The sequence below is a fragment of the Hymenobacter taeanensis genome (genome assembly GCF_013137895.1).
GTDB lineage: Bacteria > Bacteroidota > Bacteroidia > Cytophagales > Hymenobacteraceae > Hymenobacter > Hymenobacter taeanensis.
This window is the reverse complement of record NZ_CP053538.1, coordinates 4,630,614-4,745,956: the sequence shown is the minus strand read 5'-3', so window position 1 is coordinate 4,745,956 and position 115,343 is coordinate 4,630,614. Positions and strand designations below refer to the sequence as shown.

Here is a 115,343-nt window from a genome sequence, read left to right as displayed (position 1 = left end):
CTTCCACCATGAAGCTGATAGCTACCTGCTCAGGGGTGAGGCGCAGGCGCTGCAGATCCATGTAGGTGCGCACGTAGGCCACCTCCCGGTCCAGCGGTACCCGCGGCGCCGCCGACTCATATAGCATGTACCGCATCAGCTGGGAAAGCTGCAGAATGGCTTCCGGTGCTTCATCGGCCTTGAGCTGGGCCAGGGAGTAAATGTTGTTGAGCGTATTGAACAGGAAGTGGGGGCTGACCTGCGATTTCAGGAACGCCAGCTCGGCGGTGAGGTGGTTGTTTTGAAGCTCCCGCCGGGCCCGCTCCGTTTCAAACCACTCACTGGTTATGCGTAGGCCACTGCTGATAATCCATACCAGAATCCCGATCATCCAGATGCCCTGTGGTGGCCGGGAGTGTTGGAGCTGAACGGTGGTTTGACCAGGCTTGCCCACTACAATTTCGGTGCGGTGTGGGCGCGAAGGGCGTTTCGTGATGCCCGTGGCCCGCGAAATAAAAGGCCAGTAAAAGAGGCCTAGCAGCACCAGCACCACCCCAAAATACGCCAGAAACCGCCGCTTAGCAAACAGCCTTGGAATTAGAATATGGTAGTTCAGGTAGAAGAAGCCCGCCAGCAGGAGCGGAGGGACCAGGGAAGTGAGATGAAACGGGGGCGGGTTGGTGGAGAGCAGCCGCGGAATAGAGGCCACGCCCACCCACGAGGCTACGTGGATGACCACCTTCCAGATGCGGCGCCAGGTAGTTTTAGGTTTCGTTATGGGGAGTTGGGCTGCCATTCGGGGCTCAAATTAGCTTGATGTACGCTCAGCAAGGGAGATAAGGATACGGTATGCAGTACGAGTAGCTGGTTGGCCCAACGCAAAAAGGACCTTATCAGACCAGTCAAAACCTGGCTAGGCCAGTGGTGCAGGCGTGATAAGATCCTTAGGGGCCGCCTGGGGTGCAGCCTGATCAGTAAGACGAGCGGATGCTACTGGTTGGCGCCGGGCAGCCGACGGTTGCGCATGCGCTCCTGCTTCTGGGCCTGGTATTTCTGAAACTGCTCCGGCGTCAACACGGCTTTGAGCTGGGTGTCGGTGGTTTCGTCTAGGCTGCGCATCTGCGTCATCATGGCCTGCCGGTCGGTGCCCGCCGAGCTTTGTTCTCGCAGGGTCTGCATCTGCTGCATTTGCTCCTGCTGAATAGCGCTTACGCGGGTTTGCTGATCGGCCGTCAGGTTCAGGGTCTTGGTCATTTCGACGAGCATGTTGCCAGGGCCACCGGGCCTATGGCCTTCGGGGCGAGCAGCGGTGTCGTCGTCGCCTTTGATTTTTGTTTTGTCTTTCTTGGTTTTAACCTTCTGGGCAGAAGGCGCCGTCTGGGCCTGAGCAGGTACCGAAAGGGTGGCCCCGGCCAAGGCAGCAGCGAACAGAGAGGCGGCAAGTAGCTTACGCATAATAGAAAGGAGTTAAGGGAATGCAGCCCGCTTCCCAGGCTACTTCTTTCCAAACCTACCGCGTCTCACCACCGCCCGGAACTATGATCTACTAATGCCCCTGATTTATCGACCGAGCCGCTTGATTCCTCCGGCGTGTCTGGAAGTTGGGGTGAGGCGCTAACAGCTACCGAAAGCTTTAAGTCTTTAAGGCTGGCTTTAGGGCAATTGAATAAATTAAAAATTTATATCGTTCTAAATAATATGTGTAAATGCTGTTTAAATTAATTAGATGTGGATTTAAGTGGTTTGATGGGTTGATCTGTGTGCTCGTGTAAAAAAAATATTTAAAAATATTTTCTACATGTATTTGGTATATAGTAAAACTCCTTTCATATTTGTCTCACCAAAACAACACAACGCCATGCTACGCCACTCAAACTTTACCATCAGCCAAGACGAGATGAAACCGCGGGTTTCATGCGCGGTTCGGTATAGCTAAGTAGCAGTAGGCCTCCTCTGACACTTCCGCGACCCGAGCCCCACAGGTTCGGGTCGCTTGTTTTTCACCCTATACCATCCCCACGGTCATGCAGTCATATCTGAATTGCGCTCTATGCCAGCCCCAGGATAAACGGCCCATCAGCCGTGAGGGGAAGTGGCGCGACCGGGATTTTTCGTTGGACAATTCACGTAGGTAAATTCTTCGTGACGTATCCCTGAAAAAAGCCCGGCTTCTCGAAAGGCCGGGCTTTTTTCATATCCATTATTCGAATAAATAATTAATTTATTCGTGCTGGAATTGCTATGACTTTGCGGTAATACTTAATTCTTTTTTCACTGTTAAACTATTGCTTGTATGTACGATTTATTCCGCCTTTCCGAATATGAGCTAGCAATAAACTGGCCTACGGAGGAAGAGCCCCTGCCTGCTGCCAATCAGGAAATAAAAACCTCTTAAGGGTAGGCTTCAGCCTCTTGCTCTGCTGTTACTTACTACTTACCCACCCGCTTTATACCTCATCTTATGCGCTTCAATACTACCCCTCGCATTCCTCAACCTGATACCTTAAACCACGAAGGGGCGGCGGCTTACACCCTCACGCCGGCCCTGGAGCTCTACGCGGCCGTTGCCACGGCGGCCTTGCAGGACCAGAACTACGAAAAGGCCGATACCCGCTTGGTGCGTTTGCGCGAGTTGGTAGCGAAAAACGATGCCTTATTTGTGGCTCGCCTGGCCGTATATGCCCGTGAACGGCTCTACTTACGCTCGGTACCCCTGGTGCTGTGCGTGGAGTTGGCCCGCTTACACCGCGGCGACAATCTCGTGAGCCGCTTGGTGGCCCGCGTGGTGCAGCGCGCCGATGAAATCACGGAGTTACTGGCCTACTATGCGCATGCTAACGGCCGGAGCGGGACCAAAGTCCTCAACCGACTCTCCAAGCAGCTGCAGAAAGGTTTAGCCCAGAGCTTCAACCGTTTCGATGGCTACCAGTTGGCCAAGTACGACCGGGCCGGGGCCGTGCGCCTCCGCGATGCGCTCTTCTTGGTGCACCCCATGCCCCAGAACGAGACCCAGCAAGCCCTGTTCAACCAGTTGGTGGCCGGCACTTTGCCTACGCCTTACACCTTTGAAACCGAGCTGTCGGGGCTGGGGCAGGCGGAATACGCCACCCCAGCTGAGCGCACCGCCGCCTTCCGCCAGAAATGGGAGGAGCTGATTGGCAGCGGCAAAGTGGGCTACATGGCCTTATTGCGCAACCTGCGCAACATCCTGGAAGCCGGCGTAGCTCCGGAGCTGGTGGAGCAAGTGTGCGCCACGCTCTCTGATGAGCGGGCCGTGGCGCGCAGCAAGCAGTTGCCATTCCGTTTCTTGGCCGCTTACCGCGAGGTAAAGGCCCTGCAAACGGGCGTAGTACCTACGTTGCTTGGCATGCTGAGCCTGCGCCCCAACCCCGCGGTAGAGGTGCTGGCAGCTTTGGAAACGGCCATCAGCCACAGCGCCGCCAACCTGCGCGGTTTCGGCCACGAGACCCGCGTGGTAGTAGCCTGCGACGTGTCGGGCTCCATGCAGCACCCTATCTCGGCGCGCAGCAAAGTGCTGCACTATGACATAGGCCTGGTGCTGGGTATGTTGTTGCAGAGCCGCTGCCAGAATGTGGTAACCGGCATGTTCGGCGACACCTGGAAGCGCCTTACCCTGCCCCGCGGCCCCGTGCTGCGCAATGTGGAGGAGTTCTACAAGCGCGAGGGCGAAGTGGGCTACAGCACCAACGGGTACTTGGTAATTCAAGATCTGCGTCAGCGCCGCGAGGTGGTCGACAAGGTGATGCTATTCACTGACTGCCAGTTGTGGAACTCCCACTTCAACGGCAGCAGCGTAGCGCAGGAGTGGGCTGAGTACCGCCGCACGGTGGCACCCAACGCCCGTCTCTACCTCTTCGACCTGGCTGGGCACGGTACCACGCCCCTGCAGGTATATCCGGAGCATGGCGTGGCCCTGATTGCCGGCTGGTCGGATAAAATATTCGACGTGTTGGCGGCCCTCGAAAACGGCGGCTCCGCCCTCACCGAAATCGAGGCTATTGACTTATAAACATGCGGCCCCGGAAGTGGCCTAGATACCAAAAAAGCTGCCGCCACTTCCGGGTCACTGTCCGATCCAGCACTGCTTTATAGGCAGCAAAAACAACCTTCACAGTAGTAAAAATGCAGCTTTATATCCTGCCTCACTCAATAACCATGTAGCATCTTTCGTTTTTGACATTGGGAAGGCGGCTGGCCCCATAATGGCAGCCGTCGGCCGGAACGGTGCATAGCCGGCGCCCTCGTTGCTTCGGTGGCCGTTCCAACCCGGCTGACTCACCACGTCAGGTGCCGTAGGCGGGCGATACTTCGCTTGGTTGAAGCAAAACGCCTGTTTTGCTAGGGTTCGATTCCCCTTCCGTGGCCTCGGCTGCGGCTGACACGCCTGCCGCCTGTTGCCCTGAACTGGTGAGTTCAGCCGGAAATATCTCCCTGCCGGGTGCCGTTGCCAAGCGTTCCTTCGGGTCGTGCGTTCGAGTCGCATCAGGTCCACCCGTTTTTGTAACCTAGGCCTGTAGCTCAGTTGGTAGAGCAGAATGGCTTCGGCCACCGCTGGCTCTTGTTGCCCCGGCAAATGATAATCCAGTATTTACCCTGATATTACGTTAACTGCGTGAGTGCCGTAGTTGGGCCATACTTCGCACTTTTAATGCCCAGGTCGTGGGTTCGAGCCCCACCGGCCATTGCTTCGGCAGCGGCTGTAGCTCAGCTGGTAGAGCAGGATATGGAGGCCTGGCGTTTGTTGCCTCACGCAGTTTTTCCTTACACCTAACGGGTGCCGTAGCGGAGCCATACTTCGTTTGATACGGTGGGGTCGTGGGTTCAAGTCCCACCTGCCGCAAGGCAGTAGCTCAGTTGGTTAGAGCACATTCTGGAGGCTTCGCGTTTGTAGCCCCGTTAGGTGAAAGGGAAGAATTACTGAAAACCGGAAGGTGTCGTAGAGTCGCCTTACTTCGTTTGAAACACCAATCGGTGCCTCGTTTTTCACCCTTTCGATTTTCTATTCTGGATGCGGCCCCTTATAGGCCAGTAGCCCGGTGTTACCCACTCTTATACGTACTCTATCCCTTCTTCACTCACTGGCCTAGGCCAGTCCTTACCCTCCCTCAACTATTATGTTCCTCCGACGAGATACTACCAACACTATTCGGCGTCGCTACTAGCGCCCGATACCTCATCTTATCTGCAGCAAGCACCTTCTGGCGCATTCGCTGGCTTCAATTTTCCTGATTATGGCTAATCAATTACGCGGCAACGACCTTCGGCAGCTTGGCTTCCCCGAAGGACGGGCCATTGGGCTTGCGCTGGCACAACTGCAGCGCAAGCATCTCAAAAAACTCTCGCAAACCGACCAGCTAGTCTTACTGAAAAGCTTACTAGCCGATCCTTCCACTTACCTCACTCACCTCGACTGGAGCCACACGGCCGCGGCCTTGCTGCCTGCGCCCAGCCGGCACATTGCCCTCACAGAACGCAAGCCCTACGCCGTATTCGGGCCCGAGTACATTGAGCAGGGTGCCATCCACCAGATGGAAACGGCCATGAAGCTGCCCGTAACGGTAGCCGGCGCCCTCATGCCCGATGCCCACCACGGCTACGGCCTGCCCATCGGGGGCGTGCTGGCCACCGATAACGCGGTGATTCCCTACGCCGTGGGCGTTGACATTGGGTGCCGCATGGCGCTGTCGGTGTTTGCGCTGCCACCCCGGCATCTGGAGCAGCGGGTGCAGGAAATGCGCAAGCTCCTGCTGGATAATACCCGCTTCGGCAACCGGCAGGGCTTCCAGCGCGGCCAGAAGCTCGACCACGCCGTGCTGGAGCGCGACGAGTTCAGCAACATTGCCTTCCTGCGCAACAAGCAGGGTACGGCCGCTGAGCAGATTGGCACCTCTGGCTCCGGCAACCACTTTGTGGAGTGGGGTATCGTGGACATCCTCGACCCGCAAAACGAGCTGGGTGTGCCCGTAGGCCAGTACGTGGGGCTGCTCTCGCACTCCGGCTCCCGGGGCCTGGGCGCCAGCGTTGCCAACCACTACACCAAGCTGGCCAAAGATGTATGCCAGCTGCCCAGTGAAGCGCAGCACTTAGCCTGGCTCTCCCTGGAAAGCGAGGCCGGGCAAGAGTACTGGGCCGCCATGAACCTGGCCGGCGACTACGCCTCGGCCTGCCACCACCAGATACACCAGCGCCTGGCCAAAGCCCTGGGCGAGCGACCCCTGGCGAAAGTGGAAAACCACCACAACTTTGCCTGGAAAGAACGGCTAGCCGATGGGCGGGAGGTAGTGGTGCATCGTAAGGGGGCTACGCCCGCCAGCGCAGGCGTGCTGGGCGTCATTCCTGGCTCTATGACGGCTCCCGGCTTTATTGTGCGGGGCCGCGGCAACGCCGATTCGTTGGCATCTGCTTCGCACGGTGCCGGCCGGGCCATGTCGCGGACTCGCGCCAAGCAGGAGCTGAGTGAGGCTGAAGTGCGGCGCTACCTGCAGCAGCACGGGATTGAACTGATTGGCGGAGGTGTTGACGAGGCTCCTCAGGCCTACAAAGACATTCACGCCGTGATGCAGAGCCAGCAGGAACTGGTAGACGTACTGGGTACCTTCACCCCGCGCATCGTCCGGATGGATGGGGCTTAGTTGTCAGTTAGTCTGATACCTGCAAAAAGAGGCGTTGCATCCCTAGGGAATGCAACGCCTCTTTTTGGCGTAAGTAAGCATGGTAAAGCGGGTGCCGCTAGCTACAACCGATGACGGTGCTTGCACGAGCGAGAAGCTTTTACGGAGTCGTTCTCATCGGGGCCAGCCCCAGAATCACATGGACTTGGCAACGACCTCTGCAGTAAAGCAGAAGACCAAGGCAAAGCTAAAAGGCCGCCAGATAAGAGAAGTAAGGCTACTGCCGTAGCTGGCAGTGAGGACGAGGGTGAGGTAAGTTCCATACGAATCTACAGTCTTAAGCGATAGATACTATTGGTGGAACTAAGGCTAGGTGCAGGCCTCAGGGTACTCTGTAAACAGAACAGTTACTAACAGTTTTAAGCTTTGACTCTAATGTCAATAGTGGGTTGCTAATCCAATTATAGATACGGGCAAAAAAATATAACAGATTGAAGAACTTTGAAAAAGGCAAAAGAAATCATGCGAGTAATTGATAAGGTGTAGAAAATGAGTAGTATATATTAATCCATATTATATTGAAATAAGTATAATTTCAGAACTAGTTGCATTCAGGGCCGACACGTTACCTCGGCCAAGCTACGGCCTGCGGAATCTAGCTAGAGGGTGCTTGATATAGGGGTTGGCTTTCCCCAATGCTATTGTGTTACTTGCGTACTATAGTGTAATCAGCAGAGCAGCATTTATAGTTAACACGCTACTTTATGTCAATCAATCGTGTTGCAAAGGCCCATTGGTACGGTCGTGGTACTGATGGCTACGGACAATTAGATACCAACAGCGCTGTACTAAAAAGCACCCCTTACTCGTACACTACTCGCTTTGCAAGTGGGGTAGGTACCAATCCGGAGGAGCTGATTGCCGCCGCACATGCTGGCTGCCTTTCCATGAAGCTGGCCTTTAACCTACAGGTAGCTGGTTACATAGCTACCCGCATTGACACCCGGTGCGAGATAGTAATGGAGGAAGGGTTAGTGCGCGAGTCGGTGCTGGTGGTAGAGGCACAGATACCCGGCATGCAGGAAGACAAATTTCAGGAGCTAGTGGCCGATGCGCAGGCTAACTGCCCAGTATCCAAGCTGCTGAATGCCGCCATCCACTGCGAGGCGTTCTTAATTCCGAGCGCGGCAGTATAGCTATAGGGGACTAGGGCAGTAGCCTAGGCTACTCTACTGGTTCAACCACGCTCACAACGTCGCCTACCCGAATGGTGCCGCCCGCAATAATGCGAGCCGTGAGGCCGCCGTGGCCGCGCATGGCGTTGTAACCACCCGGGCCGAGTTCTTCCTCCATGCGGGAGCAGGGGTGGCATTCGCCCGTTATTTCCAGTACTACTTCCTCCCCAATTCGTACCTGCCGGTTTTTTAATGCCAGCAGGTTGATGCCACTCACGACCAGATTACGCCGTAAACGGCCCGGCTCAACGGGGGCAGAGTGGCCCAGATACCCGGCTACGGCCGCCAAATGCTCATGCTGAATCAGGGTTATCTGGCGTTTGCCGCCGGGCTTGGGACGGGCATGGTCGCCGGCTAGGTGCCGGTCGGTTTCTACGGTAGCCTCTGGTACCGAAAGTAGGGGCTCCCGCCGGGCCGGGCGTAGGCCTATCCACTCCAGCCGACCAGTTTGCGGCAGCGTAGCCAGTAATTGCGCAATGGCAGATTTGGAGTCGCCGAAAAAAGGATAAGCCATCGGTGGAAGGGTACTAAATGAAAGGTAAGCAACTCTGGGGCTGCGAGTGCAATGCTAGTGGTACTACTTAAAGGTATTCTCTGTTGCCAAGGCTTACTTCTCACTTGGCGCTATAAACCCGGGCCGGGCTTCCGGGTGCTGAATTTGTCCACCTAAATTGCCGGCGCGGGCAAGCAGAACAACGCTGACTACGGCTCCGGCCACGGTCAGCCGGCTCAGTAGGTTAGCCCGCTGAGTAAGTAGCAGCGCCAACAGCGCTAAGCAGCCGGTTAGCTCAAGCACCCAGAAGCCAAGCTCTGCCGCCGCTTCATGTGCCTGAGTTAAAGGTTTAGACACACCTGCCACCCCTTGTAACACCTCCTCGGCTCCTTCTCCGGTGAGCTGAACCGGCAAGCATAGAACTGCCGCCACCAGCAGCGTTACTAGGCCAGTGCGCACCACCCCGTTATCCTGCCGGAATAGGCCTACAGCTAGTACCACCAGGCCAAACAGGCTGCCCAGAATAGGTATATGATTTAGAAATAGATGCAAATGGGCTTCATTCATACGGGTAAGCAGGAGGGCAATAGTTTGGGCTACTCAAGCCGAAGCAAAAGTACACGTTGAGCTAGTTTAGCTTTCGTGCGGTTGGAACTGACGCGCAACCCAGAAGGCCGCGCCGGCGGCCAAGGCTCCGGTTCCGGCCATTTTAAAGGCTCCCCAAATGGGCGGCTGCCCAGTGAGGCGGCTTTTCAGATAGCCAAAGAGGAAGAGGCATACCAGCGTAATTACCGCCGACCACAGCAGGCCTTCAGTGGGCGTAGCCGTGAAGAAATACGCGCTCAACGGAATCAGGCCACCCACGGCGTAAGCCAGGCTGATGGTAACGGCACTTTTGGGGGCCTGCTTGGGGTCGGGCTTCTCCAGGCCTAGCTCATACTTCATCATAAACTTCACCCATTGATCCGGGTCGGCGGTGAGTTCCTCCACGGCTTGGTTTACGGTAGCAGGGGAGAGGCCAATTTCCTGCAGCAGCTCCCGCACCTCTTCGCGCTCCACGGCGGGCACCTCCTGAATCTCGCGGTACTCTCGCGCCAGCTCCGACTCATAGTGCTCTACCTCCGTGCGGCCCGAGAGGTAGCCCCCTAGGCCCATGGCAATAGAACCCGCCACAATCTCAGCTAGACCGGCCGTTATTACCAACCCTGAAGACTGCACGGCCCCACTGAGGCCAGCTGCCAATGCAAACGGCACCGTTAGTCCATCAGAGAGGCCTATCACAATGTCCTGGAGCATTGCTGAGCTGGTGAGGTGATCTTCTGGGTGCGGATGCGAGTGAGCGGCGTGGGCGTGAGGCATAATGGTTCAAGATAATGGCCAGCTGTTAACCTGAGTGCTTGACATACGTATGGCATAACAGGTAGCCGCCTCAAGTGGCTTTCTCCGCACTATACCTACCTCATTCTGATCATGGCTAAGTCCAACACCAAAGATACTCCGGCAGCACCCAAAGCAACAGCTGCCAAAAAAGCTTCTACCTCCAAAACGGCCAGCCAGGCGTCTGCTAACGGACGAGCTTCGTCTGATGGGCAGTCAGGCCCCAGCGTGCAGCCCGTGTTAAATCAGCAATTCAATGCTCCCACGCCCCTGCAGCGCTACGGCACAGTTTCGCAGCGCTTGCCCATCGGCCTCGACGCCAATATTCGTCAGGAGAGCGTAGAGATGCTCAACCAGATGCTGGCTGACACGTGCAGCATCCGCGACATGTATAAAAAGCACCACTGGCAGGTAGTAGGCCCTACTTTCTACCAGCTGCATTTGCTGTTCGATAAGCACTACGAAGAGCAGGATGCCCTGATTGATATGATTGCCGAGCGCATCCAAATTCTGGGTGGGGTAGCCGTGGCAATGGCCGCCGATATTGCTGAGGTAACCAGCATTCCCCGTCCGCCCCGCGACCGGGAAGAAGCACCCGTGCAGGTATCGCGCCTGCTGGAGGCCCACCAGATTATCCTCAAGAACTGCCACGACTTCGCTAAGAGAGCAGATGACTCCGGTGATGATGGCACCAACGATCTTATTGTGAGCAACGTAATGCGCACCAATGAGATGCAAGTGTGGTTTGTTTCGGAGCATGTGGTAGATACCCCTTTGGCTCGCGCTGAGTAAGCACACCAACTATGTACAATAAAAGCTCCTCCGGAAACCGGAGGGGCTTTTATTATTTATGGGAACGGGCTCGGCGTTTTTCCTGATGGTTTTCCTCCGCTTCCTCCACAGAGTGCGTCCGACCTAAGTCATGGTCGAGTTTGGCTTTGGCAGCCAACAGACAAAAATACTGGTGCAACAGGTTAATTTCGTCTTCCGTGAAGTCCTGGGCGTTGATTAGGCGGTTACTGGCCCCTTTATGGGCGGCAATGAGCTCGTTAAGCTTCAGGTGTAGCACCAAAGAATCTTTATTCTGAGCCCGCTGAATAAGGAACACCATTAGAAAGGTGATGATGGTGGTACCGGTATTAATAACCAGCTGCCACGTAGCGGAGTAGTTAAACAGCGGGCCGGTAGCAGCCCAAACAGCCACCAGGGCCAGCGCGAGGCAGAACGCCATGGTGGTGCCAGACCAGGCTGTTATGCGTGCAGCAAAGCGAGCAAAAAAGCTGGAAGTGGGCGCAGCTGAAGCTGTGGGAGGTGGTAGCATAGGGGGGTGGGAAAGAGGGTGTGCCAAAGGACTCGTCAGGCGCAGATTCAGGCACTAAGAAAAGAGAAAGAGAAAAATATTTGCGCGGGCATGAAGAAAATGTGAACCCCCTTACCGCTGATACTGAGTACTCAAGATAGATAAGCAAGGCCAGCTAGGCCCCTAAGCCCAGAAAAAAACCGGGTGCTGCTTGCACCGAACCCCGTAGCCAACTACTTTTGTCCACGATTCGCCTCCTCAGCGAATCTGAAAACTTCGGTTTTCATCTTGATAGAGTGCTTACCAACATCTGCGCACGTGGTGAAACTGGTAGACACGCCATCTTGAGGGGGTGGTGCCTTCGGGTGTGGGAGTTCGAATCTCCCCGCGCGCACTCTAGCAAAAAAGCCTGCTTCGGAAACTTCCGAGGCAGGCTTTTTCATTTGTCCCCTTTGCTAGTGGCCTAGGCCACCCCACTGCGCTCATAAGGGTTGGCGGGCACCACCAGCAGCACATTCTCACGCTCCACTACTACCTGGCCCGCAATAGCGCCCTTCGGTTTGCGGACAAACTTCTTGGGTGTGTATGTAACCGGGCAAAGAGAATCATTCTTACGGCGCGAGTACCAGGCCGCCAGCTGGGCGGCGCGCTCCAGCACGGGCCCCGGCACTGGGTACCCCGCGCGGTGCCTGATAACCACGTGTGAGCCCGTAACATCCTTGGCGTGCAGCCAGAGGTCGTCTTTGTGGGCGTAGCGCTGAGTAAGCAAATCGTTGTTCTGCGCATTGCGGCCCACCAGAATGGTAAAGCCACTGTCCTCAAAAACCTTAAACGGAAGCTCCTGCGCTACTTTAGCCACTGTAGCCGGATCTAAGCCATGCTGCTTGCGCCATTGGCGCAGGGCACGCAAATCACCGGTTGAAAGGCTGTCCAGCTCCTCCAGCCGCTCCAGGCTCCAGAGAGCCTCTGTTTCGCGACGCTCAGCGCGGGCACTCAGTTCCCGGGTTTCAAGCTGTTGATTTTTGGCTTTGCGGTACAAGTTCTGAGCCGTCCGCTGGGGCGTTTCGGTGGGCTTGAGCTTAATGATGCGCGGCTGGTTATCCTGATAAAAGTCAACCACCTCTACTTGCGTGGCTCCCGCCGGAATCTGACTCAGGTGCGCCATAAGCAAATCGGCTGTTTGCCGGTAGCCCGCGGTATTCTCCAGGGCGTGCAGGCGGCGTCGGGCGTGCTGCGCGCTGGTGGCGGCTTCATCGGCCCGCTTCTCCAGCGTCTGGCGCAATTGGCGCAGCTCAGCCTCATAGGCGCGGCGGTTAAGCAGCAGCGGCACAAACCGCCGCAAGGCACCAATGGGGTCGGTGGCCGGCAGCGTGTGCTCCACTTCCCCCACGGGCAGCAAGCTCAGGCGGGTGCGGGCATCTAGTCGGGTGATGTAAAAAGCCGCCGGTTGTTCCAGCTCCTGCACCACCTCACGCACCAATTCCCACTTGGTCTCGATAGGAGCCGGATCGTAGCCACGGGTGCGCAGATAGGCCAGGGCCAGGTCACCGAGGCCAGGGTAGGCTTTCAGCGGGTTAGTAGATGAGGAAGCTACCTCAGTGGCATCCGCTACCGCCGGAGCGGAGTGCAGCTCCGCATCGGCGGTATACCGCTGGTGGAATAGTTCAGCGGAAGCCTCGGGTGCCGCCCTGAAAACGGCATTGGGCCGCGTGCTATAGAGCTTAAACAGCAAGGTGGCCCTACTGGCAAAATGAACTTGCAATACCCGGTCGTGATACCATGTCTCCACCCGCGTAACTACCTGGCCTAGCAGCTCTGGCAGCAAATCAACGGAGTTTTGCCGGGCCCGGTGAAACGATTCGGGTAACGACAGCATAGGACCGGCAGCCGCCAAATGAGCCTTTAGCCAGAACTCCTGCGAGCCATTTGTCAGGCCCACTACTAACTCATCCTTTTCCTGCGAAAAACAAGTAACCACGCTATAGCCCGCCAGATGATGGGTGAGAGCAGGGGCCAGTTGGCGCAGGAAGTAGTAGTTGGTATGCATGAGCGAGGTATTCTGGCTGCATGATTGGGGTAAAGCGCCCAGGTAGCCACAAGTTGGAATGCTAAAAGTAGAAAGAACCCTGCGCTTGCAACCGCCAAGCCACCTGTTGGCTCTATAAAAGAACCAAGGCTCCCGGCATAACTCCACTACCCACAACTGCCCTTAACCAAGCTTATGAAAAAGTACTTACTCCTGTTAGCTTCCAGCCAGGTTTTGCTAGCCTGTAACGGTAGGTACAGTAAGGATGAGGTCTTGCCGGCAACAGTCAACTCAGCATTTGATCAGGAGTTTGCGCTGAACTACCGGCAGCAGGCGTTCCTGCCCTCCACCAACCAGCCGGAACTTACGGTGGAAGCAACCGAATTGAGTTATGCTTTCTGCCCTAGAAATGCCCGCTGCTTGATACCAGACTACGTGTGGCCTACGCTAACTGTAACTGATGCGCAGGGCTTAACCCAGCAAATAAAGCTGCCCGCTAATCAGGAGAGGACGTACACAGCCGGCTGGATAGATACAACCAGCGTGCGGGCCAATGGCCGCCGTTACCTATTGTATTACCTGAATTGGCAAGTGCAGCCCGGCAACGACGCGCCGCAGAAGAAAGACATTACCACCCGCTACCGCATCAGCAAAGTGAACTGAACGGGCAGTTACTAAGCTAGAGTTTCACCCGCAGGCCATCGTAGGCCAGTCGGATGAAGGGCGGCAGTTCCGCCTCTACTTCGTGGTGGCGGCCCAGCTGATGGCTGATGTGGGTAAGGTACGCCCGGTTAGGAGCCAGGTCCTCTAGAATAGCTACGGCTTCCTGCAGCGTAAAATGAGATATATGCTTCTCGTGCCGCAAGGCATTCAGCACAATTACCTCTGAGCCGCGCATGCGCTCCAACGCCTCCGGGGTAAGGTGGTTGGCGTCCGTTACATAGGTGAAGTTGCCCACCCGGAAGCCCAGTACCGGTAGCTTGTAGTGCAATGCCCGAATAGGTTGGAACTCCACACCCTGCACCCAAAAGCTGTCGGTGTCGCTCAGGATAGGGTGAATTTCTACCTGCGGAATACCAGGGTACTTGTGCTCAGCAAAGATGTAGGAATACTCCCGCTTAAGCTGCTCAAGTACGCGAAGCTCCGCGTGGATGGGCATGTCTTGCTGCTGCCGAAAGTTGTAGGCCCTGATGTCGTCTAGGCCACCCGTGTGGTCTTTGTGCTCGTGCGTAAAGACCAAGGCATCCAGGTGCTCAACCCGTTCGCGCAGCGCCTGCTGCCGAAAGTCGGGACCTGAATCAATAATGATACTTTTACCCTGTACCTGCAGGTGCACCGACACGCGTAACCGCTTGTCGCGGTAGTCCACGGAGCGGCAGACGGCACAGGTACACCCAATCACGGGCACACCTTGCGATGTGCCCGTGCCGAGAAAGGTTATTTCCATAGGAATGTAGGGTCTGGGGGCGTGGGAGCGTGGGTGTTCAGCGAGCTTTTATCAAGCAGTCGTTAAACGTGAGCCAGGTTCCCGAGCCTCTACGCCTCCAAGGCCCTATCAATTAGCCGATGTATTGCTTTACCACGCGCACCAGGGCGTCGAAGTCAAGGGGTTTAGGGAGGTAGTCTGTTACGCCGGCTTCCCGGAACTGCTCCATAGAGTAGTTATTAGCATTGCCGGTAATGGCAATAACAGGTATTTTGGCGATGCGAGGGTCAGCGTGTCCGCGAATCTCGCGGGTGCACTCCATACCATCTTTCACGGGAATGTTAATATCCATGAGCACGCAGTCAATCGGCTGGCTTTCTACCTGCTTCATCACCTCGCCCCCGTTTTTAGCTGATACAATACGATATTTCTGAAGCTCCAGAATCTTTTTAGTCAAGTTAAGAATAACGGAGCTATCCTCCGCAATTAGAATGGTTTTAGAATCAGCCATAAATGAGGGCGTTGAGGTTTTGTGTGTGGGTTGGGAGCAATACGAAGAAAACGTAGCCAGTAACGGCGCTAGGGAGCTTGGGTAATAGCGGGGTATACGGCTACGAACTGTGCAAAGTAATACTGCAACTTCCGGAAGTCCTGCTCTGCATTGGTAAAAACTCCAGTTTTTAAATCATGTTCCATCTTTTTAGTCCATTCAGCCATGGTATTTATACCAAGCGTGAAGCCAGTTCCTTTAAGCTGGTGCAGATGAGGCAGGATTTGCGCGTACTGACCATCGGCTACTAAAGCGGCTGCTTCGCTTAGGAGTTGGCCTGCTTCCTGCTCAAAATCGGCGTAGAGCTGAGCCGCAAACTCGCCGCCGCCCAGTTGGCGTAGCTGCTCCAGGGTATCGGGGTCTATGCTGACTGGTACCGGCTCGGGCGCCGCGGCCTGAGGGGCACTGAACTCAACCTCCTGAAGCTGCAGGCTCTTGGCCGACCAGCGCCGCAGCACCGAGTACAGATCCTGGCTTTTCACGGGCTTGGGCACGTAGTCGTCCATGCCTTGCTGCACAAACCGCTCGGCATCTTCCTTCATGGAGTAGGCCGTCATGGCCACCACCGGCGGGCACGCCTGGCCTAGCCGCCGCCTGATTTCCAGCATGGCTGTTACACCATCCATCTCAGGCATCTGAATGTCCATGAAGATGAGCTCGTAGCGGTTGCGTGGGTCGGTGGCTTTGCTGATGGCTTCAAAGCCATCGTGTGCTACATCTACGGAGCAGCCCAGCTTATCAAGCAGGCGGGAGGCTACCTGCTGGTTGATGGGGTTATCGTCCACCAGCAGCACTTGCGGGGTGGTGTCAAAGCGCACAATCTCCTGGGCCCGCTCGCGGGCGGTTACTCTCTCCTGCACAATCTCCTCCTCGTTGCGGGCAACCAGGCAGCGAATAGTGAACCAGAAGGTAGAACCCTCACCTACGTTGGAGTTAACGCCAATTTCACCGCCCAATAATTCTGCCAGCTGCTTGCTAATAGCCAGGCCTAGGCCAGTGCCGCCAAATGCTTTGGTAGGGGTGGTATCGAGCTGAGTGAAGTTGGTAAACAGTAGCTTCTCGTTGTCTTCAGAAATGCCAATGCCTGAGTCATTTACATCAAAGCGCAGCGTGTGCTCATCGCCTTCACTTGCCACCGACGATACTTGAATGCTAACATTGCCCTGCGCCGTAAACTTAATGGCGTTAGAGGTTAAGTTGCTCAGTATCTGCAGCAGTCGGGTTTCATCGGTGATAATGAAGCGCGGCGTTTTGGGGGCAATATGGTACGTGAAGTGCAGCAGCTTCTGGTTTGCCCGGTTGGCAAACAACGAGTGAATTTTGTCGAGGGTGTAATGCAAATCAATGCCCGACTCACTGAGCTGGAGCTTGCCCGCCTGAATCTTGGAGAGGTCCAGAATATCGTTCAGAATGGCCAGCAGCGCATCCGAGGACTTGCGAAGGGTATCTACGTATTCTTCCTGCTCTTCGGAGGCCACCGTCTGGTGCAGCAAGTCTATCATCCCAATGATGCCGTTCATGGGAGTGCGCAGCTCGTGGCTCATGTTGGCCAAGAACTGCGTTTTGGCATGCAGAGCCGCTTCAGCTTCATCCTTCGCTGCGCGCAGGTCATCCTGCATCTTTTTCAGTTCGGTAATGTCGCGGCCAATGCCCTCAGTGCCGTCGTTGCCATCCAGTACTCGCCGGGCATTTACCAGCACGCTCACTGCTAGGCCACTTTTGTGGCGCATGGTCACCTCAAAGTTGCGGGCACCGCCCGTTTCGCGCACGCTTGCCAGTAGCGCCTCACGCTCAGTAGGGTAGAGGTAGTAATCGGCAATAGGAGTACCGGTAACTTCTTCCGGCGTGTAGCCCAACATATCGTACACGGAGGGACTCACCAAGGTCAGTATACCTTTTCCATCGGTGCGGTAGTACACATCCTGAAACGACTCGAAGATGGCGCGGAACTTTTCCTCCTGAGCGGCCAGCTCAAGCTGCGAGCGTTTTTTGTCGGTAATGTCGTGGGCGATGGCCGAAATCTCCTCAAAGGAACCGTCGTCGAGGTAGATGGGGTTGAGGTAAATCTCGCGCCAGCTGTCAATGCCCTTGGTGTCGCGCAGGCGCACTTCAAAACGCTGCGGGTGTCCCTGAAAGGCCCGTCGGTAGTTCTCCATGAACGTATCACGGGCGTCTTCCTCCATCAGGGCCAGATCGGCATGCCAGAGGTTTACATTCAGGGCTGGGTACACACCATTGCGCCGCAGGAAGTAAGCAGCATAGTTCCGGTTAAAGGAACTCAGGCGCGAATGCGTATCCACGGACCACATCAGGTGCGAGCCGCTTTCGAAAATGGCATTCAGGCGGGCATTCTGCTTCTGAATCTGCACCTCGTTGCGCTTGCGCTCAATGGCCAAGGCTACCTGGTTGGAGATGAAGTGCAAAATCTCAATATCAGCGGCGGCATACGCATCGGCCTTCTGATAGTCCTGTACCGCAATTACCCCAATAATTCGCTCGCCAATGCTCAGCGGCGAGCAAAGCATTACCTCCGGCATCAGCCCATAGGCCGTGATGGTACCATTGCCAATCAGCTCCTCCAGCTCTTGCTTCAGCAGAAACTGCGGCCGCCCCGTCCGGATGATGTACTCCGACACGCCCGATGAAAACGGACGAGCCATCACGTTCTGCTCTCCCTGGGCGTTTTGGTCTACGTAGTAAGCAAACTGCAGCTGGGTGCGGGCTTCGTCGCAGAGGGCAATGTAGAAATTGTTAGTCTCAATAATCTTGCTCAGCTCCCGATGAATGGCACCGTAGAGTGAGTGCAGATCTTTGGAGCTAATGGCCAGGTTAGCAATGCTGTAATACACCTTCTGCAGGCGCTCAGCCTTAATGCGGTCGGTGATGTCATGCAGAATAGCGCGCGTGCTAACGGGCTCATCATCCTGCCAGGAGCAGCTAATGGAGCCAATCAGGTGTACTGGCTTGCCGGTTTTGGTGAGAAACACGGTTTCCAGCTTGTTCACTTTCTCGCCCTTGTACAGGTTGCGCAACTGATAAAGCAGCTTGGCCTTGTAGTAAGGGTGCACCACGTCGGAAAGCGAAAGGTTAGGCAGGTCCTCATCCTCATACCCCAGCTTCTCCTTCCAGGCCTTGTTTACAAACAGAAACCGGTTATCAATGCTCAGGTTTTGAATCAGGTCGTGGGCATTGTCCAGGAAATCCTGCAGACGGGTACGGTTGTCCGTTAGCGCGCGCGCCGTGATGTGGCGGTCGGTTAGGTCGCGGCCTACGGCAAAGAGGCCGGTAATCTGGCCGGTAGTGTTGCGGGTAAACTCAGTGTGCCAGTACAGCAGGCGGCGCTGCCCGGCTTTGGTTACCAGCAGGCGCTCATAAAAATTCTGCACTACCCCATCCTCAATGCTGGCCCGGTAGGCCTCGCGCCGGGTGTCAGCCTCTTCGGGCGGCGCAAACAGGCTGTGGTAGTTGTGGCCAACTATTTCATCGCGCCGGTAACCTGTGAAGTCCAGAAAAAAGTCATTGACATCCTGAATATCGCCGTTGCGGTCTAGTTGAACATAGCTAAGATTGGTTCGGGAAAGTAAATCGCGGAGCTGCTCCTGGCTGCGGTTAGCTACCAGTTGCTGCGTACTGTCCTGCTCATATGTGTGGTTGTGGGTAACATCGCGCAGGGTTAGCTGCACACGGTTGCCCATAGGAGTATGCACCTGGTGCAAGGTAAGCCACCCCGTGAGCTGTGCCCGGTCTACGCGCTGCCCATGCCAGGTTCGGGAGTAAGAGGTGCCGGTGCGGGCCGTGTCCAGAACGGCCTCACGGAGCTGAGTTTCAGATGTCCATTGATCAGCCAACTGGTCGGGGGAGGGCAACGCAAAAGCCATCAGGCCCGATGCCAGCAGCATCTCGCGCGAGACGCCAAGCAGGTTCAGAACAGTTTGGTTACAATCAATTAGGGCACCGTTGTCATCGTAGAGCAACAGTGCGTCGTAGGCTTGGTCAAATAACGAGCGTAGCAAATCGGTGGAGGTAGAAGCAGTAGGCCGGGCCGGCATAGGTGTAGGAGACGAGGGGAGTCGAGGGGGCATTACCGCGCAAAGAAGGGCCGGCGGCTAGTCCGCGGAAAAGGCGACCAGACCGGCATACTGTGTTTTACTCCCTAAATTTGACGAAAATATCCCAAACTACCCGCTTCGGCTCATTAGAGCCACCTTAAATGCCCCCTCGTCTCGTTTTCACCGTCACTACTGACCTAAATTATGATCAGCGGATGCAGCGCATTTGCGGGTCGTTGGCGCGAGCCGGGTACGAGGTACTGTTGGTGGGGCGGGAGTGGCCTGGCTCGGCGCCGCTCACGGCGCAGCCTTATCAGCAGCACCGTTTGCGCTGTTGGCGGCGGCGGGGGAAATTGTTTTATTTTGAGTTTACCCTGCGCCTACTGGCCTACCTGTTTACCCAGCGCGCGGCTGCCTGGTGCGCTATAGATCTGGATACGGCTCTGCCCATGTGGGCCCGTGCTCGCCTCAGCAATACTCCCTTCGTGTACGATGCCCATGAGCTTTTTACGGAAGTACCCGAAGTAGTAGACCGTCCGGCGGTGCAGTGGGTCTGGCGGCAGGTAGAGCGCTTCATTGTGCCGCGGGCCCACCTGGCCTATACCGTGGGCCCAGCCCTGGCCCAGCTATTTAAGCAGCGCTACGGCCGGCCGTTTGCTGTTATCCGCAACATCAGTCGGCTGCAGGAATCTGCGGAGACTAGGGCAGAGTCAGAGGGCTATGTTCTGTACCAGGGAGCACTAAATGCGGGCCGGGGGCTGGAAATCTTGCTGGCGGCCATGTCACAGGTGCGAGGCAGGCTGGTTATCTGCGGCGAAGGAGACCTGTCGGGGCCCCTGCGGGCGCAGGCTGCTGCCCTAGGCTTGGTGCAGAGCGGGCAGGTGGAGTTTAGAGGGTATATGCTGCCAGCAGACTTGCGTGAAGTAACGCGCCGCGCCGCGGTAGGTGTGCTTCTGCTGGAAAACCAAGGCCTGAGCTACTACTACTCTTTGGCCAATAAATTCTTTGATTACCTGCACGCCGGCGTGCCCCAGGTAGTAGTAGACTTTCCGGAGTACCGCGCCCTGAATGAGGCCTACGATGTGGCCGAGCTGGTAGCGGCTCCGCTCACTCCCGAGGCAGTGGCAGCAGCGCTTAACCGCCTGCTGCCGGGCGGCGACCAAGCCCGCGTGCGGCAACTCACTGCTAATGGCATTCGGGCGCGGCAGGAGCTGAGTTGGCAGCATGAGGAAACTCGGTTAATTGCTTTATATGCGGCGCTGCCTGGCTGCGCAATCCCCTCAACAGTATGATGCTAATACCTGACCTGTTCACGGCAACCGAGCCAACGCTCCTGGTAGTTTCGGGGCCAACGGCAGTGGGCAAAACGGACCTATGCGTACGTTTGGCCCAGGCCCTGAATACCGAGATTGTATCAGCCGATTCCCGGCAGTTTTTTCGGGAGCTGACTATTGGCACGGCGAAGCCCAGCCCCGAAGAAATGCAGGGCGTACCGCATCACTTCATCAACTCGCACAGCATTCAGGAGGAGTACAACGCTGGCCGCTATGAGCAAGATGCCCTGGCGCTGCTGCAGAATCTCTTCCGCAAGCACAGGGTAGTCATTCTGACCGGCGGCTCAGGCCTTTACCTTCAAGCCGTAACGGAAGGGTTCGACGATATGCCTACGGCACTGCCGCAGGTGCGTGAGCAGCTGCAACAAGAGCTGGCCGCCGGTGGCCTGGCTCCGCTGGTAGCTGAGCTCGAGCGCCTCGACCCCGTAACGTATGAGCGAATTGACCGCCAGAACCACCAGCGAGTATTGCGAGCCCTTGAAATTACGCGCGCTACGGGCCAGCCCTTTAGTAGCTTTCATGGCGCGAAGAAAGCAGCAGCGCGGCCCTTCAACATCGTGAAAGTTGCTCTATACCGGGAGCGGGAGGAGCTGTACCACCGCATAGATCAGCGCATGGACCAGATGCTGGCTGCCGGCCTGGAGGCGGAGGCGCGGGCTATGTACCCCTACCGCCACCACAATGCGCTGCAAACGGTGGGGTATAAAGAGCTATTTGATTATTTCGAGGGCCAGTACGGGTATGAGGAAGCTGTGCGCCTGCTCAAGCGCAACTCCCGCCACTACGCCAAACGCCAACTCACCTGGCTCCGCCGCGACCCGGCGTACCAGTGGATGCACCCAGAAGACGTAAAGTGGTAAAACAGTGGCCTAGGCCAGTAGGCTTAAAACCGCCGGCCTACTTTCAGCTGTAACGAGGCAAGGGAGTTACCGAATGTATCGTTCTGGAAGGAAGTTTTGCCTCCCACTAGCCACCTCTGCGTGGAACCCAAGGCCACATCCAGATTAAGGGAAAACAGATAGCCGGCGTGCAACCCGTACTCGTGGTCAAGGTCGAGGGTTTCAGCACCAGTGCTCCAGTCGATATGAGTGGCCGGCGCGCCATAGCGGCTGGAGTAGCCTACGTAGCCACCACCACCAATGGCAAACGACACTTGCTTGTCATTTCCAAACGGATACAGGTACACTTCCTGCTCAAGGTTTACTGCCTGATAACTCATGGCAAAGGGTGCATTAACCCCATGGCCGCCGTAGGTACTTGGGTCGTTAGGATTATACGGTCTGTACACGGTGTTATATGATTCGCGACTACCACCAATTAAGGCCAGCCGAGTACCCGTACCTAAATGCCGCCCAACAAGGGGCGTGTATTCTACATGGGCCTTTAGCGCCAAATAATCTCCAGTACCAACACCGGCAGTGCCTACACCTATGTGTAGGCTAGCTCGAGGAGAAGTAGCCGGAACTACAGTTTGAGAATAGGCAGACGAGGACCCTGCGCAAAAAAGCGCGCTAAAAACTAATTTCTTGTACAAACCTGTAGGATAATGAGCTTGGGGATAAGTATCGAATAAATGTATTGAATCTCGGTAACAAAAAAGACGCTCCTGCTTTCAAGGAGCGTCTTTTTCAAAGAGCAAAGTGCTGACGGGGTAACATCTACACGCTCAGGATCTCAACCATGCGCATGAAGCTCTGGTTGATCATTTTCTTTTTGTTGATGGTGTCAGTAAAGGGGGTGTACACCAGCTTGCGGTCAACAATGCCAGCCATTACGTTGCGCATCCCGTTCATGAGGCCTTCTACGCAGGCAATACCAATCTGCGAAGCCAGCATTCGGTCGGCGGCAGAAGGCGCGCCACCCCGCTGGATGTGGCCAATGATGGTTACGCGGGTATCAAGCTGGGGAATTGCGGCTTTCACTTGCTGCGCTACCCCATGGGCATTACCTTCCTCGTCACCCTCGGCCACTACCACCAGGAAAGAAGATTTCGAGCGTTTCCAGCTGCTGTGCAGCGTCTCAATCACGGCTTCTGTCGACATCTGCGTTTCCGGAATCATCACAATTTCGGCGCCACCACCAATGGCGCACGGAATGGCAATGTAGCCTGAGTCGCGGCCCATTACTTCCACAAAGAAGCAACGGTCGTGGGAGTCAGCCGTGTCGCGGATTTTGTCAATGGCCTCCAGCGCTGTGTTTACAGCAGTGTCGTAGCCAATGGTATAATCGGTGCCGTAGAGGTCGTTGTCGATGGTGCCAGGCGCCCCTACGGTAGGAATGCCAAACTCCTGCTCAAAAATGGTAGCACCCGTGAAGGTACCGTTGCCCCCAATAGCTACCAAGCCATCGATACCGTGGTTTACAAGCTGGTCGAAAGCTTCCTGCCGACCTTCCTTGGTCTGGAATTTCTGGCTGCGCGCCGATTTAAGGATGGTGCCGCCCTTCTGAATGGTGTTGGCTACGGAGGCCGAGTCCAATTTTACAAACTCGCCTTTAATCATGCCGCTGTAACCGCGCATGATGCCATATACCTCAATGCCGTGGTAGACCGCGGTACGCACAACGGCCCGGATGCAGGCGTTCATACCCGGCGAGTCGCCGCCACTGGTAAAAACTGCAATACGTTTCATATGTATCTCTGAGTACTCTACTTCAAATCAAGTTGCCCGCAGTGGGCGGGCGCAAAGGTGGCAAATCCGGAGGGAAAGTAAAGCCTCTAAGAGCGCGAAACCCAAAAGAGACTGACAAATCGGCTGTTTTTTTTCGGATTCCGTACATAAACCTGTTGCACATAAGTATAACAGCCGGTATATTAACAACCCGCCTCCGGCTAATTCAGCAATTGAATTTGCTCTTACCGCTCCTAACGCAACCCTCTACTACTTAAGCCCCACCCGTATGTTTGGTTTTTTTGAGAACGAGCAAACCAAAAAGGTTAAAAGCCATCTGATGAACCTCGTAGCATTGGCAAAGGCCGATGGCCACATCGACGAACGGGAGATGAACTTTATAGTGGCGGTGGGAAAGAAGAACGGTATGCGCGCCGATGACGTCCGCTCTATTGTGGGCAACGCCAGCGCCGGCACCATTGTGCTGCCCGACAACGACTCAGAGCGGTTTGATCAGATCTTTGATCTGGTGGATATGATGCTGGCCGATGGGGTAGTAGATGACAGTGAGATGGACTTTTGCATTGATATGGCCGAAAAGCTGGGCTTCCGCAAGGCCATTGTAGGCGTACTGGTACGCAAAATATCATTGGGCGTAAAAGACTGCCTTCCCCGTGAGCAGATCAAGGAAGAAACCCAGAGCTTCCTCAATTACAACAACATGCAGAGCGAAGAATAGCCTGCCGCCAAGCTGCTCTCGGGTACCCCATTTTCCTGAAGCCATAAAGGCCAGTGCGCACTAACGTTACTGGCCTAGCCCCAATCGGCCCGGGACGCTCCGGCTCTGGGGCTTCATATGTGTGTGTAAGGAACGCTTACTCTCCGGCTACCGCCGTAATAGCCCGCAGCAAGGCGGTGCAGGCATCATCAATCTGAGCGTTGGTGATGGTCAGTGGGGGAGCAATCCGGAGAGAGTTGTCGCAGAACAAGAACCAGTCGGTGAGAATGTGCTCGTGCCAGAGGGCGTGGTCGATGATGGGCTTGAGTATATCAAACGAGTCGAACTCCACGGCCATCAGCAGGCCGCAGCCCCGTACTTCCCGAATGGCCGGATGCACCAGCTGCTGCCGAAAACGGGTGGCTTTCTCTGCTACCCCAGTCAGCAGTTGCTCCTCCTGAATTACCTGTAGCGTGGCCAGCGACGCGGCGCAGGACACTGGGTGCCCCCCAAAGGTGGTGCAGTGGCCCAGGATGGGGTCGGTTTTAAAGCCTGACATAATTTCCTGGGACGAGATGAAAGCCCCAATGGGCATGCCCCCGCCCATGCCCTTCGCCGTAAGCAGAATATCGGGCTCAATGCCAAACTGCTCAAAGGCCCAGAAGGTACCCGTGCGACCAAACCCGCACTGAATTTCATCCAGAATCAGCAGGGCGCCCATTTCGGTGCAGCGCTGGCGCAGAGCGGGCAAGTAGCCAGGAGCCGGCACACGTACTCCGGCCTCGCCCTGCACCGTTTCAATTATTACCGCTGCCGTATGCTTTGTGATGAGGCTCAGATCATCGAAATTGTTGTGGCGGAAGTGCTGAACATTGGGCAGCAGGGGGCGGAAGCTGTTTTTAAAGCTCTCAGAGCCCGTGATGCTCAGGGCACCGTGGGTAGAGCCGTGGTAGGCGTTGTAGCTAGAGAGCAAACCCGTACGGCTCGTGTGGCGCTTTGCCAGCTTGAGGGCGCCTTCCACCGCCTCAGTACCCGAATTAGTGAAATACACGTTGTCGAGGTAAGGGGGCAGGGTACGGTGCAGGGCCTCTGCCAGCACCGCTGGGGGCGCCTGCACCAGCTCGCCATACACCATGAGGTGCAAGTACTTGTCTAGCTGCTGCTGAATGGCCTGGAGCACCCGCGGGTGCCGGTGGCCTACGTTGCTTACCCCAATGCCCGAAATCAAATCGAGGTAGCGCTGGCCCTCGGCATCAAACATGTACACGCCCTCGGCCCGCTCAATCTCAAGCAGCAACGGGAAGTCGGAGGTTTGGGCCTGATGACGCAGGAAAAGCTGGCGGGGGGTAAGCATAGTTCTCAAAAGCAAATGGGGCCGCAAAGGTACGCCGCAAGTGCTGGGTGGCCTAGCGTGCCCCTACCGAAGCGGAGTTACCTACACAACAAAAGAAGCAGCTACCATGGCAGCTGCTTCTAACTTTCAATTGACAAAACTCAAGTATTAGTTGTCTGACTGGCTCTCTGGCCGGCCCCGGCCCCCACGGCGGTCAGCCACGCGCTTAATAACCTCACGGGTGAAATCGCGCTCGGCACTATACAGCTTGCCCACCTGCCGGATGTTAAGAATCTTCTGGAACTTGTTAAAGTAGTCGCGCTCCAGCTTTACTTCCTGCTCACGCAGGGCTATGGCCTGGTTTAGGTTGGTTTTGATCTGGTCATCGCTAAGGCCGTCGGGGCTAGCCATCCGCAACTGGCGCATCTGGCGGTTTAGGTCCCGGCGCTTGGTGGTAAAGTCGTTGTACACGGGCCAGAACTTCTGGGCCTGATCCTGGGTCAGCGAAATCTTATCGGTGAGGTAAGCAATCTTGGCGTTTTCCAGCTGGTTCAGGCGGTCCTGCTGTCCGGCAGGAGCCTGGGCCCGCGCCGATAACGAGACCGTAGCCAGCAGGAGAAACACCCAAACGCTACGAAGGAAATAATTCATGTGTGGTAATATCAAAATGAGGTTAGAAATACGCTTCATCACTGGGCTGGCTGTCAAGAGCATCCTGCAACTCAGCCGGCGAAGCCTGCAAGTAAGCTTCTGACATGTCTGAGGGAGCTTCAGAAAGCTCGGCCAGGTCAGTTAGGGTTACGCGCTGGTCGCTGGCTAACAGATATTGTACCATCTCAGCCTGAGGCACGGTGGCCAGCGCGGCAGTAGCAGCAGAAGTAGTGGGCGCGCCGGGCTGGGTAAGCCAAAAAGAGGTGGCAAAGCCCCCCAGCACCACCGCCGAGGCCAGCGCCGTCCGGACGGGGGCGGAGAGCTGTTGCAGCCAGCCCCAGGTTCCGGCTAGGCCAGTTGCCTCGGTGGGCTGCACGCGCGCCATAACGCGGGTGGGGAGCTGCTCAAAGTACCGATCCGGTGGCGGAGCCAGCGGTTGCGACCAGCGCTTATGATCATCCAAACGAAAGGGTGTGTTCATATACGTTAGAGGCGGCCGAAGCCACGAAGTTTAATCACGCGCAGAATCTTCCGTCACGTATTGTTCAATTTTTTTCACGGCATGGTGATATGAAGCCTTTAGAGCTCCCACCGAAGTACCCGTGATTTCAGCCATCTGCTCGTAGGTGATTTCATCGTAGTATTTCATGTTGAAAACCAGGCGCTGCTTATCAGGTAACCGCAGAATAGCTTTCTGCAGGCGGCGCTCAATATCATCACCCGCCAGGCTAGGGTCGGCCTCGAGTTTGGTGGCTAGCTCGGCGCCTACATCATGGAGCGGCAGAAAGAACCGGCGGCGCTTAGAGGCCAGAAAGCTCAGGCACTCATTGGTGGCAATACGGTAGATCCAGGTATACAGGGAGGCGTCCCGCCGAAAATTCGCCAGGTTGTTCCAGACTTTTACAAAGACGTCCTGGGTGAGGTCGTCGGCGTCGTCGTGGTCGATGACCATTTTGCGCACATGCCAGTACACCTTATGCTGGTACTTGCGCACCAGCTGGTTAAAGGCCACATTGCGGGCGGCGGGGTCATCGAACTTGGCGAGTATCTCCTGATCTTCCAAGCAGGGGAGCGGGTTAGGGCGGTAAGTTGATGGGTTAGAGCTGCGCAGAAGCCTAGGGTTTAACCAGCGTTCAGAAAATAGCCGAGATTCTGACGCCCGCAGCCAGACCAATAGGCAATAATGAGCAGCGCTGGTTAGATAAGGCGTAGGCTTACCGCGTGGTGCTGTAGGCCACTCCCACGGTTACGTTGGTGTTATCAGGGAAGCGGCCTTCAATCACGCGGCTTTCGTGGGTATAGTTATAACTGAAGTTAACGGAGAACTTGCGTGGGAGCTTCAGCGCCAGCGTGGTCAGGTTACTGAAGCGGTAGTCGCCGAAATCAACTACGGAAGGCTGGTAAAAGGTAATGGAACTGAGGGTAACCACACTGCGCGAGTAGCTGACTTTCAGGCGGGCCGAGTTGCGGGTGGTAAGGCGGGCGGTACCATCGCGGAAGTTGGTTTTCTCCCGAATGAGGAGGTTACTCACCGACACTTCCCGGCCCAGCGTATCAGAGTAGAACGCCCAACCGGGGCCGGCGCCCAGCTGCACCCGGCTCGTGATGCCGCGCAGGTTGCTGATTTCATACCCGCCGAGGGCATACGCCCGGAATCGACCCTTGTAATAGTAAGGCGTGGCATTGAGCAGCAGCTCGCGCTCCTTCAGAAAGCCGTCTTGCTTGCCATAAATAAAGCTGCCCGTGAGGGGCAAACCGTAGTGTTGGCCGCGCGTGAACGTAACGGCTTGGGTAGTAGTAGCCAGCATTCGGCTAACGCCCCCGCGGCTATAGGCTCCCGTGAGCTGCCCCGTGTATACAATAAGCGTGGTGTCGCGCTGCTGCTGGTTTTGCGCGTGTCCGGCAGGGGCCAGGTACAACACCAGAAAGCAGACAAAGAGAAGGTAAGAAAGGCGCATAAGCAGGCGGGGCGTGTCCCGGTAGGGTACGCAAGTATACGCGCTGATTTTTTCAGCCTACCCGGGGGAATAGTATTCGATAATCAATATATATACTTTTGCATGTTCACTTATCCTGTCACATTACTATGAGCAAGCTGATTCAGTTCGTTGCTAACCACGATGATTTGTCGACCGACAAGGGGTTCCAGTTTAAGTTTTACTGTGATAAGTGTCGGAACGGGCATATGTCGCGGTTTCAGCCCAACAGCATTGGTATAGCCGGGGAGCTCATGCGGGCGGCCGGCAGCCTGTTTGGCGGCAGCTTTTACGATGCCGGTACCGCCGCCTACCACGTACAGCGCGCCATTGGGGGTAAAGCCCACGATGCGGCACTGGAGAAAGCTGTGCAGGCAGGTAAAACGTACTTCAGGCAGTGCACCCGCTGCGGCCACTGGGTGTGCCCCAATGTGTGCTGGAACCACAGCGCGGGCCTGTGCGAAACCTGCGCCCCCGACGAGCACGAGGAGCTTGCCTCGCAACAGGCTCAGGCCACCAGTGAGCAAATTCATACCAAAACGCGCCAGCAAGACTATACCAAAGAGGTAGATTTCTTGAACAAAGGTGGCCTAGCGCAGTGCGCTACCTGCCAGGCTAAGCTGACTGCCGGGCAAAAGTTTTGCGCCCAGTGCGGTACGCCCAGCCCAATGGCGCAGGGTAAAGAGAAGTTCTGCAGTGACTGTGGCGCCAGCATGAAGCACGACCAGCGCTTCTGTGCCGAATGCGGGAGTAAGCAGTAGCCCCCGCCAGGAAGCCACTGCAGATAAAGCCAGACCAACTGCTGGGCTTTGCGTTTAGAAGAAGCGCTAACACTCCTAGCTTCCTACCTATGGCAACCACAACCAAAAAGGCCTCCCACCAGCGGCGAGACATAGTGGTGATTGGGGCTTCATCGGGCGGAGTAGCGGCCCTGCTGGAACTGGCGCGCACCTTACCAGCCAACTTTCCGGCCCCCATTTTTGTGGTGCAGCATGTAGCTCCTTACGCCGATAGCCTGCTGCCTCAGCTCATGAACCAGGTCTCGGCCCTCACCGTTAAGCATGCCCACAACGGCGAAAAGGTGGAGGCAGGTAATATATACGTAGCTCGGCCCAACCACCACCTGCTCGTAGAAAACGACACCGTGCTTGTAACAAATGGGCCGAAGGAAAACCGGTTCCGGCCTTCCATAGATGCCCTTTTCCGTTCGGCGGCTTACAGTTACGGGCCGCGCACCATCGGGGTAGTCCTGACGGGCTACCTCGATGACGGAACCTCCGGGCTGTGGAGCATCCAGCGGCTGGGCGGCCTCACGGTAGTGCAAGACCCGCACGATGCTATGTCGCCGGCCATGCCCGTAAATGCTCTGGAGTTCGTGCAGGCCGACCATATTGTGCCGCTGGCTGAACTCACCGCCTTGCTGGTGCAACTAACCGCAGAGCATGCCCCCAGCAAACCCCAAACGGCCAAAGCTGACCTGGAGCAGATTGATCTGGAGCTGCGAATTGCCAAAAACGAAAACGCGTTTGAGCTGGGCATTATTGAGCAGGGAGAGCTGACGCCCTTTACCTGTCCAGATTGCCACGGAGCGCTTACCAAGCTCATTGAGGGAAAGCTGATACGGTTTCGGTGCCATACCGGGCATGCCTACACTATCAGTGCCCTGCTTTCAGAGGTTACGGAGTCGGTGGAGAGTATGCAGTATCAGGCCATGCGTGGCCTAGAAGAAAGCAAAATGCTGCTGGAAGGACTAGGTGATTATTTTGCGAAGGAAGGGCGCCAAAAAGCAGCTGATACCTTTAGGGCAAAGGCGCAAAAAACAGGGCGTCAGGCTATCCTGATGCGTGAGCTTATCTCGCACCACGATATAGTTAGCGGCGACGTGGCCCCACGGTATCCCAAGCCCAAAGCCAAGCCATTTGGGCACTAGGCTGCGGCTTCCTGCTGCACGGTAATATATCTATTTGCCTGGGGCTGCGTAGCTTATACATACGGCTGCGTGCGGGTAGTAGGCAAAGGCCGGTTACCTCTTGAGGCCAAGGCTATGGATCTGGAGACAGAATTTAGGGAGTTGTCGGCAGCAGAAACGGTATTCTACTTGCGGCTGGGCTTGCAGCTGGAAGTTATCAGCTTGCCTGATGTCAGTGATTGGGTAGACGCCGTTCTGCTGCGAGACGAAGCGCCCGAAACCTTACTTGTGGAGCTGTATGTGCTGCTGCGCACAAACAGGCAGCAGGTGTTGGGGTATTTAAGTCAGCTATTCCCAGCTACTGAAAGGTACACGGTGCGGCCGGCGTTGGCGTGGCTACAGCAGCAATTGGCCAACAACACCGGGGCGCTAGGCCAGGTGTTGCGGGCCCTATACCGCCTGCGCTTACTGGTTTCATCGGAGGTGGAGGTAGGGTGGATTTACGGGCTGGCCGCTGACTATGAGCGCTCCGCACCAGGGCCCTCCGAAAGCCTGCAGGAGGTGTACCTCGATACCGCAGCCTTTTTGGCCTGTTACCAAGACTATACCTTCGCTAACCGCTCACAATGGCTTTACCTGGATGCCGTGCTGGAGCAGCGGCTGGCAAGCCTGCGCCCGTAAGAAAGCATTTGGGAAGGCTCCCAGCCAGCAATTGTTGCTACTACAATTTGGCACTTAGCATAACAAGCCTTCCGGCGGGCCGTATTGTAAGGGAAAGTGCAGGCGGCTTTACGTAAGGCCAGGCCAGCTATTCTTTACCCTTAACCAGTTGCCATATGCAGCACAGCGTTGATAACATCAAAATGGATATACAGACCGTTGGTTTCTCCGAAAGCCCGGCTATCATAGCACAAGTAGAAAGCGAGTTGCGCCGCGTCATGCGTTTTCGCCAGGATATCGTAGCCGCCGACGTGTACCTGCACGAGGAAGGCTCTAACCCCGAGAACAACAAAACTGTGCGCTGGCGCTTGGGCATTCCCGGCAAAGACCTGTTTGCTGAAGGCAGCGGCCCCTCATGGTCATCAAGCCTCCGCGATGCCAGCGAGAAGCTCAAGCGGCAGTTCGTCGACTAGGCCAGTACTTAGCAAAATATCTTCTACATATAAGAGGCCGGCATTTCCTCACCTGGAAATGCCGGCCTCTTGCTTAGCTCTATCAGCTGGCAAGCCGATGATGCTTACTGAAATTACTTCCGGCGGGCCATTACTTTCTCAACGGCGGCCACAATAGCTTGCTCGTTGAGGCCGTATTTCTCCATCAGCTGGTCGGGAGTGCCCGATTCGCCGAAGGAGTCGTTTACGGCTACCAGTTCCAGGGGTAGGGGTTCCTCGCGGGCCAGCAGTTGGGCCACGGAGTCGCCCAGGCCACCGTTCATCTGGTGCTCCTCGGCCGTTACCACGCAGCGCGTTTTGCGCGCCGATTCCAAAATCAGTTGGGCATCGAGGGGCTTGATGGTGTGAATGTTGATGATTTCGGCGTTGATGCCTTTCTCAGCAAGCAGCTTGCCGGCCAGGATGGCCTTCCACACCAAGTGGCCGGTGGCGAAGATGCTCACGTCGGTACCTTCGTTGAGCACGATGCCTTTGCCTACTTCAAAGGTCTGGTCGGCGGGGGTGAAATTGGGCACCACCGGGCGGCCGAAGCGCAGGTACACGGGGCCTTCGTAGTCGGCAATGGCGATGGTAGCGGCTTTGGTCTGGTTGTAGTCGCAGGGGTTGATGACCGTCATGTGGGGCAGCATCTTCATCATCCCGATGTCCTCGAGAATCTGGTGCGTGGCGCCGTCTTCGCCCAGGGTGAGGCCAGCGTGCGAAGCGCAGATTTTCACATTCTTGCCCGAGTAGGCAATGCTCTGCCGAATCTGGTCGTAGACGCGGCCCGTACTGAAGTTGGCGAAGGTGCCCGTGAACGGAATCTTACCCCCAATGGTGAGGCCGGCGGCCAGACCCATCATGTTGGCCTCGGCAATGCCCACCTGGAAGAACCGCTCGGGATTGTCCTTGATGAAGGCATCCATTTTGAGCGAGCCAATGAGGTCGGCGCACAGGGCTACTACGTTGGGGTTGGTTTTGCCCAGCTCCTGCAGGCCCGCGCCAAAGCCGCTGCGGGTGTCTTTCGATTCGGTGTAGGGGAAGTCTTTCATGCTATTGGTAGGTTAGGAGTGTATCAGTTTGGTCTTGTTTTATTCGTCATGCTGAGCTTGTCGAAGCATCTCTACCGCTTCGTTCTCACAATCGGAATTAGTTAGAGGTAGAGATGCTTCGACAAGCTCGGCATGACGGGCGTTATGGTGTTCTAGCGTCTTCCTCATTTCCCGAAAATGCTGACCGAGCTGGTTTGGCTCGGGCGAATGGTGAAGTTGCGCACATCAGTAAACTGGCTGCCGGTGGCGGTTTTGGTGCGGAACACGAGGCGGTAGGCTCCCGGCTGCATAGGCAGGTTGATTTTGCTGCTGCCGCCGTCGGGGAGGTTGTACACCCACGTCTGCGACTCGTCGTTGTTGAGCTTGTAGATGCTGCCATAGCCCTTCAGATCCGACACGATGTTGAGAATGCCGGGTGCCTCATAGGTTACGGCGGTTTCCTGGCCCTGCTTCACTGAAATTCGTTTAATCTGGCGAGGCAGAGTCAGCAGCTCCACTTCATAATCACCGGCCAGCAGCTTCTGCTTGCTGCCAAAAGGCAGCGCTACCACCGTGGCCGCGTTGCCCCTGGCCCGCACCACCGCTTGCACCGTGCCATAGGGGTTAGGCGAGCTGGCCGGGTTTTGCAGCCAGAGCGTGCCCTGCGGCGTTTTATAGGTGAGCACGTTCGCCTTACCCGGCCGGATGGGCAGGTTCTGCTGCCGCACCGGGGGCACCGTGTTAATCACCAGATCGTAGCTCTGCAGGGCGTCGATGTCGAGCACGTCGGGTTTACCCTGGGCGTCGCGGAAGTGTACGTAGTTGTATTCCGGCTGCTCCGTGACGTTGTTGATAAACGTCATGTTCACGTTCGACTCCACGGGCCGGCCGGCTTCATCCGTCAGGTTCACGGCCACGGTGGTCTTGGCCAGGGTCTGGGCTACTACATCGTTGAGGATGGTGCGAAAGGTTTTTACATCCGCCGCGTTGTAATACTGGCCTAGGCACTCCAGTTGCCGCCCAAATTCCCGCTCCGCCCCAATCCCAATCACGAAGGGCTTCAGGAACACGTGCTTACGCTGCAGCGCTACGGCCGTAGCGCACGGGTCGCCCTTGCACGATTCCAGACCATCGGTAATCAGGATGAGTACGTTGCGGGCTGTGCGGTCTGCTGGGAAATCCTGGGCCGATTGCAGCAAGGAGTAGGTGATGGGCGTATTGCCCTTCGGTTCAATGGTCTTGAGTCGGGCCTTGATGGCAGCTGCGTTTTTTGGTGCAAACGCCACTTCCAGCTTCGAGTCTTCACAGTTGTTCTCCTTGTTGTCGTGCTGGTGCCCGTAGGCCCGCAGCGCCAACTCTAGGTGCGGATACGCGTTCAGGGAATCCACCATCTTGGATAGTAAACTCTTGGCCACGTCCCAACGCTGCTGACCTTCCCACGGCGCCCGCATGGAGCCCGACGCATCCAACACGAATAGGATGCGGGTAGTACGGGGCTGAGTAGGCGGCACGTTTTGGGCACGACTGGGCCAAGGGGCCAGTAGCCCCCAAAGTAAGCACACAGTCAGGACCAGACGAGCCATTAGAGTTGCAAACAATTGAACGTCATGCTGAGCTTGTCGAAGCATCTCTACTGCTGGCTAACTTTCGATTAGCTCCGGTAGAGATGCTTCGACAAGCTCAGCATGACGGTGGAGTTTAGTAGTCGCCGGCTTCCTCTACGCTCAGCTGCTGCAGGGCTTTTTCCAGCTGCTCATCATTCGGAGCCGTGCCGTGCCACTTGTGCGTGCCCATCATATAGTCAACGCCGAAGCCCATCTGGGTATCCATCAGCACCATAATGGGCTGGCCCTGGCCTAGCAATGACTGCGCTTCTTCGATAGTGGGGAGGAGTTTCTCCAGGTCATTGCCGTCGGTTTCCAGCACGCGCCAGTTGAAGGCTTCGAACTTGGCGCGCAGGTCGCCTAGGCCACCAATCTTGTCGGTGGGGCCATCAATCTGCTGGCCATTGCGGTCTACGAAAGCAATGAGGTTATCTACTTTGTGGTGCGGAGCGTACATAGCTGCCTCCCAGATCTGGCCTTCTTCCAGCTCACCATCGCCCATCAGCACAAATACGGTGCGGTCGTCATTGTTGAGTTTCTTGGCTTGTGCGGCGCCAATGGCTACGCTTAGTCCCTGGCCTAGCGAGCCCGAAGCAACGCGGATGCCGGGCAGGTGCTCGTGGGTGGCGGGGTGGCCTTGTAACCGCGAGTTCAGCTTCCGGAACGTAGCCAGCTCAGCCACGGGGAAATAGCCTGAGCGGGCCAATACTGAGTAAAATACCGGCGAGATGTGCCCATTGGAGAGGAAGAACAGGTCCTGGCCGATGCCGTTCATGTCGAAAGGCTCGGGGTGGTGCTTCATCACTTTGAAATAGAGCGCCACCAGCAGGTCGGTGCAGCCCAGCGAGCCGCCGGGGTGGCCCGAGTTTACCGCGTGCACCATACGCACGATGTCGCGGCGCACCTGAGCTGCAATCTGCTTCAGCTGATCAACTGACTTCGTAGCAGTTGGGGTGTGGGTTTCGGAGGAAGCGGCGAAAGAGGATTCCTGAGCCATAGGTTCTATTTGAGTTTGGTAGGGTAACAAAGGTAGAAAGTTGGGCGGGAGGTGGAAGGGCGATGCTATTAGAGAGGTAGCGCGGTATATTTCTAGGCCACTCACCGCCCACAAAAAAGCCCCGCTGAAACAGGCGAGGCTTTTAATATTACAGCAGTTGCGCCGCGTGATTCTTGGTATCAACTTTCGTGATGACCTTCTCTATTTTGCCCTCCTCATCTATCAGGAAGGTGTAGCGCATGGTGCCCATGTATTTGCGGCCGTACATCGACTTCTCCTGCCACACGCCGTAGGCCTCCACCAGCTTCTTGTCCTCGTCAATGAGCAGGGGGAAGGGTAGCTCGTACTTGGTGGCAAACTTCTGGTGCGACTTCTCACCATCGATGCTCACGCCCAGCACCTGAATGCCGGCGCCCAGCAGGCTCTGGTAGTTGTCGCGGAGGTTGCAGGCCTGGGCCGTGCAGCCGCTGGTATCATCCTTGGGGTAGAAGTAGAGCGCTACTTTGCGGCCCGCGTAATCTTGCAGGCGGTGAGTGGTGCCGTTTTGGTCCTGCGCTTCGAAAGCGGGGGCTTGTTCGCCAATTTTTGGAAGTGACATGGCGCGAAGGTAGAACGCACTGCGGCTTCTACCAAGTGATGAAGTGGTGAATGACCAATCAGAATGGCCTAGGGCTTCTCATTCATGGGCTGGGGCGTGTAAATCAGGTTATCGACGGGGAAGCCCAGGTCGCGGGCGTGGGCAATAAGCCGGTCGCGGATGCTACGCTCTAAGTGGGGCATGCGGCTCAGAATCCAGAGATTCTTGCGGCTGGGTTCTCCTACCAACGCGTACTGGTAATCGGCGTGGTCGAGGTCAATAATCCAGTAGTCGCCCTCGAAGGGCCAGAAGAACTGCACCTTCAGCTTGCTATTGGAAGGATCTACGGAGCGCGCTACAGCGGTGGCCGTTTCGGCGGGGCCGTTGAGGCCTTCCTTGTGGCAGGTATTGAGTACCTGTATCTTACCATCGGGCCGGAGCTTGTACTCGGCGGTTACGTGCTGGCAGCCTTTCTCAAACCGGGTCGGGAGGCGGGCCACCTCGTACCATAAGCCCTTGTACTTATGCAGATCTACGTGCGCCACGGTGGGCAGCGCGGGGTGCATTTTCCGCTTGGCATAGGAGTATACGGCTACACCAGTTGCAACCGTAGCCGCAACAGCGGTAAAGAGGGTAGGGCGACGACGTTTCAGCAAATTAGCCATAGAGAGAAGGGATGGTGGATAGATGAGCTTGTACGCGAAAGGAAGCGTCAAGTACCTCTATAAGGCAGAAATAGTGGTCTAGGCCTGGCAGGAAGATACCTAAAAGGTGGGCCTTACTCTCAACCTCATACTACTGCTTAAGGCAGTAGCCCCGGGTGAGCCTGTGGTTTTGCTTTCCGTTGTGATGGTATGGGCCGATAAAAAACGGGCCCTCCTAACTAGTTAGGAGGGCCCGTTTTTGAGGTACGCTGAGCGAAAATCAGAGGGTGAAGCTCAGGACTTTCTCGTTGCCAGCCTGGTCAGTGATGCGCAGCGTAGCAGGGCCGCGCAGGGGAGGGCCAAGCTGGTCGTCGCGCTCAGTGAAGAGGGTAGCATTTTTGTGCTCGAAGCGAAGCATCCGGAATTGCCCCCCTATTTCCAGTTTGTAGCCAGCCAGACCCGAAAGATCGTCGCCCACTTTAAACACCAGCCCACCGGCGCCTTTGCTGACAAGGCGGGCCGACGGAGGAATGGTATCCGTGAGAATGCGGAATTGGCCAAAGGTTTTGATGTTGGCGGTGATGTTGTTGCCATCCCACTTACCGCCCACATAGGCCTTCCCGCCGTTGGCCGCCACTGAGTAAATGGCAGAGCGGGGTTTGTCGGCTACTTCTACCTCGGGCTTCAAGGTCATGCGCAGGGTTTGGTAGAGCGGCGTACGGGGCAGGTGCACCGTCCAGAGGCCGGCCTTGTAGCTGGTCTGGATGTAGAGTGTATCAAACAACGTTTTGGGTCCGAAGCCCAGGCTCATGTTGGCCGTGGTGAAGCTGAAGTCGCGGCCCGAGGGGATAAGTGCCTGCCGCTCAAAACGCTTCGTAACGCGTCCAAATTGCATGGAGTCGGGGCGGCCGGCGCGCAGGTCGTAGAGGTACACGTTCTGGCTCTGCTCAGTGTAGCTGGGCTTCAGTGTAAGTCGCCGGTCGCCTTTGTACAGGGTGAGGTTGCCTCCCACAGCTGCCGTGTCGGGGTCGGCGGCGGTGGCCACCAGCAGGTTGCGGCTTACGTCGTAGCGCAGGGCAGGCGTTTTCACGGCTGCCGAGCGGGTTTTGGTGTAGCTGGGCTGCTTCCCGCGCAGCACAAACCGTAAGGGCGTCATGTTGCCATACGAGTCCGACATCCTTACTTCCACGTTGTAGAGCTGGCCGTCCTGCACCCGCAGACGCCCTTTCCTGGGGCCGGTGGTGTACATGCTCAGGTCATTGCCATCATCCACGAACAGCTTTTCCAGCAGACGCCCATTGGTGAAGCGCCACTCATAGTCGGTATGGCGGTTGATCTGGCGGGCGCCCTCCGGAAAGGGAATGTCGTCGATGACGTGGGAGTAGAGCGGCTCGTTGTTTACCAGCACGTCTACCTTCTGAAAGCCGTACTTGTTCCACACCACATCAAAGCGGTCAAAGCCCTGCAGCAACAGGCCTACGGTGCCGTAGGCAGTAATAGTATCGGGCCAAACGTAGCCGCCTCCATTAGGCAGGGCCGGCGCTTTCGGCACGAATACCTGCTTGCCAAACTTGCCCTGCACGCGGGCATCAATGCTCAGGGCCTCCACGCCAAATGCCTGCAGAATTGGCCGCACGTGGTCTTGTATTTCCGGGAAGCCGCCCCACTGCAGCGGGTTTAGCTGGTGGTCTTGGGCGGTGCGCACCTCCCAGTGTACGTGTGGTCCTGCCGAGCCACCCGTGTTGCCCGAAAGCGCCACCAGCTCACCGCGCTTCACCGGAAACTGATCGGGCTTGAAGAACAACTCCAGCTCGTAGGTCTGCTTCGCATATTGCTGGCGGCGAAGCTCCTGCGCCACCGGCCCCCGGAAGTGGTTCAGGTGGCCGTACACCGTAGTGAGACCGTTGGGGTGCGTGATGTAGAGCACGTTGCCGTAGCCGTAGCTGCTCTGTTTCATCCGCGACACGTAGCCATCGGCCGAGGCATACACGGGCAGGTCTACGCGGCCATCGGTTTTAATATCGAGGCCCCCGTGAAAGTGGTTGGGGCGAAGCTCCCCCATGCTGGCGGCCAGGTAATTAGGCTGGCCCGGCTTGATAGGAAAGAGAAAGTACCCATTGGGCACAGCAACTTTCGCATCGGGCGGGGTAGTGGAAGCGGGCTGCGGCCTGGCCGACGAGTCCGGCTCCTGGCCTCCGCAGGAAGTGGGCTGCATGCCCAGCAGCACCAGAAAGGGCAATGCCAGACTGAGCAACCGCGGTTGGGTCTTTAAAAAGGAATAGAGCATTCAGGAAAGAAAAACTGCGACGAGTGAGGCATACACATGCCACCGCAACGCCGTAACGGGCTATTATCGTGCCCACCAGAAAACCGGGCACGTTCTGTTGCACCACACCAGCCCCGGATAAGGGGCTGGTGTGGTGCTCAACTTCTTCTTTGGGGCACCCGGCGCCAACAGGCAGCATGACGCCAGTTTTTTGGAGTTACTGCGTGTAGTGCCTGGCGCCGGAATGGGTGGCCTAGCGGAGGCTTACTTTACGGCCAGATCCAGCAGCTTCTCATCTTCGATATAGCCAGTAAGCTGGTCACCCATTTTTACCTGGCCTACGCCGCTGGGGGTACCGGTAAAAATCAGGTCACCCATTTTCAGGGTGATGAACTGGGAGATGTAGCTGATAATCTTATTGAAGTCGTGGAGCATGAGGCTGGAGTTGCCCTGCTGGCGCACCTCGCCGTTTACTTCCAAGCGAAAGTTGATGTTCTTCAGATCCTGAAAGTCGGCTACGGGCTTGAATTCCTGAGAAATAGGGGCTGAGCCATCAAAGCCTTTGGCCAGCTCCCAAGGTAGGCCTTTGCTCTTGAGCTTGCTCTGCAGGTCGCGGGCGGTAAAGTCAATACCCAGGCCTATGGCGTCGAAATAACTGGGAGCAAACTTCTCCTCGATGTTCTTGCCGTTTTTGCAAATGCGCAGCACCAGCTCAATCTCATGGTGAATATCTTGAGAGAAATCGGGGAGGAAAAAGGGCTGGTTGCGCTGCAGTAGCGCCGTATCAGGCTTGGCAAAAATGACGGGTGCGTCGGGAGTTTCGTTCTGAAGTTCAGCAATATGTTCGGCGTAGTTGCGGCCTATGCAAAGAATTTTCATGCTCAGAGAAAGTGAAGTAGGAAGTCGGGGCCAGCTGCCCCGAAAAAGCAGGAAGCTTCTTTGAGGCAGCCGGTATGCGGTCAAAAATAGCGGATAATTCGCAGGCCATCAGCCTAAAAAATACCGGGGTATACGCCTAAAGGGCCCATTGCAAACATTTTGCCCAGTGCATCACGTATAGCAGGTAGCACCATACTCAGGCTACCCCGCCTCAGCAGTAGGCTGCTTTTACTGTTCTGTTCCCTTTCTCTCTACAGCCTTCCTTCCCTATGCTCAAAAACATCGCCCTAGCCAGCTGCCTGTTTATAGCCGCCGCCTGCTCTACCGTGCCCATTACGGGGCGCCGCCAGCTGAGCCTGGTATCTGATGCGGAAATGAATACTATGGCCGCTACCGAATATCAAAAGGTGCTTGCCTCAAGCAAAGTAATTAACAGCGGTGCGCAGGCAGAAATGGTGCGTCGGGTAGGCCAGCGCATTCAGCAGGCCGTAGAAACGTATTTCCGCCAGCAAAATCGCCAAGACCAGCTGGAGGGCTACGCCTGGGAGTTTAATCTGATTCAGGAGGACCAGCAAAACGCGTGGTGTATGCCCGGTGGTAAAGTAGCCGTGTACACGGGCATCTTGCCCATCACGCAGGATGAAAACGGCCTGGCCGTGGTTATGGGCCACGAAATTGCTCACGCCGTAGCAAAGCACAGCTCTGAGCGCATGAGCCAGCAAATGGCCGCTCAGGGTATTGGCTCAATTGCATCGGTGGCCGTGGGCCAAACGCCTACGGCCACCCAAAACGTGTTTCTGCAGGCGGTAGGGGTAGGCTCGTCGCTGGGTCTGCTAAAGTACGGCCGCAGTCAAGAATCGGAAGCTGATCACCTAGGGCTTATCTTTATGGCCATGGCCGGGTATGATCCGCAGGGGGCAGTGCCGTTTTGGCAGCGCATGGAAGCCCGGGCCGGTGGGGCCAGTACGCCCGAATTTCTATCTACTCACCCCTCAAACGGTACCCGGATTGCCGATATCCAGCGTGAGCTACCCGAGGCTCGCTCGTATTACAAAGGCCGCTAAGTGCGGCTTACTTATTTACTGCTAATGAATCGTTTTCTGCGCTTATTACTTTCTCCGCTAGCCTTCGGCGGAATGCTTGCCCTGGGTGGCCTAGCCGCCTGTGAAACCACCAAGCGCGGCTTTCCGGAAGTAACCACTCCCTCTGACAACGACGACGTTCTGAGTCGGCGCAAGCTGGAAGCCATCAGCAAGCAGGTAGCCGAGGTGAGCGAAGGGAACGTGCGGTACCTGGTACCGCGTGACCAGCTGGCGGCCGCCTTTACCCGACAGTTTGGCGATGGCACCGTGGTAGACAAGACCATGATCCGTAAGGTGCAGGAAACAGCTAAGGATAAGGCAGTGTACTACCTGGTGGGCATAGGCCTACGCAACGGGATGTACCGCGCCATGGCTATTCCACTGCAAAGCTCCACCGATAACAGCTTGTATCTGAGCTCTAACGCGGCTCGTTATGTTATTGCGGGTGTAGGCTGTACCTTCTGCTTCTTCAACTTTGAGAAGAACGAGATTGTGGGTACCACCTGTGAGGAAAACACCGGCGGTAGCCGCTGTGACCTGCGCGTAGAAGACAACAATACCTTTTTTCCCCGCCGCTAGCCATGCTTAGCCGTAAGTGGATACTGCGCCTCTCGCTTACTGCCCTGGCCCTGCTGGTTACCACCGACCGGCGCAAGCCCAGGCCAGTACCAGCGAAGCCCACCGATAATTAAAGAAGGCCCGCCAATTGGCGGGCCTTCTTTAATTATCGGCATTTTATGGCTTTAGATGAGGCCTTCCTCTACCGTTTCCACGAACCGGAGGATGCGGGAGAACAGCAGGTCGGGGTTTACCTTTTCCAGTGGGTGTGGCGTATTCATAATTATCTCGAACAAGGCGCGGGGCATGAAGTCAGTGAAATGCCGGGTGGGGTCAACGCCAGCCGTCTTATCCAACTCGCCCACCAGCACCTGCACTGGTACCTCCAGGGTAGAAAGATTCTCGGGGGTAAGCAGGGGTGCATCGCCGAGGCCGCGCAGGAGCTGAGCAGTGGAGCTGAGCAGGTCAGCTACGGGCGTGGGCTGGTGCAGCTGCTCCAGTTGCTGCACATACTGAGGTACCTTTTCCTGCATGGTGGTCAGGTCCAGCATTCGCGTTTCAAGGGCCGCCGTTGCCGGCGACCAGTTGAACTTAGTGCCCAAGGTAGTGATGCTGCGGAAGCGCTCGGGCGCTTTTAGGGCTGCCGCTAGCGCCGCGTAGCCCCCAAGGCTAAACCCAAATACATGTGTGGTCTCTAGCCCGTGAGCATCCAGAAACTCCGTGACTTCGGCGGCGCACTGCTGCATGGTAAGCCCGGTGGGGCCGGCGGGGCGGCCACCATGCCCACTGAAGGTGAGGGAGTGCACGGCAAAGAAAGCCGATAACTCCCGTGCCAGGGGCTTTAGCTGGGCCTGGGTGGCCAGGGCGCCGTGTAATAGTAAAATGGGTTGTCTCATCGGGTAACCTCGGTGGCGAGCTGAGCCAGATCCAGCCCATCAAACGTACCCGAAGACATCATTAACAGATTGGCGTCGTGCCAGTTTTGGGCATGCAGAAACTCTGCCAGCAGCTTGCTGTCGGTAAACACCTGCAAATCGGGGCGCTGGAAGGCCTGGGTTACTGCCTCGGGGGGCAGAGGCGGCAGGCGTTTGTGCTCCAGCACGTGAGGGTTGAAATACACCACGGCCACGTCGGGCGCATCAAACGTATGGGCGTATTGGGGCAGAAATTGCGGGTTCAGGGAGCTGAAGGTGTGTAGTTCCAGGCAGGCTACCAACTTACGCTTGGGGTACTGCTTTTTGAAAGCCGTGGCGGTGGCCTTCAGCTTGCTGGGAGCGTGGGCAAAGTCTTTATAAACCACTGACCCATTACCTTCCCGTACCAGCTCCAGGCGGCGGGCAGCTCCTTTAAACGTGCCCAGGGCTTCGTAGAAATCCTTGCCCTTTATGCCTAAGCATTTGCAGACCTCCTTGGCCGCCGAGATATTGCGGAGGTTATGCTCGCCAAATACCTGCACGGGCACTTCCTCGTCTTTCTTATTGAGCAGGAAGGTTTTGCCGTTCCGGATAACGTGCTCATGCGGGCCGTAGCCAATGTAGGTTACATCGGGGTTTGAGGGCACCGTAACCAGCTGCACCTGCTCGTCGTCTTGGTCATAGATCAGGGTGCCGGCCTTGGGCGTCATGTCGGCGAAGATTTTGAACTGCTCCCGGTACATTTCCTCGGTTGGGAACACGTTGATGTGGTCCCAGCTGATGCCGGAAATAACCCCAATGTGGTGCTGATACAAGTGAAACTTAGGCCGCCGGTCAATCGGCGACGACAGGTACTCATCGCCTTCAATAATGATGATGGGCGCGTCTTCCGTCAGCTGCACCATCAGATCAAAGCCCTCCAGCTGCGCACCAACGGCGTAGTCGAACTTGCGGCCGTGGAAGCGGAGCACGTGCAGAATGAGCGAGGTAATACTGGTTTTGCCGTGTGAGCCGCCAATTACCACCCGCTGCTTGTCCCGCGAGGCCTCATAGATAAACTCAGGGAAGGAGTACACCCGTAGGCCTAGCTCCTGGGCTTTGAGCAGCTCAGGATTGTCGGGGCGGGCGTGCATGCCCACAATCACGGCGTCCAGCTCGGCGCTTACTTTTTCCGGAAACCACCCTTCCTCGGCGGGTAGCAGGCCAGCAGCGGCCAAACGGCTTTTAGCAGGCTCAAAGATTTCGTCGTCGGAGCCCGTTACCTGGGCACCTCGGCGGTGCAGAGCCAGCGCGAGATTATGCATAATGCTTCCCCGATGGCAATCAGGTGAAGGCGCTGGAGCGAAGAAGGAGGCGTAACGGCCATGTAGATGGTGCAAGATATTAGGCCGGCAAAGGTAAGCGGCCCAGCGGAAAGGAGCATGAAACCAGAGCCCCTGGAAGAGTGGAACCAGTTCCGGGCGGCTGCAAAGCGTGCCTAGGCCACTACGCATTCTGGCGGTACGAAAGGGCCCTTGTCATTGGGTCAGCAAAGAAACCTTTTGCCACCGCTGCGGATTGTAGGGCGCAGCCGTTAGCTTTGTACCCCTTTGCGAATTTTCAGGCAGTGGACAGGAGAATATCACGTGTTCTAACCTGGAAAACGCTTGAACCTGCTTACCTTGTAGTGCTACCTCAGTGATGAACGACCGGATGGATGACCGCTTAAAACTATCGGCCTCGCGCGCCAAAGCCGCTTGGAATACCCGCCCCGCGGTGGTTCCGATGGGCGGCGCCTCGGGCAAGCTGCCTCCCCAGGCGCTGGAGCTGGAAGCCGCTGTACTTGGGGCCCTGATGCTGGAGAAAGATGCGCTAACCACGGTTATTGACATTCTGAAGGCGCAGAGCTTCTACAAAGATGGCCACCAGCGCATTTTCAAGGCCATCCTGAACCTGTTTGACAAGTCGGAGCCGATTGATATTCTGACCGTCACGCATGAGCTGCGCGAGATGGGCGAGCTGGAAGCCGCGGGTGGAGCGCACTACGTGGCCAACCTTACTTTCAAGGTGAACTCGGCGGCCAACATTGAGTACCACGCCCGTATCATCACCGAAAATGCCATCAAGCGGGAGCTGATTCGCATTGCCTCAGACATTCAGCGCGACGCGTTTGAGGACACCACCGACGTATTCAACCTGCTGGATAGCACCGAGCAGTCGTTGTTTGAAGTGTCGGAATCAAACATCCGCAAGAACTTTGATGACATGCGGAGCCTGATGGGTAAAGCCATCAAGGAACTCGAAGAAAAGAAGAACCAGAAGGACGGCCTCACGGGCGTACCCTCCGGCTTCTCTGCCCTCGACCGCGTAACCAGCGGCTGGCAACCCTCTGACTTAGTGATTATTGCAGCTAGGCCCGGTATGGGAAAAACTGCTTTCGTAGTGTCGGCGATGCGTAACGCGGCGGTAGAGTTTAAGAAGCCGGTGGCCATTTTTTCCCTGGAAATGTCCTCGCTGCAGCTCGTGAATCGTCTGATTTCGGCAGAGGCGGAGCTGGACTCGGAGAAGATTAAGAAGGGCAACCTGGCCGACTACGAGTGGGCCCAGCTCAACCACAAGATTTCGGCCCTGTCATCGGCCCCAATCTATATTGACGATACGCCGGGCCTCAGCATCCGGGAGCTGCGCACCAAGTGCCGCCGCCTCAAAGCCCACCACGATATTCAAATGATCATCATCGACTACCTGCAGCTGATGACGGGTAACACCGATGGCAAGGGTGGGGGTAACCGCGAACAGGAAATTGCCTCTATTTCGCGGGCGCTGAAGGGTATCGCCAAGGAACTCAATGTGCCGGTGCTGGCCCTGTCTCAGCTCTCGCGCTCGGTAGAAACCCGCGGCGGCGACAAAAAGCCCCAGCTAAGTGACCTTCGTGAATCAGGCTCTATTGAGCAGGACGCCGACATGGTGGTGTTTCTGTACCGTCCTGAGTACTATAAGATTACGGAGGATGAAATGGGCAACCCCACACAGGGCACTGGTGAGGTAATTATTGCCAAGCACCGGAACGGCTCACTGGAAACGGTGCAGCTCAAGTTCATTGGTAAGTTCACCAAGTTTGCCGACCTTGATGGGGCCGGTGGCTTCGGCGACGCCGGCTTTAATACCGGCGCTTTCCCCACCAGCACCTTCGATGATGATGCTTCGGGCTTTGCCCCGAACACCATCCGGCTGGGCTCACGCATCAACAACGATGCTCCGCCCACCGCGCAGCCATTCCCTCGCAGCAACTTTGATGATGGCCCCCCACCATTTTAACAAACAGGCCTGGCACTACAACGGCGCCCCCAACCAAGGTTAGGGGCGCCGTTGTAGTGCCAGGCCTGTTTGTGCTAGGGCAATTTATACGCCAGCTCCCAGATCTAGCTCATCGTTTGAAGAAGAGCTGGAACGGTAGCTCATGCCGCGGCTCGACATAGACGAAGGTTTCTGAGACTCAGAGGTAGAGGAATAGTCAGATGAAGCCTTGGAGCCAGCCGACGAGCCGTAGCTGGAAGACGACAGGTTGGAGCTGCCCGACTGATAGCTGCCACCTGCTCTGGACGCGTTCTGACGGGCAAGCTCACCGTATTGCCCGGGAGCCCGATCCATGCGGCGGCTGTCATGGGTAGTAGAGTCGCTGGGAGAGGAGTAGGAGTTGTAGGAGGCAGAAGAATAGCTGCCTGCGCGGTAGCCCCGCTGCGATTTTTTGTTGCCTTTTGAGGAGTTGCCGCGGTACATGCTGCCGATGCCCGAGGGCTTGTCGGCCTTACCAGAGCGTAAGGCTAGATAACCAATGCCGGCCAGGGCCACGGCGCCGGCTACCTTTTGCGTGGTAGACAGCTTGTTTACCTGGTCGCCGACCTGGCCCAGCGACTTGCCCATCTGGCTCCAGGAGTTGGTGCAGAAATCACGCACACCCTGGGGCAGTTGTTCAACTACCTTTTGAAGGTTAGCATATTCCATCCAGTTTTTTCCATCAGCAGGCTGTTGCTCGCTTGAGCCCTTGGCCGCAGTGCCCTGGTTATCGGCACCGGACGACTGAGAAGGTTGAGCTGTATTGTTAGCTTGGTTGTTACCGCCCTCACGCGAGGAGGTAGAGTTGGCAGATTGGTTGGATTCCATGAGCGTAGCTAGAATGAGGGGTAGTTAAATAGAAGCAGCCAAGCGGGCTGTTCCCTTAAGAGTATCCGCAAGAAATAGCAGGTAGGTTGCAGCTTACGTTGCAAATTTTTCCTGGCATCGTCTGATTTCCATGGGGTCTGAGCCCTTTATGAAGTATGCCCGGCTCTTTGCTTGAAACTTGAGCGTGGCAGATAGGCCTAGAGTGTTCTTAGGAAAGAGATTTTTGTAAGATTGCGCTCATGAAAGACCTGCTCCGCACTGATCTTACGTTCCGGCTTAATGGGCGCCTCTGGGTGGAAACCAACGATGACCGCTTTATGGGCATTGGGCGGCTGGAGCTGCTAGCGCAGATTCAGAAGCAGGGCTCTATCTCGAAGGCAGCTCAGCAAATGGGCATGTCGTACAAGCGGGCCTGGGATCTGGTAAGCTCTATGAATGCGCAGTCTGCCAGTCCACTCGTGCTCACCCAAACTGGCGGTAAGCGAGGGGGCGGCACCGAAATTACGCCAGAGGGCCAGCGTATGATTGAGGAGTTCAGGGCCCTGCAGGAGCGGTTTCAGGCATTTATGCAGGCCGAAGCCACCCGGATACTATAGTGGAGCTGAGGAGAGATGACCACATGGGCAAAACTATTCGACTTGAATGTCGTTATGTTTTACAAAATATAACGACATTCAATTTGTTTCTGCTTGCACTCAGGCAGTAGAAAGCCGGAATAAATTATTACCGATAACGCCTTTAAATGAAGCAAATACTACGCGGTGTGCGACCAGAAGCAGTAGTAGGGGTTGTGATGCTAGGGGTAGGACTGGCCAGGCCCGTTGCGGCGCAGCAGCTCAAACCCGAACGACGGGCCCAGGCCGCCGACACCACGCGCAAGGATGTGTTACTGGGGGAGGTGGTGGTATCGGCCTCCAAGGTAGAGGAGAGCATCCTGCAGTCGCCGGTGACGGTGGAGAAGCTTAACCCGCGGCAACTGCGCCTCACGCCCGCCCCGTCGTTTTTCGATGCCATTGAGCACGTGAAAGGCGTGCAGGTAATTACCCCCAGCCTGAGCTTTAAGGTGATAAACGCCCGCGGCTTTACCAATACCACCAACGTGCGCTTTGTGCAGCTCGTTGATGGCGTAGATAACCAGGCCCCTCACATTGGCGGACCTATTGGTAACGTGCTCGGCCCCAGTGATCTTGATATTGGCACCGTAGAGATTGTGCCCGGCACGGCCGCCGCACTCTATGGGCTGAATGCCATTAACGGATTGGCAAATTTCACCACCAAAAACCCTTTTCTCACGGAAGGCCTGAGCGTGCAGCAGAAGACGGGCATCAACCACCTGAACGACCATAATACAGGGGTTCATCCGTTTTCAGAAACCAGCATTCGGTATGCAAAAGCCCTCACGCCCAAGCTGGCTTTCAAAGTAAACGGCACCTATCTGCGCGGCTACGACTGGATTGCCAACGACCAGACTGAGCTAAACCCCAATGGCAATGCTACCACCGGCTTATTTGGGGCCGATAACCCCGCCCGCGACCCGGTAAACAGCTACGGCAATGAATCTTCGGACCGCAGTACGCTTAACCTGGGCGGCAAAAACTACCAGATAGCCCGCACTGGCTACAATGAGCAGGAAGTGGTGGATTACCACCTGCAAACTATCCGGTACGATGCAGCCCTGCACTACAAGCTCACGCCCCATGCGGAGCTGGCCTACACGTACCGGGGCGCCATCCTCGACAACGTATATCAGCGCTCTAACCGCTTTCGGCTGGAAGACTACCGCCTGCAGCAGCACGCCCTGCAGCTAACCAGCCCCGTGGTGCAGGCGCGAGTGTATTTCACTCAGGAAAACACCGGCAAAAGCTACAACCTGCGCTCCGCCGCCGAGAACCTTGACCGCAGCTTCAAGCCCGATGCCCAGTGGAACCAGGAGTATACAGCTGCCTGGAATGCAGCCGTAGGCCAGGGGCAAACCGTAGCGCAGGCTCACGCCACCGCCCGCCGCGCCGCCGATACCGGCCGGCTGCAGCCCGGTACTTCGGAATTCCGGCAGCGGTTAAGCGCACTGGCCGACATCAACAACTGGGACCAGGGGGCGGCCCTGCGCGTGGAGGCAGAGATGCTGCACGCCGAGGGCCAGGTGAATATTGGGCAGGCGCTGCGCCAGGATGGAGGTAGCGGCCTACCTGCCTGGGCCGACCTACTGGTAGGGGCCGACCACCGCACCTACTTCATTCAGCCCGATGGCAACTACTTCATCAACCCAGAAAAAGGCCAGGACCCGTACAGCACGCTCACCTACGGCAAAACCGGCGGTTTCGTGCAGGCGGGGGCGCACCTGTTTGCTGATAAAGTAAGGCTAACGGCCACGCTGCGCGCCGATAAAAACGATTACTTCAGCACCCGGTTTAACCCGCGTCTCACGGCCGTGTATTCGCCCACCCAGCACCACAACTTTCGGGTGAGCTACCAGAGCGGCTACCGCTTCCCGAGCTTGTTTGAGGGCTTTTCAAACGTGAATAGCGGGCAGGTAAAGCGCATTGGTGGGCTACGGGTAATGTCTAGCGGTGTGTTTGAAAACAGCTACTTGCGCAGCAGCATTGATGCGTTTAATACCGCCGTAACAGCGTCTATTAATGCCAATACCAGCTCGGCCAGCCCGGCTGAGAAACGGCAGCAGGCCATTGCCCAAAACCAGGGGCGGCTCGTGAAAAACCCCTATACGTACCTCCGGCCCGAGTATGTGAAGTCTCTGGAAATGGGCTACAAAGCGGCGCTGCTGGCAGAAGGGCGCCTGCTGCTCGATGCCGATTTTTACTACAACTCCTACCGCGACTTTATTGCTCAGGTAGAGGCCTACGTGCCCAACACCACCGCCTCTGACCTTAACGGCATTGCTACCGCCCTCAACAGCCGCGCCACCCAGGACCGCTACCGTCTCTGGACTAACGCTCAGAGCAAGGTGTACAACTACGGCGGCTCCCTGGGCCTGCGCTACGACGTGGCCAGCGGCTACCTAGCCGGCGCCAACGTCACCTACGCCCGGCTGGACCGTACGGAGTCGGGGGATGGTTTAGAGGACGGGTTTAATACCCCGCACTGGGCCTACAATCTGAGCCTCGGCAATGAAAAGGCCTACAAGAACTTTGGTTTTGGCCTCAACTACCGCTGGCAGGCCAGGTATTACTCCCAAACCTTCCTGGTAAACGGCTACGTGCCCGCCTACCGTACCCTCGATGCCCAGATTAGCTTTAAGGCAACTACCCCAAACCTGCGGTTTAAGCTAGGTGCCAGTAATGTGCTAAACAACTATTATGTGTCCTTCTTGGGTGGGCCTAGCGTGGGTGGATTATACTATCTATCAGTAACGTATGGGCTGTAATTGCTGATTGCCAGTTGTTACTTGTCAGTGACTGTTCTCGCATAACAACCGGCAATGAACCTCTCCGAACTATGCACGAAGCCCTGCGCAGTTACTTTCAGGATAAGCTGCCACTCACCGATGCGCAGCTGGAGGAGCTGAGCAGCCTCCTGATGCCGCGGCACCTGAAGAAGCACGAGTTGCTGGAGCGGCAGGGCGAACCGGGGCGGTTCGGGGCGTTTGTGGTGCGCGGGTGCTTGCGCGGCTTCGTGACGGATGCCCGCCAGAAAGAGCATATCCTGCAGTTTGCGCCAGAAAATTGGTGGATTTCTGACCAGCACGGTATCCTTAAACACACTCCGGCGCTGTTCTCTATTGAAGCAGTAGAAGACTCCGACGTGCTGCTGTTTGGAGCCAGCTTCCTGCAGCAATTTCAGCGCCTTGGGCCGGAGTTTCAGGAACTGTTTCATGGCTTACTGCAAAACAGCATCACGGCCATGCAGCGCCGGCTGATTGGGGTGCTCAGCGCCCCCGCCGAGGTGCGCTACCTCGATTTTTTGCAGCTCTATCCTACGCTGGCCCGCCGACTACCGCAGCGGCTGATTGCGGCGTATCTGGGAATCACACCGGAGTCGTTGAGCCGCATTCGGGGAGTGCTGGCCCGCGGGTAGGAGAGGCCATAGGTGAATTAGGAGAACACTAGCTTCCGGAAGGGCGTATGGAGTACAGTTGAGCCAGGCAAAGGCCGCTCAGCCGTATCGTATCAATCCATCTCCTTTCTGGTTCCTATGAGCTATTCTTCCACCACTAAACACGGCGCAACAGGTGCGCCCGCCGCGCCGCCACCAACCAGCACCGTAACCTTAAAGATAAACGGCGTTGACACCAAGCTTCAGCTGGCGCCCTGGACGTCGTTGCTGGATGCCCTGCGGGAGTACGCCGACCTCACCGGAACTAAGAAAGGCTGCGACCATGGCCAGTGTGGGGCGTGCACGGTACTGGTAAACGGCAAGCGCATCAACTCCTGCCTGACGCTGGCCGTGATGCAGGAAGGCAACGAGATAACCACCATTGAGGGCCTGGGCACCCAGGAAAAGCTGCACCCCTTGCAGCAGGCCTTTATCGACCACGACGCTTTCCAGTGCGGTTACTGTACGCCCGGCCAGATCTGCTCCGCGGTAGGCCTCATCAACGAAGGCAAAGCCCGCACGGAGGATGAAATACGGGAGCTGATGAGCGGTAACCTGTGCCGTTGTGGAGCCTACGTAGGCATTCTCAATGCCGTGAAGGAAGTAGTAGACTCTAAGAACTCAGAGCCCAGAAGGTAGAGCTTAGATGGCCTTGCCATTTGTGCTGCTCGTGTTTCTAAGATCTAACCTCTCCACTCTAAGCTCTAAATAATGAATCCTTTCACCTACTCCCACGCCACGGCCGTTGATGACGCCGTGCGCGATAAAGCCAGTCATCCTGACGCGGCGTACATCGGCGGCGGCACCAACCTGCTTGACCTGATGAAGGAAAACGTGGAGCGGCCCACTCACCTCATCGGGCTGAACCGCCTCCCGCTTGCTAAAATCCAAAATAACCCCGAGGGTGGCCTACGCCTCGGAGCCTTGGCTACCAACGCCGATACCGCCTGGCACCCCGAAGTGGAGAAGCGTTATCCGTTGCTCTCGCAGGCTATTCTGGCGGGTGCTTCGCCGCAGCTGCGCAACATGGCCACCAACGGGGGCAACCTCATGCAGCGCACCCGCTGCTATTATTTCTATGACACGGCCACGCCCTGCAACAAGCGCGAGCCGGGCTCAGGCTGCTCGGCTATTGGGGGCTACAACCGTATTCACGCAATACTAGGCACCAGCCAGAGCTGCATTGCTACGCACCCCTCTGATATGTGCATTGCTCTGGCAGCCCTGGAAGCTGTGGTGCGCGTGAGCGGCCCCAATGGGGAACGTACCATCGACTTTACCGATTTCCACCGCCTGCCCGGCAATGCCCCGCACATTGATAACACCCTGCGGCCCGGCGAGCTGATTACGGGCCTGGACTTGCCGGCCAAAGGCTTTGAGAAAAACTACTCCTACCTGAAGCTGCGCGACCGAACTTCCTACGCCTTCGCGCTGGTTTCAGTAGCCGCTGCCCTGGAGCTGGACGGCAATACCATTAAGGAGGCGCGGCTGGCGCTGGGTGGCGTGGCCCACAAGCCCTGGCGCGACACCGACGTGGAAGACTCGCTGAAGGGGCAACCCGCTACGGCCGAGACGTTCCGCAAAGCCGCTACCCAACTGCTGCAGGGTGCCCGCGGCTTCGGCTCCAACGACTTCAAGGTGGAGCTGGCCAAGCGGGCCATTGTACGCGCCCTGAAACAAGCCACCGAGATGAAGCAGGGTCCTACTGATGTATTCTTAAATTCCAATCCATGAGCCAGTATACCAACTACATCGGGAAACCCACGAGTCGCGTTGATGGTCCGGCCAAGGTAACCGGCGCGGCCAAGTACTCCGCCGAGTTTAACGTGCCTAACCTGACCTACGGCGTAGTGGTGAGCAGCCCCATTGCCAAAGGCCGGATTATCAAGGTGCACTCTAAGCCGGTGCTGAAAATTCCGGGCGTGCTGGCAGTTTTCTCGCATGAGAATGTGCCTAACCTGGCCTGGTTCGACCGCAACTACAAAGACGACGTAGCGCCCGGCGGTTCTCCCTTCCGGCCCCTCCACGACAACGAAATCAAGTTCAACCAGCAGCCCATTGCGCTGGTAGTAGCCGATACATTTGAGGTAGCCCGCTACGCGGCCTCTATTCTTGAGATTGAGTATGAAGAGGAAGACCACGAAACGGACATTGAGCTAAAGCGCCGGGAAGGCTTCATGCCCGGTAGTGGTAAGACTGGTTTCATGCCCCCGCCTCCGCCCCGTGGCAAGCCTGATAAAGAGTGGAAAAAGGCCGCGCACCGCATTGAGCACGAGTATGTGCACGGCGCTCAGCACCACAACCCTATGGAGCTGTTTGCCACCACCACGGAGTACCACGCTGATGGTACCATCACGGCCTACGACAAAACCCAGGGCGTGTACAACTGTCAGCAGTACATCAGTAAGATTTTTGGGCTGAGCAAAAAGGAAGCGCGCGTAATAAACCACTTCATGGGTGGGGGCTTCGGCTCCGGGCTGCGGCCCCAGTATCAGCTGTTTATGTCGGTGCTGGCGGCGCTGGAGCTGAAACGCTCAGTGCGGGTTACCCTCACGCGCCAGCAGATGTTTAGCTTCGGTCACCGCCCCCATACGCTTCAGTACCTGAAGCTTGGCACCAACCCCGATGGCAGTCTGGCGGCCGTGCAGCACCACGCCCTGCATGAAACCTCCCGATTCGAGGAATACACCGAGAACGTGGTGAACTGGTCGGGCATGCTGTACCAGTGCGACAACGTGAAGCTGGGCTACCAGTTAGCTGAGCTGGATGTGTATACCCCCCTGGACATGCGCGCCCCCGGGGCTGCCACCGGTTCTTTTGCCCTGGAAGTAGCCATGGATGAAATGGCCTACGAGGCGGGCCTGGACCCGCTGGACTTCCGCATTCGCAACTATGCTGAGAAAGACCAGAATATGGGCAAGCCTTTCTCCAGCAAAAAGCTGCGCGACTGCTACCACCAGGGAGCCGCTAAGTTTGGCTGGGACCGGCGCAACCCGCGGCCCCGCTCCATGCGCGAAGGCAATATGCTGGTAGGCTGGGGAATGGCCGGCGGCGTGTGGGATGCTAGTCAGCAAAAGGCAGCTGCCAAAGCCGTACTCACCGCCGATGGTCACCTGAAAGTAACGAGTGCTGCCGGCGAGAACGGCACCGGTACCTACACCATCATGACTCAGATTGCCGCTGAGTACCTAGGCCTGCCCATAGAGGCCGTTACCTTTAAGCTCGGCGACACCGACATGCCCGAAGCTCCCGTGCAGGGTGGCTCCTGGACGGCGGCCTCAGTAGGTACCGCCGTGAAAAGTGTGTGCGAGGCCATTGGGGAGAAGTTGTTCAAGCTGGCGCAAAAAATGAAGGGTTCCCCCCTGAAGAAAGCCAAGTTTGAAGATGTAGAATTTGTGAATGGCCAGATTCGCCTACGCCACGACCCGAACCAATCTGTAGTTATTAAAGATGTGCTGCAGGCTAGCGGTAAGGAGCAGCTAGAGGCTAACACCTCTGCCATGCCCAACTACCTCAAGCAGATGCCTTACTCTATGCACTCGCATAATGCGGTATTTGCGGAGGTGAAGGTAGATGAGGACCTGGGCACCGTGCACGTTACGCGCGTGGTAAATGCCGTAGCGGCGGGCCGCATCCTTAATGCTAAAACCGCTCGCAGCCAGGTGCTGGGCTCAGTTGTGTGGGGTATCAGCATGGCCCTGATGGAGGAAACCGTCATGGACCACAAGTTTGGGCGGTACATGAACCACAACTACGCCGAGTACCACATTCCGGTCAATGCCGATATCCACGACATCGACGTTATTTTTGTGGAGGAAGAAGATGACATTGTGAACCCCCTAGGTGTAAAAGGCATCGGGGAGGTAGGCCTCTTAGGGGTAGCTGCCGCCATTACCAACGCTGTCTTCCATGCCACTGGCAAGCGTGTTCGTACCCTACCCGTAATGTTAGATAAGCTGTTGTAAGCGTAGCTTTCACTAGAATAGAAAAGCCCCGGCATTAGGTGCCGGGGCTTTTTTGTGGTATATCGTTGAGCGATTACATCGGATACCCAAGCCGGAAGACCAGCGAGAACTCTCTGGCAGGCAGTTTATACGTCAATTGGCAATACTCAGGGGCTTACTTCACCCTGACGTATTTCTCAATGTTTGTTCGGTTGATTCCGCTGGCTTCTACCTTCTCTACTCCCTGCTGCACTAGCGTGTCGCTTTTGATGGAGACCGTGAAGGCAAAGTCGTTCCCTTCCCAATTCCGGGCGCTACAATATTCCAGGTGCTCGGTGTACGTGCTGTCGTTGAGTTGGTAGCGGCCTCCACCTGACACATATACGGCGGAGTCTTTGCCCTTATGGACATCGTGCTGTAAAAAGGCAAAATGCGTATCGTTGATGATTTTGACGAAGGATATGTTCTTGTTTTTGGTGTAGTCGGTAACACTGGTATCGCCCTTATCTATCACAGTGCCTTTAACAAGCTGCCAAGTGCCCATAAGCGGGTTAGAGTTTGCAGCTGCTTCTTGTGATGCAGCATCGGGCTTGCATGCTACGAGCGAAACGGCCGCCGCTGCGAATAGTAGTACTGTTCTCATGAGGAGAAGTATATTTAATAGACTATATACTGCGTAATTACGGCAACTACCTCTGATTTCACACTATCCTACTATTGCATGCTGTTTGCCTAAACAATTGCATAAGCAACTTTGCAAGTTAATCTATAGGTTAAGTGAGTCTGCCTGATTACGAGTTGTCATTACTAATAACGTCTATCACTTCACTGGCAAGCCTATATAAACCTTCTTGTGATGTTGGACGTGTTGCAGTAATTGGGTGCGCTTTCTATAACAAAGTCTAGGAGTCATACGGCTCCTGAACTTTTTACTATGACAGTATTCTGAGTAGAAGGCACTTTAGAACTTCCAGGCTTTAGGTGCTTTATATTCCGAGAATCCTTCTTTTTGAAACTGAGTAAGATTGATATTAGCGTTAATTTCATTAGAAAATATCTTTATCTTAATATTAATTTCTAACACATACCTGAGCTTAGTTTTGAACCTGCCTTTAAAAATAGGTGTAGCAAATTTCCAAAATTGATTCTTGTCTAAGGCTACGGTATGGTAGCTGTTACCGCAGTCACTGTGAGCAAAGTACGTTATCGGCTTCCATATTCCTTTCTCATTTTTCGCCTCTGCTGCAATAGATAATCTACTGTCACTCGCGTCTAATCTAAGTAGGCTGTCAGAAGTGTTTACCAGGTACAGCTGACAGCCCAACTGATTTTTGATTGGAAAATTAATTTCAGCAGCTATGTATTCGCTCCTGATTAATTACTAAATATACCCTTGCTTCAGGAAAGGACTTATCAACTTCATAGGGCAAATTATTCGAGCGTCCTTCGCCGTTTGGAGGTTCTGCATTGCTTGGGCTGCTGTACGCGTAGCAATAAGCTGATAGCATATAGTCAATTGCCAGGCTATCAAGTTGGTCCTTTTGCTGCTTGGTTAACAGCGTCTTTCTTTGCGGTAAGCTGTGTATTATTCTAGGTTTATTATTTGAAACCCTACTCTGTGGGTTACATTCGAAAAATAATAACGATAGACCAAATAGTGTAAAAGAAAAATACTTCATTACTTACAGATTGAATGTGTTTGTAATTAATTTTGAGGAAATCATAGTAGAATATAAGCAGCATAATTTACCTGTTGTAGATCAGTTAAAGTGAAGAATGTTTCGCTTCTCACTACCACTCCATAACCCCAACAACCCTAGCATCGGCCCCGCAGCCAGCGTCATATACAGATATTGCGGCTCCACGAAGTGGCCTAGCAAGTTGGTAACCTGAATACTGACGATAGTAAGGGCAAAGCCAAGGCAGTTGACGATAGTAAGCGCCGTACCGCGTGTAGCTACGGGTGCATTTTGCGCTACCAGCGTCGAGAACAACGGTGAATCGGCTACTACCACGAGCCCCCAAAAGAACAGGAACGCCAGCAACAAACCGGGCGTATTGCTCTGCAGAAATAGCGGCGACACCAAACAGCATACTCCCGAGAGTGCCAACGCGGCTGTGGCTACTGGCCGCGCCCCCAGCTGCTGCGAAAGCAACCCGCTGCTCACGCACGCCAGGCCACCCGCCCCGATGATGATAAACGAGAGCAACGATACCGGCAGGGCCACGCCTGGGTGCGCCGAGTTATAAGCTCCTAGCAGCACCGGCACAAAGGCCCAGAAAGTATACAGCTCCCACATATGGCCAAAGTAACCAAACGCCGCCGCTCGGAACTGAGGCAGTTTAAACCCATCAAGAAAGGCCGAGAACTTCACCCGCTGGCCTACTTTACGGTGAGGGCCATCGGGTACCAGCAACACCAGCGCTAGGCCACCCAGCACCGCAAGCCCCGAGGTGGCCAGCGTAACGTAGTGCCACGGCAACTGCGCCGCCAAGCTCCTGAGCAGGTGCGGAAACGCAGTGCCCAACACCAGCGCGCCTACCAGAAACCCCAATGATTTTCCTAGGCCAGCTTGGAAATAATCGGAGGCTATTTTCATACCCACTGGGTAAATACCCGCCAGGAAAAAGCCCGTCAGGAAACGGAAGGCCAGCAGCTCTCCCGTACCGATGCCGTGAAGGTTGACGCCCAGGTTACAAGCCGCTGCCAGCAGTGCACTCAGAAAGAACACCTTGGAAGGGGAAAAGCGGTCGGCGATGGTAAGCACGGCAAAAGTGAGCGTGCCGGTAATAAAGCCCAGCTGCACGGCGCTGGTGAGGTAGGCCACAAAGCCGGGGGCCAGATGAAACTGCGCGGCTATATCAGGGGCAATAGCGTTGCCGGCAAACCATAAGGAAGTGCAGAAAAACTGCGCCAGCACAATGGTGGGTAATATTCGGCGCATACGGTGGCGGGTGGGAGAGAGGAGGAACAGGCCGGTAAGTTGTTCAAACTACTCCACTATTGCTGCGGCTCCTGTTTATGCCTCGGGGACAGTTGCAGGCATTTTGAGGTGTCGTAGGCCAGTTCGAGGTAGTGATTACGGTTGAAGTCGAACTCGGCAATGACTTCAAGGCCCAGCTTTTGGGTGTGCGCCGCGTACGACCTGGAGTTGATGCAGTTGATAAACGTAACCAGCACCGGATAACGGTGCGACATTTTCTCGCGGGCGAATTCAAAAATGGTTTCTAGCAAGCCACTGCCCCGGTAGGCTTTATCCACGCACACGGGGCCGTACTGGTAAGAGTTTTCGGTGTTGAGAGTGCGCCCGGCGTATTCTAGGTTAGGCAGGTTCTCGATCATGAGCGAGAAGATGGGCCACACCGACCAAAACTGCCACGAAGCCGACATGACGTAGGCCACTACTTGCTCCTCCTGCTTCGCAATAAACAAGCCTTGCTCCTCCTGAATCAGCTGGGTTAGCTGCTCGCGGGTGAAGGCAGTAGTAACGAAACCATCCTTCTTGTCTTCCTCAAGGATCGTGTCTATTTGATACTTCTGGTGGAGCGCCAAGACACCGTCGATGTCGGAAAGGTCGGCTAGTTGCAGATGCATGAAGGAGGGGATTTATATTGGCAAGTTTGGTAATATGCTCAACGCAGAACTCATTTAATGGGCTGCCAACCAAACCCATCTAGCAGTTCTCTGGGCGTTTTCTGGTGTAAGTTTACATGGTCGAGGTTGCAGCCATGTAGGGGTTCACAAGCCGAAAGTCTTCCTTTGCATTGAAAAGCGCTGTCCAGATGCGTATTTCCATGCCGATCTGCTAATTCGAGATCAGCCCCATGCTGCAGCAATAGTCCCGCACAAGCAAGTTGCTTCTCTTGCCCTGCAAAATGCAAGGCGCAATAGCCATTTCTATCTTGATGCTGAACATTGGCGCCGTTATCTATCAGCCAGTTGAGGATGCTGCTATTACCATAAAAAGCTGCCCACAACAGGCCCGTGCGCCCGTACCCATCACAGGCGTCTATGCTAATCGCTGGGAGCAGTTGCGTTACTTCCGCCAAATTGCCTTATCGTATAGCATAAATTACGTCATCGAGACGCGGGTCTGATTTGCTAGGCCTACCTGCTCTTGCCATTGCTTGCTGGTCACTTTAAGATTGAGGCAATATAGCCACAGCTTTACCACACCGCATTTCTTATCCTACATTAAGGCCTCGCCACTCTAGGCGAGGTATTTTTGTTCTATAGAAATCAAGGATCAACTGCACCCCCAAGCCTTCCTGAAACCCCTGGTTGTGCTGCCCTTTGCTACTGCTATGAACTTCCTGCAAGACCTCCATAAAACCGCCAGCGGCTTCCAGCAAACCGCCAAAATGCCCGTGCTCTTTGTAGGCCACGGCTCCCCGATGAATGCGCTGGCCGATAACCCGTTCACCCAAACCCTGCACCAGCTAGGCCGAGATATCCGAAACCGGCAGCCGCCGCGGGCGGTGCTGGTAGTGTCGGCGCACTGGCTCACGCGTGGCACCTTTGTGGCCGTAAATGAGCGGCCCGAGACCATCCATGACTTCGGCGGCTTCCCGCAGGAGCTGTTTGACATGCAGTACCCCGCGCCCGGTGCCCCCGAGGTAGCCCAGGAGGTGCTGGCGGCCCTACCCGATGCCCACCCCAGTGATGAGTGGGGCCTCGACCACGGCACCTGGACGGTGCTTCACCACCTGTTTCCGGAGGCCGACATTCCGGTGTTCCAGCTCAGCATTGATTACTACAAGCCCATTACTTACCACGCTGAACTGGCCCGGCAGCTGCAGTTTCTGCGCCGCCGGGGCGTGCTGATTTTAGGCAGCGGCAACATTGTGCACAACCTGCGCCAGAGCATACCCAACTTCATGCACGACGACCCACGTCCGCACGCCTGGGCCGTAGAGTTTGATGAATGGGCTAAAGCCAAAATCAACCAGCGCGACCTGCTTTCCCTGGCCCACTACCAACAGGCTGGCGCCAGCGGCCCCCTCTCCGTACCCACCCCCGACCACTACATTCCCATGCTCTACAGCCTGGCTCTGGCCGAAGCCGATGACGATATTCGCCACGCCTTCGAAGAAGTAAGCTTCGGCGGCATGAGCATGCGCACGTTTGTAGTAGGGTAGTGGCCTAGAGAAGAGGAGTGGTGCTAGGTTCCCTGAAGCGCCTTAAAGCACATCATCCGGAATACCGGGAAGGATCTTCTTACATCAAACACGAGGCGCTAGGCCAGTCGTTGTGGTGTGGGAAGATCCTTCGCGCTGCTCCGGATGGCGGTGGGCATTATGATCAACCTCAGCCCCGGGATTTAGGCCAGCTCACTTATCAGAACAGGAAACCCAGGCGAGCTACGGGCAGCCTGTCTTCGCGCGACATATTATAAGTGGCCACGAGTACTACCCGGCGGAAGGGCTCCAGCCAAAGGCCGCCCCCGTACCCGGTGTGCCAGGTGTCGGAGTGTTCTGAATCAATCCAGACCCGCCCGACGTCGTGAAAACCCACGAACCCGACTTTGGTAGATAGTAGCATGGTATTGAGTGTGCCGAGGTAGATCCGAAACTCCAGGTTGTTGTAGAGGCTGTTTTCTCCGGCGAAGCGGGTGCGCCGGTAGCCCCGCAGGTTGGAGAGCCCGCCCAGGGTTGCGGCCTGGTAAAACTCATAGTTGCTGAAGTTTAGGGTGGCGCCCACGCGGCCCGCCAGCGTGAGGCCAGGGGTGGCAGCGGGAGTCCAGTAGCCCGAGGCTTCGGAGGTGAGTTGGGAGAAGGTACGCGCACGCTCATTTACGGCGCGCAGGTTGGTATACTCAGTGCGCCAGAGCACGCCTTTCGTGGGGTTCCAGTTGTTGTTGCGGGTATCCAGGGTGTGGCCTAGGCGCAAACCAGCGTAATGGCGGGGCTCAAATAGGGGGGCTACGCCTTCCATTTCCTCAGCTACCTGATCAATGAAACGCCCCGCTGAGTGCTTCACGCGCACCCGCTGGTACAGCGGACCCGCATAAAGTTGGTTATGCAGGCCCAGTCTGCGGCGCGCCAGAGCTTGCACCACCACATTGTTGTAGCGGACTCGGTAGTAGCCAATGCCCTGGTCCTTATCATAGTCGGTATTGTTGCCGTAGCCAAAGAAGTTGCGCACGTAATTGGGAGCCTGTAAATCGGCGCGCAACAGCAGGTCGAGGTTGCCAACCAAGTGGTTTAACTCGCCTGCGTATCGGAACCCATAGGCCCCCGTGCCCAGCGCCACGTTGGCCTGCAAGCGGTGCACGGCCGCCCACGGCACCCGCCGAAAGCCCGGCTTCCTGATTTCTACTCCCAGGCCCAGGAACAGACCATCATCGGGGTTATAAGCCAGGGGAAGCAGCGGGCCCAGGTAGGGGTAGCGGTAGGCCTGCCGGTTGTGCTGGTTAACCAATGAATCGGGGGAGGTACGGTTGCGGCTCTCGGAGCCCAGGGCTAGCTCGTTGCCAGTGGGCGTATCATACACCACCGTGTAGCGGCGGGGGCCCGTAACCCGGGAGCGGTCCGTGAGTACATCGTTGCCCTCACCCCCAATTAAACGCACGAGCACGCCAGTATGTACGGTGCCGGTTACTTCCATCCGGTCGTTGCCGCCATAGCCGTACAGCCGCACCTCATCTGTTTCAGAGGTCAGGAAAGTGCGGTCGTAGAGCGGAGGGGTAGCAGGCTCACCGCTGGCAGATACGGCGTACATCCGCACCCGAGTATGCTCGTTGTCGAGGCGCTCCACCTGGAAGTATTCCGCTTGATTACTGCCGGTTACATCTACGTGCCGGGCCAGGAAGCGGTAGTACTGCTCCGCGTAAGCCGGCAGTGCCATGCGGTTTGATTGCAGCTTGGCAATAATAGTGGGGCCGGAGAGCTGGTACACGGAATCGGGGAGACGGCGAATGGCCGCCGTCAGTACCTCGTCTGTCAGGCGGGCCTGCATATCCTGAGCCACTGAAACCCAGTCGTCGCGGGTGGCCGCCGTCAGGAAAGAGCGGTCGAAGTAGCGGGCGCTAAACATGAAGGTGTTCACGTTACGCAAGGTGCCATCAAACCCCTGCACGGCGGGCACGGCCCAGTTGCGGCTGGCAATGTTGGGTAGCACGCCTTGGTTCACGAAAAAGGCCTGGTCCCGGTCGCGGGGCACGGCGCGCAGCAGTAGGCCACCCGTCGGCTGGGTGTAGGCCATCCAGCGCCATTGGTCCTCGTGGCGGTCAAAGTCAGCAATGAGCACATCAAATAGGCGGGCCCGCACCAGTTCTCGCTCATCTACGCGGTTGTGGGCGTCGGCGCGCAGCAGGTCCAGGGCCTGTTCGGTACTATAGTTTTTCTCCAGCACCTTACCCGTAAACGAGCTAGGCACCTGCGGGTCGCGCTCCTCCAGAATGGCCAGAGTATTCGCAAACTCCTTTCTAAATTCACCCAAGCCCTCATTGTCGGGCACATACACCAGCTCGGGGTTGGTGTGGCCTACGCCCGCGGCCTCAGCCAAGGGCGGAATAGTTAGCGCAGCGTACGGGTGGGCCGCCGATACTTGATCTTGTACTACCTTCGCCGCCAGGGTGTTGCGTAGTTCATTGCTGAGCACCTGCTCGGTGTTTTTCTCGATAGAGCGGAGTACGTACTCACGCCCACTGGCTGCCCGAAGCCGCAACGATTTGGTTTGCTTGCCGCCGCCCTGTTTCAGGGGGCGTAGGCCACCCTGGGCAGTGCTCAGATTGAGCACGGGCACTTGCACCGGTTGTTCCCACTCGCGGCGGTAGTTGTGGCCCAACAGCCACGTTTTAAGAGGCCCAGCGCTGTATTGCTGACTGGCCTTTACCACTACGCTGGCCTTCTCTGTGAAAGGCAGAGCCGCCGGGTTTACGGTTTGTTCTACTCTGGCCACCGCGCCCGATCTAGGCGCCGGGCCTTGCCCCTGGGCCAGTAGTGCGAGGCAAGTTAAACCATAAAAAATAGCTGTAAGTACTAGTTTCTGCATTGTATAGGAGTGGTACAGTGACGTATAGGTAAGGGCATGAAGGCACCGCTCACGGCAGGCGCAGGCAAGTAAACTGTGTGGGTTTACCCCTTAGCTAGCAGAGTGGGCCGCCGGGCGGGAAGCTGAACGTGGGCGTGCATGCGGGGGCGAATGAGCGGGGCAATATGGTTACGCACCGTCACGGTTACGAGGTAGGAATCCTGCGTGCCGGAAGGGCGCAGTAGTTGGTCAACTACACCTGTAAACCGCCTTGTGGGCAACTCTGCAATGCGCACCGGTACTACATCACAAAGCTTTAAGGCACGCCCCGCTTGCTTGGGCACCGCTACTACCACTTTCACCTGCGAAACATCAAGCAGGGTGGCAACGCGGGCTCCGGCCTTCAGGTGCTCACCTACGGCCACATTTTTCTGCTCTATAAAGCCGGTACGAGGCGCGAGTACATAATTGCGGTTGAACTGGCTGGAGTACTCCGCATTGTACATGAACTTGAGTAGGATCTGGCGGCGGCGTACGTAATCGCCATCTTCAAAAAACACCTGCCGCACCCAACCATGCGTGGTAGTAAGCAGCGGCACCACGCAAATAGGCTCTGCTATCCCCTGGCGAGTAACAGACTCATTAGCAGGCAGGGCACTGGGTAGGGGAGGAGCAGCTACGGAATGCTGCGGTTGCTGGCGGGATGCCGCCGATTGTAAACTCAATAAAATACCAGATGCTAGCAGCAGGGTATAGTGCTGGCTCATACTACTCATCTCCAATAAGCTCAGGAATTATTCTTCTGGCACGTGTGCGTTGCGCACTCAACGGAGGCCTACCCAGGGCAGGCGAGCCAGCTAATAGCTAGCCTCGAGGAATAGTTGAAGATAGTATTTGTTACTTTTATTGCAAAATAAGTTATATAAAATATTGATAAAGTTTAATAAAATGTATTGTCCTTTTTTTAATCTTGAACTGTGAGCGGTAGGCTATGCTTTCAGAACTGGCTATAGTACGTAGACATAAAAAAAACCACCTCTACTCACTGTAGAAGTGGCTTTTCAATAGGTAAGCTCTGCTATTTTTTCTTGTTTGAGGCTCTGATAGCTTTTACCTCGGGCGCCTTAATTGCGCTGGCTTTATTCCCGAAGCTATTGCGCACGTAGGTCAAAACGTCGGCAATCTGTTGGTCAGTAAGGATGTCGAACGAGGGCATTACGTTGTTATACGGCTCACCCTCAATGTCTTCGCCCTGCAAACCATTGAGTACCACTTTCGTCAAACGGGCTTTATCACCCAGCACGTAGTTGGTTTTAATTAACGGCGGATTAAGACCATCTACCCCATAGCCATCGGCTTGGTGGCAGGTAAGGCAATTTTGCACGTACACGCTTTTACCGGCACTGAGCGTGGCCGCCGAAATAGCGGTTGCTGGGGCTTTTGCAGGAGCTTTCGGAGCAGGTTTCTTTTGAGCAACCGCCTGGCTGCTACCCCAGGTCAAAAAGCCCATTATCAGCAAGAGTATTTTCATCAGCAGAGTTATTTCTTGGTGTACACAATACGGTAAATGGTGCCCTTCTTGTCATCGGTAACATACAGGGAGCCATCAGGGCCTTGGGCTAGGCCACAGGGCTTATGCTCTGGGCGGCCAGCGGCGGCATTGGCCTCAGAGCCTGCAAAGTTATCCGCAAACACTTCCCAGTCGCCGGAAGGTTTACCGTTTTTGAAGGGCTGAAACACTACGTAGTAGCCCTTCTGTGGCTCGGGAGCACGGTTCCAGGAACCATGAAAGGCAATAAATGCGCCATTGCGGTATTTCTCCGGAAACATAGTGCCGGTGTAGAAGAGCAGCGCATCGGGGGCGGTGTGGGCGGGGTAAGCCGCGGCGGGCTCCAGGTAGTTACCCGTAGACACCTTTTTGCCGTCGCCGCCGTACTCCGGCGCCACCATCTTCTTATGCTGCTGATTGTCGTAGTAGATGTAGGGCCAGCCGGCATTGTCACCGCGGTTCAGGGCGTACATGCACTCTGCCGGCAGCTCCGCCGACTGTTTGCTGGTGTACAGGCTGGGGAAGTTATCGTAGAGCTGGTCACGGCCGTGCTGCATCACAAACAACTGGTTGGCCTGGGTATTCCAGTCGAGGCCCACCACGTTGCGTAGGCCAGTAGCGTAGCGGATGCCGCTGCCATAGGTCTGGTTGAGCTTATCGGCCTTGAACTGCCAGATACCGCCCGCCGAGTCCAGCACCGGGCAGTTCTCGATGCCCATGGAGCCCTTCTGCCGGTCTTTCACCTGGCAGGAGTTAGAGTAAGCCCCTACGTTTACGTAAATGTTGCCGGCCTTATCCAGCGTGATAGACTTGCTCTCGTGCTGCTTCCGGTTAACGAGGCCCGTAATAATCTTTTCGGGCTGGTCGGGGTTGATAACCTCGCCTTTGCCGTTGAGCTTGTAGCGGAACACTTCCTCATCGGAAGAAGCATACAGGTACTCTGGTGTGCTGAGAATACCCGTACCGCCATAGTTGCCGAAGCCACTAGCCACCTCGGCCTTGCCACCGCTGGTTTCATGAAGCACCAAAATGCCTTTACCAGCGGCGTTGGGGCGGTTTAGCTTAACGTAGATAGTGCCTTGGGGCGTAACGGTGATGTGCCGGGCGCGGCCGCCCGTTTCAGCTACTTTCAGCGCACCAAAGCCGGCGGGCAGCTTCAGGCCGGCGTTGTCGGCATCGGGGGCAACGGCGGTTTCGGTTGTAAGCGCAAACAAGGAGAGGCTCCCAAGTACGGCCGCCGGCAGTAACAGAAAGCGGGAAAAAGTATTCTTCATGGAAAGCAATATGTGGCGGGTTTTCAAGTGAGTAATAAGCGCCTATGGACGACGCACTGGCCTCCCGGGCTGCATGCACTGCTGGCTAGCCCGTGAGCAGCCCTTCTTAAAATGGGCCGCAGTGGCCAGGCGCCCGCAAAATAGTATGCGTAGCAGAGTAACAAAAGTTGCCGCTAGTAGTTCGGCGGCCTGAGGCTTGCCGCGTCCCCTGCGCCGGGCAGTAAAGGGAGTAACCCAAAGCAGTGGTAATAGCTCTCTATTAACCTTACAGAAGAGTTTCCCGTTTCAAAAGTTCCCCTTTCCTAACAGTTTACTCCATGAAGTACTCCGCTACTCTGCTGCTCTCCGGGGCCCTGTTCCTGGCTGCCGGCCCCAGCGCTACGGCCCAAAACTCATCTGCGTCACCCTACCGCACGCGCTTCGCCGTTGATGCCCCCATCACGCTGGGCCTGGGGGCAGTGAGTGGCCTGGGCCTGTATTTAGTGCAGCAGAAAAACGGGTTGACTGACGCCGAGCTGGCCCGCCTGAGTAAAAACGATGTGCCGAAATTTGACCGGTTCTCAGCCGGCAACTATAGCAAGTCGGCACAAACAGCCGGCGACTTTCTATGCTACGGCTCCTTGGTGGTAGCACCCGGTTTGCTGGCCCTCAACGAGGACGTGCGCGGCCGCTATGGGCAAGTGCTGGGGCTGTACCTGCAAACTATGCTTACCACCGACGCCATTTTCACCACCACAGTGGGCCGCGTTACCCGCTACCGGCCGTTCCTGTACGGCACCGAAGGAGGGGCTACCCGGAACAGCAAAATTTCAACCAACTCCTTTTTTGCGGGGCATACGGCGCACACGGCTACCGCCACGTTTTTCGCCGCTAAAGTCTTTCACGACTTTAACCCCAACTCGCCGGCAGAGCCTTTCGTGTGGGGGGCGGCCGCCCTTATGCCCGCCGCAGTGGCCTACACCCGCGTTGAGGCGGGTAAACACTTTCTCTCAGACAATATTGTGGGCTACGTAATTGGCGCTACCGCCGGCATTGTGGTGCCGCAGCTGCACAAAACCACCGGCAACAGCTACTCCCTGGCGCCCATTCAGGGGCTGAACGCCAATGGCTACTCTTACAGCGGCCTGCTCCTGACCAAGCAGCTATAGCCATGCTGCTGCACAAGGCTGCACGCTAACAATCCTGGTTGAGCACGCCTTTGGCTATTTGAACAGTAATGAGTTGGGATAATAGAAAAACATCAGGCTGAGCAGCGTTGAGGCATCACGCGTGTTATAGTTGCTATAGCAACCCAGCATCAGCACGCGTGATGCTCCGAAAAACGGATGCCGGATCAAGCGTGACGTTCTTGTTGCTCACTGCTTACGTGCCCTAACTCACGCACAAGAGAGCAGGTCAGCACTATGGGTCACAGAAGGAGTGAGGGTTTGGCGCGGGCTGCGTAGCTTGTGGCTTCTGCTGTTCCCCTTGCTACTATGACCCTTCACTACCTCTCAAACCGATTGGCTCTGCTAACGGCCACAGCCTGTGCTCTCTGCCTGACTACCGGCGCCCAGGCGCAGTCAGCTACTGCCAAGCCCACTACGCACCAACTGAAGCCTACGCCTACCACCGTGGCCTGGGGTTTCTATGATGCAGCTGCTAAGCCTGTACTGCGCATCAAGTCCGGCGACAAAGTAGAGGTGCAAACGCTCATCACCTCTAGCCCCACGCGCCTGGAAGGAGCCGGAGTAGCGCCCGCGCAGGTAGAGCAGTCGTTGCGCGATATTTACCAGAGCGTAACCAACAAAGGCCCTGGCGGACACATTCTTACGGGCCCCATTTATGTGGAAGGCGCAGAGCCCGGTGACGTGCTGGAAGTGCGTATCCGTAAGATTGACCTGGCCATTCCCTACGCTTACAACGCGTTTGGCCCAACCAGTGGCTTTTTGCCCGAAGATTTTGGCTACGCTAAAATGCGCATCATTCCGCTTGATAAAAAGCGCATGATGGCCCGGTTCGCACCTGGTATTGAGATTCCGCTGCGGCCGTTTTTCGGGAGCATGGGCGTAGCGCCACCACCCGCTGACGGCCGGATTAATAGCGCGCCGCCCGGTATCCACGCCGGCAACCTCGACAACAAAGAGCTGGTGGCGGGTACCACGCTCTACATTCCGGTGCACGTAGCCGGGGCCCTGTTTGAAGTCGGCGACGGCCACGCCGGTCAGGGCAACGGTGAGGTAGATATTACGGCCCTGGAAACCTCCCTCACGGGTACGCTGGAGTTCATTGTGCGCAAAGACCTGCACCTAACTTGGCCCCGCGCCGAAACCCCCACCGACTACATAACCATGGGCACCGACGAGGACCTCACCAAGGCCACCAAAATTGCCCTGCGCGAAATGCTTGATTTCCTGATGAAGGAGAAAGGCCTGAGCCATGATGATGCCTACATGCTGGCCAGCGTGGCGGCCAACATGGAAATTACCCAGCTCGTGGATGGTACCAAAGGCGTGCACAGCATGATTCCGAAGAAGATTTTCACCGGAAAAAAGTTGGATGGCAAAAAGCACTAGCAGAGCCGATTAGCAAGTGCACCGCTGGGCTGCTGTAGCGCAGAGGCAACCCTGAGCCTGGGCAAGCCATCTGCCGGCTTAAGAACTTATTCCTGTGTCGAATGCGAAATATACTTGTAGCGCTCCTGGGATTGGGCGTACCTGCTGTGGCTCCGGCTCAGTCAGCCCCGGCCGCAAGCGCCCTTTCAGCTGCCTACCGAGCCACGCCGCGTAAAGTAAATGCCTTGGTGCACACCAAGCTGGAGGTGCGTTTCGACTACGCCAGGTGCTACCTATACGGCCAGGAGTGGGTGACCCTCAGGCCGCATGGCTACCCCACCGATTCTTTGCGGCTGGATGCGCAAGGCATGGATATTAAGGCAGTGAGCATGGTCATGGGGCAGCAGATGCAGCCCCTCAAGCACGAGTATACCCAACAGCAACTGCTGGTGCACCTGGGCAAAATGGTGCCGGCCGGAGAGGCCTACACCGTGTATATTGAGTATACAGCCAAGCCCGAAGAGCTGAAGAAGGGGAGAAGCACGCTTATTTCTGAAGGGAAGGGCCTGTACTTTATCAACCCCGATAGCGCCGTGGCGGGTAAGCCGGTACAGATCTGGACCCAGGGCGAGACCGATGCCAACTCCGTCTGGTTTCCTACCATTGACCAGCCCAGCCAGAAAACCACCGCCGAAATCAGCCTGACGGTTCCCAGTAAGTATGTTACGCTCAGCAATGGGCGGCTAGCAGAGCAAACCGCCGCTGGCCCAGGCTTACGCCGCGATACCTGGAAACAGGAGCTCCCCCACTCGCCCTACCTGTTTATGATGGCCGTCGGCGACTTTAAGATTACCAAAGACACTTGGCGCGGCAAAGAAGTTAGCTATTACCTGGAGCCGAAGTACGCGGCCCAAACCCAACAGATTTTTGGGAAAACACCCCGCATGCTGGAGTTCTTTTCTCAGCGGCTGGGGGTTGAGTATCCGTGGAATAAATATGCCCAGATAGTGGTGCGCAACTATCCGAGCGGGGCCATGGAAAATACCTCGGCCTCGTTGTTCGGTGAGCAAGCCCAGGGCTCTGCCCGGGAACTGCTAGATTGGGAGTACGCCGGGGTAGAGCGCGAAATTGCCCACGAGCTGTTTCACCACTGGTTCGGTGACTTGGTAACGGCCGAAAGCTGGAGCAACCTTACGGTGAATGAGTCATTTGCCAACTTTAGCGAGGTGCTGTGGGCCGAGCACGAATACGGCCCCGATGCCGGAGAAGAGCAAGCTGACCGCAGCCTCCGGAACTACCTCCGCAGCACGGAGAATTATGACAAACCTCTGGTTCGCTTTCAGTACGCCGATAAGGAGCACCTTTTCGATAATGTAACTTATCAGAAGGGTGGCAGCATACTATATATGTTGCGCAGCTACTTGGGCGAGAAAGTGTTTTTCAACGGCTTGCAGCGCTATCTGAAGCAACATGCCTTCGGAAATGGTGAAGCACACCAGTTGCGGCTGGCCCTAGAAGAAGCATCTGGGCAAGACCTGAACTGGTTTTTCAACCAGTGGTACTATCGGGTAGGCCACCCCACCGTACAGCTTGACTACCAGTGGAATGCCAGCCGTAAGCAGCAGGCAGTGATAGTGCACCAAACGCAGGCTGGCGTGCCCTTTATCCTGCCGCTGGCCATAGATGTGTACACCAATGGCCGGGTCAAACGCCACCAGGCTACCCTGCGCCAAGCGGTAGATACTCTCTACTTCTCAGCCGCTACCAAGCCCGACCTGGTAAACGTAGACGCCGAAAAGGTGCTGGTGTGGCAGAAGACCGACAATAAATCAGTGGCGGAATATGCCTACCTGTATCAGCACGCCCCGCGTTACCTCGACCGCCGCGAAGCCCTGGCAGCTACCAAAGGAAAGTTTGCTGAGCGGCTGGCCCAACAAACGCTGGTAGCTGGCCTGACAGATAAGTCGGCGGCGCTGCGCCAAATGGCCATTGAACTGCTCGATCTGCAGCAGCCGGCCCTGCGCAAAGCGGCCACTCCTGCTCTGGTAAAGCTAGCCACCGCTGATGCTTCTGTACAGGTTCAGGCGGCTGCTCTCACGGCACTGGGTACGCTGAAAAACAAGCAGTATACTTCCTTATTTACCAAGGCATTAGCCAGTGCATCGTATAAAGTGCAGGGAGCCGCTTTGCTGGGCCTACTGCCGCTAGATGCTAAAGCAGCCCTAAGCCGGGCCACCGCCTTTGAAGCCGATAACAAAGGCTCGCTTACCGTAGCCTTGGTGGAGGTATATGGCAAAGAAGGTGGGCCAGCACAGTGGCCACTGGTGCTCACCAAGTTTGATGCCGCTGGGCCCAATGACCAGTTCACTATGTTAACCGGCCTCTCTGATTTACTGGTGCGCATTGATCAGCCAGCGGCCTGGCTGCAGGGTGTCAACCGCATTAAAGAGTTGGCTGTTCGGTATAAACCGTACGGCGTGCATAAAGGACTGCTGAAACTGCTAGGCCAGCTGCAGCAACAAGCTGCCGGAACTGCCAATGCCGCTCAGGTTACGGCCCTAGTAACGCAGGCCACAGCCGAAATAGAGGCCGCTAAGTAGTTAGCGGCCAGTTGCTCCTGCTAATAAACAAACAGCTCCTAGGCCTGCCGCTAAGCGAATACATTCACTTGCAATTAAACGAACGCGATTTAAGGTTCGCTTGATTTGATAGTAATACAAAAGCAAGCAGCTCGCTCTCTAACAAGGGAGCGAGCTGTTACAAGGAATGCAGTACGACTAGCGCACTATGAGAGCAAAATTTAAAGTCATTGAAATAGGCCCACTTATTTAGTAATAGGCGTGGCACTGGCCGTCCAGCCGCCGCCCAGGGCGCGGTACAGATCGATAAGCAAGAGGAACTGCTGGCGGCGTGTGGTGGTGAGGTTGAGCTCGGCTTCCAGCACATTGCGTTGGGCCGTAACTACCTCTAGGTACGAAGCATAATTGGCTTTATACAGATCGTCGGAGATGCTGACGGCTTTGTTCAGCGCATCTACTTCCTGCTGCTGCAACTCAAACACACGCTGGTAGTTACCTATTCCGCGCAGGTTGGTAGTTACTTCCTCAAAGCCGGTTTGCACCGCTTTTTGATAGTCGTTGTAGGCTATCTGCTGCTCGGCCGCTGAGCGGCGGTAGTCGGCCTTGAGGCCATTGCGGTTGATGAGGGGGCCGCTCAGGCCCGCCAGCAGCCCGTAGGCCAGGGAGCCGGGGGTATTAAATAGCACCGAGGCGCGGTAAGCATTTACACCCACAAAAGGCGTAAGCGTGAGAGATGGCAGGAAGGCAGCTCGAGCGGCGGCTACATCGGCTCGGGCGGCTACCATTTCCAGCTCGGCCTGCTGCACATCGGGGCGGCGCTGGAGCATGGTAGCGGGTAAGCCCACCTGCACTTGCGCCGGGAGGGGTTGCTGCAGAATAGGTAAGCCCCGAGCAATATGCTGCGGATAGCGGCCCAACAAGCGGTTCAGCTCATTCTCGGTGGCCACTATGCGCTGCTGGGTTTCTGCTTCCAGGCTACGCGTGCGCAGCAGCTGCGCGGTAAACTGCTGCACGGCCAACTCATTGGCACGGCCCGCGCGCTTCTGAACTTTTACAATTTCGAGGGCGCGCTCCTGCAGGCGCTGGTTTTTGGTTAGTACAGTAAGCTCATTATCGAGGCCTAGCAGATTAAAGTAAAGGCGGGCAACCTCCGCTACCAGGGAGGTTTCTACCAGATGGCGGCCCTTCTCTGAGGCCAGCAACCGAAGGTAGGCTGCTTTCCGGCGCTGCCGTAATTTGCCCCAGACATCCAGCTCCCAGGAGCTGCGCAGCCCCAGGAAGAAGTCAGGGGTAGGGGTAGGAATGCGCTGCCGCCCCTCCACATTGGGCGATAAGTTGGTGTCGTAGTTGCCAATGCCGTTGAGGGTGTAGTCGCCGTACTTCTCTACGCCGGCACTTGCCACGCCATTAATGGCGGGCAGCAGTGCGCCGCGCTGCACCTGCAGGGTAGCCCGTGCAATTTCAATGCGCTGAATGGCGGTGCGCAAATCGGGGTTGGCCTGCAAGGCCGTGTCGATGAGGCCGATTAGGTTTTTGTCTCCGAAAAACTCCTGCCATGACAACGCCCCGATTGAGGCAGAGTCGGTGGTGGTGGCAGCAAAGCGGGAGGGCATAGAGGCGGCAGCCGGCTGCATCGTCGGCGCTGCTACCCGGCAGCTGGTTGCCAGCGCCAGGCCAGCTAGTGCCGGAAGAAAACGGTTAATAACTGAACGTATGGAGAGGAGTGAGGTCATGGGGCTAGCGAGGCTAGAGCTAATAAGCTGCAGATGGTGGCCGGCGAAGCCGGGGTGAGGCCCTAGGCCGTGGCGTGGGCAGGTTCGAGGGTGCTTTCAGGCTCCGTTACTGGCTGTTTCTTGTTGGCTTTACCGCGTCCAGATACCAGCACGTACAGGCCCGGAATCAGAATGACGCCAAACAGGGTGCCAATGAACATGCCGCCGGCTGCTGCGGTACCAATAGAACGGTTACCCAAGGCGCCCGCGCCGTCGGCAATGGTGAGCGGAATGAGGCCAGCAATAAAGGCGAAGGAGGTCATCAGAATTGGACGCAGGCGGGAGTAACCACCTTGCACGGCCGCCTCCAATGCCGAAAGGCCTTCTTTGCGCTTCAAAACCGCAAATTCAATAATCAGAATGGCGTTTTTGCCTAGCAAACCGATCAGCATGACCAGTGAAACCTGAGCGTAGATGTTGTTCTCTAGGCCTAGCAGCTTCAGGAACAGGAAGGCTCCGAAAATACCGGTGGGCAGGCTCAGAATTACTGGCAGTGGCAGCAAAAAGCTTTCATACTGCGCAGCCAGCAGCAAGTACACGAACAGGAGCACCACCGCAAACACATAAATGGCCTGGTTACCACTCAGGATTTGCTCGCGGGTCATGCCACTCCACTCGTAGGTGTAGCCGCGGGGTAGCTCTTTGGCGGCTACCTCCTCAATGGTTTTGATTACATCCCCGGAGGAGTAGCCGGCGGCGGCATCGCCATTAAGCATGGCCGAGGTGTACATGTTGTAGCGGGTGAGCTGCTCAGGCCCGTACACGCGCTCCAAGCGCACAAACGAGGAGTAGGGCACCATCTCGTTGCGGTTGTTTTTTACGTACATTTTCAGCACGTCCTCGGGCTGGGTGCGGTAGCCGGGGGCCGCTTGTACCATCACCTTATACATCTGCCCGAAGCGGATGAAGTTGGAGGCGTAGTAAGAGCCCATCAGCGTTTGCAGGGTGCTCATCGCCTGATCAACGGTCACGCCTTTTTTGGCGGCCTGGTCCTGGTCTACGTGAATCAGGTACTGCGGAAAGCTAGCGTCGAAGCCGGTGAAGGCGGAGCCTACCACGGGTGTTTTGGTAAGGGCCGCAATGAATTCATTTGAAACTTTAGCCGTCTGCTGCAGGTCGCCGCGACCGGTGCGGTCGAGCAGGCGCAGCTCAAAGCCGCCGGAGTTGCCGAAGCCGGGCACCGTGGGCGGAGCAAAGAACTGAATATCAGCGTCGGTGATACTTTCAGTTTGTTTGTTGAGGACGGAAATCAACTCGTTTACTGATTGCTTGCGGTCGTCCCAGGCCTTCAGGTTGATCATGCCCATGCCGTAAGAGGCGCCAGCTACTTCGTTCATGAGGCTGTAGCCCGCCAGCGTCGACACCGATTCTACCGGGCCCAGCTTGGCCGCAGCCTTCTGGATCTGGTCGAGCACCTTCTCGGTACGCTCCACGGTGGCGCCGGGGGGCGTGGTCACGTTCACGTAAATCATGCCCTGATCTTCCGTCGGGATAAAGCCCGAGGGCAGGATGGAGTTAACGCCCCAGGTGGCCAGGCAGAAGCCAATCAGCAGGGCCACCGTAATCATACGCCGGCTGGCTATTGTGCGCACCAGGCGCTGGTAACCCGTGGCCAGTGACTCATAGCGGCGGTTGAAAGCGGCAAAAAACCTATCAAGCAGGCCGAGCTTGCGGTTAGCCGCATCCGGCGTATCGCCCTCAATGGCGTGGGTGGGCTTCAGCATTAAGGCGCATAAGGCCGGCGTGAGGGTAAGAGCGTTTACCCCAGAAATAACAATGGAAATAGCCAGCGTAAGCGAAAACTGTCGGTAGAATACGCCCACCGGGCCATCCATGAACGACACCGGTACAAACACCGCCGACATCACCAGGGTAATGGCCACAATAGCGCCGCCAATCTCGCCCATGGCTTCCAGGGTAGCATCCATGGCGGAAAGGTGCTTCTCGTGCATTTTGGCGTGCACGGCTTCTACCACCACAATGGCGTTATCTACCACAATACCAATGGCCAGCACCAGCGCAAACAGCGTGAGCAGGTTAATGGAGAAGCCCAGCAGTTGCATGAAAAACAGCGTGCCCACCAGCGCAACCGGCACGGCCAGGGCCGGAATGAGCGTGGAGCGCCAGTCTTGCAGGAACAAGTACACTACCACAAATACCAGTAAGAAGGCTTCCACTAGCGTCCGCAGTACTTCATGAATGGAGGCATCAAGGAAGCGCGACACGTCGTAGGCCACATTGTAGGTCATGCCGGGCGGGAAGGAAGTTCCTTTCAGCTCGGCCATGCGCTCTTTCACGTTCTTAATAACATCGGAGGCATTAGAACCGGGGCGCTGCTTGAGCATGATGGCCGCCGAGGGCTTACCGTCTATCTTAGAGACCATACCGTAGCTGAGCACGTCAAACTTCACCTGGGCCACGTCTTTGAGGCGCAGCACGGAGCCATCGGGGTTGGCACGCAGCACAATGTCCTCGTACTGCTTGGGCTCAAACATTTTACCGGTGTAGCGCAGCACGTACTGCAGCATCTGCGCATCCTGGCCCGAGCTTTCCCCCGACTTACCCGGTGCCGCTTCCACGTTCTGGGCCCTGATGGCCTCCACAACCTCATCAGCCGACACGTTGTAGGCCACCATGCGGTCGGGGTGCAGCCACACGCGCATGGAGTACTCGCGCTGGCCCATGATTTCGGCGAAGCCCACACCGTCAATGCGTTTGAGCTCCTGCAGGACGTTAATGTCGGCGAAGTTGTAAATGAACTTCTCGTTCACCTTGGGGTCTTCGCTCATCACGTTGAGGTACAGCAGCATACTGTTTACCTCTTTCTCGGTGCTTACACCGGCCTTAATTACTTCCTCGGGCAGCTCATCAATTACTGTTTGCACGCGGTTCTGCACGTTCACGGCCGCCAGGTCGGGGTCGGTACCCACCTGAAAGAACACCGTGATAAGCGTGATGCCGCTGTTGCTGCTCACCGACGAGATGTAGGTCATGCCCGGCACCCCGTTAATGGCGCGCTCCAGCGGCGTGGCCACGGCTTTAGCACACACCTCGGCGTTGGCGCCGGTGTAGCGGGCCGTAACGGTTACGGAGGGGGGCACAATGTCGGGGAACTGCGTAATGGGCAGCGAAAACAGCGCTAGGCCACCCAGAAACGTGATAAACAGAGATATAACCAGCGAGAGAACCGGTCGGCGAATGAAGAGTGCAAACATAGGAGGCGGGTGTTCTAGAGCGAGAGGGGACGGTACTGAGGTAAAGCAGAGGCCAGGCCTGGCCGCTCAACCAAGGAGCGGCGCCTGGCGCTGGGTAAGCCGCGGGGGCTTATCTCGCTTCGTTGATTAGGTCGTCCATCTTCACGTATTTAGGTGTGATGCTGGCCCCGTCGCGCAGTTCCTGCACACCTTCGTACACTACTTTGTCGCCGCTCTTAAGGCCCGTTTTCACCACGTAGAAATCGGAGAGGCGAGTTTGGGGCTGAAAGGGATGTTGCTTGACCTTACCAGCCGCATCTACCATGTACACGTAGTTTTTGTCCTGCACTTCAAACACCGACTTCTGGGGTACCAGCACGGCGTCTTCTACGGTGCTGCTCAGGCGCACACGGCCCGAGGCGCCGTGGCGCAACAGCTTCTTGGGGTTGTCGAAGCGGGCCCGGAAGGCGATGGAGCCAGTGTTAGCCTGGAACTGGCTCTCCACGGTTTCTACTTTGCCTTTTACGGGGTAGGTAGAGCCATCGGCAAGCAGCAACCGAACCTCGTTGGTGCTGCGGGCTGAGTCCTGACCGCTCTTCTTTACATACTCGAGATACTCCGCCTCCGACACGTTGAAGTACGCGAACATGGCGTGAATATCTGACACTGTAGTAAGCAGGGTGCCATCTTCAATCACACTCCCCATTTTAAGCGGAATGCGGTTTATAACGCCATCAAACGGGGCACGCACCAGCGTGTAGGAGAGATGCAGAGAGGCGTTGGCTACGGCCGTGCGCGCCTGCTGCACCATTGCTTGGGCCGCTTCATACTTGGCCCGGGCCACTTCCAGCTCCGTTTTGGAAATGATATTCTTATCCGTGAGCAGCTTGACGCGCTCTACCTGCAGCTTGGCTACCCTAACCGCCGACTGAGCACTACTTAGCTCGGCCTGAGCCTTCGTGAGCCGGCTCTTATACTCGGTATCGTTGATGCGGAACAGCGGCTGACCCTTGCGTACTGTCTGGCCCTCATCCACGTAGATCTGCTCCAGAAAGCCTTCCAGCCGCGCCCGAATTTCCACGTTGCGCACGGCCTGTATATCGGCTACATAATCATGGCTCAGAATTGTGTCGCGGGCGTTTAGCTGCGTTACCGGCAAAGTAGGCGGCGCATCCTTGGCCAAAGTGGCTGTGTTGGCCTGCGTGTCAGTCCCGCAGCCAGAAAGGCCCAGGCCTAGCATAGAAGGAAGAATCCAGGTAAGTAAACTGTATCGGAGTGAGCGGAGAGGTTGCATAAAAGGTAGAAACAAGGCGCACGGAAGTAGTGCAGGATGATGCAAAGCTCTACGCCAAACATTAGCGTAGAATTAGAACAACATTAAAAGACATTAGAAAAGGCCTTTCATGCCGTCTGGAAAGGGTTTGTCAGGCTGAGGCAATTAAGCCAGTTGAGGCAATTGCCCCCCGCCTGATAGTGCTAACTAGTGAGCTATAAAGTAGTTTTGCTCCTCATTGCCAGCCCAGGTGTAGGAAGCCAGCCCCCTGACCACACAAGCCTCATTGCTGTTCCGGTGTGCAATGGCCTCCTGCTTTTGTGCGGTACGTACGCCCAAAGCACATGGCTTGTTTTCGGGCAGCCTTCGCCGGGAAGGGCACACGCCTCACCCTCTGCCACCACTGCTGCGCACGGGCGCAGTTTTGAGTGGATAACAACGTTTTCATGTTTTGCGCAGTTGTAACAACAGGAAAGCCGCATTCTCTGAGCCTGGCCGCTGAGCGCGGGGCCGCGCATACCTGGTACAAACAGCTCTTGCTTCATGTGTCGTTTATGACAGCCCCCGTAGCTTGGCCCTCTCCAGCGGTTTCCCATAGTTGTATCCTTCTTAGCACCCACCCGTTCTGCTACCTGACCGTACTGCCCTGGTGGTAGTAGCTTCATTTTTATCCCCTCGTGCATGCCTGCATCCAGTTCGCGCTACGCCAAAGCTCTATCATGGTTTGATACACATATCCTCCAGCAACTTTACACCGACCGCGTCAGACGGCTTATTCTCCAAAGCTTTCCGTTTTGGTTCGCCTCCATTATTGTGGGCGTTGTGGCGGTGGGGTACGAGAAGGTGTTTGTGTGGGCAGAGGCCGTGAGCTTTGGGTGGCTGCAACGGCAGCCACTGCTGGCGTTTGCGCTCACGCCGCTGGCTTTTCTGGTGTCGTGGGGGCTGGTGCAGCGCTGGGCGCCGGCTGCCCGCGGAAGTGGTATCCCGCAACTCATGGCGGGCATTGAGCTCTCCAAACCCTCGCAACACCACCGGACGGGGTACCTGCTGAGCTTGCGGGTGGCCATTGTAAAGCTGTTGAGCAGCGTAGCCCTGCTGCTGGGAGGCGGCGTAATTGGGCGCGAGGGGCCTACCATTCAAATATCAGCCGCCATCTTTCGGGCTATAAACCGCTTGCAACCCGCTGGCTGGCCCCAGCTCTCCCGGCAAATTGCCCTCGTGACCGGGGGCGCGGCCGGACTAGCTGCCGCCTTTAACACGCCGCTGGGAGGGATTGTGTTTGTGGTGGAGGAACTGACTCAGATGCACATGGCCCGCTTCCGGATGGCGGTATTTTCGGCAGTTATTGTGGCGGGCCTCACGGCGCAAACGTTGCTGGGGTCTTACCTGTACCTCGGGTTTCCGAAGGTGACGGCACATGCAGGATGGTTTTTGGCTACCGTGGCATTGGTGGCGGTGTTATGTGGCCTGGCGGGAGCCGCCTTTGCCAAAACTCTGCTCTGGATTAATGCCTACCGGCGCCGCTACGCTACCAGACTCCAGCAGGCGGCGTGGGTAGTGGGGTGCGGCCTGCTGCTGGCAGCACTGGCCTACGCCGTAGGCCAGGAGGGGGTGGGCACGGGTAAGCCTATTATCAACCGCCTTTTGTTTCAAAACGATGGTCAAACGCCGTGGTACCTTTTTCCGGTGCGATTTGCCGGTATGGCCCTGAGCTACAGCAGTGGTGGTGCGGGCGGTATTTTTGCTACCTCCCTGAGTGCCGGTGCCGTGCTCGGTGATGCGTTGTGCCGCCTGGGCCAGGTGCCTCTGGAAGACCGCAACCTACTGATTCTGGTGAGCATGGTAAGCTTCCTGACCGGGGTAGTACGCTCCCCGTTCACGGCGGCCATTCTGGTTCTGGAAATGACGGACCGCCACTCAGCTATCTTCCAGCTGCTACTCAGTGGCATGATGGCTCAGGCAGTGGCTTCGCTTATTGATCCGCATTCCTTTTATGAACACCTAAAAACCGGTTTCCTGCGCGAAGCATTGGCTCAGCCTGTGCCAAACCGCCCAGTACCCCACCCCGTAGCCAACCCCGACCTGGAGTAGTAAGCCACCACGAAGCAGCGGATGCCAGGCCCCAGAGCAACCTCACTTTTCCAGCTGGACAGCCGATGGGCTGAATGGCTGGAAAAGTGCGGTTGTTGTTTCTGGCGGTTGCCGCTTGCGCTAGTGCCTGATAGCCGATAGGCCTAGGGCGCAAACGTGGGCGTTATGAAAGCAGTGCGGCAGGCATCTTCGGCCCGGCGGCAGGTTTCAGTGCACGTGCGAGCAGCCTCATTGGAAAACTGAGTGCATTCATCGGCGCAGGAGCGGCACAACTCAGCGCACTCGCGCAGGATGTGCACAGTATGCTCTGCCTGGCGCATAACAAAGGTGGCGGTAAGGCGGCAGAGGTCGGCACAGTCGCGGCTTAGGCGCACGCCTCGGTGCAGTTCTGGCAACTCTAGGCCAGTAAGAGCCAGATGTTCGCAGGCAATGAGGCAAGAATTAAGTGCATCTAAAACGTGTTGTTGGCGGGGGAGCATGGGAAAGGAAGTAAGAAAAAGAACGCGCTTGCCGCAGGCAGAGCGCAGAGCTCTGCGCTTAAAATGCAACGGGCCCGCCTTGCAGCGCTTGGTGGGAAAAGCGCCAAAAGACAGGCCCGCACATTAGGAGAGCATTAATCTTACATTAGAAAACATTAAAAAATGGGGCAGCTAGCCTACACTCTTTACCGTTTTAAACCTCAGGTGTACCCGCTTAACAGGTGAATGACTATTGCCCTTTCGGAGCCGAAGCATGCGCCAGGCTATCGGGCGTGAAGGAGTAGCCCGCCTGGCACTCTGCCAGCGCCCGGCGCGTTTGCTGCAACTCTACCTCAGCCATTGTTTCGAGCAGTGGAGCATCAAGGGCATAATCCTCGGGGTATTCGGGGTTCTGGAAAAGCAAATACAGGTTGAGCCCCGTTGACAGCAACAGAGTACCCAGCAGAAGCCATACCAGGAGCCTGTTGCGGGAGGCGGAAGAAGTTAGGGGAAGTCCAGCCATGGCGCAAAACTTGCCCCACAACATTAAAACGATATGAGAAGAAGATTAGAAAAAGTTAGAGACCGGGCCCAGCGGTAGCGGCGGGGAGCTTAACGCTGGCCGTGGTACCCTTCCCAACCACTGAGGTAAGCTGAATCTGGCCACCATGCAGCAGCACAATTTTGCGCGTCATGGGTAGGCCTATGCCATAGCCGGGGGCGGTAGTGTTGGTGCCAGCGCGGTATAAGGGCTCATAAATGCGGGCTAGCTCATGAGGCTCCATACCAATGCCGGTGTCCGTAATCTTGACTTCGATGGCGTCGGTGGAGGGGTAGCTGAGCAACGCCTGCACCCCATCCTGCGAATATTTACAGGCATTATCGAGCAGGTTAAGCAGGGCAGTGGTGAGCAGCTGCTCATTGCCGCGCACCATAAACATATCCTCCACCTCGGGAGGGAGCTGGCCAAACTGCTGCTTTATGCTTCGGCCGGGGTGGCGCTTTTCGCAGGAGGCAATGGCCTGGGCCAGGCACTCATCAAGGCGCACCAGGTCGCGGCGAAACGAGGCATCCGTAACTTTGGCTAAGCTCAGCAGCCCGTTGGTCAGCTCAATCAGCTTCTTGATTTCTTCCGTGGCCGAGCCAATGCTGTGCTTGGCTTCGGCCAGATCGGTATCGTAGGCGTAGGACGTTTCCAGGGTGCCCAGCACTGACGCCAAGGGCGTGCGTAACTCATGGGAAGCATTGCTCAGAAAGCTTTTCTGCGACTCAAAGGCCTGCTCTACTCCACCCAGCATATGGTTGAAGGTGCGGGCCAGCTGGGCTATTTCGTCGGTGCCATTGCCTTCATCAACCCGGGTGCTCAGCTGCGTTGCCGTAATGCGCTCTACCTGTGCAATAATGCGCGAAATTGGTTTCAGTGACTCATCCGCGAAGTACCAGCCCGCCAGAATAATCAGCACCAGCGCCCCCAGATTGGCCGCCAGTAAAATCAGCCATAGCCTCACCATCTGGCGGTGCCCAAAGTCATCGTGGCCGGCGGCGAATATCCAGTAAGGCCGGCCATTGCGCTCATAGTACAGGCCAATAGTTTCCAGCTGCCCATCCCGGAACTGCACCGGCCGGCTAGGCTTAATGCGCGGCAGATAGAAGGAGTTGAGCTTTTGGCTCAGGCCATCGGCGCTAGTATAAAGCAAGTGGTGACCAGGGCCATAAATGCTTATTTGCTCGCCCGGTACGGTAAACAAATCACGCCGGTGCAAGGTGCGCAGCAGCTCATCATTGATGCTGTCTCGGTGCAGCAGAACGCGCGCGGTCATGGCCGCTTTGCCAGCCAGGCGGTTCACGAAACGCTGCTCCCGGTTGCTGGCCTGGAAGTAGTAAATGAAGATAGAAAAGCACAGCTGAATGCCTACCACCAGCAGGGTGAAGCGCAGAATCAGCTTGTTGCGAATGAGCATGGTAGGCGGTGAGGTGATATGGTTGTGAGCTTGTGCAGTGGTGGGGGCTGATGGGTGGAGAAACAAACAGCACGGCATCCTAACGCAACATACCCCAGGAGGAAACGCCAGGCTAGGTATGGCTACCTTAAACGCCTGGGTGCAGGGTAGTGCGCAGAGCAGTCAGGAGGGCTTGCTGCTGTGTTAATTTCTCGCAGCCTGCTACCCTTCGCGCAGTACATAGCCCATACCTACTACCGTATGAATCAGTTTGGTGTCATAGCCTTTATCAAGCTTCTTGCGCAGGTAGCTCACGTACACGTCAATGACGTTGGTATTGGTGTCGAAATTCAGCTCCCAGACCTTTTCCGCAATGTCAACGCGCGAGATAACCTTGCCTCTATTGAGCAGCAGGTATTCCAGCAGGGCATATTCTTTGGTGGTAAGATCAATGCGCTGCCCGGCACGGGTAACGGCTTTCGAGTCCAGATTAAGCTCTAGGTCGGCAATGCGAAGCAGGTGCTTCACGGCGGCCCCTTCGGCGTGGCGGCGGGTGAGCACGCGGGCGCGCAGCAGCAACTCCTTAAACTCAAAAGGCTTCACCAGGTAATCGTCGGCGCCGGCCTCAAACCCCATCACTTTATCATCGAGACTATCCAGAGCCGTGAGCATGAGTATGGGCTGCTGCGGGGCCTGCTGCTTGATAAGCCGGCAGAGCTCAAAGCCATTGATGTGGGGCAGGTTTACATCCAGAATAACCAGGCCGTAAGGCTGTTTTTGGGCTAACGAAAGCCCCAGGCGGCCATCGTAGGCCACTTCCAGCTCATAGCCCTCGTTCTCAAAGCCTTTTTTAACGAATGACGCCAACTTCGGCTCGTCTTCTACCAGCAATAGTTTCATACGCAGTTATGTGCCCGTGGGAATTACCCAGTGTGCAAAGCTATACGTGCTAACCCGGGTATATGCTAGCGCGGCACACAAAAGTGCAGCTATGGCTTGCGCAAATAGTGTGTACTGGCCTAGCAGCGCTGAAGTGCCTAAATAGTGGCCTGGCAACGCCAGGGATGCCAGCAACCTCACCGCTAGTCACCTCAACCGTAGCAACCGTTTAGCGCAAAAAGCAGTAGGGCAGTCAGTAATTGGCATGGCCGGGCCCCAGCAGGAACCGTAGCCGCCCCTACCTACGCTTCGTGGGGGCGCCCAACTCCTTAGCAGTACCTTCAGGCAGCTAAGTGTATTTTCATGGGCCACAAGATTCAGTATGACGCAAGAACATTTACGCTTAACCGAAAGTAACGCGCACATTTCGCCCTGGAAAAAGTTTGGTCCTTACCTCACTGAGCGCCAGTGGGGCACAGTACGCGAAGACTATAGCCCCGACGGAAACGCCTGGGAATACATTACGCACGATATGGCCCGCAGCAAGGCCTACCGCTGGGGTGAAGAAGGCTTAGGCGGTATCTGCGACGACCGGCAGCTGCTGTGCTTTGGGGTGGGCCTCTGGAATGGCAAAGATGAGATTCTGAAGGAGCGCCTGTTTGGCCTCACCAACGGGCAGGGCAACCACGGCGAGGACGTGAAGGAGCTGTACTACTACCTCGACAGCACGCCCACGCACTCCTATATGCGCATGCTCTACAAGTATCCGCAGCAGGCTTTCCCGTATCGGAAGCTGCTGAAGGAGAACAAGAAGCGCAGCCGGCAGGAGCCCGAGTATGAGCTCATGGATACCGGCATTTTTAAGCAGAGCCGCTATTTTGACGTGTACATTGAGTATGCCAAGGCCGACCCTGAGGACATCCTGATTCAGATAACGGTGCACAACCGGGGGCCCAAGGTGGCCAAAGTGCAGGTGCTGCCTCAGCTGTGGTTTCGCAACACGTGGGCCTGGGGCTACAACACTGCCCGGCCCGTGCTACGCGAAACCGCCACCGGAACGGTGGTTGCTGAGCACCATGAGCTAGGCCAGTACCATTTGTACTGCGATGAGAAGCCCGAGCTGCTGTTCTGCGAGAACGACACCAACGGTGCGCGCCTCTACAACCTGCCCGCCGAAGGCCGCCATTTCAAAGATGGCATCAACGACTATGTGGTGAAGGGCGACCGGGAAGCCATCAATGCTGACCAGCGCGGTACCAAGGTGGCGGCCCACTACTCCCTGACCCTGCAGCCGGGCCAGTCGCACGCGGTGCGCTTGCGCCTGCGCCAGCCGGGCTGCGAGGAGCCCTTCCTGGATTTCGACCACATTTTTGCGGCCCGCCGCCACGATGCGGATGAGTTTTACGACTGCATTCATGATACCCTCTCTGACCCCGATGCCCGCAACGTGCAGCGCCAGGCCTTCGCGGGCATGCTCTGGAGCAAGCAGTTTTACTATTATGACGTAAACCAGTGGCTTACCGGTGACCCTGCCGTGCAAACGCCGCCCGCTGAGCGCCTCAACGGCCGTAACCGCCGCTGGAGCCACCTCCACAACGAGGACATCATCTCGATGCCCGATAAGTGGGAATACCCTTGGTATGCCGCCTGGGACCTGGCTTTTCATGCCATTCCGCTGGCTATGGTAGACGCCGAGTTTGCCAAGAGCCAACTCCGCCTGCTCACCCGCGACTGGTACATGCACCCCAATGGCCAGCTGCCCGCCTACGAGTGGAATTTCTCTGATGTAAACCCGCCGGTGCACGCCTGGGCCACCTGGCGCGTGTACCAAATGGATAAGAAGCTCCGCGAAGGCCAGGGCGACACCGCTTTTCTGGAGGCGGTATTTCATAAACTGGCCCTGAACTTTGCCTGGTGGGTAAACCGCAAAGACAAGAGTGAGCGGAACATCTTTGAGGGAGGCTTCCTGGGCCTGGATAACATTGGGGTGTTTGACAGAAGCTCTGCTTTGCCCACTGGCGGCTTCATTGAGCAGTCAGACGGCACGAGCTGGATGGCCATGTTTGCCCTGAACATGATGCGCATGGCGCTGGAGCTGGCCAAAACCAACCCCGTGTACCAGGAGCTGGCCGGCAAGTTCTTTGAGCACTTTCTCTACATTGCCGATGCCATGACCCGCGGCGGCGACGGCCTGTTCAACCTCTGGGATGAGGAAGATGGGTTTTATTACGATGTGCTCCATACCCCCGATGAGGAGCGCACCAAGCTCAAAGTGCGGTCTATTGTGGGCCTGATTCCGCTGTTTGCGGTAGAGGTGATTGATCAGGAAATGCTGGATGCCATGCCCGAGTTTACGGAGCGGGCCCGCTGGCTCCTGGAGAACCGCCCTCATCTGGCACAGCTGGTTTCACGCTGGGAAGAGCCGGGCAAAGGTGCCCGCCACCTGCTGAGCCTGCTGCGCCGCTCCCGCCTCAAACGCCTGCTCACTCGCATGCTCGATGAAACGGAGTTCCTCTCAGAGTTTGGCATTAGGGCTATGTCGCGCTACCACCTGGAGCACCCTTATGTGTTCAGCACCGAGGACGATGACTTTGTGGTGCAGTACGTACCCGGCGAGGCCGAGAGCAGCATGTTTGGGGGCAACAGCAACTGGCGGGGCCCCATTTGGTTTCCCATCAACTACCTCATTGTAGAGTCGTTGCAGCGGTTCCACTTCTACTACGACGAGAAGTTTAAGGTAGAGTACCCCACCGGCTCGGGCGTGCTGCTTAACCTGAACCAGGTAGCCCAGGAACTAGCCAGCCGACTTACCAAGCTGCTCCTTAAGGATGAGCATGGCCGCCGCCCGGCTCTCGGCAATAATGAGCTGCTGCAAACCGATCCACACTTCCGTGAGAACCTGCTCTTCCACGAGTACTTCCACGGCGACAATGGCTACGGCCTGGGCGCTAACCATCAAACCGGCTGGACTGGCCTCATTGTGCGCCTATTGCAGATGCGGGGGGAGAAGGGGAAATAAATTACTGGAGTGATGATTAAAATGGGAAGCGCTAATGAAATGGCGAAAAAATGAAGTGATAAGCCATGGTGAGAAGGTAAACAACAACGCTGGTACGCTTGTCTTGCTCACAATCTTATAGAGTACTTCGCTTTTACACGTACTTCCACTTCATCAACTCTCCACAATTTCACTCTTCACCACTTCACCTCATGAGCTACCCCAATGCGGTTTCCCTCACCGCCTCCGATAACACCCAGTTTAATGCGTACACGGCTTTTCCGGCGGCGGAAGGCCCGCACCCAGGCATTTTGCTGCTGCAGGAAGCTTTCGGCGTTAACGGCCACATCCGCAACGTAGCCGATCGGTTGGCCCAGGCGGGCTACGTAGTTATTGCGCCTGAGCTGTTCCACCGCACCGCTGAGCCGGGCCTGGAAATTCCGTATTCCAATTTTGCCGGTGCCTTGCCGCACTATAGCGCTATTACGCCTGAAGGCCTCACCGCCGACCTGCAAGCCTGCTTCGACTGGCTGCGGAGCCAGGAAAATGTGACGGATAAGATTGGCAGTATTGGGTTTTGCCTGGGTGGGCGCGTGTCGTTTCTGGCGAATGCCGCGTTGCCGCTGGCAGCAGGCGTGTCGTACTACGGCGGCGGTACCCACCTGCTGAAAGACCGCGCCCAGGACCTGCACGCCCCGCACCTGTTCTTCTGGGGTGGCCTAGACCAGCACATCAGCAAAGAGCACATTGCGCAGGTAACCGACGCGGTGGAGGCCGCCGGTAAACCTTACATCAACACCTTCATCTCCTACGCCGACCACGGCTTCCACTGCGACGAGCGGCCCAGCTACCATCCTCAGGCCGCCGCTGAAGCCTGGGCACTCACGCTGGCTTTCTTCCAGGAGAAACTGCGCTAGGCCAGTAGGAAGGGGTATTTACTTTACTAAGGGGAGCCCCACACCAAGTGGGGCTCCCCTTGTTGCGTATAGCTCGGCATTAACACCGGGCTTGAGGCAGTAGTATATGACTAGGCCTCTCCACTGAGCCCGGCCCTCCATGAGGAATATCATTCAGCAGTTTCAGCCCATCTACTTTGCCTTGGTCATGTCAACAGGGGTTATCTCCCTGGCAGCGGAAGCGCTGCAAATGAAGGACTTGGCTGAAGCGCTGTTGTACCTGAATGTTCTGGTCTATCCGCTGTTGCTGGTCCTGCTGTTCCTGCGCGCCATTACTGCCTTTGCCGGTTTGCGGGCCGAGCTAACCTCGCACGAAAAGGGGGCAACCTTCCTGGCCTTTGTGCCCGCCACCTGCCTGCTAGGCAGCCAGGTAGTGCAGCTGCAGCATAACTCGGGCTTGGGCAGTGCACTCTGGCTGCTGGGAGCCGGGGCCTGGGTAGTGCTACTATATGCCTTTTGGTTTGGGGTAAGCATTGGTGATGCTAAGCCTCAGCTGGGTAAAGGCCTAAACGGCAGTTGGCTGCTGATGGTAGTGGCCACTGAATCGCTGGCGGTGTTGGGCACAAAGCTAGCCTCGAGCTGGGCTGTACCAGTAGAAGTGAGCCTGTTTACCATGCTTAGCTTGTTCCTGCTGGGTGGGTTGTTGTACGTTGTGCTTATGTGCTTGCTTGTATACCGCCTCACGTTCAAGCCACTGGCCGGTGAGGAAATTGGAGCGACCTACTGGATTGGGGTAGGGGCCAGCGCTATAACGGTACTGGCTGGCACCACGTTAGTAACCTCCCTCAAGCAAAGCCAGGCCCTGCCTGATCTGCTGCCTTTTATAAAAGGGGGTAGCCTGCTGTTTTGGGCCGTGAGCACTTGGTGGATTCCGTTGGTAGCGGGGCTGCGGCTCTGGAACCACCTTACAACGCGCCCTCCCTTCCAGTATGCTCCTACGTACTGGAGCATGGTGTTTCCGCTGGGCATGTATACCGCCGCCACCCTCCGCCTCGCCGAAGCCTTGCCGCTGCCCGCGTTACGCGTCGTCCCGGCCTATAGTATATATGTGGCGCTGCTGGCCTGGCTGCTTACGTTTGGCGCCATGCTATACCACCTAATTACTGCGGCAGCTAAGCCAGCAGCGCTATAAAGTGAGCATAGGCCACTATAGTACTACCGGAGGAGCGGCCTGCTTAGGGGCTAACGTTGCAGCAGGTAATGGGTAGAGTGATGCCGGTTTTAGAACTACCGCCGGTCGGATTGTTGCAAGGAGCCTAACGAACAAAGGGCGGATATATTTGTCCGCCCTTCGTATAGTAGCCTATGAGAGGCTATTATTTGGCCTTGGTCTGAATCAGCTTTACTACGTCGGCGTTGCCGCCTTCTTTAGCATTGGCTAATACGTCCTTGCCATCTTTGTCTTTGGCCTTGGGGTTGGCCCCGTTGGCGAGCAGGAACTCGACTACATCTAGGCTGCCGTTGGCAGCGGCGGCCATGAGAGCGGTGGCGGCAAAGCTGTCGGTTTTATCTACTTGGGCTTTGTGTTTTACTAGGGCCTTTACTACATCAAGCTGCCCGTGACCAGCGGCAATGATCAAGAAAGTAGTTGGAAAGCCAGGTACCATTTCTACGGGTGCGTTTGCATCGGCGCCACCGGCTAGCAGGGCCTCCACATCGGGAACTTTATTTTTTACTACTGCAGCATATACTTTCTGCGTTGGGGTTTGTGCAAAAGCAACTGCCGATGTTAAAAACAAGGCAAAAATTAGAAGAAGTTGTTTCATTCGGAGAATGCAATTTAAGGGGATTAAACAACCCAAATATACTATATCAATACTCGAATAGCGCAATTTATTTAGACTAATATAGTTTTTAATTAAACATGGATAAGTGCTATCAATTAATGAAGATTTTAAGAAAGTACCTCACAGGTATTCTCCTGTTTATTAACAGTAAATTCGCTGTATTATTTAGAATTATTATAAACAAATTTCCTTGGGGAAGTTTCAGTCTGTTTATTTGCATTGTTTTAGAAAGATTCTAAATAACAATGCGCATGAAACCTCTGCAACACCTCGGCCTGATTTCTACTCTTACCACCTGCTCCCTTACAGCGCTGGCTCAGCAAACGGCTACCATCCAGGGCACCATAACCACCGCCGACGGGCGCCCCGCTGAATCAGTAACTATTGGTTTGAAGGGTAAGGGGCAAGGAGCTATTACAAACAGCCAGGGGCAGTATGTAATTGAGCGAGTGCGCGACGGGCAGTACAAGGTGGTGGTTACGGCAGTAGGCCTCAAAACCGAAGAGAAAGCCGTATCGATAAGTGGCGGTCAATCCGTAACCCTAGACTTTACCCTGGCAGAAAACGCGGAGCAGCTCAAGGAGGTAATTGTGAATGGTGCCCGCGTGAACCGCTTCGCCCGCAAGCAGTCGGAGTACGTGGGTAAGATGCCGCTCAGCAACCTCGAAAATCCGCAGGTGTATGCTACCGTGGGCAAAGAGCTACTCACAGAGCAGCTGGTATTTTCCGTAGATGATGCCACGCGCAACGTACCTGGCCTACAAAAAATGTGGGATGCCACCGGCCGCGGCGGTGATGGTGGCGCCTTTTATGCTAGCCGGGGCTTTGTGGTTTCGAGCCAGCTGCGCAATGGCGTGGCTGGCAACGTAACCAGTGATATTGATGCCGTAAACCTCGAAAAGCTGGAGGTGATTAAAGGTCCTTCGGGCACGTTATTTGGCAGTTCCCTGACCTCATACGGCGGCTTACTTAACCGCGTAACCAAAAAACCGCTTGATACCTTCGGCGGAGAAGTTGGCGTGGCAGCTGGCAGCTACGGTTTCCACCGGGTGAGTGCCGACGTAAACCTGGTAGACACCAACACCCCTGCTGAGCAAGCCAAAGCCCTGGCGTTCCGCCTGAACACGGCGTATACCTACGAAGACAACTTCCAGAATGTAGGTTATACGGGTTTCAACAAAACCCTGGCCGTGGCCCCCAGCCTGCAGTTTCGCCCCACAGATCGGCTAACTGTAAACCTCGACGCCGAGATATACAAAGGCACGGGAGTAGGCAAGCAGCTACTCTTCTTTTACTTCCCCTCATCTCAGCTGGGCGCCTCGCGTGCCGATAAGTTGCCGCTCAACTACCGGCAGTCGTACCAGGGAGAGGGGCTGACACAGGACTCGCGCAGCACCAACCTGTTTGGGCAGGTGCAGTACCGCATTTCGCCCAAGTTCACCTCTACCACGTATCTCACCTCTAGCCATAGCTTCTCAAACGGCTTTGGGCCGTATTTTTACCTGGTACCAGGAGCCGATAACAGCACCAACTCCCTAACGCTGGCCCGCGCCGACCAATCGACCCAAGATAGCCGCCGCCAGATTTTTGAGGTGCAGCAGCTGTTCAACGGCGACTTCCAGCTTGGTAGCCTGCGCAACCGTGTGGTGTTAGGCCTAGACTTCCTGCGCCTCGATTCAGACGTGGATTTCCTGGGTGGCAGCTTTGATGCAGTACCCCTGACCGCCTCAGAAGCCGTGCTCCGCTCGTTTAACGGCTCAGCCGTAGCCGCTGCATACGCCACCACGTCGCCCGCCCATTACCTGGTTACCACCAAAACAAATACTTACAGCGCCTTCGCCTCCGATGTGCTCAATCTGACTGATAAGCTGAGCGTATTGGCCGCCCTGCGCGTCGACCACTTCGATAATAAGGGCGGCATTGCCTACACGCCCGTAGAAGCGTACTCGCAAACGGCGCTGTCGCCGAAATTTGGAGTAGTGTTTCAGCCCGTGAAAGACCGCGTAGCTCTGTTTGCAAACTACCAGAACAGCTTTAACAACTTGGGTAGCTACGTAGACACCAGAGGGGTGAGCCGTATTGCCAAGCTAGAGCAGGCCAACCAAGCCGAGGCGGGCGTAAAGCTTGATGCGGCCAATGGGCGGGTAAGTGCCACCGTAAGCTACTACGATATTCGGGTGCAAAACCGGCTGCGGGCCACGCCAGTGCTAGAGAGCACGCCCGGCGCTAATGATGGCATTCCGAACGCCAACACGCAAAACGGCGCTCAGTGGAGCCGCGGTGCTGAACTGAACGTAACGGCTAACCCCGTGGAGGGCCTGAACGTGGTTGCGGGCTTTGCTTACAACTACTCCAAGTTTGTGAATGCCACTGAAGATGTGAATGGCTTGCGCCCCAATACTGCTTCCTCACCTTACCTGGCCAATGCCTGGGTTAGCTACCGCCAGCCAATAGGTACGCTACAAGGGTTGGGCGCGGGCTTCGGGGGCAACTACGCCAGCGACAACCGCATTCAGAATACCACTACCAACGTGTTTACCCTGCCTAGCTACACGGTGCTTAACGCCAGCTTGTTCTACGACCAGCCCAAGTACCGGCTATCAGCTAAAGTAGATAACCTAACCGATAAGCATTATTGGATTGGCTACACCACCATGAGCCCCCAGAAGTTGCGCAGCATTGTGGGCAGCATTGCCTACAAGTTCTAATAGCGGCATAGTTTCAGTAGTTCACGCGTTGGTGATAGGCCTAGGCCACTCCCGGCGTGTGAACTGCTGCTTGGCTTGGTCATGTAATAAATACTGCCGGTTTAGTGCAGATAGCCTAGGCCACTTGGCAGCAGGAGGGAACTGCCGGCTGGTGCCAGAGCTTTAACCATTGTAGACTAACTTTTAGGTATGCGTGTCAAGCAAGCTGTTGGCAAAGTGCACCTCTGGCTCGGGCTAGCCTCGGGGCTGGTGGTGTTCATTGTGAGCATTACCGGCGCCATCTTTACGTTTCAGGATGACATTCGGGACCTCATTGAGCCCTGGCGCAAAGTAGAGGTGCAGGCAACGGCGCCGCTATTGCCCTCGCGCCTGCAAGCCGCCGCCTTGGCTTCGGCCCCCGGAGTAAACGCCCACGACACCTGGGTGACATATTTTGGGCCTGAGCGCTCAGCCACAGTTTTCTATACTGATAAAGCCGGTAATCCTATTCAGGTTTACCTGAACCCCTATACCGGCGAGGTGCTACACCGGCTGAACCTCCGGACCCACTTCTTTACCATTGTTCAGGAAATTCACATGCACTTGCTGCTGCCCGAGGCAATAGCAAAATGGGTGGTGGGCATCAGCATCTCAATTTTTGTGGTGATGCTGCTCACCGGCGTGGTGCTGTGGTGGCCTAAGCGCAAGCAGGAACGCAAGCAACGGTTCACGATTAAATGGGGTGCCCGCTGGCGACGCGTCAACTATGATCTGCATAATGTGCTGGGCTTTTATGCCGCCAGCATAGGGCTGGTGCTGGCACTTTCCGGCCTGTTCATGATTTTCCCAGCAATGCTGGAATCCATCAGATTTGTGGTGGATGGGGGCCAGGCAGCTCCCCCAGAACTCATGACCACCAAGCTTGATACTCTGCAAACCGTACCAGTGGCCGCCCAGCCGTTACCGGACATAGTATATAACACGGTGCGCCGCCTGTCGCCCGCAAACGAGATGATTCTGCTTGGTCCCACCGGTGCGGGCAAGGCTCCGGCCTATTGCTGGACCTATCAGAAAGCGCTCCATTACTACCACCGCGACGAGTACGCCTTTCATCCGGTTTCGGGGCAAATGCTGGAGTCTCGTTTTCATGCCACCAAAAGCAACGGTACCAAGTTCTCCGACATGAACTACGACCTTCACACCGGGCAGATTCTCGGCTTCGGTGGCAAAGTAGTAGCATTCCTGGCCAGCCTGATTTCCGCTAGCCTACCCGTTACGGGCACCGTCATTTGGTGGGGGCGCCGTAATAAGACCAAGAAGCCCAAAAAGAAAGTACAGGTAGCCTAACCAGTTACTAGCATGCCTAACACAACAAGGCCCCGCTACATAGCGGGGCCTTGTTGTGTTAGGCTACCTGGCTCGGCACTTTACGCGTGTAATGGTTGGGCCAAAGACGTAATTAACTGGCCTAGATTACTCTATAGATAAGAGGGGTGAGGCTACGCCTCAAGCTGTGCGGCAACTTCTGCGGCCTCTGCCTGCCGGCCCATGTGCTGGGCCATCATGCTGGCGAGAATAATTTGGAGGGCATGATAGAGCATGAGGGGCAGCAGCAGCAAACCCGTGGCCGCCATACCCGGAAACAGCAGGCTGGCCATCACGCTACCGTGCACCAACGACTTCTTAGAGCCGCAAAACAGCGCTACTGTACGGTCGGCGTGGGAAAAGCCCAGCAGCCGGCTCAGTGCCCACACCAGTCCAAATATTAAGAAGTACAGCACCACCATACCCAGGGCAAGTAGCGCAATATCATGGGGCTCATAGCTACGGAAGATGCCCTCCGCGAAGGACTCACAAAAGGCAGTAAACACAATCAGCAGAATCACTACTTGGTCGGAGATGCGTAAGGAGCCTTTGTGCTGCTCTGCAAAGCCTCCGAAGCGCCCGTTTAACAGCACCCCCACTACTACCGGTAGTACCACTTGCCACAGCAAATCAATGGCCAGGTGCCAAAGGTTGCCTCCTTCTGCGGAGGTATTCAGGAAGAGGCTCGCCCAGAGTGGCGTAAGCACAATGCCCAGCAGACTGGAAATACTGGCGTTAAAGATGGCCGCCGGAAGATTGCCGCGGGCAATACTTACCATTACCACCGAGGTAGAAACGGTGCTGGGTAGGGTACACAAGAAGAACACGCTAGGCCACATGCCGGCCGCTTGCCCCACAAACAAGGGCCGTAACGCCAGCGCCAGCACCGGAAACACCACAAACGTGGTAAGCTGCACCACTACGTGCAGGCGCCAATTGCGGAGACCCGCCGTGAGTTTAGCCAGGCTTAGGCGCAGGCCATAGAAGAAGAAGATGAGCGCTACGCCCGCCGTCGTAAGTACCTTCCAGGGTATGGGGCTGGCCTTGCTGCCCACCTCCGGAATCAGGTAGGCCAGCAGCACTACTCCAGCTAGGCCAAGCAGAAACCAATCGAGTAGTCCTGCCCGGCGGAGTAGGTTCAGGAAACGGTTGCCCGAAGGCGCCGGTGGTAGAGGAGCTACTGACGACTGAGTAGGCTGGGGCATAAGAAAGCGTTATTCGTCGAGTTAGAGATACTACTCGGTAGCGGTGCTACGGAACAAATCTAGCTGATACTGTTCTTTCAGGACCCGGTACGCCAGATTTAGGGCACAAAAAAGCGCCCCTCTGGTGAAGGGCGCTTTCTGGCACTACTCACCGGAGTATTTACTCCGGCTTGGGCTGCGCGTGCGATTTAAGTTTCTGCACAAACTCACCAAAGGCCTGGCTGAGCTCCGTGAACAACGGATGCTCGCGGTTGCTCAGTAATACGTTGCCCAGCAGCTTCACGCCCAATGCCATTTCTGCAGCCTGGCTGGAGGTGAGAAAATTAGCGTTCTGCACCCGTTGCACGATGGCAAACAAATCATCATGGTTGGTGAAATCCAGCACCAGAGGCTCGTGCAAGGGCTGCTCTGGGCTGCTGGCTGCCTGGTGCTCTAGGGTAAGACGATATTCGTGCTGACGTTTGCTCATGGCCAAACGGTGTTAGTAGGTAAGTACCTCTGCAGTGGCCTAGGCCACTATATAGGAGTTACATGGCCGCAACAGTATTCTGCTGCTTGCGCTGCTTTTTGTTGGCTTTGCGCAGGCGGTTGAGCCACAATATGGTGCCCGTGATAGGGAAAGTGAAGCCCAGTAAGCACACTACCAGTGCAATAATTTTGGAAGGCCAGCCAAACACCGCCCCTGTGTGCACCGGCTTGAACATGCCGCGCACGCGTTGGCCCAGGCTACGCTGCTCATACGTTTGCTGGCTTAGCACCTTGCCCGAGTATTGATCCAGGAATAGTTCATCGGTAGCATTCTCGTAGCTGGCACCCCGGCGCAGAGTAGCCACCCTAATGCTGCCCGCCAGATCTTTGGGCAGTTGCAGCGCATAGGATTCAGCCTCGGGTACCTGTTGCTTCACCAGTTGCAAAGCCGCATCGGGGGAGAGGGGAGCCGCACTGGCAACGGGCAAGCCCTGTACGGCCTGCACAGGCGCCGCAGCTACCGTAGCAGCGGCTGGCACCGTTGATGCGGGTGGCTCGGGGCGCTGCATGGGCGAGTTGGTAACGGCATAAATGCCCTTGTTAAACCACTCAAACGACCAGGCCAGGCCAGTAAAAGCAAATACAAACAGAAACAGCGCCGAGTAGAAGCCCAGTACAATGTGCAGGTCGTGGTTTACGCGCTTCCAGCCCCCGCTCCACTTCACCTTGAGACGCTGCTGCAATGCCTTACGGGTAGCAGGCCACCAGAGCACAAGGCCCGTAGCAATAATGAACAGGAACATCACGGTACTGATGCCTACAATGAGCTTACCGATGGGGCCGCCTACCATGCCGCGGTGCAGGGCCATCATGGTAAAGAATATTGTTTCGCGGTAGTTCAGCTCACCGGTTACGGCGCCCGTGTACGGGTTCACAAAAACTTTAGGGCCACCGGGGCCGCCTTCGCCCCCTTTACCTCCCTTGCCACCTTTTTCGCCCTTGCCTTCAGCGCCACCTTCGCGGCGGCCAGCTTCTGCACGTGGCACTCCATTGCCTGCAGCGGGAGTTTCACGGGCTTCGGGGCCCTGGCTGGCCCGGCCGCCTTCTTTCTTATCGCCTTTTTCACCGCCGGGGGCGCCTGCCAGGCTAAACTCTACTGTGCGGCTAGGGTCAGCGTATACCTTCACGCCCGTGATTTTGGCGCCCGGCTTGTAGGCGGCTACGGCGCCCGTTAGCTGCTGCAAGGGTAAGCGCGGCGAGTTAGCGGACGTTACATGGTAGCGCTCGGGGTGCCAGGCCTGCTCCAGCTCCTTTTCAAAGACCAGCACACCGCCCGTGAGGCACACCACGGCGATGATCAGCCCCGAAACCAGGCTCAGGTAGAGGTGAATGTTGCGAAAGAAGATTTTCATGATGGTAGAAAAGGCAAATAGCAAAAGACAAGTTCACCACAAACCCGGGAAGCGCCAGTTGCAGCTGGTACTTCCCGGGTTTCTTCACTCATAGAGGTAGGCGCTGCGCGCAGACACGCTTACAGCTTGTAGCCCAGCGTAGCCGAGAAGGTGCGCGGAGCAATGGGGTTCACGCTGTTGTCGTCGTGGAGGTTATAGCTAAGCTCGTTGAGGATGTTAGACATTTTTACCCGCACCGAGAACCGCTCGTAGCTGTAGCCCAGAGAAGCATCAAACAAGGTGTAGTTTGGAATGCTGATGAGCTTAAAGGTGTCCGTGAAAGGCTGGCCGGGGCCTTTAGTGGGGTCATACAAGCGGGTGTTGCGGCCCGCTAGCTTGTCGCCCACGTAGTAGCTGGTAACTCCGGCCGTGAGGCCACGCAGGAAAGCGTTTTCGCCGAAAGCAGTGCCAAAGTTATAGAACAGGCTCAGGTTAGCCGTGTGGGCAGGGTTATAGCGCAGGCGGCTGCCGTTCTCGTAAATGTTGCTCTTGGTGTAAGCAGTATGATTGTAGCTGTAGCCGGCAATCAGAGAGAAGCCCATCATGGGCTTGGTCTGGATGTCTACCTCTACGCCTTTGCTGGTTACTTCTCCCGCCAGCTCCTTCACGTTTGTGTTCAGGTTGGTAACAGTCTGGCCGTTTGAGCCTACTACCGGCTGCCCATCGGCTCCCAGCACCGGGCCCAAATAGGTTTGTGCCAGGTTGCTGTTCACAATGCGGTAAGCCGTTACGTTAGCCGACAGGGCCCCGTTGAACAGGTCGTTCTTAATGCCGGCCTCGAACTGGTCGAAGGTAGATGGCGCCAGGGATTTGCCGCTCGCATCCTGACCAGTGTTGGGCTGGAAGGAGTTGGAGTAAGAGGCAAACAAAGAGGTAGTTTTAACCGGCTGGTACACTAGGCCCAAACGCGGCGAGAAGGCGTTATCGAAGCGGCGGTTTTCTGCGTAGGTGCCGGCCGTTTTGTTGTTAATGTTCGTGACGCTACTGTAATAGTAAACGTTGCTGGGGGTTTCCTGGTACGTCCAGCGCAGGCCGGCCAGTACTTTCACTTTCTCACTTACGCTGAGCAGGTCCTGCGCGTAAAAGCCTGCCCGGCGGGTGTTGCCTATGGTGAGGGTGTTGCGCACCAGATCATTGAATCCTGAAAGCCGCTCAGTGGGCTGGGCAATGGTTTTGGTGGGGTCCAGTAGGTTAATGATGTCGTAGGTTGAAACCGCCGTGTTGGCCTTGGTAGTAGAAGCGGGGTTAGTGTAGGCCAGGGTGTTGGTTTCGTACTGATCAGCGTCGGCGCCTACTAGTAGGGTGTGGCTTAGGAAGCCCGTGCGGAAGTTGCCTGTCAGGTCAAGCTGGGCCAGGTAATAGTTCTCAGCCGTCTGGGTGCGCTGCAGGCCGCGGGTGAGGTTGGCATAGTTGGGGCCCGCCGTGCCAACTACCGCGGTGGGGCGGGTTGCGCTGCGCAACTCATTATCATAGCGCTGAAAGCCTGCCACACCACGTACCTGCCAGGTATTATTTAGCTGGCTGGTGATGGTAGCCGTAGTGCTGGTTTGGGTGGTGGCGTTGCTGGCACCTGCCACGTTCAAGAAGCGGCTGCGCGACTCCTGAATTTCGTAGTTAATAGCCCCGATACCAAAGTCGGGCGTGCGGTTGTCGCGCAGGTAGTCGCCCTCCAGCACCAGAGTAGTTTTGGGCGTGAGCTTGAAGAGCAGTGAAGGATTCACGTAAAAGCGGTCCGACTTCACCTCGTCGCGGTAGCTGTTGCCCTGCTCGTAGGTGCCGTTGATGCGGTAGGCCACCTTATCGCTCTGGCCTACGGCGCCGTACACATCCACCATAGGTTTCCAGAAGCCGTAGCTGCCTACGCGCAAGCCCAGGGAGCCGCCCTGCTCAAAGCGGGGCTTTTTGGTTACGAGGTTCAGCACCCCGCCCGCCGCTACGTTGCCGTATAAGATGGCGGCGCTGCCTTTCAGCACTTCCAGGCTTTCCAGAGAGCTGGCTTCGGGCATGATGCCGTTGTTGAAGCGCACCCCATTTTTGAAGGTGTTATTGCTGCCGTAAGCAAAGCCCCGGCTGCCCAGTTCTTCCTGCGTGCCGCCGGTGGTGCTGGTTACGTAAATGCCGCTTACGTTCACAATGGCGTCGCTGAGGCGCAGCACCTGCTGCTGCTCCAATGTTTCTTGCTTAATGGTTACCACACTCTGGGGTAAATCAAGCGGGGCAATAGCCATTTTGCTAACGCCCGTGGGCCGCTCATTCAGGCTCTTGTTGCCGGTAACCGTTACCTCTTTTAACTGTTGGGCGCTTTGCGCCAGCGCAAAAGGAGCTAGCGTCAGGGTTTCGCCGGCCGTTACCGTTACGGCAAACTCCTGCGAGGCATAGCCCATGCTGCTGATAACCAACTGGTAGTTACCGGCCGGAACGGAAAGCCGGAAGCTGCCATCAGTACTGGTGGTAGCACCGTAGGTTGTGCCTTTCAACGCAACTGTTACACCCTCTACTGCCTCACCTGCTGCATTCGTTACCCGGCCAATCACCCGACCCCGCTGTGCTATATCATCTCCATCACCGTGCGCCAAATGTAAGGTAGAGGAGCCATCGGGGGTGGTTGCTGGAGCCGCAGCAACACCAGCAAGTGGCACGGAAAGAAGGAGCAGAAGGGGGAAAGGTCGGGGCATCTGAACAGCGTTGCTTGTTTAGAATGATTTAAAACATTGCAAAGCACGTATCTATTTAGATAGATTCAAAATAGAAGTTTAGAAAAAATCTAGATAAAGAATTTTCCTCTTGAATATCAGTGCTATAAGTGCTCGTAAGCTGATCGGTATAAACCAACTAGCTCCGCCACCCAACTAAATGAAGGGCAACGGAGCTGGTTATATAGTCTTGGGCTTTTTAAACTGCCTGTTTCAGGGAGTTAAAGCAGGAGTGCTGGCGGCCTCTAGCTCAAACACTTCGGCCAGCAGCTCATAGGAGCGCAGCCGGTCAGCGTAATCGTAGGCGATAGTAACGGCCACCACCTCATCTACCTGATAGTGGGTAGCGAGTTGCAGCAACTCTTCCTTTACCCACTCCGGAGTGCCACTCACAATGCGGCGGTGATGGTGGGCCAGGCGATGACGCTGCTCTGGTGCCAGGACATACTCTTGCACAGTTGAGTAGGGGCCTACTGGGGTCCGGTCGCCGAGCTCCAGCTTAAGCATCTGCAGGGCCAGGGTATCAGCAAGCTCCTGGGCTTTGGCTTCTGTGTCGGCGCACAGCACAAATACCGCCACGTTGGCGAGGGGCTGCGCCAGCTCCGGTGAGGGTTGGAACCGCTCCCGGTACAGCTGCACCATTTTAGGGCCACCTACCGGGTTGATAAAGTGGGCGAAGGAAAAAGCCGCCCCAATGTGCGCAGCAAATAAGCCACTTTGCCCGCTTGAACTCAGCAGCCACAGCTCAGGAACGGTAGAGATGAACGGGGCAGCCTTTACCCGTTCATGGATGGTGTCGGGCACTTCCTCATCGCGCAAATATGCCCGCAGGCTCATCAGCTGCTCCCCAAAGTCTTCGTCGCTAAAGGTATTGTGAGGGTTTAAGGCGTGGGCCGTAATCCGGTCGGTGCCGGGCGCCCTGCCAATGCCTAAGTCTACGCGGCCAGGGTAAAGGGCCTCCAACAGCCGGAAGTTCTCCGCCACTTTTAGCGCCGAGTAATGCGGTAGCATCACGCCTCCCGAGCCAATACGAATACGGTTGGTTTCGGCTCCCAGCCGGGCCAGCAGCACTTCCGGCGCCGAGCCAGCCAGGGAGTTTGCATTGTGGTGTTCCGAAACCCAAAACCGGGAGTAGCCCAGGCGGTCGGTCAGGCGGGCTAGCTCCAGGGTATGCTGTAAGGCCTCACGCGGGGTGTGCCCCAGTGGCACCGGCGACTGATCGAGTACGCTTAAGCGGATAGGTGAATGGTTTTCCATAGCGAAGGAGGGGAGAGTAAGCAGAGATAACCGCCACCAAGCTCAGGAAGTTTGAGGGCTCTCTGCCGGGTAAAGGCTGGCTACTCCGTGCCCGGAGGCGCGGCATCGGGCGCGTTGGTCTTGCGCAAAGGCAGCTCCGGCACAAACAGCGTCATAATCAGCCCGCCCAGCACCAAGAAGATGTTGAACATATATACCCGCGAGATGGCGCTGCTAAATGCCGTACGCATGGCCGGGGAGCCTGGCGTGCCGGCCGCAGCAGGTAAGGCCGGACCTTCGGCCACCACAGTTTTCTGGGCTGTAGAAGCAGCGGGGGTAGCGCTGGCCGGCAGGCTGTGGGCGAGCGTAAAAGTGAGAATAGCTCCCAGAATAGAGGCCGTAATAGCCCCTCCAATTTGCCGGAAAAACTGACTGGCCGAGGTGGCCTGGCCCATCAGGTGGGGTTCAATGGCATTTTGGATGGCCAGTGTATACAGAGGCATAGTGGGGCCCAGCCCAACGCCGCACAGCAGCAGGTAGCCCAGTACGTGCCAATACCCTACGGTGGTGGGCATAGTTGCCAGCAGAGAAAGCCCACCCAGCAGCACTATCAGGCCACCCAGCATCCAGCGCTTGTAGTGCCCAAACCGCGACACCATTTGCCCCGCCAGCAACGAGCCCAGTACCACGCCCATCGACAGCGGAATCAGGCTCACCCCAGCTTTGGTGGCAGTCACTCCCAGCACGTTCACCATATAAAGCGGCTCAAAAATAATGATGCCCAGAAAAGCCCCGCCCAGCAGAAACAACGCCCCATTAGCCGTTCTAAAAACGTGGTTCCGGAACAAGTTTAAGTCCAGAATGGGGTTGTCGTGGCGTATGCTGCGCACCACAAACAGCACTAGAGAGGCCACGGCAACCCCTAACAGGGTAAGGGTGAAGGGCGAGGTCCAGGGGTAGTCGGTTTTGTTGAGCTGCAGAGCTACTACGAGGGGGCCAAGGCCCGTCATCAGCAGGAATGCCGAAAAGTAATCAAGCGGCTTGGCTTCGGTACTCGGCTTCAGGGCAGGCATTTGCGTCAGGATAAACCAGAGAGCCACTAGGCCTAGCGGCAGGTTTACATAGAACACCAGCCGCCAGCCGGCCACGCCCGGAATCCAGTTGCTGCCCTGGTCGGTGAGGAAGCCGCCCAGCAGCGGGCCCAGCACCGAGGAGGTACCAAACACCGCGCCCGTAAACCCTTGGTAGCGCCCCCGTTCAGCGGGCGGAAACAGATCGGCGATGATAATAAAGGCCATGGCAAACAGCCCGGCACCCCCAAACCCCTGAATGGCCCGGAACACTACCAGCTGAGTCATGCCATCACCTAATAGAGGCAGGTCGCCAAACTCTCCCGCCAGGCCACAGAGCATGGAGCCCATCAGAAAAAATGCTCACGGCCACTACTTCAATCTTCCGGCGCGAATACGTATCGGCCAGCTTTCCATAAATAGGTACCAGCGTGGTGCTGGCCACCAGGTAAGCCGTTGCTACCCAGGTAAAGCGGTCGAGGCCATGCAAGTCGGCCACAATACGGGGCAGCGCTGTAGAAACAATGGTTTGGTCAAGGGAGCCCAAAAACATGGCCAGCAGAATGCCCGCAAATGTGAGCATCTTCTGGCGGTGAGTGAGATTTTCAGTCATTTCGGCGTGGGTGTGCCAGTCAGTACGGCGCCAAGCCACCGGAAGATGCTTTTTAGCCGACCTCCAGGCCTAGTAGCATACCCACAGCAGAACCATATTCAGCAAGCCCCCAGCTTCATGGATGCTGGCTCCACAGCCAATCCGATGGATTTTTGCTGGGTTGAGGTACTGCTTACCGCGTCCTCGCACTACCTTCGTCGCGTGATTACCCTGACGCTCGCTCTCCTCTGTTTGTTTGCCTTTCTGGCTGGTTTTATTGACTCCATTGTGGGGGGCGGTGGCCTGATTCAGCTGCCGGCCATGCTTATTTTGCTGAAGGGCGTGCCCGTGCCCACCGTGTTAGGTACGGGCAAGGTTTCCTCGCTGGCGGGCACGGCAGCGGCCTTCCGCCACTATGCCGGGCGGGTGCCCATCCGGTGGCGGGCCGTAGGCGTGGCAGCCGGAGTAGCTGGTGTTTTTTCTTTTCTGGGGGCGCGCGTGGTAAGTCTTTTGCCCAAAGAAATGTTGCCCCCGCTGGTGCTAGGCCTCTTGGTGTGCATTGCCATCTATACCTTCTGGCGCAAAGACTTCGGCTCCATTCATGCCCCGCGGCTTTCCGAGCAGCGGGAGCCATTGTATGGCGCGCTGGTGGGAGTAATCATCGGCTTCTATGATGGGTTTTTTGGGCCTGGCACCGGTAGCTTTCTCTTGTTTGCCTTCGTAGGCCTGTTTGGCTATGACTTCATCTCTTCCTCGGCAGCAGCCAAGCTGGTAAACATTGCTACCAATCTCGCGGCCCTGGCTTACTTCGCATACACTGGCCAGATTCTGTGGCACGTAGCTATTCCTATGGCCATCAGCAATATACTAGGCTCTACCCTGGGGGCTTACCTGGCAGTCCGCCACGGCACCGGGTTTGTGCGCGTTCTGTTTCTGGTGGTAGTCAGCGCATTTATTCTCAAGCTCAGCTGGCAGCTAGTTGGCTAAACGCGCGTAGGCCAGTAATGAAACGTAGGCCACTATGACTGCTGCCAGGCATGAGGTCAAACCACACATAACGCCCCACCAATGCATGTGGTGGGGCGTTATGTGTGGTTTGAAATGTGTGGGAAGCTGCGCCAGGGGAGCGGTATAGCCTATCGGCTCTCCGGTTTTAGCGCTTACTCCTGCCCACCGGGTAGGCCAGGTACGGCGTTGCCCTGGGCGGCCTGACCACTCTGCACGCCCATTTTCTCTTCGCGCTTGCGCTGATACTTGTCAAACTGCGCGGGCGTCAGCACATCCTTGAGCATAGCCAGCCGCGACTGCCCGATGTCGTCAATTACCGAAGACATCTTCCGCACGTTTTGGCGGTAGTTTAGGCGGGCAGTTTCCACGCCGCGCACACTGATGAGGTTGATATTGCGAACCTTCTCCAGCTGCTCAGGGTTGAGGGCCAGGGCTTTCTGCATGTTGGCAGTAAGAGCTTCAGCGCGGGCCGTTACTTGCTCAGGGTTAGGTGCAGCGGGGGCAGCGGTAGGGCGCGCCGGCAGAGTGGGGCTTGCCTTGGCCGGGGCCTTGCCCGTTTGGGCCAGCAGCGTAACAGGAGCGGCAAGAAAGAGAAGAGTAGCTAAAAAAGAGCTTTTCATACGAGAAAATCAAGACTAAGTCGGGTGGGGCAGCGCGGCCGGCCCTTGCTGAGCGCAACGTATGCGCCTGTAAAGATGATGCCAGAAACGTAAAAGCCAGGGCAGAACGTGCCCGGACAGGGAGATTATTCTATGGCTAGGCCAGGGGCAGGCAGGTGGGGTGTAACCTTTCGGGCGTACATCCCTTACATAGTGAACACCCGTTCATATTTCTGACTCACTTCTGATTACCCCCGCCACCCCATGAAATCTCAAACCCGGAACACGCTGCTTGCCACTGCTGCCGGCGCTCTACTAGCCGCAACGCTATACTCTAACCGCCGCGGCAACTATAGCCTCGCTGGCCGTGTGGTACTCATTACGGGCGGCTCGCGGGGGCTAGGGCTTATTCTGGCGCGGCAAGCCGTAGCCGAGGGGGCCAGAGTTGCCATCTGTGCCCGCGATGCCGAAGAATTGGAGCGTGCCCGTCTGGAGCTAACCCAAGATGGTGGCCAGGTGCTGGCACTGGTGCGCAACCTCACCGACGCCAACGATGTGCATACGCTAGTGCGGGAGGTGCGGGAGCAGCTGGGCTCTATTGATGTGCTGGTTAATAATGCTGGTATTATCACGGCCGGCCCGCTTGATCATATTGAGCTGCGCGACTACGAAGATTCTATGGATACCCACTTTTGGGCCCCGCTCCACGCTATGCAAGCCGTGCTGCCCGACATGCGCCGGCGCGGAGAGGGCCGAATCGTGAACATTGCCTCGGTGGGAGGGAAAGTAGCCGTGCCGCACCTAGCCCCATATTGCGCCAGCAAGTTTGCACTGGTAGGCCTGTCTGAAGCGTACCGGGCTGAGCTTAAGCAGTACGGCGTGTTAGTTACTACCGTGTGCCCCGGCCTGATGCGCACCGGCAGCGCCCGCAACGCCATTGTGAAGGGACAACACAAGAAAGAGTACGCCTCCTTTATTATCGCCGACTCACTGCCGGGCCTGTCTATGAATGCCGATTCGGCGGGGCGGCAAATCTGGAATGCCTGCCGCAGAGGTGAGGCAGAAGTTATCCTTAGCCTGCCCGCTAAACTGCTGTCGGGCTTTCATGGGCTGTTTCCCGGCACCACCGCCGACGTGCTAAGCTGGGTTAACCGGACCCTGCCCGGCCCCACCAACCGCACCGGCGACCAGCGGCGCTTCGGGCACGAAAGCGAGTCGGAAGTATCACGGTCTTGGCTAACTGCCCTTACCCGCAAAGCCGAGAAGCAAAACAACGAGAGATAAGTGGTAGGTGGTTAGTTGCTGGTTGGTACATGTAGCAACCGGCAACTAACCACCCATTAATTTTTCTATGGCAATACCTGCAGCCAGCCTTTGTAACGCCGGCCGTTGGTGAAGCTGATAAGGTAGAAATACATACCTGGGGTGCCGGCGCCGTTCCAGCGGAAGGTGCGCTCAGGGGAATGAAACACCTCGGTGCCCCAGCGCGAGTAAACACGGATACCCGCAAAGCGCCCGTCGCAGTAGTCGGGTGGCAGAGTAGGAAGCTCGAAGGCGTCGTTTTTGCCGTCGCCATTGGGGGTGATAATGTTAGGTGGCAGAAAGCTCACTGTATCAACGGGCGGCAGCACCACAAACTGCACCGTCCGGAGTTGGGGCACTGGGGTGCACTTGGTAGTTTCCTGCAGCTGAAATTGTACCCTAAGGTTTTCTTGTAGCTTCGCGGCCTCACACGAGGCTTGCCAGGTGAACGTGCCATCGGCCCGGCCAACTCCGTTCTGCGCCGTGAACTGCATGCCGGCGGCGGCTAAATCAAACCCCTGGCCTACGGCCGTAAGCACTAAGGGGTCCCGGTCGGCATCGGTGCCGGTGAGGTTGGCCGTGTAAATGGCCCCCACGGGCAAGCGCACTATTATTGGCGCCGCTGCTGGCGCTTCAGTCGGGAATGTGGTAGTGAGAACGGGCGGCGCATTGGGCGGCGGTATGGCCGTGAAGGCTACCCGCACGGTATCAAGCTTGGGCAGGCTGCAGCCATTGTCGGCCACTATCACATCCAGCAGGTATACCTGGCCCTTGGTGTCTTGGCACTCCGGGAAGCAGAGCGTGGCCGTGAGCGTGTCAGGCACACCGGCTGCACGCACCATGCCACTTGACACCGTGGTGAACGAAGGCACGATGCCACTGAAGTTAACGGGCCGGGTAGTGAGCGTTAAGCGAGAGCTGGGGTCTACATCAGTGAAGCGGATGCTGAGGCAGCGGTTACCGCCTGGCATAAGGTGCAGAGTGTCGCGGCCAGGAACATAGGCCGGTTGCTTACCGGTGCCGTTATACACCAGCACGCTGGGAGCCGTATTTTGGGGGCAGTTCAACACATACAGCTGAAAATCGCGGCGGGTCTCTCCAATCTTGACCTTCTGGCGGTACTCGCTGCAGCGCACACCAAACACAAACAGGCCTAGCTGCGAAGGGCGCACCGTGAGCCGCCCCGTGCGGGAGTCAATGCCGAGCGTGGGGGTGCCCGGAATTTGATTGGTAGTGCTACGGCCCGTGGCCCAGGTAATACCAGGATAGGGTGCTGGCTGAGCCTGATTGGGCAGGGGCGCTACCGTGTTGGAATAGCCATTAAGTGGCGTTACCATGTCGTACACCAGTGAGTCGCCATCCGCGTCTTGCCCCCCAAAGTCGTAGTAAAACATTTCGCCCCGGCAGGCATAGTCACCTAGTGGCGGGAAAATGCGCGGGGTAGAGTCAATAAACTGGCGGCCATTTCGTACTACTGCCGGAAACTCCAGGTAAAACGTTTGGGCAGCGTTCTGTGGGGCCACAATGTTGCTGATACCATTATTGCGGCAGCAGCGCTCCACCGCGGCGTAGTAGCCCGCCGCGCTGACGTAGAGCGCCTGCTCAAGGGTGATGTCGCTGGTGTATACCAACTTGCGCGTGCTGAGCGTGGGCGTAGTACAGGCCGGGTTGGTATACTGCACAAAGGTATTGCTGGTAAGCGGCAGCACCACGTTTTGCATGCGGCGATTATTGGCCTTGTCGAAAATGCTGGCCGTCATCTGCTGGTCAAGTGCGCCTGGGTTGCCGTTAATGGCATCGAAGTACAGGTTCAGGGTAAGCCGATACGTGCTGCCGCTGCGGTACTGCAGCTCCATTTCGCCGCCTACAATGTGCGTGGCGAAAGCGGCAGGTATGCTAAGCAGCAGTGCAAGTACAAGCAGCAGGTGTCGGCCGGCGCGCACAAAAAGAAGTGGTACAGGTAAACTCATGTGTAGTGATGCAAGCAGGGGTGGATTTCAGTGCTAGGCCAGTGCAGGCCATAGCCCAAGGGGTAAGCGCACCAGGTGGGATGAAGTAAAACCAAGAGTAAACGGGCAGTTTTGCGCTGCTAAGAGTCAGGACAGAGTAGAGGAATAAGCGAAGCGCCGCGCAAGGGCTATGAATTTGCCCCCAACCAACGCAAACTCAATACTGCGCAGAACGAGAGGTGTTTACAAGATAACGGGAAAGTCGAAAATGGTCCAATGCTTCCTCCAAACTATTCTATCGGAGGCATCACCGGTAAACGCACTAGACCAGTTCCGCGGTTCTATCGACGTTTGCCACCCTCACCTAGCTGAAATGCGCCTTCAGGAGTAGCACGGGTTGCAGCACCGTTATTACACGGGCAGATCTTCCAATAAGCTCGCAACAAAAAGCCCACAGTAGAAAGTGAGTTATCACTCTCCACAGTGGGCTGAGTTGTGCTCGCGCATGATGCACGCTTACAGCTGGGGCAGGTAGTAGTTGCGCTTTATTGAGCGCTTGGAGTGCTGGTCTCAGTATTTCGTGCTGGGTACATGCCTGTGCCTATTGCTGTTGCTTGCTATATCTCAAGCTTGAAGAAACTGCCTTTGCCTAGTAGCGAAGATTGCCGAATGACCAAGTCGCCGGTAATAACGAACGTGCGGGGTTGGAAGCTTTCCTTCTGGCGTACCTGCTCTAAAAAGAGGCGGGCGGCTTGCTGGCCAATACGGTAGGGGTGGAGGTTTACAGTGGTCAGCCCCGGCTCAATCATAGACGCCATAAATTCATCTCCGAAACCCACTACTGCCATGTCATCGGGCACGCGAATACCGCGCTGTTTGAGCGCTACCAGCAAATCAAACGCGTTGGTGTAGTTTATAGCGAAAATGGCATCGGGCGGCTCTGGCAGGGACAGCCAGTTATCGAGGGCTGCCACCGCCGCTTCGGGCCTAAAGTTGATATGAGTTTCGTACTCTGGGCGCAGGGGCATGTGGTGCCGTTTCAGGGCGTTCTGATAGCCCGCCAATCGATTGCGGCTGATCAATAACGATTCCGGTCCGGCCAGAATAGCAATGCGGCGGGCCCCCTGTTCAATGAGGTGCTCCGTCACGCTGAAAGCGCCATTCCAGTCGTCCAAAATCACTTTGGCGCTATCAACCTCGTTGCTCACCCGGTCGAAGTGAATAACAGGAATACCCCGGCAGGCTTCCGGCTTCACGTGGTCGAAGTTTTCTGTTTCTCGGGAGTGGCAAATCAGCAGGCCATCCACGCGGCTGGCAATAAGCGCCTGCACGTTGCTGACTTCCATATCATAGCTTTCCTTCGACTGGCAGATCATAACGCGGTAACCGGCCTCGCCTACCACCTGCTGAATCCCACTGACTGCCGTAGCGAAGAAGGGCCGCTCAATGTCGGGAATAACTACCCCAATGGTGTTGGTTTCGCTGCTTTTCAGGCTCTGCGCCAGTAGGTTGGGCTGGTAATCTAACTGCCGGGCTACCTCCAGAATAGCTTGCCGGGTGTTGGCATTAATATCGGAGTGGCCATTGAGCGCCCGTGATACGGTAGAAGGTGCCACGCCCAGCACTTTAGCTACGTCGCTGATGGTTGTTTGCCGGGGTTTCGTCTCCGACACCTGCGGGGTTTTGTCATCCGTGAAATGGTAGCTACACGCTTTGCACAGGTAACGCTGCCGTCCTCGGATAAAGCCCGCCCGCATAACAGCATCGGCCGAATAGCACTTTGTGCATTTCATCATAGCGAAATAGAATTATTCCAGAGGAAAAAGAAGAGAGTAGCGAAACTGCCACATCGGCTTCGTTTTATTATTTGAAGGTAATCTACAAAAAAAATAATTCACCAGGTTGGATAGAAATTACCTATCGGAACCGTTTTCGGTAACGTTTTCGGTATTTTTATTTAGAATTCAGCCAGTTGGGCCTGTTTTTAAATGAGGTATCGTTGTATTTGTTGCTCTATATTCGAAAGCGAGTTCTCACTCACTCCTCCGTAACGGGCTAACGCTGCATAAGGAGATTAGGGGAAGATGAACGAGCTAATGATTGTATTTTTCTTACAAAGATAGCGGCATGCTGCACACCATGCGTTGGTTCGGGCCAAACGACCCGGTTTCACTGTTTGCGCTTCGCCAGGCCGGCTGTTCCGGTGTGGTAACGGCCCTGCATCAGATACCCGTTGGCCAGGTTTGGCCCGTGGCCGAGATTCAGGCGCGCCAGCAGCTAATTGAAGCCGACAACGCGCAGTTCTCGCCGCTGCACTGGGTGGTAGTAGAAAGCCTGCCCGTGCACGAGGCCATTAAAAAAGGACTGCCCGCGCGCACGCAGTATATAGAAGCCTACAAGGAGTCAATCCGCAACCTGGCAGCCTGTGGCATTAGCACCGTGTGCTACAACTTTATGCCGGTGCTGGACTGGTCACGCACCAACCTGAACTATGTAATGCCGGATGGCTCACGGGCCCTGCGCTTTGTATGGCAGGACTTCGCGCTGTTTGACCTCTGCATTCTGAAGCGCCCCGGTGCCGAAATCGATTACGAGCCGGCTGTGGCTGCTGCTGCCCGTGAGCAGTTTGCGGCTATGTCGGCGGCGGAGGTAGCCCAGCTTACCAACACGGTGCTGCTAGGCCTGCCTGGCTCCGAAGAAGCCTTTGAGCTGGCTGGGTTCCAGAACCTACTGAATGAGTACGCCAGCATTGATGCCGCTGCCCTCCGCGAAAACCTGTACTACTTCCTGCGGGAGGTGGCCCCGGTGGCCGAGGAAGTAGGCGTGACTCTCTGCATTCACCCCGATGACCCACCATTTCCGCTGCTAGGCCTGCCCCGCGTGGTAAGTACTGAGGCCGACCTGCTTGGTTTGGTACAGGCCTACGACTCGCCGGCCAATGGCATCACTTTCTGTACTGGTTCTCTGGGTGTGCGCCCTGATAACGATCTGCCCGGTATCGTGCGCCGCCTGGGGCACCGCATTCACTTCGTCCACTTGCGTGCCACCAAGCGTGAGGAAAACCCCCGCAACTTCCACGAAGCTGACCACCTCACCGGCGACGTGGACATGTACGCCGTGGTACGAGAGCTGGTGCGCGAGGAGCTGCGCCGCGCCCAAACGGGCGAAGGCAACGCTCGCCTGCCCATGCGCCCCGATCACGGCCACCAGATGCTCGACGACCTCGAAAAACGCACCTATCCCGGCTACTCGGCCATCGGGCGCCTCCGGGGCCTGGCCGAGCTGCGGGGCCTGGAACTGGGCATCCGCCGTAGCCTCGAAGAGCAGCAGCAACCAGCTTTACCTACCGCTTCCGCTCACACTTTCGCGCAATAGTCTTTCCGCTTCCTATGTCCTTCCGCTCTCTGTTGCTCCTTTTCGTACTCTGCACCTTTGCTCAGCGTGGCCTAGCCGACGATGGGTACCGACTGTGGTTGAAGTATGATCTGGTACGCGACGCCAGCCAGCGGAAAGAGTACCAGAAGCAGGCAAAGTTTATTACCATACCCAACAGTGCCTCGCCTATCCTGCAAACGGCCGGCCGCGAGCTGCAGCAGGGCTTGCTGGGGTTGCTAGGCCAGCAGGTGCCAGTGTTAAGCGAGAGCAAAGGCAAAGGCGGCATTGTGCTGGCCGTAGCCGCTAACCCGGAGCTAGGGGAGGAGGGCTACCGCGTGAGCACCCAAAGCGGTAACCTGGTAGTAACGGGCGCTACAGACAAGGGCGCGCTCTACGGCGCGTTTGCCCTGCTGCGCCACTGGCAAACCGGCCAGCCAGTGGCCAACGTTAACCTGACCAGCAAGCCCCGCATTGAGTACCGCTTGCTTAATCACTGGGACAACCCCAACGGCACCGTGGAGCGCGGCTACGCGGGTTCCTCCATCTGGAAGTGGCAGGAGCTGCCTGAGGTTATCGACCCGCGCTACCGCGACTACGCTCGCGCCAATGCCTCTATTGGCATCAATGGGGTAGTGTTTAATAACGTGAATGCCAGCGCCCGCTTCCTGACGGCGGAGTACCTGCAGAAGGTAGCGGCCCTGGCCAATGTAATGCGACCTTATGGGATTAGGGTGTACATGTCGGTGCTGTGGGCGGCACCCAAGGTGATTGGAGGGCTGCAAACCTCTGATCCCTTGGACCCCCAGGTGCGCCGCTGGTGGACCGCTAAAACCGACGAGATATACAAGGCCATTCCTGACTTCGGCGGCTTCCTGGTAAAGGCTAACTCTGAGGGCGAGCCCGGCCCCCAGGACTACGGCCGCAACCACGCCGACGGTGCCAACATGCTCGCCGAGGCTCTAGGCCAGCACGATGGGATTGTGATGTGGCGCGCTTTCGTGTACAAAGCCAACTCCAACGGCGACCGGTTTAAAGAGGCCTACCAGGAGTTTCAGCCTCTTGACGGCAAGTTTGCCCCCAAAGTGCTGGTGCAGGTGAAGAACGGCCCCATCGACTTCCAGGCCCGTGAGCCGTTTCACCCGCTGTTCGGGGCCATGCCCAAAACGCCGCTGGTGCTGGAAGTGCAGCTGACGCAGGAGTACTTAGGCTTTGCCACTCACCTCGTATACCTGGCGCCCCTCATCAAGGAATGCCTGGAGTCAGACACCTACGCCAAAGGACCCGGCTCTACGGTAGCCAAGGTGGTTGATGGCACAGTTGACCAGCACACTATCAGCGGTATTGCGGGCGTGGCCAACATCGGCTCCGACCGCAACTGGACCGGCCACCCCGTAGGCCAGGCCAACTGGTACTCCTACGGCCGCCTGGCCTGGGACCACACGCTCACCTCGCAGGCCCTGGCCGAGGAGTGGACCAAGATGACCCTGACCCAGGAGCCCAAGGCCGTGAGCACCATCACGGACCTGCTCACAAAGTCGCGCGACATTTACGTGCGGTACACCACGCCGCTGGGCCTGCACCACATCATGGGCCAGAGCATCCACTATGGCCCCGAGCCCTGGCTGGAAAAGAGCGCCCGCCCCGACTGGACCTCCATTTACTATCATAAAGCTGATGCGGTAGGCCTAGGCTTCAACCGTACCGCTACCGGCAGCAACGCGCTGGCCCTGTATGCGCCGCAAGTACAGAAGCAGTGGGGCAACCCTGCCACCTGCCCGCCCGATTACCTGCTGTGGTTCCACCACGTGCCCTGGACCCAAACCTTAAATACGGGCAAAACACTTTGGAATGAGCTGACCACCCGCTACTACTCCGGCGCCGACTCGGTGCAGTGGATGCAGCAGCAGTGGGCTCAGGTGCAGCCCGCCATTGATGCCGAGCTGCACGCCGATGTAGCGGCCCGCCTGCGCATCCAGCAGCGCGAAGCCCTATGGTGGCGTGATGCCTGCGTGCTTTATTTCCAGACTTACTCCAAGCAGCCGCTACCGCCCACGCTCACGCCCCCCACGCGTGACCTCGCTGAAATCAAACAGCTGGTCGACATCTACCAGCTCCGCTAATCCGGCCACCCGTGGCTTCAATATCTTTTCTCGAATGGAAAACTTCACTCCCGTTCTCTCTCAACTTGCACACCCAAGCAGCCAGCCGAATCCGTTTTCCCTGGAAGGCCACCTTGCCCTGATTACGGGTGGTGGCACAGGCATTGGGCTGGAAATTGCCCGCTGCATGATTGCCGCCGGGGCCACTGTGGTTATCACGGGCCGGCGCGAGGGCGTACTGCAGGAAGCCGTGGCTGACCTGGGCGCGCAGGCGCATTACCTCACCAACGATGTTTGTGACCTGGCCTCACTAGATGGCTTGGTTGACCACATTGAGGCTACCTATGGTGAGCTGGATATCGTGGTAAACAATGCCGGGGTAAACATGAAAAAGCCCGCTCTGGAAGTAACCGATGAAGAGTTTAACCGCATCATTCACACCAACCTAAACTCGGTGTTTGCCCTTACCCGGGCCTGTGCCAAGCGCATGGTAGCCCGCAAGCGCGGCGTAATTCTGATGATTTCATCTATGGCTGCCTACTACGGAATTGATCGGGTGGTGGCCTACGCCGCTTCCAAGTCGGCGGTAGAGGGCATGGTGAAGGTGCTGGCCTCGGAGTTTTCCAAAGACAACGTGCGCGTGAATGCCATTGCTCCCGGCTTCATTGAAACCGAAATGAGCCGTACCGCCATGAACTCCGACCCCGACCGTCGCGACCGGGCCATGCGCCGCACACCCATGGGCAAGTTCGGCCAGCCCCAGGACATTGGTCACGCGGCCGTTTTCCTTGCTTCTGATGCCGCCCGCTATATCACTGGCGCTTCGCTGCCCGTGGATGGTGGTAACTCCATCGGCTTCTAGTCTCGCGTTTTCTGCTCCTGCATCTGCAGGACTTTCAGCTGTTTCATCCCACAATTAATAATTCCCACACTCCATGCATTTTCCTTTACGCAAGACGGCGTTGGGCCTGAGCTGGCCGCTATTAGCTGCCACGGGGCTCTCATTAGCTGGCGGTCTGCTGGCTCCCACAGCGGTTCAGGCGCAGGCCACCGCACAATCAGTTTCCGGCCGCGTAGTTGGCACGGACGGTGCCGGCCTGCCCGGTGTAAACGTGGTAGTGAAAGGTACCACCACGGGTACTGTAACCGATGGCGACGGCCGCTACACGGTGGCAGCCCCATCTGGCTCAACGCTGGTGTTCTCCTTCGTGGGCTTTACTTCCAAGGAAGTAGCTGTTGGCAACCAGTCGACGGTGAATGTAACCTTGGGCGAGGATGCCAAGGCCCTGAGCGAAGTGGTGGTAGTAGGCTATGGCGTACAGAAGAAAAGCCAGGTAACGGGGGCTATTTCCTCCGTAGATGAGCAAGCCCTCCGCGACGTGCCGGTGGCTAACATTGGGCAGGCGCTGCAAGGCCGCGCCGCCGGTGTAAACATTTCCAGCTCCAGCAACGCCCCCGGGCAGGCGCCGGTTATCCGCATCCGTGGTAACCGTTCGTTTGCCGGCAGCAACGACCCGCTGCTAGTAGTTGACGGCATACCGTTTGATGGTAGCCTCAACGACCTCAACCCCGACGATATTACCTCCGTGGAAGTATTGAAAGATGCTTCTTCTACGGCTATTTATGGCGCGCGCGGCGCAAACGGCGTTATCCTGATTACCACTAAGCGCGGCAAATCAGGTGCTCCGAGAGCAACGTATAGCGCCTATTACGGCGTGAAAAAGCCCTATGGTTTCTATGACCTGCAGAACGGGCAGCAGTACTATAACTATCGGGCGGAAGCGTTCCGCGCCGCGGGCCAGAACCCCAACAGCGCGGCCGGCTTCCTGACGGATGATGAAAAAGCCAACTACGCTGCCGGCAGAAGCTTCGACTACCAAGACTTACTTTTCCAGAACGGCCGGATTCAGAACCATGCCTTGGGCGTGAGTGGCGGTACCGACCAAACGCAGTACTCGGCTTCGCTAGGCTACTACGATGAGACCGGCATTGTACCAGTACAAGGCATTAAGCGCTACTCCCTGCGCGGCACCCTGGATCAGCAAATCGGTAAGAGGGTTAAAGTTGGTTTGAACACGCTCAACTCCTTTACTCAGCAGGATGACCCGGGTCTCAATATCTCGTACAACATTCTGACGAGCAGCCCTCTGGCTTCGCCCTTCGATGCTACCGGCAACCCCATCCTCTTCCCGAATGCCGATAACGCCCAGGCCAACCCGCTTAACTACTACACCCAGGATGCGCACTTTGAGCAGCGCCGTCGTCTGCGTACATTCAACAGTCTCTACGGTCAGGTAAACATCCTGAAAGGCCTCGACTATCGGTTAAACCTTGGTCTGGATGGCCGGACGGAAAACAACGAGTCATTCTTCGCGTCAAACACCCCGGCGCGTGCTGGGGGGCAGAACGCCGCTACGCGAAACAACAGTATTGCCTTCAACCTGCTGGTTGAAAACCTACTGACGTACAACCGCACCTTTGCTGAGAAGCATGATGTAAACTTCACCGGCCTCTACAGCTGGCAGCAGTTCCGGACTGATGGTTTTGAGGCTGGCGCTCAAAACTTGCCCACCAACTACCAGCAAGCATTTAACCTGGGTGCAGGTACGCCTTCGTTTGCTCGGAGCAACAAGAGCCAATGGGATATTCTCTCCTATATGGGCCGCCTGAACTACGCCTACGATAACCGCTACTCCGCCACGTTAACCTTGCGCGTAGACGGCTCGTCGCGCCTGGCTCCCGGCAACAAATACAAGCCTTTCCCATCGGCTGCAGTGGCCTGGAACGTGGCCAATGAATCTTTCCTGAGCGGACAGGCCTGGCTGAACATCCTGAAGCTACGCGCCAGCTACGGCCGTACGGGTAGCACCGCAGTAAACCCCTACCAGACCCTGGGCTCCCTGCAGTCTAGCCTGGGTAATGGCTACTATAACTTCGGTGGCACGGGCGTAGCTGGTGTTATTCCATCCTCTATTCCTAACCCCAATCTGGGCTGGGAGTACACGGCAACTACCAACTTCGGTCTTGACTTCGGCTTCTTCAACAACCGCGTAGCCGGTTCGATTGAACTCTACCAGCAGCGCACCAGCGACCTGTTGCTGCCTGATGCCCTACCGACAACCAGTGGTTATGGCTCCTTTACCCGTAACATCGGCGAAACCCAGAACCGCGGTCTGGAAATCAGCCTGACTACGGTGAACGTGCGCTCTGCCAGCGGCTTTGAGTGGAGCACTGACTGGAACTTTACCATCAACCGGGAGAAAGTACTCAACCTAGGCCTTGGTAAAGACGAAAACGGTAATGAGCGCAGCGACATCAGCAACCAGCGCTTTATTGGCCAACCCTTGTACGTTTTCTATGACTACAAGTACGCTGGCATTTACCAGCAGGATGAAGCTGCCGCCGCCGCTAAAGCCGGCACTCGGGTCGGGCAAGTTAAAATTGAAGATCTTAACGGAAACGGAGTAGTAGATGGTGCCGACCGGCAGATCATTGGTAGCCGCCAGCCGAAGTTTGAGGCCGGCATGACCCAACGCTTCCGCTTCAAAGGATTTGACCTGACGGCAGTAGGCCTCACCCGCGTGGGTGCCACCGTTGTAGATCCGCTGCTGTTCCCTTCCAACTACATCACTACGTTCAGCGGCCGCCGCAATCAGCTTAACCTGCCGTACTGGACGCCAGAAACGCCTAACAACCGCTTCCCGCAGCCCAACCAGAACTACTTCAACGACTTCGTGCTCAACTCGCAGTCGCTGGCGTATCTGAGCGGTACGTTCATCAAAGTGCGCAGCATTGACCTGGGGTACTCATTGCCGGCCAGTCTTATTCAGCGGGCTAAGATGAGCACGGCCCGGGTGTATATTCAGGTGCAAAACCCACTGATCTGGTCGCCGGTGGAGTACTACAAGAAGAACAAAGCCATCGATCCGGATGCGCTGTCTTACTCGACCCGGTTTAGTGGCAGTACTGCTAACAACGGTGGTATTTCTTTTGATAACCTGCCCGGCACGCAGTACCCCGTTACCCGCTCCTTCATTGTGGGTGTGAATGTAGGTTTCTAATTTTCTTCGAATTTTCTCCGACGCTGCGTGCGTTCTCCACTTATATGAAAAAGATACTGCTTACAGGTTCGGCGCTGGCTCTGCTTTTAGCCGCCAGCAGCTGCAGCAAAGATACTCTGGACGAAACCCCTCGTTCTGTTTTGGTGCCTAGCTTCCTCGGAACACCCGAGGGGGTGCAGGCGGGTCTGGCAGGGGTATACTCCAGCCTACGTAATGCCACCGCTGACCAGGGTGGCTCCATCTTCATCTCGCAGGGTACCGACGAGTTTATGCGTGGCTTTGCTTCAACGGAAGGGTTTGAAGACTATAACACCGGCGCGCTAAATGGTACCAACGGCAACATCACGAATACCTGGAGCACGTACTACCGCGCCATTAACACGGCCAATGGCGTAATTCAATACGCCGGCTCAGTGCAAGGAGTGGCTCCGGCTACCCTTGCACAGGTGGTGGCTGAGGCCAAGGTGCTGCGGGCCTGGTTTTATTTCCGCCTGGTGCGGTCGTTTGGCGATGTGCCCCTGACCTTGTCTTTCGTGGATACTCCCACCAAGGACTTCTCGCGGGCTCCTATTGCCGATGTATACAGTGCCATTGTGAAAGACCTGACCGATGCGCTGGGTACTATTTCGAACACGGCTGCTCAGCCAGGCCGCGTAACGCGGGCTACGGCTTTGCACATGCTAGGCCAGGTACACCTTACCCGGGCTACCTCTACTGCTAAGCAGGCTGACGATTACGCCAAGGCTGCTCAGTATTCGGAAGAGCTGATCCGGGATGCCAGCAAATATGGCAAAGGCCTGGAGGCTGACCCTGCCGACGTGTTCAGAGAAGGCAATGAAAACGGTAAGGAAGTTCTGATGAACGTACAGTTCAACACGGACCCTACCTTCACTGGTATATCTGATAACGGCGCTGGTGGTGCCGGCCAGAACCAAACGAACTATCTGTTCCGGGGCCGCTACGACCTGCTGCCCAACGTGGCTCGTAGCATCGTGTACGGTCGTCCTTTCGGGCGTCTGACCTCAACCCCGTACCTGCTGAACTCTTATATCCTGCCCAGCGAAACCACTGATCGGCAGTGGCGCACCACCGATACCCGCTACAGCAAGTGGTTCTCTACTTTGTGGTTAGTGAACTCACCAGGCGTAAATGGTGGTACTGGCTTCAACCCGAAAGCAGTAGTAGGAGATACGGCCGCCTGGTACGCCGGCCGTGAGATTTCGGCCGCCGAGCGGGCGCGCATTGCAGCCCGTCCTAACGGCCCGTACGTAGTAGGCACCCCCAGCACCTACACTACCAACTTCTCGCCGTACATCAACAAGTTTGATGATGCCACGCGCCCGGCTGCCAACACCAGCTCAGACCGTCCGCTCATTCTGATGCGTCTGTCGGAAACCTACCTGATTGCTGCAGAGGCTAACATGTACCTGGGCAACCTGACCAAGGCCCGCGACTTTATCAACGTGGTGCGTCGTCGGGCTGCTGCT

91 protein-coding genes and 1 tRNA gene (2 of these 92 cut by a window edge) are annotated in these 115,343 nt (G+C 56.6%); 39 read left to right on the top strand and 53 right to left on the bottom strand.

Annotated features, from left to right (window positions below; translation table 11 throughout):
- Together HMJ29_RS19795 and HMJ29_RS19790 are read right to left on the bottom strand one after the other, a co-directional pair.
- On the bottom strand, positions 1-775 hold the 5' portion of the coding sequence (locus tag HMJ29_RS19795; protein ID WP_171593115.1) for a sensor histidine kinase. 332 nt of this gene lie to the left of the window's left edge; 775 of the gene's 1,107 nt are visible here — the first part of the coding sequence; its start codon is at positions 773-775; its stop codon lies off the left edge, out of view.
- 194 nt (positions 776-969) lie between these two features.
- A complete protein-coding gene (locus HMJ29_RS19790; protein WP_171593114.1) occupies positions 970-1,434 on the bottom strand; it encodes a DUF4890 domain-containing protein in 465 nt (154 codons plus the stop codon).
- 1,006 nt (positions 1,435-2,440) lie between these two features.
- Here HMJ29_RS19790 and HMJ29_RS19785 point away from each other — a divergent pair.
- The 3 genes from HMJ29_RS19785 to HMJ29_RS19775 all read left to right on the top strand — a co-directional run bounded on the left by HMJ29_RS19785 (position 2,441) and on the right by HMJ29_RS19775 (position 7,807).
- Positions 2,441-4,009, top strand: a complete 1,569-nt coding sequence (locus tag HMJ29_RS19785) for a TROVE domain-containing protein (protein WP_171593113.1) — start codon at positions 2,441-2,443, stop codon at positions 4,007-4,009.
- 1,222 nt (positions 4,010-5,231) lie between these two features.
- Positions 5,232-6,632, top strand: coding sequence for an RtcB family protein (locus tag HMJ29_RS19780; RefSeq protein WP_171593112.1), 1,401 nt, complete (start codon positions 5,232-5,234; stop codon positions 6,630-6,632).
- A gap of 743 nt (positions 6,633-7,375) precedes the next feature.
- Positions 7,376-7,807: an OsmC family peroxiredoxin gene (locus tag HMJ29_RS19775; RefSeq protein ID WP_171593111.1), complete on the top strand. Its 432-nt coding sequence runs from the start codon at positions 7,376-7,378 to the stop codon at positions 7,805-7,807.
- A 28-nt stretch (positions 7,808-7,835) separates the two neighbouring features.
- On the opposite strand, the gene HMJ29_RS19770 is transcribed toward HMJ29_RS19775, so the two are convergent.
- From HMJ29_RS19770 to HMJ29_RS19760, 3 genes are all read right to left on the bottom strand, one after another.
- A complete protein-coding gene (locus tag HMJ29_RS19770; protein ID WP_171593110.1) occupies positions 7,836-8,360 on the bottom strand; it encodes an MOSC domain-containing protein in 525 nt (174 codons plus the stop codon).
- 93 nt (positions 8,361-8,453) lie between these two features.
- The gene (locus tag HMJ29_RS19765; RefSeq protein ID WP_171593109.1) at positions 8,454-8,906 is read right to left on the bottom strand and encodes a hypothetical protein; all 453 of its coding nucleotides are present in this window, start codon (positions 8,904-8,906) and stop codon (positions 8,454-8,456) included.
- 66 nt (positions 8,907-8,972) lie between these two features.
- Entirely contained in the window at positions 8,973-9,698 is a 726-nt protein-coding gene (locus HMJ29_RS19760) for a VIT1/CCC1 transporter family protein (protein WP_171593108.1), read from the bottom strand.
- Positions 9,699-9,809: 111 nt separating this feature from the next.
- Here HMJ29_RS19760 and HMJ29_RS19755 point away from each other — a divergent pair, with 111 nt between their 5' ends.
- Positions 9,810-10,508 (top strand): Dps family protein, encoded by a 699-nt coding sequence (locus HMJ29_RS19755; protein WP_171593107.1) that lies wholly within the window; start codon positions 9,810-9,812, stop codon positions 10,506-10,508.
- 52 nt (positions 10,509-10,560) lie between these two features.
- Here the strand turns inward: HMJ29_RS19755 and HMJ29_RS19750 are convergent, their stop codons facing one another.
- Positions 10,561-10,947, bottom strand: a complete 387-nt coding sequence (locus HMJ29_RS19750) for a low affinity iron permease family protein (protein ID WP_244679003.1) — start codon at positions 10,945-10,947, stop codon at positions 10,561-10,563.
- Between the two features lie 381 nt (positions 10,948-11,328).
- Between HMJ29_RS19750 and HMJ29_RS19745 the strand changes: the two genes are divergently transcribed.
- Positions 11,329-11,410: transfer RNA gene (locus HMJ29_RS19745), tRNA-Leu, on the top strand.
- A 69-nt stretch (positions 11,411-11,479) separates the two neighbouring features.
- Here the strand turns inward: HMJ29_RS19745 and HMJ29_RS19740 are convergent.
- Positions 11,480-13,063, bottom strand: a complete 1,584-nt coding sequence (locus HMJ29_RS19740) for an NFACT RNA binding domain-containing protein (protein WP_171593105.1) — start codon at positions 13,061-13,063, stop codon at positions 11,480-11,482.
- A 174-nt stretch (positions 13,064-13,237) separates the two neighbouring features.
- Here HMJ29_RS19740 and HMJ29_RS19735 point away from each other — a divergent pair, with 174 nt between their 5' ends.
- Positions 13,238-13,705: a hypothetical protein gene (locus tag HMJ29_RS19735; protein WP_171593104.1), complete on the top strand. Its 468-nt coding sequence runs from the start codon at positions 13,238-13,240 to the stop codon at positions 13,703-13,705.
- 16 nt (positions 13,706-13,721) lie between these two features.
- On the opposite strand, the gene HMJ29_RS19730 is transcribed toward HMJ29_RS19735, so the two are convergent.
- The 3 genes from HMJ29_RS19730 to HMJ29_RS19720 form a co-directional block, all read right to left on the bottom strand.
- Complete coding sequence (locus HMJ29_RS19730; RefSeq protein ID WP_171593103.1) at positions 13,722-14,489, bottom strand: MBL fold metallo-hydrolase; 768 nt, start codon at positions 14,487-14,489, stop codon at positions 13,722-13,724.
- Between the two features lie 112 nt (positions 14,490-14,601).
- The gene (locus HMJ29_RS19725; protein WP_171593102.1) at positions 14,602-14,979 is read right to left on the bottom strand and encodes a response regulator; all 378 of its coding nucleotides are present in this window, start codon (positions 14,977-14,979) and stop codon (positions 14,602-14,604) included.
- 68 nt (positions 14,980-15,047) lie between these two features.
- Positions 15,048-19,100, bottom strand: coding sequence for a PAS domain S-box protein (locus tag HMJ29_RS19720; protein ID WP_244679005.1), 4,053 nt, complete (start codon positions 19,098-19,100; stop codon positions 15,048-15,050).
- Positions 19,101-19,228: 128 nt separating this feature from the next.
- Here HMJ29_RS19720 and HMJ29_RS19715 point away from each other — a divergent pair, with 128 nt between their 5' ends.
- Positions 19,229-20,359, top strand: a complete 1,131-nt coding sequence (locus HMJ29_RS19715) for a glycosyltransferase (protein ID WP_171593101.1) — start codon at positions 19,229-19,231, stop codon at positions 20,357-20,359.
- Positions 20,356-21,261 carry a tRNA (adenosine(37)-N6)-dimethylallyltransferase MiaA gene (gene miaA, locus HMJ29_RS19710; RefSeq protein ID WP_244679006.1) on the top strand — a complete coding sequence of 302 codons (906 nt, stop codon included), beginning with the start codon at positions 20,356-20,358 and terminating at the stop codon, positions 21,259-21,261. The genes HMJ29_RS19715 and miaA overlap by 4 nt, the downstream gene beginning before the upstream one ends.
- 23 nt (positions 21,262-21,284) lie before the next feature.
- Here the strand turns inward: miaA and HMJ29_RS19705 are convergent, their stop codons facing one another.
- Positions 21,285-21,620 (bottom strand): hypothetical protein, encoded by a 336-nt coding sequence (locus HMJ29_RS19705; protein WP_171593100.1) that lies wholly within the window; start codon positions 21,618-21,620, stop codon positions 21,285-21,287.
- 439 nt (positions 21,621-22,059) lie between these two features.
- A complete protein-coding gene (gene pfkA / locus HMJ29_RS19700) occupies positions 22,060-23,031 on the bottom strand; it encodes a 6-phosphofructokinase (protein ID WP_171593099.1) in 972 nt (323 codons plus the stop codon).
- Between the two features lie 268 nt (positions 23,032-23,299).
- On the opposite strand from pfkA, the gene HMJ29_RS19695 reads away from it, so the two are divergent.
- Entirely contained in the window at positions 23,300-23,749 is a 450-nt protein-coding gene (locus HMJ29_RS19695) for a tellurite resistance TerB family protein (RefSeq protein WP_171593098.1), read from the top strand.
- Between the two features lie 136 nt (positions 23,750-23,885).
- On the opposite strand, the gene HMJ29_RS19690 is transcribed toward HMJ29_RS19695, so the two are convergent.
- The 5 genes from HMJ29_RS19690 to HMJ29_RS19670 form a co-directional block, all read right to left on the bottom strand.
- On the bottom strand, positions 23,886-25,082 hold the full coding sequence (locus HMJ29_RS19690) for an aspartate aminotransferase family protein (RefSeq protein ID WP_171593097.1): 1,197 nt from the start codon (positions 25,080-25,082) through the stop codon (positions 23,886-23,888).
- Positions 25,083-25,229: 147 nt separating this feature from the next.
- Positions 25,230-25,712 carry a hypothetical protein gene (locus HMJ29_RS19685; protein WP_171593096.1) on the bottom strand — a complete coding sequence of 161 codons (483 nt, stop codon included), beginning with the start codon at positions 25,710-25,712 and terminating at the stop codon, positions 25,230-25,232.
- A gap of 22 nt (positions 25,713-25,734) precedes the next feature.
- Complete coding sequence (locus HMJ29_RS19680; RefSeq protein ID WP_171593095.1) at positions 25,735-26,193, bottom strand: hypothetical protein; 459 nt, start codon at positions 26,191-26,193, stop codon at positions 25,735-25,737.
- A 30-nt stretch (positions 26,194-26,223) separates the two neighbouring features.
- Positions 26,224-26,775, bottom strand: coding sequence for an RNA polymerase sigma factor (locus HMJ29_RS19675; protein WP_171593094.1), 552 nt, complete (start codon positions 26,773-26,775; stop codon positions 26,224-26,226).
- A 151-nt stretch (positions 26,776-26,926) separates the two neighbouring features.
- Complete coding sequence (locus HMJ29_RS19670; protein WP_171593093.1) at positions 26,927-27,670, bottom strand: DUF481 domain-containing protein; 744 nt, start codon at positions 27,668-27,670, stop codon at positions 26,927-26,929.
- Positions 27,671-27,798: 128 nt separating this feature from the next.
- Here HMJ29_RS19670 and HMJ29_RS19665 point away from each other — a divergent pair, with 128 nt between their 5' ends.
- The 4 genes from HMJ29_RS19665 (at position 27,799) to HMJ29_RS19650 (ending at position 30,730) form a co-directional block, all read left to right on the top strand.
- The gene (locus HMJ29_RS19665; RefSeq protein ID WP_171593092.1) at positions 27,799-28,449 is read left to right on the top strand and encodes a zinc ribbon domain-containing protein; all 651 of its coding nucleotides are present in this window, start codon (positions 27,799-27,801) and stop codon (positions 28,447-28,449) included.
- An 89-nt stretch (positions 28,450-28,538) separates the two neighbouring features.
- Complete coding sequence (locus tag HMJ29_RS19660; RefSeq protein WP_171593091.1) at positions 28,539-29,618, top strand: chemotaxis protein CheB; 1,080 nt, start codon at positions 28,539-28,541, stop codon at positions 29,616-29,618.
- Between the two features lie 114 nt (positions 29,619-29,732).
- Positions 29,733-30,278 carry a hypothetical protein gene (locus HMJ29_RS19655; RefSeq protein WP_171593090.1) on the top strand — a complete coding sequence of 182 codons (546 nt, stop codon included), beginning with the start codon at positions 29,733-29,735 and terminating at the stop codon, positions 30,276-30,278.
- A 155-nt stretch (positions 30,279-30,433) separates the two neighbouring features.
- Positions 30,434-30,730 carry an HPF/RaiA family ribosome-associated protein gene (locus tag HMJ29_RS19650; protein ID WP_171593089.1) on the top strand — a complete coding sequence of 99 codons (297 nt, stop codon included), beginning with the start codon at positions 30,434-30,436 and terminating at the stop codon, positions 30,728-30,730.
- 113 nt (positions 30,731-30,843) lie between these two features.
- Here the strand turns inward: HMJ29_RS19650 and HMJ29_RS19645 are convergent, their stop codons facing one another.
- From HMJ29_RS19645 to HMJ29_RS19615, 7 genes are all read right to left on the bottom strand, one after another.
- On the bottom strand, positions 30,844-31,800 hold the full coding sequence (locus tag HMJ29_RS19645; protein WP_171593088.1) for a transketolase family protein: 957 nt from the start codon (positions 31,798-31,800) through the stop codon (positions 30,844-30,846).
- Positions 31,801-31,964: 164 nt separating this feature from the next.
- Positions 31,965-33,362 (bottom strand): vWA domain-containing protein, encoded by a 1,398-nt coding sequence (locus HMJ29_RS19640; RefSeq protein ID WP_171593087.1) that lies wholly within the window; start codon positions 33,360-33,362, stop codon positions 31,965-31,967.
- A gap of 115 nt (positions 33,363-33,477) precedes the next feature.
- Positions 33,478-34,380 (bottom strand): transketolase, encoded by a 903-nt coding sequence (locus tag HMJ29_RS19635; protein ID WP_171593086.1) that lies wholly within the window; start codon positions 34,378-34,380, stop codon positions 33,478-33,480.
- A 148-nt stretch (positions 34,381-34,528) separates the two neighbouring features.
- Entirely contained in the window at positions 34,529-34,978 is a 450-nt protein-coding gene (bcp, locus tag HMJ29_RS19630; protein WP_171593085.1) for a thioredoxin-dependent thiol peroxidase, read from the bottom strand.
- A 68-nt stretch (positions 34,979-35,046) separates the two neighbouring features.
- Entirely contained in the window at positions 35,047-35,622 is a 576-nt protein-coding gene (locus tag HMJ29_RS19625) for a lipocalin family protein (protein WP_216634075.1), read from the bottom strand.
- Between the two features lie 259 nt (positions 35,623-35,881).
- Positions 35,882-37,888, bottom strand: a complete 2,007-nt coding sequence (locus HMJ29_RS19620) for a M23 family metallopeptidase (protein ID WP_171593084.1) — start codon at positions 37,886-37,888, stop codon at positions 35,882-35,884.
- A 243-nt stretch (positions 37,889-38,131) separates the two neighbouring features.
- Positions 38,132-38,746: a fumarylacetoacetate hydrolase family protein gene (locus HMJ29_RS19615; RefSeq protein ID WP_171593083.1), complete on the bottom strand. Its 615-nt coding sequence runs from the start codon at positions 38,744-38,746 to the stop codon at positions 38,132-38,134.
- 269 nt (positions 38,747-39,015) lie between these two features.
- On the opposite strand from HMJ29_RS19615, the gene HMJ29_RS19610 reads away from it, so the two are divergent.
- Positions 39,016-39,810: a M48 family metallopeptidase gene (locus HMJ29_RS19610; RefSeq protein ID WP_171593082.1), complete on the top strand. Its 795-nt coding sequence runs from the start codon at positions 39,016-39,018 to the stop codon at positions 39,808-39,810.
- A 24-nt stretch (positions 39,811-39,834) separates the two neighbouring features.
- Positions 39,835-40,407 (top strand): hypothetical protein, encoded by a 573-nt coding sequence (locus HMJ29_RS19605; RefSeq protein WP_171593081.1) that lies wholly within the window; start codon positions 39,835-39,837, stop codon positions 40,405-40,407.
- A gap of 164 nt (positions 40,408-40,571) precedes the next feature.
- On the opposite strand, the gene HMJ29_RS19600 is transcribed toward HMJ29_RS19605, so the two are convergent.
- Together HMJ29_RS19600 and HMJ29_RS19595 are read right to left on the bottom strand one after the other, a co-directional pair.
- Entirely contained in the window at positions 40,572-41,282 is a 711-nt protein-coding gene (locus tag HMJ29_RS19600; RefSeq protein WP_171593080.1) for an alpha/beta fold hydrolase, read from the bottom strand.
- On the bottom strand, positions 41,279-42,604 hold the full coding sequence (locus HMJ29_RS19595) for a UDP-N-acetylmuramate--L-alanine ligase (protein ID WP_171593079.1): 1,326 nt from the start codon (positions 42,602-42,604) through the stop codon (positions 41,279-41,281). The genes HMJ29_RS19600 and HMJ29_RS19595 overlap by 4 nt, the downstream gene beginning before the upstream one ends.
- A 460-nt stretch (positions 42,605-43,064) precedes the next feature.
- Here HMJ29_RS19595 and dnaB point away from each other — a divergent pair, with 460 nt between their 5' ends.
- Complete coding sequence (dnaB, locus tag HMJ29_RS19590; RefSeq protein WP_244679379.1) at positions 43,065-44,597, top strand: replicative DNA helicase; 1,533 nt, start codon at positions 43,065-43,067, stop codon at positions 44,595-44,597.
- Between the two features lie 84 nt (positions 44,598-44,681).
- Here dnaB and HMJ29_RS19585 read toward each other — a convergent pair whose 3' ends face one another.
- Positions 44,682-45,443: a hypothetical protein gene (locus HMJ29_RS19585; protein ID WP_171593077.1), complete on the bottom strand. Its 762-nt coding sequence runs from the start codon at positions 45,441-45,443 to the stop codon at positions 44,682-44,684.
- A 239-nt stretch (positions 45,444-45,682) separates the two neighbouring features.
- On the opposite strand from HMJ29_RS19585, the gene HMJ29_RS19580 reads away from it, so the two are divergent.
- From HMJ29_RS19580 to HMJ29_RS19555, 6 genes are all read left to right on the top strand, one after another.
- Complete coding sequence (locus HMJ29_RS19580; protein WP_171593076.1) at positions 45,683-46,039, top strand: winged helix-turn-helix domain-containing protein; 357 nt, start codon at positions 45,683-45,685, stop codon at positions 46,037-46,039.
- Between the two features lie 146 nt (positions 46,040-46,185).
- Complete coding sequence (locus HMJ29_RS19575) at positions 46,186-48,825, top strand: TonB-dependent receptor (RefSeq protein ID WP_244679008.1); 2,640 nt, start codon at positions 46,186-46,188, stop codon at positions 48,823-48,825.
- 71 nt (positions 48,826-48,896) lie between these two features.
- On the top strand, positions 48,897-49,475 hold the full coding sequence (locus HMJ29_RS19570; RefSeq protein WP_171593075.1) for a Crp/Fnr family transcriptional regulator: 579 nt from the start codon (positions 48,897-48,899) through the stop codon (positions 49,473-49,475).
- Between the two features lie 117 nt (positions 49,476-49,592).
- Positions 49,593-50,132 carry a (2Fe-2S)-binding protein gene (locus tag HMJ29_RS19565; RefSeq protein ID WP_171593074.1) on the top strand — a complete coding sequence of 180 codons (540 nt, stop codon included), beginning with the start codon at positions 49,593-49,595 and terminating at the stop codon, positions 50,130-50,132.
- Positions 50,133-50,204: 72 nt separating this feature from the next.
- Positions 50,205-51,227 carry an FAD binding domain-containing protein gene (locus HMJ29_RS19560; RefSeq protein ID WP_171593073.1) on the top strand — a complete coding sequence of 341 codons (1,023 nt, stop codon included), beginning with the start codon at positions 50,205-50,207 and terminating at the stop codon, positions 51,225-51,227.
- Positions 51,224-53,458 (top strand): xanthine dehydrogenase family protein molybdopterin-binding subunit, encoded by a 2,235-nt coding sequence (locus tag HMJ29_RS19555; RefSeq protein WP_171593072.1) that lies wholly within the window; start codon positions 51,224-51,226, stop codon positions 53,456-53,458. Before HMJ29_RS19560 ends, HMJ29_RS19555 begins: the two co-directional genes overlap by 4 nt.
- 154 nt (positions 53,459-53,612) lie before the next feature.
- On the opposite strand, the gene HMJ29_RS19550 is transcribed toward HMJ29_RS19555, so the two are convergent.
- The 4 genes from HMJ29_RS19550 to HMJ29_RS20765 all read right to left on the bottom strand — a co-directional run bounded on the left by HMJ29_RS19550 (position 53,613) and on the right by HMJ29_RS20765 (position 57,487).
- Positions 53,613-54,080 (bottom strand): DUF4488 domain-containing protein, encoded by a 468-nt coding sequence (locus HMJ29_RS19550; RefSeq protein WP_171593071.1) that lies wholly within the window; start codon positions 54,078-54,080, stop codon positions 53,613-53,615.
- A 1,117-nt stretch (positions 54,081-55,197) separates the two neighbouring features.
- The gene (locus tag HMJ29_RS19545; protein ID WP_171593070.1) at positions 55,198-56,382 is read right to left on the bottom strand and encodes an MFS transporter; all 1,185 of its coding nucleotides are present in this window, start codon (positions 56,380-56,382) and stop codon (positions 55,198-55,200) included.
- A gap of 56 nt (positions 56,383-56,438) precedes the next feature.
- Positions 56,439-57,032, bottom strand: a complete 594-nt coding sequence (locus HMJ29_RS19540; RefSeq protein ID WP_171593069.1) for a GNAT family N-acetyltransferase — start codon at positions 57,030-57,032, stop codon at positions 56,439-56,441.
- Between the two features lie 50 nt (positions 57,033-57,082).
- Complete coding sequence (locus tag HMJ29_RS20765; protein WP_171593068.1) at positions 57,083-57,487, bottom strand: ankyrin repeat domain-containing protein; 405 nt, start codon at positions 57,485-57,487, stop codon at positions 57,083-57,085.
- Positions 57,488-57,742: 255 nt separating this feature from the next.
- Here HMJ29_RS20765 and ygiD point away from each other — a divergent pair, with 255 nt between their 5' ends.
- Positions 57,743-58,576: a 4,5-DOPA-extradiol-dioxygenase gene (ygiD, locus tag HMJ29_RS19530; protein ID WP_171593067.1), complete on the top strand. Its 834-nt coding sequence runs from the start codon at positions 57,743-57,745 to the stop codon at positions 58,574-58,576.
- 199 nt (positions 58,577-58,775) lie between these two features.
- Here ygiD and HMJ29_RS19525 read toward each other — a convergent pair whose 3' ends face one another.
- The 4 genes from HMJ29_RS19525 to HMJ29_RS19510 all read right to left on the bottom strand — a co-directional run bounded on the left by HMJ29_RS19525 (position 58,776) and on the right by HMJ29_RS19510 (position 64,235).
- Positions 58,776-61,340 carry a BamA/TamA family outer membrane protein gene (locus tag HMJ29_RS19525; RefSeq protein ID WP_171593066.1) on the bottom strand — a complete coding sequence of 855 codons (2,565 nt, stop codon included), beginning with the start codon at positions 61,338-61,340 and terminating at the stop codon, positions 58,776-58,778.
- Positions 61,341-61,516: 176 nt separating this feature from the next.
- Positions 61,517-62,179 (bottom strand): HlyD family secretion protein, encoded by a 663-nt coding sequence (locus tag HMJ29_RS19520; protein ID WP_171593065.1) that lies wholly within the window; start codon positions 62,177-62,179, stop codon positions 61,517-61,519.
- 311 nt (positions 62,180-62,490) lie between these two features.
- Positions 62,491-62,943, bottom strand: coding sequence for a c-type cytochrome (locus HMJ29_RS19515; protein ID WP_171593064.1), 453 nt, complete (start codon positions 62,941-62,943; stop codon positions 62,491-62,493).
- A gap of 8 nt (positions 62,944-62,951) precedes the next feature.
- Positions 62,952-64,235, bottom strand: a complete 1,284-nt coding sequence (locus tag HMJ29_RS19510) for a PQQ-dependent sugar dehydrogenase (RefSeq protein WP_171593063.1) — start codon at positions 64,233-64,235, stop codon at positions 62,952-62,954.
- A 317-nt stretch (positions 64,236-64,552) separates the two neighbouring features.
- On the opposite strand from HMJ29_RS19510, the gene HMJ29_RS19505 reads away from it, so the two are divergent.
- The 3 genes from HMJ29_RS19505 (at position 64,553) to HMJ29_RS19495 (ending at position 69,369) form a co-directional block, all read left to right on the top strand.
- Complete coding sequence (locus HMJ29_RS19505; protein ID WP_171593062.1) at positions 64,553-65,383, top strand: phosphatase PAP2 family protein; 831 nt, start codon at positions 64,553-64,555, stop codon at positions 65,381-65,383.
- 327 nt (positions 65,384-65,710) lie between these two features.
- Complete coding sequence (locus tag HMJ29_RS19500; protein WP_171593061.1) at positions 65,711-66,790, top strand: acetamidase/formamidase family protein; 1,080 nt, start codon at positions 65,711-65,713, stop codon at positions 66,788-66,790.
- 101 nt (positions 66,791-66,891) lie between these two features.
- Positions 66,892-69,369: a M1 family metallopeptidase gene (locus HMJ29_RS19495; RefSeq protein ID WP_171593060.1), complete on the top strand. Its 2,478-nt coding sequence runs from the start codon at positions 66,892-66,894 to the stop codon at positions 69,367-69,369.
- A 224-nt stretch (positions 69,370-69,593) separates the two neighbouring features.
- On the opposite strand, the gene HMJ29_RS19490 is transcribed toward HMJ29_RS19495, so the two are convergent.
- The 3 genes from HMJ29_RS19490 to HMJ29_RS19480 form a co-directional block, all read right to left on the bottom strand.
- Positions 69,594-71,081 carry an efflux transporter outer membrane subunit gene (locus HMJ29_RS19490; protein WP_171593059.1) on the bottom strand — a complete coding sequence of 496 codons (1,488 nt, stop codon included), beginning with the start codon at positions 71,079-71,081 and terminating at the stop codon, positions 69,594-69,596.
- A gap of 62 nt (positions 71,082-71,143) precedes the next feature.
- Positions 71,144-74,335 carry an efflux RND transporter permease subunit gene (locus HMJ29_RS19485; RefSeq protein ID WP_171593058.1) on the bottom strand — a complete coding sequence of 1,064 codons (3,192 nt, stop codon included), beginning with the start codon at positions 74,333-74,335 and terminating at the stop codon, positions 71,144-71,146.
- 109 nt (positions 74,336-74,444) lie between these two features.
- Positions 74,445-75,608 (bottom strand): efflux RND transporter periplasmic adaptor subunit, encoded by a 1,164-nt coding sequence (locus HMJ29_RS19480; RefSeq protein WP_244679014.1) that lies wholly within the window; start codon positions 75,606-75,608, stop codon positions 74,445-74,447.
- Positions 75,609-76,268: 660 nt separating this feature from the next.
- On the opposite strand from HMJ29_RS19480, the gene HMJ29_RS19475 reads away from it, so the two are divergent.
- Positions 76,269-77,678, top strand: coding sequence for a chloride channel protein (locus tag HMJ29_RS19475; RefSeq protein WP_171593057.1), 1,410 nt, complete (start codon positions 76,269-76,271; stop codon positions 77,676-77,678).
- Between the two features lie 143 nt (positions 77,679-77,821).
- Here the strand turns inward: HMJ29_RS19475 and HMJ29_RS19470 are convergent, their stop codons facing one another.
- The 4 genes from HMJ29_RS19470 to HMJ29_RS19455 form a co-directional block, all read right to left on the bottom strand.
- Complete coding sequence (locus HMJ29_RS19470) at positions 77,822-78,157, bottom strand: four-helix bundle copper-binding protein (protein WP_171593056.1); 336 nt, start codon at positions 78,155-78,157, stop codon at positions 77,822-77,824.
- Positions 78,158-78,386: 229 nt separating this feature from the next.
- On the bottom strand, positions 78,387-78,659 hold the full coding sequence (locus HMJ29_RS19465; protein WP_171593055.1) for a hypothetical protein: 273 nt from the start codon (positions 78,657-78,659) through the stop codon (positions 78,387-78,389).
- A gap of 55 nt (positions 78,660-78,714) precedes the next feature.
- Entirely contained in the window at positions 78,715-80,097 is a 1,383-nt protein-coding gene (locus HMJ29_RS19460) for a sensor histidine kinase (RefSeq protein ID WP_171593054.1), read from the bottom strand.
- A 201-nt stretch (positions 80,098-80,298) separates the two neighbouring features.
- Positions 80,299-80,976 (bottom strand): response regulator, encoded by a 678-nt coding sequence (locus HMJ29_RS19455; RefSeq protein WP_171593053.1) that lies wholly within the window; start codon positions 80,974-80,976, stop codon positions 80,299-80,301.
- Positions 80,977-81,337: 361 nt separating this feature from the next.
- Here HMJ29_RS19455 and HMJ29_RS19450 point away from each other — a divergent pair, with 361 nt between their 5' ends.
- The 3 genes from HMJ29_RS19450 to HMJ29_RS19440 all read left to right on the top strand — a co-directional run bounded on the left by HMJ29_RS19450 (position 81,338) and on the right by HMJ29_RS19440 (position 86,041).
- Entirely contained in the window at positions 81,338-83,974 is a 2,637-nt protein-coding gene (locus HMJ29_RS19450) for an MGH1-like glycoside hydrolase domain-containing protein (RefSeq protein WP_171593052.1), read from the top strand.
- Positions 83,975-84,165: 191 nt separating this feature from the next.
- On the top strand, positions 84,166-84,870 hold the full coding sequence (locus HMJ29_RS19445) for a dienelactone hydrolase family protein (RefSeq protein WP_171593051.1): 705 nt from the start codon (positions 84,166-84,168) through the stop codon (positions 84,868-84,870).
- Between the two features lie 139 nt (positions 84,871-85,009).
- On the top strand, positions 85,010-86,041 hold the full coding sequence (locus HMJ29_RS19440) for a tellurite resistance/C4-dicarboxylate transporter family protein (RefSeq protein WP_171593050.1): 1,032 nt from the start codon (positions 85,010-85,012) through the stop codon (positions 86,039-86,041).
- 184 nt (positions 86,042-86,225) lie between these two features.
- Here HMJ29_RS19440 and HMJ29_RS19435 read toward each other — a convergent pair whose 3' ends face one another.
- Entirely contained in the window at positions 86,226-86,675 is a 450-nt protein-coding gene (locus tag HMJ29_RS19435) for an ankyrin repeat domain-containing protein (protein ID WP_171593049.1), read from the bottom strand.
- A gap of 272 nt (positions 86,676-86,947) precedes the next feature.
- Here HMJ29_RS19435 and HMJ29_RS19430 point away from each other — a divergent pair, with 272 nt between their 5' ends.
- Together HMJ29_RS19430 and HMJ29_RS19425 are read left to right on the top strand one after the other, a co-directional pair.
- Positions 86,948-89,404, top strand: coding sequence for a TonB-dependent receptor (locus tag HMJ29_RS19430; protein WP_171593048.1), 2,457 nt, complete (start codon positions 86,948-86,950; stop codon positions 89,402-89,404).
- A gap of 189 nt (positions 89,405-89,593) precedes the next feature.
- The gene (locus tag HMJ29_RS19425; protein WP_171593047.1) at positions 89,594-90,730 is read left to right on the top strand and encodes a PepSY-associated TM helix domain-containing protein; all 1,137 of its coding nucleotides are present in this window, start codon (positions 89,594-89,596) and stop codon (positions 90,728-90,730) included.
- Between the two features lie 152 nt (positions 90,731-90,882).
- On the opposite strand, the gene HMJ29_RS19420 is transcribed toward HMJ29_RS19425, so the two are convergent.
- The 7 genes from HMJ29_RS19420 to HMJ29_RS20380 form a co-directional block, all read right to left on the bottom strand.
- Positions 90,883-91,953 carry a bile acid:sodium symporter family protein gene (locus HMJ29_RS19420; protein WP_171593046.1) on the bottom strand — a complete coding sequence of 357 codons (1,071 nt, stop codon included), beginning with the start codon at positions 91,951-91,953 and terminating at the stop codon, positions 90,883-90,885.
- A 160-nt stretch (positions 91,954-92,113) separates the two neighbouring features.
- Positions 92,114-92,422 (bottom strand): DUF3861 domain-containing protein, encoded by a 309-nt coding sequence (locus tag HMJ29_RS19415; protein WP_171593045.1) that lies wholly within the window; start codon positions 92,420-92,422, stop codon positions 92,114-92,116.
- 58 nt (positions 92,423-92,480) lie between these two features.
- Entirely contained in the window at positions 92,481-93,833 is a 1,353-nt protein-coding gene (locus HMJ29_RS19410; protein ID WP_171593044.1) for a PepSY-associated TM helix domain-containing protein, read from the bottom strand.
- Between the two features lie 119 nt (positions 93,834-93,952).
- Positions 93,953-96,547, bottom strand: a complete 2,595-nt coding sequence (locus tag HMJ29_RS19405) for a TonB-dependent receptor (protein ID WP_171593043.1) — start codon at positions 96,545-96,547, stop codon at positions 93,953-93,955.
- A 231-nt stretch (positions 96,548-96,778) separates the two neighbouring features.
- The gene (locus HMJ29_RS19400; RefSeq protein WP_171593042.1) at positions 96,779-97,822 is read right to left on the bottom strand and encodes an LLM class flavin-dependent oxidoreductase; all 1,044 of its coding nucleotides are present in this window, start codon (positions 97,820-97,822) and stop codon (positions 96,779-96,781) included.
- Between the two features lie 80 nt (positions 97,823-97,902).
- Positions 97,903-99,213 (bottom strand): MFS transporter, encoded by a 1,311-nt coding sequence (locus tag HMJ29_RS19395; protein WP_216634074.1) that lies wholly within the window; start codon positions 99,211-99,213, stop codon positions 97,903-97,905.
- A complete protein-coding gene (locus HMJ29_RS20380; RefSeq protein WP_216634073.1) occupies positions 99,164-99,484 on the bottom strand; it encodes an MFS transporter in 321 nt (106 codons plus the stop codon). The genes HMJ29_RS19395 and HMJ29_RS20380 overlap by 50 nt, the downstream gene beginning before the upstream one ends.
- 117 nt (positions 99,485-99,601) lie before the next feature.
- Here HMJ29_RS20380 and HMJ29_RS19390 point away from each other — a divergent pair, with 117 nt between their 5' ends.
- On the top strand, positions 99,602-100,450 hold the full coding sequence (locus tag HMJ29_RS19390; RefSeq protein ID WP_244679016.1) for a sulfite exporter TauE/SafE family protein: 849 nt from the start codon (positions 99,602-99,604) through the stop codon (positions 100,448-100,450).
- A gap of 173 nt (positions 100,451-100,623) precedes the next feature.
- Here the strand turns inward: HMJ29_RS19390 and HMJ29_RS19385 are convergent, their stop codons facing one another.
- Complete coding sequence (locus HMJ29_RS19385) at positions 100,624-101,091, bottom strand: DUF4890 domain-containing protein (RefSeq protein WP_171593041.1); 468 nt, start codon at positions 101,089-101,091, stop codon at positions 100,624-100,626.
- A gap of 243 nt (positions 101,092-101,334) precedes the next feature.
- Here HMJ29_RS19385 and HMJ29_RS19380 point away from each other — a divergent pair, with 243 nt between their 5' ends.
- Entirely contained in the window at positions 101,335-102,354 is a 1,020-nt protein-coding gene (locus HMJ29_RS19380; RefSeq protein ID WP_171593040.1) for an SDR family NAD(P)-dependent oxidoreductase, read from the top strand.
- 65 nt (positions 102,355-102,419) lie between these two features.
- Here HMJ29_RS19380 and HMJ29_RS19375 read toward each other — a convergent pair whose 3' ends face one another.
- Positions 102,420-104,342, bottom strand: a complete 1,923-nt coding sequence (locus tag HMJ29_RS19375) for a T9SS type B sorting domain-containing protein (RefSeq protein ID WP_171593039.1) — start codon at positions 104,340-104,342, stop codon at positions 102,420-102,422.
- A 596-nt stretch (positions 104,343-104,938) separates the two neighbouring features.
- Entirely contained in the window at positions 104,939-106,117 is a 1,179-nt protein-coding gene (locus HMJ29_RS19370; protein WP_171593038.1) for a LacI family DNA-binding transcriptional regulator, read from the bottom strand.
- 331 nt (positions 106,118-106,448) lie between these two features.
- Between HMJ29_RS19370 and uxuA the strand changes: the two genes are divergently transcribed.
- The 5 genes from uxuA to HMJ29_RS19345 all read left to right on the top strand — a co-directional run.
- Complete coding sequence (gene uxuA / locus HMJ29_RS19365; protein ID WP_171593037.1) at positions 106,449-107,696, top strand: mannonate dehydratase; 1,248 nt, start codon at positions 106,449-106,451, stop codon at positions 107,694-107,696.
- Positions 107,697-107,710: 14 nt separating this feature from the next.
- Positions 107,711-109,816, top strand: coding sequence for an alpha-glucuronidase family glycosyl hydrolase (locus HMJ29_RS19360; RefSeq protein ID WP_171593036.1), 2,106 nt, complete (start codon positions 107,711-107,713; stop codon positions 109,814-109,816).
- Between the two features lie 34 nt (positions 109,817-109,850).
- On the top strand, positions 109,851-110,657 hold the full coding sequence (locus HMJ29_RS19355) for an SDR family NAD(P)-dependent oxidoreductase (RefSeq protein ID WP_171593035.1): 807 nt from the start codon (positions 109,851-109,853) through the stop codon (positions 110,655-110,657).
- A 73-nt stretch (positions 110,658-110,730) separates the two neighbouring features.
- Positions 110,731-113,856, top strand: coding sequence for a SusC/RagA family TonB-linked outer membrane protein (locus tag HMJ29_RS19350; RefSeq protein WP_171593034.1), 3,126 nt, complete (start codon positions 110,731-110,733; stop codon positions 113,854-113,856).
- A gap of 44 nt (positions 113,857-113,900) precedes the next feature.
- Positions 113,901-115,343: the 5' portion of a RagB/SusD family nutrient uptake outer membrane protein gene (locus HMJ29_RS19345; protein ID WP_171593033.1), read on the top strand. 321 nt of this gene lie beyond the right edge of the window; 1,443 of the gene's 1,764 nt are visible here — the first part of the coding sequence; its start codon is at positions 113,901-113,903; the stop codon falls past the right edge of the window.

Excerpts from the sequence above, each read along its gene's own strand:
- HMJ29_RS19350 (WP_171593034.1), top strand. The coding sequence starts at position 110,731 with ATGCATTTTCCTTTACGCAAGACGGCGTTGGGCCTGAGCTGGCCGCTA.
- HMJ29_RS19790 (WP_171593114.1), bottom strand. The coding sequence starts at position 1,434 with ATGCGTAAGCTACTTGCCGCCTCTCTGTTCGCTGCTGCCTTGGCCGGG.
- HMJ29_RS19485 (WP_171593058.1), bottom strand. The coding sequence starts at position 74,335 with ATGTTTGCACTCTTCATTCGCCGACCGGTTCTCTCGCTGGTTATATCT.
- HMJ29_RS19600 (WP_171593080.1), bottom strand. The coding sequence starts at position 41,282 with ATGAGACAACCCATTTTACTATTACACGGCGCCCTGGCCACCCAGGCC.
- HMJ29_RS19695 (WP_171593098.1), top strand. The coding sequence starts at position 23,300 with ATGTTTGGTTTTTTTGAGAACGAGCAAACCAAAAAGGTTAAAAGCCAT.
- HMJ29_RS19435 (WP_171593049.1), bottom strand. The coding sequence starts at position 86,675 with ATGAAACAACTTCTTCTAATTTTTGCCTTGTTTTTAACATCGGCAGTT.
- HMJ29_RS19640 (WP_171593087.1), bottom strand. The coding sequence starts at position 33,362 with ATGGCTCGTCTGGTCCTGACTGTGTGCTTACTTTGGGGGCTACTGGCC.
- HMJ29_RS19570 (WP_171593075.1), top strand. The coding sequence starts at position 48,897 with ATGCACGAAGCCCTGCGCAGTTACTTTCAGGATAAGCTGCCACTCACC.
- HMJ29_RS19510 (WP_171593063.1), bottom strand. The coding sequence starts at position 64,235 with ATGAAGAATACTTTTTCCCGCTTTCTGTTACTGCCGGCGGCCGTACTT.
- HMJ29_RS19440 (WP_171593050.1), top strand. The coding sequence starts at position 85,010 with ATGAGGAATATCATTCAGCAGTTTCAGCCCATCTACTTTGCCTTGGTC.
- HMJ29_RS19400 (WP_171593042.1), bottom strand. The coding sequence starts at position 97,822 with ATGGAAAACCATTCACCTATCCGCTTAAGCGTACTCGATCAGTCGCCG.
- pfkA (WP_171593099.1), bottom strand. The coding sequence starts at position 23,031 with ATGAAACGTATTGCAGTTTTTACCAGTGGCGGCGACTCGCCGGGTATG.
- bcp (WP_171593085.1), bottom strand. The coding sequence starts at position 34,978 with ATGTCACTTCCAAAAATTGGCGAACAAGCCCCCGCTTTCGAAGCGCAG.
- HMJ29_RS19685 (WP_171593096.1), bottom strand. The coding sequence starts at position 25,712 with ATGAATTATTTCCTTCGTAGCGTTTGGGTGTTTCTCCTGCTGGCTACG.
- HMJ29_RS19460 (WP_171593054.1), bottom strand. The coding sequence starts at position 80,097 with ATGCTCATTCGCAACAAGCTGATTCTGCGCTTCACCCTGCTGGTGGTA.
- HMJ29_RS19445 (WP_171593051.1), top strand. The coding sequence starts at position 84,166 with ATGAGCTACCCCAATGCGGTTTCCCTCACCGCCTCCGATAACACCCAG.
- HMJ29_RS19670 (WP_171593093.1), bottom strand. The coding sequence starts at position 27,670 with ATGCGCCTTTCTTACCTTCTCTTTGTCTGCTTTCTGGTGTTGTACCTG.
- HMJ29_RS19465 (WP_171593055.1), bottom strand. The coding sequence starts at position 78,659 with ATGGCTGGACTTCCCCTAACTTCTTCCGCCTCCCGCAACAGGCTCCTG.
- HMJ29_RS19545 (WP_171593070.1), bottom strand. The coding sequence starts at position 56,382 with ATGCGCCGAATATTACCCACCATTGTGCTGGCGCAGTTTTTCTGCACT.
- HMJ29_RS19375 (WP_171593039.1), bottom strand. The coding sequence starts at position 104,342 with ATGAGTTTACCTGTACCACTTCTTTTTGTGCGCGCCGGCCGACACCTG.
- HMJ29_RS19635 (WP_171593086.1), bottom strand. The coding sequence starts at position 34,380 with ATGGCTCAGGAATCCTCTTTCGCCGCTTCCTCCGAAACCCACACCCCA.
- HMJ29_RS19595 (WP_171593079.1), bottom strand. The coding sequence starts at position 42,604 with ATGCATAATCTCGCGCTGGCTCTGCACCGCCGAGGTGCCCAGGTAACG.
- HMJ29_RS19580 (WP_171593076.1), top strand. The coding sequence starts at position 45,683 with ATGAAAGACCTGCTCCGCACTGATCTTACGTTCCGGCTTAATGGGCGC.
- HMJ29_RS19625 (WP_216634075.1), bottom strand. The coding sequence starts at position 35,622 with ATGGCTAATTTGCTGAAACGTCGTCGCCCTACCCTCTTTACCGCTGTT.
- HMJ29_RS19575 (WP_244679008.1), top strand. The coding sequence starts at position 46,186 with ATGAAGCAAATACTACGCGGTGTGCGACCAGAAGCAGTAGTAGGGGTT.
- HMJ29_RS19380 (WP_171593040.1), top strand. The coding sequence starts at position 101,335 with ATGAAATCTCAAACCCGGAACACGCTGCTTGCCACTGCTGCCGGCGCT.
- HMJ29_RS19500 (WP_171593061.1), top strand. The coding sequence starts at position 65,711 with ATGACCCTTCACTACCTCTCAAACCGATTGGCTCTGCTAACGGCCACA.
- HMJ29_RS19765 (WP_171593109.1), bottom strand. The coding sequence starts at position 8,906 with ATGAATGAAGCCCATTTGCATCTATTTCTAAATCATATACCTATTCTG.
- dnaB (WP_244679379.1), top strand. The coding sequence starts at position 43,065 with ATGGGCGGCGCCTCGGGCAAGCTGCCTCCCCAGGCGCTGGAGCTGGAA.
- ygiD (WP_171593067.1), top strand. The coding sequence starts at position 57,743 with ATGAACTTCCTGCAAGACCTCCATAAAACCGCCAGCGGCTTCCAGCAA.
- HMJ29_RS19355 (WP_171593035.1), top strand. The coding sequence starts at position 109,851 with ATGGAAAACTTCACTCCCGTTCTCTCTCAACTTGCACACCCAAGCAGC.
- HMJ29_RS19770 (WP_171593110.1), bottom strand. The coding sequence starts at position 8,360 with ATGGCTTATCCTTTTTTCGGCGACTCCAAATCTGCCATTGCGCAATTA.
- HMJ29_RS19785 (WP_171593113.1), top strand. The coding sequence starts at position 2,441 with ATGCGCTTCAATACTACCCCTCGCATTCCTCAACCTGATACCTTAAAC.
- HMJ29_RS19585 (WP_171593077.1), bottom strand. The coding sequence starts at position 45,443 with ATGGAATCCAACCAATCTGCCAACTCTACCTCCTCGCGTGAGGGCGGT.
- HMJ29_RS19610 (WP_171593082.1), top strand. The coding sequence starts at position 39,016 with ATGCTCAAAAACATCGCCCTAGCCAGCTGCCTGTTTATAGCCGCCGCC.
- HMJ29_RS19620 (WP_171593084.1), bottom strand. The coding sequence starts at position 37,888 with ATGCTCTATTCCTTTTTAAAGACCCAACCGCGGTTGCTCAGTCTGGCA.
- HMJ29_RS19425 (WP_171593047.1), top strand. The coding sequence starts at position 89,594 with ATGCGTGTCAAGCAAGCTGTTGGCAAAGTGCACCTCTGGCTCGGGCTA.
- HMJ29_RS19395 (WP_216634074.1), bottom strand. The coding sequence starts at position 99,213 with ATGCTCTGTGGCCTGGCGGGAGAGTTTGGCGACCTGCCTCTATTAGGT.
- HMJ29_RS19540 (WP_171593069.1), bottom strand. The coding sequence starts at position 57,032 with ATGCATCTGCAACTAGCCGACCTTTCCGACATCGACGGTGTCTTGGCG.
- HMJ29_RS19780 (WP_171593112.1), top strand. The coding sequence starts at position 5,232 with ATGGCTAATCAATTACGCGGCAACGACCTTCGGCAGCTTGGCTTCCCC.
- HMJ29_RS19715 (WP_171593101.1), top strand. The coding sequence starts at position 19,229 with ATGCCCCCTCGTCTCGTTTTCACCGTCACTACTGACCTAAATTATGAT.
- HMJ29_RS19410 (WP_171593044.1), bottom strand. The coding sequence starts at position 93,833 with ATGAAAATCTTCTTTCGCAACATTCACCTCTACCTGAGCCTGGTTTCG.
- HMJ29_RS19740 (WP_171593105.1), bottom strand. The coding sequence starts at position 13,063 with ATGCATACCAACTACTACTTCCTGCGCCAACTGGCCCCTGCTCTCACC.
- HMJ29_RS19665 (WP_171593092.1), top strand. The coding sequence starts at position 27,799 with ATGAGCAAGCTGATTCAGTTCGTTGCTAACCACGATGATTTGTCGACC.
- HMJ29_RS19430 (WP_171593048.1), top strand. The coding sequence starts at position 86,948 with ATGAAACCTCTGCAACACCTCGGCCTGATTTCTACTCTTACCACCTGC.
- HMJ29_RS19655 (WP_171593090.1), top strand. The coding sequence starts at position 29,733 with ATGGATCTGGAGACAGAATTTAGGGAGTTGTCGGCAGCAGAAACGGTA.
- miaA (WP_244679006.1), top strand. The coding sequence starts at position 20,356 with ATGATGCTAATACCTGACCTGTTCACGGCAACCGAGCCAACGCTCCTG.
- HMJ29_RS19415 (WP_171593045.1), bottom strand. The coding sequence starts at position 92,422 with ATGAGCAAACGTCAGCACGAATATCGTCTTACCCTAGAGCACCAGGCA.
- HMJ29_RS19490 (WP_171593059.1), bottom strand. The coding sequence starts at position 71,081 with ATGACCTCACTCCTCTCCATACGTTCAGTTATTAACCGTTTTCTTCCG.
- HMJ29_RS19615 (WP_171593083.1), bottom strand. The coding sequence starts at position 38,746 with ATGAAAATTCTTTGCATAGGCCGCAACTACGCCGAACATATTGCTGAA.
- HMJ29_RS19515 (WP_171593064.1), bottom strand. The coding sequence starts at position 62,943 with ATGAAAATACTCTTGCTGATAATGGGCTTTTTGACCTGGGGTAGCAGC.
- HMJ29_RS19450 (WP_171593052.1), top strand. The coding sequence starts at position 81,338 with ATGACGCAAGAACATTTACGCTTAACCGAAAGTAACGCGCACATTTCG.
- HMJ29_RS19735 (WP_171593104.1), top strand. The coding sequence starts at position 13,238 with ATGAAAAAGTACTTACTCCTGTTAGCTTCCAGCCAGGTTTTGCTAGCC.
- HMJ29_RS19505 (WP_171593062.1), top strand. The coding sequence starts at position 64,553 with ATGAAGTACTCCGCTACTCTGCTGCTCTCCGGGGCCCTGTTCCTGGCT.
- HMJ29_RS19730 (WP_171593103.1), bottom strand. The coding sequence starts at position 14,489 with ATGGAAATAACCTTTCTCGGCACGGGCACATCGCAAGGTGTGCCCGTG.
- HMJ29_RS19370 (WP_171593038.1), bottom strand. The coding sequence starts at position 106,117 with ATGATGAAATGCACAAAGTGCTATTCGGCCGATGCTGTTATGCGGGCG.
- HMJ29_RS19565 (WP_171593074.1), top strand. The coding sequence starts at position 49,593 with ATGAGCTATTCTTCCACCACTAAACACGGCGCAACAGGTGCGCCCGCC.
- HMJ29_RS19555 (WP_171593072.1), top strand. The coding sequence starts at position 51,224 with ATGAGCCAGTATACCAACTACATCGGGAAACCCACGAGTCGCGTTGAT.
- HMJ29_RS19385 (WP_171593041.1), bottom strand. The coding sequence starts at position 101,091 with ATGAAAAGCTCTTTTTTAGCTACTCTTCTCTTTCTTGCCGCTCCTGTT.
- HMJ29_RS19645 (WP_171593088.1), bottom strand. The coding sequence starts at position 31,800 with ATGAAAGACTTCCCCTACACCGAATCGAAAGACACCCGCAGCGGCTTT.
- HMJ29_RS19475 (WP_171593057.1), top strand. The coding sequence starts at position 76,269 with ATGCCTGCATCCAGTTCGCGCTACGCCAAAGCTCTATCATGGTTTGAT.
- HMJ29_RS19495 (WP_171593060.1), top strand. The coding sequence starts at position 66,892 with ATGCGAAATATACTTGTAGCGCTCCTGGGATTGGGCGTACCTGCTGTG.
- HMJ29_RS19750 (WP_244679003.1), bottom strand. The coding sequence starts at position 10,947 with ATGGCGTTCTGCCTCGCGCTGGCCCTGGTGGCTGTTTGGGCTGCTACC.
- HMJ29_RS19550 (WP_171593071.1), bottom strand. The coding sequence starts at position 54,080 with ATGAGAACAGTACTACTATTCGCAGCGGCGGCCGTTTCGCTCGTAGCA.
- HMJ29_RS19560 (WP_171593073.1), top strand. The coding sequence starts at position 50,205 with ATGAATCCTTTCACCTACTCCCACGCCACGGCCGTTGATGACGCCGTG.
- HMJ29_RS19725 (WP_171593102.1), bottom strand. The coding sequence starts at position 14,979 with ATGGCTGATTCTAAAACCATTCTAATTGCGGAGGATAGCTCCGTTATT.
- HMJ29_RS19680 (WP_171593095.1), bottom strand. The coding sequence starts at position 26,193 with ATGAACACACCCTTTCGTTTGGATGATCATAAGCGCTGGTCGCAACCG.
- HMJ29_RS19470 (WP_171593056.1), bottom strand. The coding sequence starts at position 78,157 with ATGCTCCCCCGCCAACAACACGTTTTAGATGCACTTAATTCTTGCCTC.
- HMJ29_RS19405 (WP_171593043.1), bottom strand. The coding sequence starts at position 96,547 with ATGCCCCGACCTTTCCCCCTTCTGCTCCTTCTTTCCGTGCCACTTGCT.
- HMJ29_RS19690 (WP_171593097.1), bottom strand. The coding sequence starts at position 25,082 with ATGCTTACCCCCCGCCAGCTTTTCCTGCGTCATCAGGCCCAAACCTCC.
- HMJ29_RS19650 (WP_171593089.1), top strand. The coding sequence starts at position 30,434 with ATGCAGCACAGCGTTGATAACATCAAAATGGATATACAGACCGTTGGT.
- HMJ29_RS19520 (WP_171593065.1), bottom strand. The coding sequence starts at position 62,179 with ATGAGCCAGCACTATACCCTGCTGCTAGCATCTGGTATTTTATTGAGT.
- HMJ29_RS19455 (WP_171593053.1), bottom strand. The coding sequence starts at position 80,976 with ATGAAACTATTGCTGGTAGAAGACGAGCCGAAGTTGGCGTCATTCGTT.
- HMJ29_RS19360 (WP_171593036.1), top strand. The coding sequence starts at position 107,711 with ATGTCCTTCCGCTCTCTGTTGCTCCTTTTCGTACTCTGCACCTTTGCT.
- HMJ29_RS19420 (WP_171593046.1), bottom strand. The coding sequence starts at position 91,953 with ATGCCCCAGCCTACTCAGTCGTCAGTAGCTCCTCTACCACCGGCGCCT.
- HMJ29_RS19605 (WP_171593081.1), top strand. The coding sequence starts at position 39,835 with ATGAATCGTTTTCTGCGCTTATTACTTTCTCCGCTAGCCTTCGGCGGA.
- HMJ29_RS19775 (WP_171593111.1), top strand. The coding sequence starts at position 7,376 with ATGTCAATCAATCGTGTTGCAAAGGCCCATTGGTACGGTCGTGGTACT.
- HMJ29_RS19760 (WP_171593108.1), bottom strand. The coding sequence starts at position 9,698 with ATGCCTCACGCCCACGCCGCTCACTCGCATCCGCACCCAGAAGATCAC.
- HMJ29_RS19480 (WP_244679014.1), bottom strand. The coding sequence starts at position 75,608 with ATGCAACCTCTCCGCTCACTCCGATACAGTTTACTTACCTGGATTCTT.
- HMJ29_RS20380 (WP_216634073.1), bottom strand. The coding sequence starts at position 99,484 with ATGACTGAAAATCTCACTCACCGCCAGAAGATGCTCACATTTGCGGGC.
- uxuA (WP_171593037.1), top strand. The coding sequence starts at position 106,449 with ATGCTGCACACCATGCGTTGGTTCGGGCCAAACGACCCGGTTTCACTG.
- HMJ29_RS19390 (WP_244679016.1), top strand. The coding sequence starts at position 99,602 with ATGGATGCTGGCTCCACAGCCAATCCGATGGATTTTTGCTGGGTTGAG.
- HMJ29_RS19705 (WP_171593100.1), bottom strand. The coding sequence starts at position 21,620 with ATGAGTTATCAGGCAGTAAACCTTGAGCAGGAAGTGTACCTGTATCCG.
- HMJ29_RS19755 (WP_171593107.1), top strand. The coding sequence starts at position 9,810 with ATGGCTAAGTCCAACACCAAAGATACTCCGGCAGCACCCAAAGCAACA.
- HMJ29_RS19720 (WP_244679005.1), bottom strand. The coding sequence starts at position 19,100 with ATGCCCCCTCGACTCCCCTCGTCTCCTACACCTATGCCGGCCCGGCCT.
- HMJ29_RS19660 (WP_171593091.1), top strand. The coding sequence starts at position 28,539 with ATGGCAACCACAACCAAAAAGGCCTCCCACCAGCGGCGAGACATAGTG.